The following is a 114,351-nucleotide window of genomic DNA, read 5'->3' on the forward strand; positions in this document are numbered from 1 at the left end:
CCGTCGTATTTGGCGGAGGTTCTTTCATGAATGTGAAAGGAAATATGTTAATATATGATTTAAAGGAAGTGAAAAATCTATTCATCTGTCCCAGTTGTGGTGATGAGAGTATAGCCTTAGGAGCTTCTTACAAAGTTGCTTTAGAATTAGGCGAAAAAGAGTTACATCCGATTGAAACATTGTATTTGGGGCCTGAATATAGTGATAGATCAATAATTGACGCCATTACTAAAAATAAGTCTAAGCTCGAATACAAACTTGTAAAGGATATTGAGACAGAAATAGCTCGTCTGCTTTCCAAGGGTATGATAGTCGCAAGGTTTCAAGGGAAGTCTGAATGGGGAGCCAGAGCCTTAGGTAATAGGTCAATTTTATGTAGAGGTGATGATCCGAGGGTGATTCACAAACTTAATAAGTCTATTAAGATGAGGGATTTTTGGATGCCATTTGCTGCATCAATGTTAGAAGAAGACTCAAAGAAATATCTGGATAATTCTAGAAATATTGTTTCGAGATTCATGATGTTGACGTTTAGAACTAAATCACCATCAAATTATGAAATATTTTGTGGTCTTCATCCATACGACTTTACTTGTCGTCCTCAAATGGTTTCAAAAGAAAGCAATCCAGCTTATTTTCGATTACTGACCAAGTTTAAGGCTTTAACGGGTATTAGTGGGCTAGTAAATACATCTTTCAATTTGCATGGATTTCCTATAGTAGGTACTCCAGAGGTTGCTTTAAATACTCTTATTTCATCAAAGATAGATTATCTTGCCATTGGAAGTTACCTTATATGGCGAAAGGATATTAATTTAAAATTAAAATGAATCAAAATGAAGTCTATGATGCAATCATAGTTGGATCTGGACCCGCGGGTATGGCATCTGCTTATCAGTTGAGAGGCTTGAATGTTTTGGTTTTAGATGTAGGTAATCGACCGAAAGAAATACCAGATTTTTCAGAAAATCTTTATGATTTAAAAGAGAAGAGAAATTTATTTAAAGAATTGATCGGTGAATCATTCGAAAGCCTTCATAACATAGATAAACATTATTTGAGTCCAAAGTTGAAGGCACCTGGAATGAGTTTTATCACTGAAGGTCAAGATCAACTCTCTCCAGTGTCCACAAAAGAATTTGAAGGTGTCCAAAGCTTTTCCTTCGGTGGCTTAGCGAACGCTTGGGGTGCTGGTATGCTTCGATTCAATGAATACGATTTGCAGGGCTTCCCAATATCCTATGCTGATTTGAAACCATACTACGACCAACTTTCTGACATAATGGGAATTAGTGGAGAGAATGATGATCTCTCAAAATTTTTTGGTGAAGATGAAAAATTTTTGAAACCACACACATTAGGAAGGTTGGGAGAAGATCTGTTAAGCAAATATAATAAAAATAAATCCCTTTTCCATAAGAACGGATTTTATTTTGGAAAAAATCGACTTGCAGTGCTTACAGAAAAAAAAGGAAATAGAGAGCCATTGCATTATGATAATTTGGAATTTTTTAAGTCCAACATCCCTGCAATTTACAATCCAACCTATACTCTGAATGAATTGATTGAAGGAAAACTAATACAGTATCGTAAAGGCTATTTGGTTGAAAGTTACACCCAAGCCGAGGGCGAAGTCAAAGTTAAGGCGATTCATTTGGAATCAGGAAACGCAGAAATTTTCCGAACAAAGTATTTGGTACTAGCGGCAGGTTGTTTAAACTCGGCAAAGATCGTTTTACGCGCAAACAATGCATACACCGAGAGTTTGCCTTTGTATGATAATGCAATCAGCTACGTACCTTTTCTCATTCCAAAATTTATAGGAAAACCAATCGAAAGGAGCGCATATTCCGCTCAACTAGTATTTGTGCATGAGGATCCTAAAACAAAGGAACGGATAAACGGCTCCTTTTATGGATTGAGTGGCCCGCTCAAATCTGATCTTCTTTTTGAATTTCCACTTTCTTTAAAAGCTAATCTTTATGCCTCAAAGTACCTTGTGCCTGCCTTGGCCGTCTTTCAGCTGTTTTACTTTGATAGGGATCATTCAGAGAATTGCATAAGCCTCGGTCAGGATTTCTCCATAAAGATTTCATACAAAAAACAAATGAATCAATCATTTAAAATTGAAAAGAAACTCATTTCAATACTCAGGAGATTTGGCTATTTTAGTCATTCTGCACTTTGTAAATTCCCGGCAGCAGGAAATAGCTTCCACTATGCAGGCTGTCTGCCAATGAAAGCCAGTCCTAAAGAATTTCAGGTGGACGCTCAAGGAAAACTCTGGAATTCGGAGCGTGTCTTCATTGCCGACTCAAGTAATTTCTCTGCTTTTCCAGCTAAAAACCACTCATATACAATTATGGCAAATGCAATGAGGATATCCGATCTATTGCGTAAGAGGATAAGCTAGTAAAGCTGGAGAGAATTCTCTCAAAAAAGGAATTGAGTGGTTAGCCTTTTTTGGAATCAATGTATTCGAGGGTGGGATGTTTCCTAGTTTTTACCTTCGAATCAGCGAATACGGAAAAAATGATGAAAATTGACGAAGCATTGCAAATTATGCAGAGCTCACTTGACAGTTTGAAGGAAAGTGAAGTTATAAAAGTGAGTATCAAAGTGACACCAGAATTGGTTTTATTGGGGAAGGGCTCTCCCTTTGATTCTTTAGGCTTCGTAACTCTAATGACTGAGATGGAAGACAGAATGAGTCGCTTAACTGGGCAGGATATTTTTTTCAATATCATGGAAGTTTCGAACTTTAACATTGACAATCCCTTTCTTTCTGCCCAGGCCTTTGGCGAATATATGATATCATTAGTGTAAGGAACAAAGCGATTATGAGCGAACAATCTGTAATGGTGATTACTGGAACGAGTAGAGGAATAGGAAAAGGTCTCGCTGAATTTTTTTTAAATAAAGGATATATTGTTGCAGGATGCAGTCGAGGAGCATCGAACATATCTCACCCCAATTATACTCATTCTGAGCTGGACCTAACAGATGAGATACAAGTTCAAAAATGGGCAAGAAAGCTCCGAACAGACCTCAAAAAAGTTGATAGTCTTATTTGCAATGTTGGTTTGGTAAAGTCAGCACTTTTCATGACGATGACTCCTGGCGCAGTATTTGACTCCTTCTTGAAAACAAATCTTTCTGCTACCTTTTTCGTATGCCGTGAGATATCCAAGATTATGCTGAGCAATAACTATGGAAGAATTGTAAACATTGCATCCATTCTTACTGAAATTCACGAACCAGGCACATCGGCATACTCCATGACGAAGAGCGGAGTTATAGAATTTACAAAGTGCATTGCAAGAGAACTTGCGCCCAACCATATAACCTGCAACGTAGTTTCACCAAGCGTGGTTCAAACAGAGGCTGTGGATGACTTGGGTGAGGACTGGAAAGAGCGAGCGCTTGCTTTACAAACAATCAAAAGAGTTGTTAATTTTGATGAAGTAGCGAATGTAGTTTCATTTTTCGTTTCACGCGAAAGTTCTGCTATCACTGGTCAGGTGATAAATATGTGTTTGGTCAATTAGGCTTTGTATCAGCTTGGAAAAACAAAAGATTGAAATATTTACTTTTGAAAAGTATACACTCGCAAAAATAATTACTGGTGTATTCAAGGAGAATTGTTACATCGTAGTTGATAGGGAAAGTTCAGATGCTATTATCTTTGACCCAGGTGAAGATGATGACTTAATTTTCTCTCAAGTCCAAGAATTAGATTGTAATGTAAAATGCATTTTATTAACCCATGGGCATTTTGATCATGTGGGGAAAGTAGCGAGCTTAATCAGAAAATACAATGTTGGGGCATTTGTCCACAAAAATGACCAAAGATTGATGCGCCAAGCCCCGCTCTATGCCATTAGATATATAAATAAGGTAGTAGAAGCTCCTCTTCCATTTGGAGTATTCGAAAACGAAACGAGCCTTACGTTTGGAAGCATTACAGTAAATATTTTTAGAACACCAGGACATACTTCTGGTGGTGTTTCTTTCCAAATTGATAGAATAGTAATCACGGGAGATACACTTTTTAAAGAGCACATAGGCCCAACAAATTATCCTGAAAGCAATTTAAACGATCTATTAGAGTCTGTTGATTCTCTGTTATCAAACCTTGATGAAAATGCGACAATTTACCCAGGCCATGGAAGAGAATGGTCTGTTAAAAATGCAAAAGTATGGTGGAATGCAAAGTCAGTCAATAAACCTCAATATCAGATTATGAATGATCCAACATTGAAGTAGCATGATAGACACTTCAAATTAATCATTTCAAATTTAAAAAAGAAGGTAAAATGAAAGCAGATATAAAAAACGTAAGAATTTCTCACATAGTGACTGCTTTGCCGAAAACGGTAGTAGAAATTTCTTCGATGGCGAATGTGTTTGACCAAGATTTGGAGTCCATCATGAAACATACTGGAGTGGAACGCATTCATGTAGCTTCGGAATCGCAATGCACTTCAGATTTGAGTGAGGCAGCTGCAAATTATATTTTCGAAAATCTTGGAGTGAGTCGAGAATCTATAGGCGCAATAGTCTTTGTTTCCCAAACACCAGACTTTATCTTCCCACCAACTAGTACTTGCTTGCAAGATAGATTAAAACTTCGTCGTGATATTACTGCGTTTGATATCAATTATGGATGTTCTGGATTCATTTACGGTCTTTTTCAAGCGGCGATTCTTTTAAATTCCGCAAATATTGAGCGTGTACTTGTGTTAGCGGGGGACACATTGACTAGAACGATCAATCAGAGAGACCGTTCGCTTAGACTTCTCATAGGTGATGGTAGTAGTGCAACTATATTGGAGAAGGGTGAAGGTCGACTGTACTTTAATATAAAAACAGACGGCTCAGGCGCCCAACATGTAATATTACCCGCAGGTGGTTTTCGGAATCCAAAATCTGAGACAACCAAAATGGAACATGAAAAGGAGTTTGGAAATATCCGAAGTGATGAGAATTTTTTTATGAATGGAATGGAAGTGATGAACTTTGCTTTAAAAGAAATTCCACCTTTGATCAAAGAAACACTTAGCGATGTAAATTGGACAGATGCGGATGTAGGATTCTATGGTCTTCACCAAGCAAACAAATTTTTAATTGAGTATGTCTCCAAAAAGGCAAGGCTGGATGTGAATAAAGTTCCTATTTCAGTTCGAAACTTTGGCAATACAAGTCCAGCTACAATTCCCTTGATGTTGACCGATCAACATGAAAAATTAAGGCAGGAAGGGCGTCTGGAGAAGGCAATTCTATGCGGATTCGGTGTAGGTTTATCTTGGGGTGCTGTAACCGTTGATTTGAGTAAAACAGAATTCGTGGGGCCGATAGAAGTATAACTATGCAAAAATACCAGAGTATTCAAGTAGGTGATCGAGCAGAAATAAAGCACAGAGTTACCCAAAATGACATCGAGAAATTTATTGATTTAACAGGTGATGACAATCGTCTCCATCACGACCCGACTTTTGCAGAGAAAACTTCATTTAAAAAACCTGTCGCACATGGTATGTTAGGTGCATCATTTATTTCGACTATCATAGGTACGAAGTTACCTGGTGATGGAGCACTTTGGTTTTCCCAAACTCTAGAATTTTTATTACCTGTAAGAGTTGGCGATGAACTCACTATAAAAGCAGAAGTTACTAAGAAAATTGATAAGATTCAAGCAATCGAATTGCTAACAGAAATTTATAATCAGGACAAACAGAAAGTTACAACAGGTGTTGCGCAAGTAAAAGTAGTAGACTATATAACTGAGATTAAAGCTGAAACAGAATTGTTAAAAAAAGAAAAGATTGCTTTAGTCTTGGGTGGTACCGGGGGCATTGGAAGCGAAGTATGTAGGCTTTTGTCAGCGTCTGGATTTAAAGTTGCTATTCATTATCATTCTGGAAAAGATAGAGCGATTAAACTTCAAGAAAAATTAAAATCTAATAGTACACAGACAGCAATTGTAGAATGTAATCTGCAGGATGAGGCACAAACAAAAAATATGTTTGAGCAAGTAAAAAGAAAATTTGGTACTATAACAGCAGTGGTAAATTGTGCTACGATCAAGATACCAAATATAAAAATTGATTCATTGGAATGGAGCGACCTTCAAAAGCAAATAGATATTAATGTTAAAGCTAATTTCAATATAGTTCAATCTGTTCTTCCAATTATGGAAGAGAATAATTATGGTAAACTAGTATTCTTGACAACTCAATATACTGAGAGTACGCCTCCTCTTAATTTGGTTCCCTATGTTACTGCAAAGTATGCTTTGAATGGTTTTGTAAAATCTATAGCAGTTGAATTGGCTCCGAGGGGAATTTGTGCAAATTTAGTTTCACCGGGAATGACAGAAACCGACCTAATCGCAGACATTCCAGAGAAGGTTCGCTTAATTACGGCAGCCAAATCTCCCATCCAACGCCTCGCCAAACCTCAGGATGTTGCGAATGCTGTCCTATTTCTAGTTTCGGAAAGTTCAGATTATATGACGGGAGAAACAATTAGAGTCAATGGGGGGCAAGTGATGTTATGAAAGAAATGAAATTTTCAGACATTTTAAATGAAAATTCACTCTTGGCCCAAAAAATGACGGGAAAGCCGTTTCGAATTAGCATACTTTCCAATATCGTTACCACTCAAATCAATGAGATACTAGAGTACGCTCTTAGGTTGCAAAATATAAATGCGCAAGTAAGCGCTGGTGACTATGACAATATTGTCCAGGATTCAGCCAAGGTCTCTGATTCAGACTGTGTCATTGTATTTTGGGAAGTAGGCAATCTAGTCGATGGCTTTAGCTATAAGATTGCAAGTTATAATGATGACTATCTCAAATCGCTTCAAGAAAAAATTGAAAATGAATTGAGAATGGTGTTTTTAAATTTAAGTGGTAGACCTTTTGTTTTTTTTAATACGTTCACTGCGAATTTGTTTACCAATAATCATTTGGAAACCTCAAATCTTGATTTTTTTTGTGATAACCTCAATCAATTTTTACGAAGCAATGCACCAAATAACTTTCATTTGATCGATTTGAATCGTATTTTTGAAAAGATTTCCGTAAAACAAAGTGCGGATTGGCGTTTTTTTTATTCGTCTAAGGCTCTTTATACGGTAGATTTTTATAAGGAATATGTAGAACAGATTTCATTGTACATTCTATCTACCTATGGAAAAGCGAAGAAAGTAATTTGTCTGGATTGTGATAATACTCTATGGAAAGGAATTATCGGTGAGGATGGAATTTTTGGAATAGAATGTTCTGCCGATTCCAAATCTGGTATCTATTTTGAAGAGGTGCAATATCTACTTTTGGAATTAGCGAGAAATGGTGTTATTTTATGTTTGGTGAGTAAAAATAATGAGGAAGATGTAAACCAAGTATTCCAACAAAAAAAGGAAATGATTTTAAAAGAAGAACACATCGTTCTGAAAAAAATAAATTGGAATGATAAAGCATCAAACATTAAGGATATCGCAAAAGAATTGAATCTTGGCCTTGATAGTTTTGTCTTCATAGATGATTCAGATTTTGAAATAAATTTAGTAAGAGAGCAACTTCCAGAAGTTACTTCAATTCAAGTACCAAAAAAATTATATGAGTATCCACAATTGATAAGAAGTGTAACGAGGTTGTTCTTTAAAAAAAATACGTCTGTCGAGGATCAGAATAGGACAAAGCTCTATAAACAAGAATTGGAGAGAGATAGTTTAAAAAAATCCTTTGAAACAATAGATGATTATTTAAAATCCCTTAATTTAAAGTTAAGGATTCTTAAAAATGATTCCGAAACACTTCCTCGTATTGCGCAATTAACTCAAAAAACGAATCAATTTAATCTTACTACTTATCGATATACTGATGCAGACATTGAAAAATTCCATAAAGATCCGAATATTGATCTATTTGCTTTTAGTTTAGAGGATAAGTTTGGAGACTACGGTCTAACGGGTGTCTCGATTGTTAAATATGAGACAAATCTAGCTCAAATAGATACCTTTCTTATGAGTTGCCGGATACTTGGGAGAAAGGCAGAAGATGCATTTATACAATATCTATTGGAAGATATTAAGAATAAAGGTGTAAACTCGGTTAAAGCAGATTTTATAAAAACAGAGAAAAATCAGCAAGTGGAAAATCTGTATGAACGATTTGGTTTTCGTTTGGTGAACTCTCAGGCAGAGCATAAGAATTATTTTTTAGATTTGACGGAATATAATATTATTAAGTTGGAATATATCGAGGTTTTAAGTGGAAGATAAAGTCAAACAAATTATGGCAAAGGTTTTTGCAGTAGATATTTCACAAATAACGGAAGCAATTGCACCAGGAAAATTAAAAGCTTGGGATTCCATTCGACATATGAAAATGATATTGGCACTCGAAGAAGAGTTCGGGATTGAATTTGAGCCGGAAGAGATAGGCCAAATGCTCAATTTAAAATTGGTTTTGAATATTCTCTCTGAAAAAGTTTAAGATTCGATCTTTAGTAAATTAATCTCAGGATACATTATGGAAGCCCTTGACACCTTGTACAAAAGAATCCAAGAATTTGGAGATATGCCTGCAGTGTACTCTGGTGGGGAGACATTGACTTATTCTCAATTTGTCGATGAAATTGAAGTTTGGAGAAAGTCTCTTCGTCGGGATAATGTTGCACCCGGAACGGTTTGTGCTATCTATGGTGATTTCTCAAAAGATACCTGTGCCTTAATGTTTGCGATGATGATGGAAAGAATCATCTTAGTTCCCTTAACAACTTCTGTTGAGAAGGAGATGGAAGGTTTGAAATCAATTGCAGGTGTACAGGCAATGTATGATCTGCGAGAACCAAAACAAATTAAATTTACTTCTTATGATTCAGTTCCGCAAAATGATCTAGTAGAAGAGTTCAGGAAAAAAAATCGGGCTGGTTTAATCGTTTTTTCTTCAGGCTCGACTGGGAAACCAAAGGGTATTTTGCAGGATTGTGACAATGTTGCAAAAAAGTTTATCGAGAAACGTAGAGGATGGAAGACCGTCCTTTTTTTAATGATGGATCATTTTGGAGGTTTTAATACTTATCTTTCTACTTTCGCCTATGGGGGGACCGCTGTTTGTTTGAAGAGCCGTTCACCTGAAGATGTTCTATTTGCGATCCAAGACTCAGGCGCGACACTTCTACCAACAACGCCGACATTTATTAATCTTATGCTTGTTTCTGGTCTCTATCGTCATTTTAATTTATCGAGTGTGGAAATCATTACCTATGGTACAGAAGTTATGCCTGAAGCTACTCTCAAAAAGGTAAAAGAAATATTTCCAAATGCACAAATAAAACAAACGTATGGACTTTCAGAGTTAGGTGTATTGCGGTCGAAATCCGAAAGTGATTCATCTCTATGGATAAAGGTCGGTGGCGATGGTTTCCAAGTTAAGGTGGTGGATAATATACTTTGGATTAAGTCTGAGGCAAATATGGTTGGATATTTAAATGCACCTCAGCCATTTGATGAAGAGGGGTGGATGTCTACGGGTGATGAGGTAGAAGTTCAAGGTGAATACATTCGAATCATAGGTAGAAAGTCAGAAATGATAAACGTTGGAGGACAAAAGGTTTTTCCAGCAGAAGTAGAGTCTGTTCTTTTAGAAGCAGAAAATATAAAGCAGGCGACCGTTTATGGTGTAAAGCATCCTCTCATGGGAAATGTCGTAAATGCGCGGGTATCATTGTATGAAAGTGAAACTCCAGAACAATTGAGCATGAGGCTAAGAAAATATTGCTTAGAAAGATTGGCTCAGTTTAAAGTTCCGGTAAGGTTTATTATTGTAGAAGAAGAGAATCAAAGAAATGAGAGATTTAAAAAAGTAAGAAAAATTGAAGAAGCAGGATAAACAAAATGGGATTCAGATTAGCCGCCTTAGCTGATACTAAAAATCTATGGGATTTTTTTCTCAATCATCAGTTTACGGAAGAAGGAATTGATTTTGAAGATTTTGAATTGTTTGTCCAGAAGATGTACTTTGAAAATCCTCTCCGAAAACATTATCAAATAGTCGCTGAAGAAAACGGAAAACCTGTCGCGCATGAAGCAATTATTCCACTTTTGTATAAATTTAAAGAAAAGACTCTAGTACTTGGATTGGGTTCAAACACATTGATTCATGAAGAAAAGCGAGATATGTTTCTCTTTTTTCAGATGCAAAATTACTTTTTCTCAAATTATTCGAAATCTGGTATTGATTTCACTTATGGACTGGTGACTAGGCCAGATGTATTAAAGGTTCACCTGCGAACTGGCTATAAAAAGGTAGGTGCTGTTCACGTATATGCTCGTCCAATAAAGCTTCAAAAAATTATTAGCAAGGTTTTGAATCACAATGTAATTGCAAACATTTTCAATATTTTTTCACCTTTTGGTAATTTGATTTTAAGGTTTATTTTCAATGGTCGTAAAAAGTATCAGGTGTTAGATGTAGATTCTTTTGCTCCCAGCTGGGATCAAGACTTATCTGCAATGCTTTCTCAATTTGAAATAATTGCGATTAGAAATTCTGAAATTTTAAATTGGCGTTTTAAGAGTTTGCCCTATAGGAAGTATAAAATTTCAGTGGTTCTTCAAGAAGGGAAACTATTAGGTTATATTGTATATCGGAAGATGAAAATGCAGGAACTTGAATCAGTGGCAATCGTGGACTTTATGGCATTGCATAATATCAACGGTGTTATTCCATCTCTGCTAAAGCGAGTTCAAGAATTTGCTTTTGAATCCAATGTGGATTTAATTGCAACTATCGCAAATGAAACAAATCCATATTTAAAAGATCTCAAATCTTGCCTTTTTTTAAAGACACCTGAATCATTTACCTTAGTTGCAGATCAAAGAAAGGACTTAGATATCAAGATAAAGGAAGACTTATTTCCATTTTGGTATATAAATTGGTTTGATCACGACTTTGTTTGATACAAAATATGCATGATATTTATTTACTTGCGCATCAAGACGATGAGCTATTTTATTTACCTTCCCTAGTCCATAATTCAAACATTACAAACAGTTTATTTTATTTTTTAACGGATGGTTCTTTTTATGGAGCTAATCCGATTGAAAGAGATTTAGAGACAATAAGAGTACTTACTAGTATAGGTGTTCCGGAAAAGAATGTTATTTTTCTTCATGAAGAATTACCCATATTAGACACAAAGCTCGTGCATTCACTCGAGATAGTATTTAACTATCTCTCCAAAAGTTTTAAAAAATTGGAAGTAGCTAATCTATTTACACTTGATTGGGAGGGTGGTCATCCTGACCACGATGCATGTTTTTTACTCGGTGCCGCGCTATCAAAGACTTTTAAAAAGGATAACTTCTTTTCGATACCCTTGTACAATGCTTTTGAATCAAGAAAGCCTTTCTTTAAAGTGATGAGGCCGATTCGCAAAAGCAATGAATTGCTTCGAATAAAAATTCCTTTTAGAGTTGCTTGCAAAGTTCTTTTCTTAATCAAAAATTACCGTTCGCAATGGAAATCATGGCTTGGATTATTTCCATTTGTATTTATTCAAATACTGATTAATCGTTCTATAGTTCTTCTTCGTAATCAGCCTGGCTGGGTCTGTGAGCGTCCTCATCAGAGTGAGTTGTACTACGAAATGAGAAATTGGATACAATATGATCAGTTTATAGATGCTGCCCACCCATTCCTAAAAAAACACAATCTGGTGCGTTAAATATGAAGATAGCTGTAGTCATTCCTTCGTTTAGAGTTAAAAAACACATTCTGGACGTGATACGTTCGATAGGAAAAGAGGTGGAATTTATTTTTGTGGTGGATGATTGCTGCCCGGAAAGTTCTGGAGAATATGTTGTTAAGCATTGCAAAGATAAACGGGTGCAGGTTATCTTTCATAAACAAAACCAAGGTGTAGGCGGTGCAATGGTGACAGGGTACAAAGCCGCACTTGATAAAAATGCTGAAATAATTGTGAAGATAGATGGAGACGGACAAATGGATCCGAAGCTTCTTCCTTTATTTATTAAGCCAATTGTTGACGGGGAAGCTGACTATACAAAAGGAAACAGATTTTATAATCCGGATTTTCTGGCTCGTATGCCTAAATTGAGACTTATAGGCAACGGAGGCCTAAGTTTTATTAACAAATTGGTAAGTGGTTATTGGGATATAATGGATCCAACAAATGGCTATACTGCAATTCATAAGTTTGCTCTTCAAATGTTACCTCTCGATAAAATTGATAAACGATATTTTTTTGAAAGTGATATGTTATTCAGGCTTAATATAGCAAGGGCAGTTGTCACTGATATTCCAATGTTTGCAGTTTATGGAGAAGAGGAAAGTAACTTAAGAATAAAAAAAGTACTATTTGAATTCCCAGTGAAATATCTAAATAGATTGTTTAAAAGAATATTCTACAATTATTTTCTTCGTGATTTTAATCTTGGATCATTAGAGATTCTATTCGGGTTCTCGTTTTTCTCATTTGGAGTAATTTTTGGAATTAAACAATGGTTTCATGGCTATTACACAAATACAGAGGCTACTTCGGGAACAGTAATGGTAGCCGCACTGCCAATTATTTTAGGGTTTCAATTAGTACTTTCTGCACTTCAGTACGATGTACTAAGTATTCCAAAAAAAGCTTTAGTAAGAATTGGAAATAGATTTAAATAAATGAAATATGAATTTGAAGATAATCTTTCTAGAATTTCTTCTCTAGATAAATTTACAAAGTTTGAATACACGAACAATTCTCGTTTGGAAGGCTTATCCGTTGTTATTTTAAATTTAGACAAACCTGAATTCATTTTGCCCCTTGTGCAAATATTAGTGGAATCAAAAAAACACTTTAGAGAAAATAAACTCGAGTTAGAAATCCTAATCGGGGATACCGGATCTAAAGATCCATATGTTTTGGAAATGTACAAGAATGCTGAAATTAAGGTAATTAATGGATTAAAGTATCAATTTTCAAAAAATAATAATGAAGTAGCCTTCGCTCATTCAAAATGTAAATGGATTCTTTTTATGAATAACGATATCATTTTTGAGAATTCTCGGCTATTGTTTGATCTTTACAATTATGCAAAGGATTCAGAAAATTTAGGTATTGTAGGTCATGTTCTCTTGTTTCAAAATCAGTCTATCCAGCACCGAGGTATAGAGTTTCTGAGAATTAATCATGGTAGAGATTTTCTTCCTTATCACATTGACGGGGGAAAAAAGGAAGTAGTTTGCCCTAAGGAGAAGGATTTCCCAGCTACTACCGGTGCCTTTTTGATGATAGAGAGTAATCTATTTAAAATGGTGAATGGTTTTAATGAGAGGTATGAAAAGGAAGCCCAGGATATCGATTTGTGCCTGAAAATTAAGAGAATGGGATATGATATAAAAGTATTAAATCTTGCAAAAGTGTATCATTTTGAAAATGGTACTCGTGTTAAAGGAGAGGAAAGTACTTTTGATCGTGCACTTTTCGTTCGTCTTTGGTCAAGTTTTATCGAATCATCAATTTCCCAATGAAAATATTAATTTTAACTTATCGAATGGCCATGGGTTTTGGCGTGGATGTAGTTGTCGGAGAAACTGCAAGACGTTTTGTAAAAAAGGGTTTAGATGTTACAATCGGCGTAATTGATCAAGAGCCTGGAGTTTATGCCGACCTGAACATTAGAAAATTAGATTCATCTAATCCGGTATCAAAGTCATTCTTAATTGCAACTGATCCAGATGTTATCATTATTCATACTTTTCCTTTTTTTGAGCAGATAGACTACTTAAAAGACTTTGCCCCTGTCATATTTTGGGAACATGGTGATCCTAGTCCTGAACTTCAAGTAGATCCTGGAAAATCTTTTTTAGCGAATGAGAAACTACACAAAGCTACAAATGGGTACCCGAAGGCAAATGGAATCATCAGTATCTCGGAATTTATTGCTTCGGAAATAGGAGAGTTTGATTCGAAGATTATTTACAATGGCTCTGAACATATTCCATTATTTGAAAAACAGAAAAAGATTTCTGGTAATAATAAACTTCGAGTGGGTGTACTCAATAGAATAGGTCCAGGAGAAAACCGGTATAAAGGTATAGAAAGATACGAGAATTTGATACAAGCGGTACATAACCAAGATTCTTTCCAATTTTGTTTTGCTGGAAGGGGACGAGAAGAAGATGCCCAGGCGCTTATCAGTCAGAATATTGAAGTAAGGTTGAATCTTTCTGAGGAAGAGAAGCTAGAATATTTAAAAGGTCTAGACGTGTTTATTTCATTCAGTCTTTGGGAAGGATTTAACCTTCCTTTGGTTGAGGCAGCACGGCTTGGAAACGTTTGTTTGGCATTTGATACGGGAGCGCATCCAGAGGTTTGTCCTTTCGTTTTTGAGAACGTGGAATCAATGGCAAAATTTTTGGATATATTGGCTACCAACAACGGTTTGTTAAATAAGTATTCTAAAGATGCGCTCCTTTTTGTTTCTACCAAATTTAATTGGGATAGGGCGGCAGACCAGGCCTTTCAATACTTAAGAGAAGTTTATTTGCGTGATACGCGAGTACGTAATGTCTCTTTCATGAAAAGACTTAATATTTTATACCATTTTTCAATGTATTATTTTTATCGATTAAATTTGGGTATAACTGGATCAGTAAAGTTTTTAAAAGAACATGGATATCGTGATTTTGTGCTCTTACTGAAACGGAAGATCGCATCTATTTTTTTCTCCCTTCGGTAAAATAGAAATTGATGCTTCGTTCGAAAATACTACTTATAAGTATTGTTCTGTTACTTTCGTCAATCAGCGGGCTCTATTTTTATACGCTGTGGAATGGCGAGGAAATATTACCTGGTTTTGGTTTGGATCCGTTTTTTTGTCTTTTTATCATAAAATCCAATGCTAACCATCTTTTATCTCTTCAAGTTACAGATATCCTATCACCGAATTTTTTCTATCCGAACAAATACACTTTGGGTTTTTCTGATCCACTTTTTTTTCATAGTATATTATTTATTTTGGCAAAGACATTCAATACTTCAAATGCATTTGCAATTGGATTTGTATATATATTCTTCTTTGCTTTAAATTGGTATTTCGCATTTTATTTGTTTTTTCTAATCAATAATCGAATCTTTTTATCAATTTGTTTTTCTTGGATATTTGCTTTTTCGCTTTATTTCCAAGTGCAATCTGCACATTACCAGAATCTTTGTATCTTCCCATTTTTAATGCTCCTAATTCCGATCATTAATCCTTGGCTAGGTGCATTCCGAATGTTCTTTTTTCCTTTTATAGCCTTTGTTATTTTAGGTACGACGAACTTATATTTTTTGGTGTATGGTATTTTTTTGTTTGTATCAGGAATTGGGATGCGGATTGTACATGCATCCTTTAGATTCAATTCAAAGTTACTTCCTTCACTTTTCGGATTCTCATTCGCCTTTATCTTAATCTCTCCTGTTCTTCTCTTTTATATCAATATGAAGAATCTTTATCCTGAAATTGCGGGTGCACGGAATTTCGAAGAGAAGCTATTTTTCTCGGTAAGGCCTTGGGATTACTTTCGCAATATCTATTTGCCTGATTTTTTTCTATCGGCTAAATCCTTTTTTAGGCCTCAGGAATTCGAGAGAGGTGTTTTTTCTGGTTTTATGATCTACTTAGGTTTTCTGTATGCAATGTTTTATGAACGAATACATAAGAAGCCAAGGATACATTTCTTAATTCATTTTTCACTTTTTTTACTATGTTTGGCAGTTTTTTTATGCAGTGGACCACTCTTATTCCCACAAATCTTTCCAATTCTTGAAACCATTATCCCAGGTTTATCTGAAATTCGAGCAGTAGGTCGAGGTGCCTTCCTTTTGCATATAGCCTTGTTTTTGATCGTGTATCGCTTTTTATCTCGCCTTGTAAATAGTGGAAATATAAAGAGACTTGTATTGGTATCCTTTTTGGTTATCATGTTTTTTGAGCGATGGAGTTCTGATTATTTGAATCGAAGCGAGAGATATAGAGACAAACAATCGTTAGAGGTCATCGATTTATTGGACTCTATGACGCTTAAAATAACTGATTCGGATTCTTTTCTATTCATAACCAAAGACGGTGGGGAAATGATAAGAACCCCTCTTTTGTTAGGAATTGAACGAAATATTACTATGGTGAATGGATACTCAGGGTACCAACCCAAGGAGTGGAAGTACTTTTCTATGATGGTTGAGGACCATATAAACTGTTCGGAAGCATTCCAAAAAAATGAATTTCTTTTGTTGCATAGTAAATATTTAATCATTGAGAAATCACTTCCTATCAACAAAACATGCGATCGTTTCCAAACAGAGTATCGTATTTTAAATGAGAGCAACCGCTTTCAAGTTTTAGTTCGAAACATTTAGGCTATATGAGAGAGGGTTTACGATTAGTTTTTTTATTATTTCAAAAGGGATTAAATTTCCTCTTAGGATTGTTTGGATTACAGGCTGAAATCAAGCTAGTCAGAACTTCCAATGGAAAAGCAGATCATTTTTTCTATCTCCGCCCAATTGATTTTGAGATTGGTGAGCTATCGCCGAGAGTGAATCTCTTGATTCCTTACATGGCTAGAGATGAATCAATTTTTGCAGGCACAAGGATGGTCCTTGCTCTTGGTGCTAGTTTGGTAAATGCAAATATTCCCATTCGTTTTTTGGTGACAGACGAATTGTATCGGGAAGGAATTGAAACAAAGGCTTTGGAACAGTTCATTCAGTACTTTCCTGAAACAAAAGATCAGAATATAAAAATAGAATATGTGCAGAGATCAAATGGAAAACAAGTAAAGGTAAATAAAGATGATTTATTCCTAGCATCTGCCTGGTGGACAGTTTACCAAATGAGACAGTTGTTTGATGATACAAAATTTTCCTTCAAAAGGTTATTTTATCTTATACAAGATTTTGAGCCTGGATTTTATCCTTGGGGAACGGATTTTGCATTAGCGTACCAAACATACTCATTCGATGTTTTGCCCATTTTTTCGACTTCGGAATTGAGAGATTATTTTTTTAGTATCTATGGCAATCGGTTTTCTCGGGAGGAAACAGCGGTTTATCTCCCTGAGATCAGTAAAAAGATTTTTTATCCTAAAGATCTTCCTTCCTACAAAAGACAAGGAATAAGACGTTTGTTCTGTTATTATCGGCCCTCCATCCCTCGCAATATGTACCTATTGCTTGTTGAGTCTTTAAAAGCTGCTGTGAGTGAGGGTTATTTTTCTGAAGAAAAGTGGGAGTTTTGGTCCGGTGGAGAAGACCATTCACCTATCCCTCTTGGAAGAAATTTATTTTTGCAATCAAAGGGAAAAATGTCCCTAATGGACTATGCAAATTTTTTAAAAGATTGTGATTTAGGTATCTCACTTATGTGCTCACCTCATCCGAGTTATCCGCCTTTTGAAATGGCACAGTCTGGCTTAGTCACAATTACGAATCGATTCTTGGGAAAGGATTTATCCAAGCTCAGTAAGAACATTTTGAGCTGTGATCCAGAACCAAATGCCCTGAAAGCAACAATTCAGAAAGCCATCCAAAGAGTCTCTTCTTTTGAAGAAAGAATTAAAAACTCCTCTTTGCCCTTCCCGGATAACTATTTGGACTGTTTTTCTGAAGCAGTGCAGTTTATTAAGACCTTTAGGACCTTCCCTTGAATACTAAAGAATTCATTAAACTTTGTTTGCACAAAATAACAGAATTCATTGCACCAATTTACTTCTATCGTAAAGCACTCAACATTGGCAAGGGTCTATCGAACGCAAAGATTATTTTTCTTTTGTATGAGATAGACAAAAAGAGAAATGAGTCTCATTGGAAGATTTTTTTCAAAAACATCAGAAAGTTTGCGGGTTTTGCATGCTATGAGATCGGGAGCAAGAATTACCTTGAGTTTTTAGAGCAGAAAAAAACTGAAGATTTGAATCATTTTGTATGGTTTGAGGCAAAGGATTTGATTCCATTGTTAGGAGGATTTACCGATGAAGTGTTGTGTAATTTACCTCCCTCGATTAAGCTCATTTATTTTGATACATTCAATACAAAGCATAAAAAACCTTTTTTTAAACCAGGTCCATCACCTGAATATTTCGAAGATTTTGATTATTTAGAAGGAGCGTTTCTCATTCCGCTTGCGGAATTCCGAAATAATAAAGAGAAGATACAAAAGGATTTAGCAGGGTATATTAAAAGTTTTGTTTCCGAGTATTCTTTTAATCAAAACTCAGTCGCTCATATTCCAAGGATTGCCTTCTCAGTGGATCGAGACTACCATTCCTCCCAAAAGGTTTTATCTTCCCAAGAAGATAAACCAAAGTCTTTCGTTAAAAAACCGTTGGTTTCAATCCTTATACCATTCCGAGATAGACCAGAATTGCTTAAAGTGGCAGTGGATTCTATTTTGGAAAAGAGCTCCTACTCAAATTACGAAATCATATTGATCTCAAATCAAAGTAAAGAGAAGGAAACTCTTGACCTGATTCATTTCTATACTAAGAACAATCCGAATATAAAAAAATTAGAATATGATAGTATTTTTAATTTCTCGGCAATCAATAACTATGCTGCTAAACAAGTAAACGGGGAGTATTTACTTTTTCTAAACAATGATACAGAAGTCATTTCAAGTCATTTTTTGGAAGGAATGCTGGAGTATGCTTCCAAGGCAAAAATTGGTTTGGTAGGACCTAAACTGCTTTTTCCAGATGGTACGATCCAACATGCAGGAATCATATTAGGATTAACCGGTATGGCTGAACATGCCTTCAAATTCCAAAAAGATAGCGATGAATTTACAGCATTTGGATTTCCGAATTCTATAAGAAATTACTTAAGTGTGACAGCTGCTTGCGCTATGGTTTCCAAGAAGAAATTTTGGGAAGTAGGTGGCTTCAATGAAAGTCTCACTGTTTGTGGCAATGATGTAAATTTAGGGATAAAGTTATTTGAAAAAGGATACCGAAATGTTTACCTTCCGCATATCTCTCTTTTTCATTTTGAATCTAAATCTAGGAAAAACACAAAGATTCCAGATGGAGATTTCATTGAGTCGATGAAATCCTATAAAAGGTATCTCGAGGAGGGAGATCCTTATTTTAATCAGAATTTAGATTATAAATTTCCATGGCTATCATATAATATGAGTTCGGTTCCCGCTCATTTGCGTAATCTGGAAAGACTGAAGCGCTTAAAGCCTGTTTTATTCGAATAGATGTTAGAAACGACATTTGCAATTAGTATAGCTTACTATCCAGATGTTAGATGGTACGAGCAATTAAAAGAGTTAAAAAGACAGAATCTCAAAGTGATTCTTGTCTGTAATTCTCAAGTGGATCGGAAATCCGTAGAGGAGCTGTGTTTCCGTCAGATCCAAAATGATAGCAACGTGGGTCTTGCTCATGCGGTAAACCAAGGTGTATCGTTTGCTCTTGAAAAGGGAGCAACACAATTTTTTCTCTTCGACCAAGATAGCATCCCTGATAAACATTTTGTAGCGACAATGCTTTCTTGTTTGCAGGATTTGCAAAGACAGAAAGGAAAAATAGCCTGTTTGGGTAGCTTAGTGGTCAATGAAACAAACGAATCTATTTGGCCCTATCCATTGCGATTAGGTGGAAAACTCCAGTTTGTGAATACAATAGGAGAGGCGCCTATTCCCATAGATTTTGCTATTTCTTCTGGCACCCTCATCCCTGCAGAGGTTTGGAAGGAAGTTGGTCCTTACCGGGAAGACTTTTTTATCGATGGTTTAGACATTGAATGGGGGTATCGAGCCTTACATTTTGGCTATCAGTCTTTTATAAATTTTAAATCCTCTCTATTCCATCGTTTGGGGGAAAATACAAAACCGCTCTATCCCTTTTCTAAAACGAAAGTAATCGTACATACGCCTATTAGGCGATATTATATTTATAGAAATCTTGTTTGGATGATGGGAATGGGATGGATCCCGAAAGATTTTAAAATTCATTATGTACGCAAATTGACTAGGTATCTGCTCTGGATATTTGCATCTCCACACCAGTGGAGTTCAATTCCAAAATTATTGCAAGGATTCTGGGATGCTGTGTTCCGTTCTCGTAAGCCCATAAAGAATTCCTAAGCAAAAGGCCTTGATTTTTTTCTCTCTTCCAGTTTCGAAGAGTAGGGTTCTCGTCGTGTCGACACAAAAATTAATGAGATCCAAAAAGAACCAATCAGGCAAAATCCTTGCATACTTTATCCAAGTCCAGATTCGATTTCGTGTCATAAAAAACTTACGTAAGCTAGAATGGTTGGTGGGAGATACCTCAAAAAAGAAGAAACGTGAGATAGATTTTTCACCTAACTGATGCCTTAATTGAACATTCTTTACTACAGAAACTCTGTATCCTGCCTTACGCACACGAAGGCAGTATTCTATATCAATATAATCGATAAAATACCTATCTTCAAAAAGACCACAAGATTGGATGATGTGTATGGGGATCATACTTCCCGATGCAATGATGGTATTGACTTCCCTTAAGCTGGTTTCTTCGGAAGTAAAAGATCTTCTCTGCCAGAAGAATTTGGACTTCACCCAGTAGGATTGTTTTGCACCCGAGGTGTGCACAATATCTGGACCAACGATTCCACACTTTGGATCCTCGATGAGAAAAGATTTTAAACTGTCAATAGCTCCCTTCGAGAGATGTGAGTCATCATCCAGGAATAGAATATATTTACACCCAATGGTTTTTGCGATTTCGATTCCTTGGTTTTGGGCCGAGGCCAAGCCTATGTTATCCGAATTTAGATGAATGTGAAGCTGTCTTTTATGCTTTAATTGGATAGTCTTCAATTTTTCCAATAGTTCTTTGGAAATTCCATTGCTGATTAAGATAATGTGAGTCTTCTCTAAACAAAGATCCTTTAGCATACTTAGAAATTCTAATTCGGTGTGGTACAAAACAATGATGGTGGCGACATCTAATACCATTTGTACCCCCATTTGTTAAAGTAATGAAGCATACTCCTTAAAAAGATGAAGAATAATTTCAGCGATCGATGAGATCCTCTTTGGTATTCATGGGTAACTTCTATCCTAGGCTCAAAAAATACTTTATAACCTAGGCCTCGGCACCGTCTGCAAAGGTCAGCATCCTCGAAATAGAGAAAAAAATCTGAGTCAAATCCATTCAGTCTTTCATACACGGCTGTCGGTATGAATAGAAAACAACCTGATAGGAATTCGATTTCCTGTCTTTGTTGGTATTGAAACTCTACCATTTCATAGCGTTCGATGGCTGCTTTGACAAAAGCTAGTTTTGCAAATAAAGGGAATCGTCTCCCAAGCAGGGCAAATACGGATGGATCCATTTTGTTGAGTCTCTGTAGATTTCCATTCGGAAAAAAAACTTTGGGACCGAGTAGACCTAAGTTGGAAATATCTTCCGCGGATTCCAAGCAGAGTTGAAAGGTATCTGATTTGATGTAGAGGTCAGGATTTAAGATAAGGAAGAATTCAGAATCCTTTGCAAATTGAAATGCGAAATTATTCCCACCTCCAAAACCATCGTTGATATCGCCACGGTAAATGTACTTCCATTTGGTTCTGTTACTAAAGAGTTTTTCATATTTTTGATCGGGTGAATGATCAATGAAAACCCCTTTCCATGAAACTTTCTGCATCTCCACAGAATCAATGCATTTTGAAATGATTTCGAAAGGAGTATTATAACAAACTATACTAACTGTGATTTGGGCCACTATGTCCAATGTATCTGCATCATTTTTTAGATAGAACTATTTTATTACATTGACTGAGGTCCTTTCTAAAAAATCATATTGATCGAGTTGCAATCTCTATGAAAAAGATCTTTGTGTCTACCTACCCGTATGGAAAGATTGATGACACACCTCTGCGAATTTTGCAGTCCACAACTGGAATCCAAATTGCTTTCAATCCTTATAACAGAAAATTATCGAAGAAAGAGATTGCGTCATTGGCAATCGATGCCGATGTATTGATTGCTGGTACAGAAGACCTTAGCCAATTGATCCAAGAAAGTGCATCCTTAAGGATGATTTCTCGTGTCGGGATTGGTCTTGATAGTGTTGATCTGTGGAGTTGTCGAGAAAAGGGGATTCGCGTTTCCTATACACCGGATGCTGTGACCATGGCAGTTGCCGAATTTACAATCGGTTTGATCTTAAGCCTAACAAGAAAGATCGCGCGAGCTGACAGAGAGATACGGAAAGGTGATTGGTTTCGCCACCAAGGAAAGAGGTTAGAGGATACAAATATTGGACTTATCGGTTTTGGACGAGTAGGTAGAAGTGTTGCTCGTTTACTTGCACCCTTTCGAACAAAACTTTTGGTGAATGACCTAAGTCTGGAGAAAGATGCGATGGAAGAATTTTCCAGACAAGGCCAAGATATCAAATTCGTAGAAAAAGATGTAATCTTTCAATCCTCCGATATCATATCTTTACATGTCCCTTACTATTCCAAAACAAAACATCTAATCAACAATGAGACTCTTTCTCTCATGAAGAATAGTACGTATCTCATCAATACCGCTCGAGGAGAATTGATAGAGGAGGAAGCACTCTACAAAGCCATCCATGATAAAACGATTGCTGGTGCTGCATTGGATGTGTTTACCGAGGAACCATACCTCGGTAAATTGACAGGTTTAGAGGATGTCCTTCTCACGCAACATATGGGCTCTTGTTCGTTCGATTGTAGATTAGCAATGGAGACGCAAGCAGCAGAAGAGGCAATTCGGTTTTTAGAAGGTAAGCCCTTAGTTCGAGAAGTACCAGAACATGAATACCAATACCAGAAATGATAAATAAGTTCTTATAGGATATATGAATATATGGAAAAAAAGAAAATGAATCCAACAAAGAAAGCAAAACCAGCCCTTACCTCTATGATCGTTCCCATTTACAATGAAGCCTCTCATTTGGAAGAGTTTTTGGAAAAGATCGATGCACTAAAATTGCCAACAGATAAGGAAATAGTCTTTATCGACGATTGTTCAAAAGACAAATCCAAGGAAATCTTGAAATCATTTAAATTTAAATCCAAAACGCAAATCATTGAGCAAGAAAAGAACCAAGGAAAGGGTGCCGCATTAAGGAAAGGAATCGAACAGGCCAAGGGCGACTTTATCATAGTTCAGGATGCTGATTTTGAATACGACATGGAAGAGGTTCCTATGCTCATTGAACCATTGTTCAAGGGTAAGGCTGATGTAGTTTTTGGGTCTCGTTTCAAAAAAGATGGCCGTCAAGTCCATCGAACCTTTCATTATTTGGTGAATCGTTTATTGACTATCCTATCCAATTTCATGAGTGGTCTTTATCTGACAGATATGGAAACTTGTTATAAGGCGTTTAAGGCAGAAATCATACAAAATGTAAATCTAGAATCCAATCGGTTTGGATTTGAGCCTGAGGTAACGGCCAAAATTGCTCGTTTAAAAATACGAGTGCAAGAGTTTCCCATTTCTTACTATCCGAGAAATTATTTAGAGGGAAAGAAGATTACTTGGAAAGATGGTGTTGCGGCCCTTAGACATATCGTTTACTTCAACATGATCTCCTCTGAAAAACATTTTTTTAAGAAGGAGATGCCAGAAAGGTACATCCCCAGAGGTGGCAATTGGCTATAATTTAGTGTAAGAGTCCTGACAATTACGATTATGTCCAATCTATCCAGAATACAAAAGTATTTCCCTTTTCTTCTATATGGGATTTTTGCTATCTTCCTCTTTCAGTTCAGAGCCAATTTGGATCGCAATGGTCTTTATGTTTCGAGTGATGGCGCCATAAAGCTTATCCAAACGGTTCAATACAAAGAAAAAGGCTATCTTCAAAATGAATGTCTTTACCCAAGCAAAGACATAGATCCCAACTATGCTTGGTTTCCTATTTCCTATCCTTGGGCATTACTGCAAAAAGGAGAAACAGAAACCAGATGTGTTTTTGAATACCCTCCCTTCTTTTACTGGTTAGGCGCCTTCTTTCATACGTTTTTATCATTAGAATGGATTCTCTTTTTACCACTTTGCTTTTACGTTTTGGCAATGTTTGTTTTAGATCGTTTGCTTACAGAGATTCAGATAAAGACCATCTACCGCATAGTCTTCGTGTTCTTTTATTTTTTTAGTTTTCCTTTGCTCACAGCCATGGATTATACAGAAAGTCCAAGCTTTTTGTTTCTCTATCTCTTAGGATTCTTCTATTTTGTAAGGAGCATCAAGTTTGGGAAGATTTGGGGTGATGAGTATTCTCCTCTTGTGGTGTCAGGAGTCTTTCTTGGACTCTCCTTCTTTCTTCGTTTGGAGATATTGATTCCCTTTGCCATGCTCTGCTTGGTTTACCTTCTCACATATAGAGATTTTAAGAAAACATTTGTTTTGGGTATTTCTTTCTCAATGGTAGTCTCGCTTTGTTTAGTATACCATTACGTTGTTTCAGGTCATATCCTTGGCTTCCGGTATGTTTCTTCTATCGATTACAATCAGAATGCTTCACCTAGCTTGCTTGCGAGAGCCAGTTTACTCAAAGCGTATTTGTGGGGAGACCATCTGATGGTTGGCCTTCTTACTTTTAACCCTTTTGTGTATCTTTTGATTTTCGGAACCTTTCTCATGCGGTTTATCTTTGGCAATTCAAGATCGGGCACAGTCTTCTATCTTTCTGGTCTTTTTTCTTTATTTATCATTCCCTTATACATAACCTTTTATGGAGGTGTTGGATATTTTGGACTTAGATACCTTGAGGCTCCTGTACTTTTGTTACTGATTGGCTTTTGTCTTTACTTTGTAAAGTTTTTGCAAAATACATCTACTTGGGCAAAGCTTTCAATACTTCTACCCTTACTAGCACTCTTTTATTTTAATTTTCTTTCTACACGTGAAGGATTAAAAGTTTTACGGAATGCCTCGAGGGATTTAGCAAGTCTGCATTCTCATTTTACGGATTCAAAGCAATACGTAGTGCACACATCCCTATATAGCTCCATCTGGATGGGAAAGTCCTATTTCCATAAACGTCATCTACTTACTTCAAATCAGGAAGATTTCAATCATTTCCTGGGAATAGTAGAGAAGGGCGAAACTTTTACTGTTATCGAAAGCCCAAAAAATATTTATATATCACCTGATATTCCTCTCTCCTTACATGCACGTTACTTAACCAACATTCAATTTGATGCCAATGTGATCCAACATCGGAAAACGATGAACATGTATGGCGTAAACATCCATCAATTTCAAAAGCAATAAAATGAAAAAATACTTTGTTTGGATGTGCAATGGGGAACTAATTTTTGGCATTGTCTTAATTCTGTTTGGTGTATTCACAAGGATTTTCCAGTTCAATCGTTTAGGCTATTGGATTGATGAGCTTTTTTCGATTACGCTTTCTTCACAGAACTTTTCATCTATGTTTTCAGATATCACAATGGATATCCACCCTCCTATTTACCAATTGTTGTTATGGTTCTGGATATTTTGTTTTGGGAATTCTCCCGAAAGTGGTCGATTGTTTAGCGTTCTTTTTGCTCTGCTCTTGCTTCCGCTAGTTTATTATGGAACAAAAAGTATTCTGAATGGAACACAACGTTTACTGTTATTGGCTATGACCGTATTCTCGTCAGGGTACATTCTGTATGCACATGAAACAAGATCCTATAGCCTTCTCATTTTCTGTACGGCACTTATTTTTCTTTTGTTTTTGAGGCAAATTGAACTTGGGATCTCCTTTAAGTCGCAGAGTATTTTTCTTCTGTTATCCCTTTTCACAGAAAATATTCATTACTTTGGGTTTATCTTTGTCCATCTTCTCTGGGTTTTTTATCTTGTTTTTGTCATCAAAAAATACTGGTCAGAGAATCAAAGACTAGTCTGGCAAAGTATTTTCTGTTATATCATCATTTCTTTAGGATTTGGCTGGGAAATCTATAAAATCTTGTTTGTCATCTCCAAGTCTGCGTACGGGAATTGGATTCCAGAACCGAATAGTGATATTTACATACATTTCTTCTCTTATCTCTATTACTTTCTTCCCTACAAGCGTATTCCCTTATTGGTACTATTTGTCATATTGCTGATTTTACCCATTCCATTTTTTATAAAGCAAAACTTTCGGATTGAATTCAAAAAACAAAAAGATAAATTTTTTCTCACTCTCGGATTTTGTTCCCTCTTTTTGCTGCTTACTTTTATTGTATCTCTTTACAAGCCAATGGTGACTTCGCGCAATCTATTGGTGTTGAGCTTCCCCTTTTATATCTGCTTTTCGATCTGGATTTCTCTAATGACTAGCGTTTGGAGATCAAAATACGTCTTAAGTTTGGTAACGCTTTCTTTTTTACTATCTTACCTTTCCTTTGCAAAATTCTATTATAAAGACTTTCAAAAAGAGCCATGGAGAGAAATGACAAACAAGGCCATAGAGCTCAGCCAGGATTCCACGTTATATTATTCTTTAGGTACGCAATCCTTCTGGAATTATTACATGAAGGATGTGAACAAAAAGTCTGGTGTCATGGAAATGCTTCCCACGAGTGAATCTTGCCGGGAAATCCTCAAAGTGCAAAAAGAAAAGAACGTAAAACAGTTATTTGTATTTGAAACTATGTGGGATGGAATGGATGCAGAAAAAATAAAAAATCAGAGAATGTGTTTAGACCAAATCAGCTCCTTATCAAAAAACCAGGGACAATACCAGTTTATAGTTATGACACTTTGGATGTATGAATTTTAGAAAAACATTGGATTCTAAAGGTAGAAATGTTTATAGCAATCCTTTCTTTGTAATCATTGTTTAAGCTATTTATGCTAAGATGGAAATTTGAAATGAATGTAATCAGAAAAAAAATTGATGGATTAAGCCTTTTTGCCATTGGTCTTATTTTTATTGGTGCTTTCATTCGTTATTACCAATACGACAGGTTAGGGTATTGGTATGATGAATTGTATTCCATCACCCTTTCCTCCCTTGGTTTTTGGGATATGGTTTCTGAATTGCAAACGGAAACAAACCCCCCGCTTTACCAAATCACTTTGTGGATCTGGATTCAGCTCTTTGGAAATGCACCAGAATCGGGCAGAATTTTGAGCCTACTACTTTCGATTTCCTTTCTACCTATCGTCTATCTTCAGTCAAAAACCCTCCTAGACCGATACCAAAGGGTTTTACTTCTAATCATGTGTGTCTTTTCCTCTGGCTTTATCTTCTATGCTCATGAAACACGTTCCTATGCACTCTTGGTTCTTTTGTCGGGCTTAAGCTTTCTTTCATTTTCTAAATTGATGCGTAACGTGCAAGAGAGGGGAAATATCTATCTTTTTCTTCTGTTTTCCATACTTACTGAAAATACGCACTACTTTGGATTTTTGTTTGTGCACCTTTTGTGGTTCGTATACCTAAGCCAATATTTCCTAGTATCTTATAAAAATTCAGATTGGAAAGCCTTTGCACATCAGACCTTTCTGTATTTTATCCTTGGTATTTTTTTCTCTTGGGAGTTTTACAAACTGGTCTACATTATCCCCAAGGTAGATAATATTGACTGGATTCCAGAACCCGATCTTGAGATTTATCTACACTACTTTTCTTATCTTTTCTATTTCTTCTCATTTAAAAAGATTCCTATCTTAGGAATCCTTATTGTTTTGATCGTCTTGCCTTTCGTTTTCATTGTGCTGGGCAAACTATCGATCGATTGGAGACGAGAGTTTCAGTCGCTTGTCCTAACTTTACTGCTTACAATTTTATTTCTGTTTGCGACCTATTTAATTTCTTTGCAAAAGCCAATCGTTACATCTAGGAATTTATTGGTTCTAAGCCTTCCGATTTACTTTGCTTTGAGTCTTTGGTTCTCTCACTCCTTAAGTGTATTTCCTAAAAAAGGATTCCTGATCTTAATCTTCCTATTGTTTCTGTTATCTTATCTTTCTTTCTCAAAGAACTTTTATAAAGGATTTCAAAAAGAGCCCTGGAGAGAAGTCGTACAAAAAGCAATAGAGCTTAGCCATCAATCGACTCTTTACCTCTCTTTTGGTGATCATCGCTATTGGAACTATTATCTGCATGATATTTACCAAAAAGGGGAAGTTTTGGAATTGAGTAAATCTCAGGACGCTTGCCAAGATTTGCAAAAGGATATCCAAAAAAAGGGGATCAAACAAGTCTTTGTTTTTGAATCTCTTTGGGATGTTTCCAAGAAGTACAAAGAAAGAACAGACACACAAAGAGTATGTTTCCAACAATTGGCCAAGCAAGCAAAGAACAAAGAGCAAATATCCTTTATCGTTATGACATTATGGAGCATTGAATATTAGATGTTTAGTTTAATTTTACCTACGTATAATGAAAGGGAAAATCTTTCAGTCTATCTTCCAAAGTTAGAAGAGTTTTTTAAAAAGCAAAAAATAGACTATGAAATCATAGTTGTAGATGATGACTCCCCTGATAAAACTTGGGAATTCGTTCAGAAGTACTCTCATTCCCATTCAAATGTTAAGGTCATCCGAAGGGTAAAAGAGAAGGGACTTTCGAGTGCGGTGATAGCCGGTATGGCTTCTGCAAGAGGGGATTTTTTAGGAGTAATGGATGCCGATATGCAGCATGATGAGAGCATCATTCCTGAAATGCTTTCCGAACTAAAAGACAAAGAGATCGTGATCGGTTCTAGGCGAGTAGGGGAGGGAAGTTACGGTGAAATGAAATGGCACCGTAGAATCCTTAGCTATGGCGCAACCCTTCTGGCAAAGATTCTTTTGCCCATTGCGTCAACGGATCCAATGAGTGGATTTTTTATCATTCGCCGCCAAGTATTTGAAGAAAGTAAAGATGCCTTAAATCCTTTGGGATTTAAAATCTTGTTAGAATTTCTCGCAAAGAACCCAAAATCAAAAGTTACGGAAGTCGGTTATCGTTTCAAAAAACGAGAGTTTGGTGAAACTAAACTAACAGGAGCCGTCATGCAACAGTATATCTTTGCCTTGATTGACCTTCGTTTCGGTAAGTTTATATCCTTACAATTTTTGAAATATGCACTCACAGGTATATCTGGCATCTTTGTCAACCTTTCAGGACAATGGTTAGCGGCAAATTATCTGAATAGTTTTCAATTCAATTGGGTAGGCAAAGATATTTTAGTACCTTCCTTTGCGGTTGCATTTGGATTTGAATTAAGTGTTCTCAGCAATTATGTGATCAATAATTTTTGGACATTTTCAGATAAGGCAAAGAAAAGAATTCCATCATTTTTGTTTGGATTTTTAAAGTTTAATATTGTAAGCTTACTTGGTTTTTTAATCCAGTATTCAACCTGGTTATTTTTGTTCCAAACAATCCATACTTTTTATCCGGAATTTATGCCAGACACTTTGACTTATGTTGCAAATCTAATCGGTATCTTAGTCGCAACAGCTACAAATTATCAACTGAACAGATCTATTACTTGGGGCTAAGCTCTGTGTTTTGTTGCAACCAATAGACAAACCAAAGTTTACGAAACCGTATCAGACTGTATAGATTGAGTAAGATAGGGACAAGTAAACAAAGGTTTAAAGCTCCTTGGCTCCAAATTGATTTGGACAAGAATTCACTTTTCAGAAATACCTTTACGATTTGGTAAGGAAGGAAGGAGAGAAAAGTAAGCAAGGTGGCAACAACAAGCAACTCTTTTGGATTCACTAAAGATGTATAGAATCGCTGCCCCACCAAATCATACTTTGGTTGGGTCCACTCGCGTATCTTGATAAAAGGTTTTTCCAGAATTAGATAGCTTAAAAGTGCCACAATCGAACTAGCTAACAAGGCAAAAATTGATGTTACAAAGAGTTCCCAATATCCATTGGTCTCTTTGGAATAAAAATTTAATACCTTGAGAGAAACCAGGGCACTTACATACATATGAACTAGGTAGATTCCGTAGCTTAGTTTGCCCACAACCACCAAGGCTCCATTTCTAAATACCGAATTTAAGACGCGAAAGTATCCGGCAATGACTCCTAAAGTAAAGAAACCACTGAGTACGGCAAACAGACTGATCCTAAAAACAACATAGTAAAAGGGAGCATCTTTAAATTCCCACTGAAAGGTTGAAATATAGATCCCAAAGAGTATAAAAAAGGCAAAGTAGAAAAGTTTCGGAGAAAAACGACTTTGGACCTCTTCTGCCTTCTGTTTCATAATTTCAACTAAGAGTATACCGACCAAAAAAGAATCAAAATGAGTATGGATGGGGTGGTAAATCTTGGTTAGATACTCATCAAAATTTGTGATTTCCGCATGAAAGAACAGATAGAAACGAAGTAAGAGGGCAAGCAGTAGTCCAAATGTAAGTAAGGAAATTCTTTTAACCGTATCTTTACACCAATATATATAAATATACAAAAACAAAGGCATACAGAGATAAAATTGCTCTTCCATACCAAGAGACCAGCTATGGATGTGGATACGATCTGGAAAGTAATTAGAAATATAGAGTGCGTCGGCCCACCAATACGATAATTGCCTTTCCATTTTTGGCATACCGTCGGTCATGATCCCTAAATTGATCCCCGCCTTGCCAGCAAGTACGGTAAAGCTCATCAGAGATACAGTGAAGGCGATGAGCATATACATAGCTGGAAAGATTCGTAAAGACCGTTTGATAAAAAAGTTTTTCCAGGCAGTTGCGAATGGTTTTTTGCCTAGCTCGCGGGAAAAAGAAGCAACAACCAAGTAAGAGCTAATTACAAAGAATAGATCCATAACGACTTCGAGATTCTGTATCCTTTCTCGAAAAGTCGTAAGGTGATCAGGTAAAAACAAGATGCTAGATGTATACGTATGAAAGGCGATGACAATGTAACATCCCAGGGCTCGAACACCATAGAGTTCATTGAGTTCTTTTGGATTTTTTTTAAAAATTTCAAAAATATATTCTCTCATGGATCCTGGTCTCTTAGCTATTATCCAGTGAATTGGAGCATATTGGATAAAACCATCTTCTGGCTACAAAAAAGTTACCAAAGAAAGTACGTTCGGAAAAATTTGGTTCTCAGGACTTCTTTAAGGAGAGATTAATCGTATTCTACAAATGAAATTTTTTTCGATTTTTATCACAATTTCCTTACTTATCTTTTGGTTAGTAAAATCAGATGTTTCCATTACCTATGCAGACTCTGGCTTTATGTGGATCCAAATCCAAGAGTTTCTACGCAGTGGATTTCAATCTGTTTCCATTCCCTATCCAGGAGTCTCATTTGATCCAGAAGGTAAATTTTCTGCCTTCCAAGCACCCTTTTATGGAAAACATGGAAACAACTTCTATATTGGATTCCCTCCATACTTTCCGATTCTCTTCGGATTTGTATCTTTTCTTTTCTCTTCGAATCTTAGTCTCTATTTAGTTCAAATCCTTTTCTTTTCCCTCTCGGTATATGTTCTTTTCGAGTCGATTCTAATCCTTACAAAACAGAAGTTTGTCTCCTTTTGCCTAAGCCTTTTCTATCAAATCGGAACAACTGTGAGTTTGTATACGCTTGTTTTGCACGAATATACGGTGTCTCTCTTTTTTCTATACGCAGGCATCTATTTTTTGTTGAGGTATAGCTTTCATGACCAAAAGGAAATTTGGTGTCTGCCGATCTCTGCATTGATGATGGCAATATCTCTCTATTTTCGATTGGAGTTTATTTTTGTTATTCTAAGTTGGGGTTTAGCAACTGTTTTGTTCCAAAAAGTCGCTTGGAAGCCACTGTTTTCGTATTTCCTACCAGTGTTTCTCTTGGTTGCAATTGTTTTATTTGCTTCCAATATGAGCCTCCATGGCCACCCATTAGGGTTTCGCTACACTCTGACCATGTCAGATCCAATCACACAAAACGGGGATCGACTAACTATAATCTACGAACTACTATTCGGGAAGAAAAGAGGTTTTTTTCTGCAATCTCCTGGCCTATTTCTTTTTACCATACTCGCATGTTTCTATTTGGTCAAAGGAAGATTAAAAAAAGATGACCTTCTGTATTTTTTCTCAGTATTTATTGTGTCTTTCATTTTAGTTCTATTGCAAGCACCTAACCATGGTGATCATCTTTCTCCTAGGTATTTATTTGGCGTCTACCCAAGTATCTTATTTTTTACTGCCATATTGTACAAAGTGTACCATGATCAGCTACAAAAAAAGGTAAAGCTTCTAGTGTATGGGCTAACAATCATTACATTTCTTTTTTCGGTAAAGGAATTGTACAAAGGTATCCTTTTTATCAAAACATCGGACAAAGTTGTTCGAGAACTAACAGAAAGGTTTCGTTCAAGAAAAGAATCCGTTCTAGTCTTCGGAGATTTAGCATTACCTAAAAATTTACAGACCATTTACTTCGAAAAACGGCAGTTCTATGTAAAACCAGAAGAACTTCAGATGTTTTTGAATCTGTCTAAGATACCTGCGTCTGAGATATTATATTTGACTACAGAAAATATAGGCACTTGCGTGAAAGGCACTCCCATTTGCAAAGATGCAGAATGGATGACCTACGGCCTTTATAGAAGCAAATAGCTCTGATTACTGTTTGTTTGGAAAAGCACTTTCCCAAAGCTCGATGAGTTTCATTCGTTCTACTTCTGCAAACTCTGGCAGACTCACAGTCTTTAGATGCTGCAAGAGATGAGCCTCATCCCAAATTTTACCAGCATTTTCTTTTCCAATCATTTCACTCATGACATCTAACACTTGGTGGGTTTCTAAATGTTTATCCGCCAGGAAGATGATGCTCATCCCTAAAGCCCCTTCCGTTCCATAAAACCATTCTCTTTGGGCTGGTTTCTCTCCTCGTAGTTCCTCAGGCAGAGCTTTTTGCACCAATTCATGCATCTCTTTGTGTTTTGGGCCTTTCTCCGTGATGTTGATCATACTCAAGCTCACTGGATTCATCTTGCCGTGGATTCTAACATTTTCTTCTCCAAGTTTCCGAATCCGTTTTGCAGCATCTCTCGTGATCGCATCTCTACCTAAAAAATTCAATTGGTAAAGATAATCTTCCAATCGATCCCCTTCCAATTTTCCAGAACAGATCAATTGGTAGAGAGTAAAGATCATATAGTCTGACTCGGTATTGTCACCTAACAAAATTTCTTTGGAATAACTTGGTTGGTAGACTCTATCATGGAGAAGGATGGAAAGTTTGTAGGACATCTGGTCAAACAAACTTTGTACGGAAGCACCAAAGAATTTTTTTGTCCGTGACCATGCTGGTGAAAATCCATTCTGAAAGAACTCTATGGGATTGAAAATGGTGCCAATTACTTTGTCTAAGACACCTTTGATGGTTCCTTCTAAGTACTTTAAGTGCAAAGATTCAATTTGGATCTTGTGATTGGCAATGGTGGCAAGCATCGTGCGACGAAAGAAATGTGGGCTTGCTGAAATGAATGCTAGGGGGGCATTTTCGAGTCCGATGCGGAGTTGCCGATAGAGTTCAGGCATGCCAGGGAGAGCTCTCTTTTGTTCTGGCGTTTCAAAGAGTGCGGCAAACTTACCTTTACTGGAGTGGATATCAGTGGCAAGGTAGGTTTGGTCGATGTCAGAAGTCACAATGTAACCTTTGTAATCCTCTGCTAGAATCCGTAGATTTCCTTTCCCTACGATTGTTTCTCGTCCTAGGATCGAATTTTCTGTGTTGTTTAGATGGGCGAGGTCTTTTGAATATTGCCGAAAGCTATCCAATCCTTCTAAATTGACCACGAATCGATGTTTGCCTGGAGGCAACTTATCCAAGATATCGCAGGAAAAAAAACCATCTTCATCGGCTTTGATTTTGCCCGATGTGAAGACCTTCTCTCCGGATTCCCGAAAGACTTCTATCCTGAGGACAGGCTTGCGTACTGGGGCAAGAGAAAAATCTAGAAACGGTGTGATGTTCTTCTCTTCGCCCGAGAAAAGGCCTGTGACGAGGTCCCAAAGACCATCTGCTTTCATAGGGTCAGTGATTCCAATGTCCACTACTTGCCCTCTGATGTAAGAGCGCCTCTCTCTTCCGAGTGAGCCTCCGCAAACAGCGATGCGTTTGATGTCAGTGATTTGACTATTAGGTATGGAATTGGGATCTTTTTCAGCAGCCATGAGGAAAAACTTGTGCGGATAGTCTAAAAGGAGAGGAAAAGATTACCAGTCCTTTTTTATGAATCCGATTCGATCTACACAACAATTTCTCAACGTCCTCCACAAAGAAAATGAACTCAAGGTCATCGACGATCTTGTAGACCCTTACCTCGAACTAGCTGAGATCCAAAGGCGGGTGGTCGGGAAAAAAGGACCTGCGCTTCTCTTTCGAAACATTAAGGGCAGCCAATTCCCAGTAGCTACAAATCTATATGGATCGGAAAAGAGAATCCATCTGGCCTTTGGGGAAAAGCCCGTTGCTACGATCCAAAGGTTGGCAAAACTTGCGAAAGATATCTTTCCTCCGAGTTTCGGAAAATTCTGGAAAGAGCGCTCCTTAGCCTTGTTACCCTTTCAAGTTGGTCTACGCTCTGTCAGGCGAGCCCCGATTACAGATATTCAGATGCCAGGTACTGCTTCTCTTCCCAAGCTGGTCTCTTGGGAGAGGGACGGAGGCCCCTTTGTGACCCTACCTTTGGTTCATACACAATCCCCCAAGAATCAAAAAAGCAATCTCGGGATGTACCGCGTCCAAATCTTTGATGAAAAGACTGTTGGTATGCACATCCAAATCCACCGAGGTGGTGGATTCCATTACTATGAAGCAGAAAGGGAGGGACATTCTTTACCTGCTCATGTCTACGTAGGAGGACCGCCTGCCTTAACCATCGCAGCTGTTGCTCCTTTGCCTGAAGAAATCCCCGAGTTTGTTTTCGCCTCATTTCTCATGGGAGAAAAATTAAGGATGCACAACAATCCTTCTTTATCTCCCTATCCCATCGTTGCTGACGCAGACTTTGCTATCCTTGGGTTTATCCCTCCCTACAAACGTAAGTTAGAGGGTCCCTTCGGAGACCATTATGGCTATTATTCACTTGAACACGAATACCCTTATCTCGACGTCACCAAAGTTCTCGCAAGAAAAGATGCAGTTTGGGCGGCGACCGTGGTGGGAAGGCCACCACAAGAAGACCATTATATCGCGGAGTTTTTGCAAGATTTACTCTCTCCAATTTTCCCTCTGGTTATGCCACAAGTAGTGGATGTTTGGGCATATGAAGAGTCAGGCGTTCATTCCTTAGCTGCAGCAATCGTGAAAGAAAGGTACTTCCGAGAAGCCTTCATGGGAGCTCTTCGGATTTTGGGGGAAGGTCAATTGTCCCTCACAAAATGTTTGTTAGTCACAAACCAAAGAGTTCGATTGAAAGATTTTTCAGAAACCTTCCGCAGCATTGTGGAAAATTGTGATCCACGCACAGATCTCTTTGTGTTTTCTCAGATTAGCCAGGACACTCTTGATTACACAAGCGGAACGGTCAATAAAGGTAGTAAGATGCTGTTCTTAGGAATAAAGGAAGAAGGAAAGGGACCAAAGTTTCCCAATCTGGCAACGCAGTTCAATCATTCTTTTAAAGACAGCCGATTCCGAAAACCAAAAGTATTCATGAAAGGTGTTTTGGTTGTAGAAGGACCAAATTACCAAAAAGAAGACAGAGTAGCTGAAATTCTATTACAAGAAGAGTTGTCTGGCTTTCACTTTGTTTTTCTAGTGAATGATTCCGAGGATGCTTGCAAGTCGGACCACGATTTCATCTGGACTATGTTTACACGCATGGAGCCCGGTTCCGATGTCTATGCACATACGAATCTGGTCAAAAATCAGGTTTCCTTTGAACCACCTCTTGTGTTTGATTGTCGCATGAAACCTTGGATCCCTGATGTCTTAGAAGTGGACCCAAAAACAAAGAAACAAGTAGAGGAACGATTCGGCACTTGGATCGATAGCCTTGCTACAGATTAGGAAATACAGATGTCAAAGAATATTTTAGTGACTGGTGGAGCAGGTCTGATTGGTGCTCAAGTGGTTGAAGACCTAAACTCAGAGGGTATTAGCAATATCATCATATCTGACCACCTTGGTACAAGCGAAAAATGGAAAAACCTTCGGAGAAATTTCTATTTAGATTATATTGAGAAACAAGCGCTTAGAGAGAGGATTAGCAAAGACCATTCCTATTTTGATCAATTTTCCCACATCATCCACTTAGGAGCTTGTTCTTCCACGACAGAAAAAGATGCCTCTTACCTCATTGAAAACAATTATCATTTCACAAAAGACCTAGCACATCTAGCCGTTCACAAAAAGATTCCCTTCGTCTACGCTTCTAGCGCTGCTACGTATGGAGAAGGAGAGTTTGGATACGATGACCGATCTCCCATCCAAGAATTAAAACCGCTCAATATGTACGGTTACTCCAAACATCTATTTGATCTGTATGCAGAAAAAACGGGTCTCAAAGAATACATTACTGGCTTGAAGTATTTTAATGTCTTTGGATTTGGGGAAGCACACAAAGGAGACATGCGCAGTCTCGTATTAAAAGGTTACGAACAAATAAAGACGACTGGGAAACTTAAACTCTTTAAAAGTTATAAAAGCGAATATGCCGATGGCGAGCAGAAACGGGATTTTTTATATGCCAAGGATGCCAGTCGAATCACTCTCTATCTACTCTTCCACCAAAAGAAAGGTATCTTTAATGTTGGCCGAGGGCAGGCAGAATCCTGGAACCAATTGGCAGAGGCTCTCTTCCAAGCCATGAAAAAACCAGTCAATATAGAATACGTCGAAATGCCAGAGTCTCTCCGCGGTAAGTACCAATACTATACCTGCGCCAACATACATAAATTGCAAGAGAGTGGCTATGCGAAAGGATTCACAAGCCTTGGCTCTGCCATTTCTGAGTATGTAACTTTGTTAGAGAGTTCTAGCGACTAAGTTACTTTTTGTACACTTTTACGATTGTATTGATCAGATCTTTGAATTTTGGGTCTTTGAGGGAATAATAAACCTGGTTAGAGGATTTTCTTGATTCTAAGATTCCATTGTTCTTCATCTTACTTAAATGTTGGGAAGCAGCCGACTGGCTAGTTCCTAGTAGTTCTACGAGTTGGCCAACTGACTTTTCTTCCTTTGCCAATGTATAAAGAATAAGCAGGCGCACTGGGTGCGCTATCCCTTGGATCCCTTTGATCGCAAGTTCCAACTGTTGTTTCGTTAACTCTGTTTTGATTTTCATCTTTCTAAGAAGTCCGTAAATATCTTATGACGAAAACTACCTGAATTCGCATACAGATATTTTATCTGTTCGAAAAAAAATTTCCAAACGAGGATAAGCTTTGTTAACTACCATTGTGCCGAGGCACAATGGTAAAAAAATTTCTTATATTCGGACACCACCTGAGATTTCGAGAACCACTCCCGTCACGAGATCATTTTCAATAATAAATTGAGCAGTTTGTGCAATCTCTTCAGGCTCCCCAAGCCTTCCTACAGGGATGATGGACTTCCATTTTTCCAGAGCTTCCGGATTCATATCTTTCAAAACCATCTCTGTGCCGATAAATCCAGGTGCAATCCCACTCACACGGATGCCAAACTTAGCAAGCTCTTTGGACCAAGTCACTGTCATCGCCGCAACTCCAGCCTTGGCCGCGCTATAGTTTGTTTGTCCTGAATTTCCGTGCATGGCTATCGATGCGATGGGGATGATAAGCCCGCGTTTTTGTTCAGCCATCACGGCTGCAGCTTCCCGTCCGGTTAAGAAAACGCCTGTTAGATTCACATCGATGACAGATTGCCATTGGTCGATGCCCATTTTTCCTTTTACTTTGCCTGTTTCTTTGTCGATTCGGATGAGAAGTCCATCTCGTAAGATGCCTGCATTTAAGATTGCGACATCCAAAGAGCCAAACTTGGATTTTACGGACTCAATCAGACGAATGCTATCTTCTTCCTTAGCAACATTCGCTACGATTCCTTGTGTTTCTATGCCTTCCTTTTGGAACGCTTCAACTGTTTCGTTCAGTTTGTCAGCTTGGATGTCCGAGAGAGTGATCTTTGCTCCGAGTTTTCCTAAGCGATGGGCCATTGCTTTGCCCAATCCGCCAGCCGAGCCGGTGACGAGTATACTTGATCCTTTTATTTCCATACCACCAAATTGATTGGGAATAGGGGACTGTCTAGGAAAAAGAGGCTTTAGTTTAGTTCGGCAACTTCACCGCTACGAATGGATACATAAGATTCAGTAAAGGGTATCTCCACCCGAGCCACCGTACGATCTGCATGGGTAATGATGCGAAAGAGATTTGGGTCTATGCCTTCGTTTTTCATTAGGATCATAATGAGAGCTATCCCTAATCCAGCTCCTTCGGTGTTGTCCATATTGTCCATATAGAACTCAGCGATGTCATTATAACCCATAGACTTCTTCATTTTTTCTCGCATCCGGATTTCTTCCGTTTTGATGACAGGCGTATTGTTGGTCACTTCTACCATCATTCCATCCTTACAATAATGGAATTTGAGTTGCACAAAGACTCCTCGGGCAAGGCATCGACGGCCATATTCTTCCGCCATCTTTTCAGAGAATTTTTTGGAATACTCTTTGATCCCTTTATCATAATCCTCAGCGTTCATAATGTCTAAGCCTTCATCTTCAAAAAACACCCTTTTTTGGTTGGCTTTGATTCCATTGATGGTGAGTTCTTTGGAAATGGTATAAAGCATTTCAACAAAGCGTTGGTTCTCATGGGAATTGAGGATTTCGGTGATCAATCCTAAAACATACTGCTCCAATTGGCGGTTCATCCGAGAGGAACGAACCACAATTTTTGATTGGGAGCGAACGAGTTCAGGAATGTTCGCCTCGAGTTCTTGAAAGGGTTTTGCCACGGGTGTATCTCTCTTCCTTTACATTATCGAAAAACGAGCTTCGGAAAATGAATCCTAGCAGAAAATCATCAAAAATCTCTAATTTTTTCCAATTTCAGGAAACAAACTCATTTTCCATTGACCAAACAGGCCTATAAAAAATAGTGTAAAAAACCTAGCCCTGCTTAGAGGCCCGTGCTTAGCGTGGGAGAGGAAGAAATGCCCTCTTAGCTCAGCGGTAGAGCACTTCCATGGTAAGGAAGGGGTCACCAGTTCAAGCCTGGTAGAGGGCTTGCTTAGGGCTGTAGTTTAATGGTAGAACTAGGATCTCCAAAGTCCTTGGTGGGAGTTCGATTCTCTCCAGCCCTGCCAGGACTACAATAGAAATTACCAAGTTTGAGTAGAAATTAGGACATCGAATGAAGGCGACAAGTTTTATACAAGAGTGCAAAGCTGAACTCGAAAAGGTTCATTGGCCTACCCGTCAAGAGGTGGTCAGTTCTACTATGGTTGTCCTTGTAACGGTAGTTATTTTTTCTGTTTTTCTTTCCGTATCCGACTTTCTTTTTTTGAAGTTGCTCAAATGGTTTTGGGCTTTGGGTGCGTAAGAGATAGGTCCAAACAAAATGAGCGATTCTACTGAAAAAAAATGGTATGTCCTTCAGACCTATTCGGGTCATGAGAATAAGGTCAAGACCAACATTGAAAAAATGGTTCAGCAACAAAAACTAGAGGAGCAGGTCTTCTCCGTTAAGATTCCATCCATGGAAGTTGCTGAAATGAAAAACGGTAAGAAAAAAGTTACCAAGAAGAAGCTCATGCCTGGTTACGTATTGGTAGAAATGAATATGAGCGATGAGCTCCGATTCAAAATCCAAAACCTCCCTTCTGTATCTACATTTGTAGGGGCACAAGGAAAAGGACCAGAGCCACTCTCACTCGATGAGATCAAAAACCTATTCTCTGACGTAGGGGATGTGGAATCAGAAGAAGTTTCTAGGCCGAGATTCCTCTTTAAAGTAGGGGAAACATTGAAGATTATTGATGGTCCGTTTGCGAATTTTAGCGGTTTAGTAGACGAGATTTTCCCCGATAAGGGTCGTTTGCGGGTACGAGTCGAAATTTTCGGTCGTTCCACACCTGTTGAGTTAGATTATCTCCAGGTAAAATCAGAACAGTAATAGATCGAATTGAGATAAAGGATTTTTAATTTATGGCTGCAAAGAAAGTAGTTAAACAGATCAAACTCCAAGTGGAAGCAGGGAAGGCAAATCCGGCTCCTCCTGTTGGTCCTGCCTTAGGACAAGCGGGTTTGAACATTATGGAATTCTGTAAACAGTTCAATGAAAGGACCAAAACACAGATCGGGATGAAACTCCCTGTTGTGATCACCGTTTACTCGGACAGAAGTTTTACATTCATTACCAAGTCACCTCCAGCGGCGCTTCTCGTACTCAAGGCCTTGGGCATAACTTCTGGTTCGGCAACGCCTCACGTAACAAAGGTTGGTACGATCAAAAGATCCCAACTAGAAGAAATCGCAAAGACAAAAATGGAAGACCTAAATGCGAACGACCTCGATGCAGCGGTGAAGATCATCGCTGGTACTTGTCGCTCTATGGGTGTGAACGTAGAATTATAATAAGGTAGCCTGGAATCACGTATGAAACGCGGAAAAAAATACATCCAACTAAAAGAGAAAGTGGATCGCACAAAGGCCTATCCTTTGGCGGAAGCAGTCGGTTTAGCCAAAGCAACTTCTTATACGAAATTTGACGGCACTTTGGAGATTTCGACAAAAATCAATTATAAGTCCTTACAAAACGTGAGGGGCACAATTTCTCTCCCACACGGAACAGGAAAGACAATCAAGGTTTTAGTGTTTTGCAAAGGGGATAAACAAAACGAAGCAAAAGCTGCAGGCGCAGACTTTGTGGGTGATATGGATCTCATTGAAAAAGTTGCTGGTGGATGGACTGATTTTGATGCCTGTGTGGCAACTCCTGATATGATGAAAGAAGTGGGTAAACTTGGACCCGTCCTTGGAAGAAAAGGACTCATGCCAAAACCAAAGGCCGGCACTGTCACTACAGACGTTTCCAAAGCTGTGAAAGAACTCAAGGCTGGTCGGATCGAATACAGACCTGACAAAGGTGGAGTTGTACATTTGGGTGTGGGCAAGGTTTCCTTTTCTGATGACAAATTACAAGAAAACATCAACGCTGTCGTAGCTGCTTTGATGAAAGACAAACCTTCCGATGCAAAAGGCGAGTACCTTCGTTCCTTTGCTATCTCCGCTACAATGGGAGTTGGCGTGAAGGTTGACGTAAAAGAATTAGTGAACGCAAATATTTAATAGGTAAACCATGGCGAACGCAAGTAAGATAGAAGCAGTAGCAGAATTAAAGGCAAAGTTAGAAGCGAAACCTAATTTTATTTTGGCCTCTTACAGTGGTTTGACGGTAGAAGATATCACAAACCTACGTGCAAAACTTCGTAAAGAAGGTTCTAGTTTGAAAGTGATCAAAAACAATCTGTTTTTGAGAGCTTTGAAAGAGTCCAACGAACACAAAGACAAAAGTATTGATTTCGGTGATGCATACAAGGGTCCTTTGGCAGCAATCTTTTCTGATGAAGGATTACCGGCTGTAGCAAAAGTATGCAAAGACTTCGCCAAAGACAAAAAAGAGTTAGATGTAAAGTCTGGCTTTTTTGATGGCCAAGTATTAGACAAAAAAGGGGTAGAGTCCATTGCAGGCCTACCAAGCAAACAAGAGTTACTTGCACAAGTGGCTCGTGGCATAAACGCACCAAGCACACAAATCGCCTCCGGTATCAACCAGGTGATCGCAAGCTTGGCTCGCGGAATTAAAGCCATCGGTGAGAAAAACGGATAAATTAAACTAGAAATATTAGTTATTAGAGTAAGGAGAATATAGATGTCAGTTGATGCGCTATTAGAACAAATTGGTAATCTAACACTCGTTCAGGCTTCTGAACTTGTGAAAAAGATGGAAGACAAATTCGGGATTTCTGCAGCTGCACCAGTGGCTGTTGCGGCAGTAGCAGCAGGTGGTGGCGGAGCAGCTGCCAGCGAAGAACCAGCTACTTTCAATGTAATCTTGAAAGCACATGGGGACAAAAAGATCGACGTAATCAAATTGGTTCGTGAGATCACAGGTCTCGGTTTAGCAGATGCTAAAACTCTTGTTGAGGCTGGCGGTAAGTCAGTGAAAGACGGAGTTTCGAAAGACGAAGCTGCTGATATCAAGAAAAAACTCGAAGGTGCTGGGGCTCAAGTAGAAGTTGCTGCTGCCGGTTAATCACCAGCTCGCAGGATTTTTATCCCCTATCTTTTCAATCATAGAGGCAGGGAGGCCGAAGGCGTCCCCACCTCTATTTGTTATTTATACGATCATTCATCATTTGTTTTATCTAGGGAGAGTGTCTCATGAATACCCGGATGCAATCTAGAAAGCGGGTAAATTTCGGTAAAATTACCGACCTCAATTTACTTCCTAACCTCATCTATGTGCAAAAAAAGTCGTTCGATTGGTTCTTACAAGCGGATGTAAAAGATCCGACCAAACGAGCTAACCAAGGTCTGGAAGCTGTGTTCCGCGAGTCCTTTCCCATCGAAAGCCCGAACAACGACATGGTCATGGAATATGGCCATTATCTTTTGGGTGAGCCGAAACGAAACCCACAAGAATGTAAGGACACTGATTCTTCCTTTGCTGTTCCCTTGAAGGCTGTGATCCGCCTAATCATTAAAGATACGGGTGAGATTCGCGAGCAGGTCGTTTATATGGGAGACCTTCCCATTATGACTGACCATGGTACTTTTGTGATCAATGGCGCCGAACGTGTAGTTGTAAGCCAGTTACACAGATCACCAGGTATTTTCTTCTCTTATGACCAAATCAGAGATACCTTTTCTGCCCGTGTCATTCCTTACCGAGGATCTTGGTTAGAGTTTGAAATGGACAATAAAGGGATCCTTGTTGCCAAGATCGACCGTAAGAAAAAGTTCCCAGCTACTCTTCTAGTTAAATCAATGGGCATGGGTACAAATGAAGAAGTACTTCGTTTGTTCTATGGCTCAACTCGAATGAAAATTGCTGGTGCAGGTCCAAAGGAGTTAAAAAGACTCATTGGCCGAAGAACCATAGCAGATATCATTAACATGGAAACCGGCGAAGTTATGTTAGATGCTGGTTCCAAGATCAATGAGGACAATATATCCATTCTCCGTGAAATGAAGGTAAAGGAAGTGGATGTGATCGAATTTCCGAAAGGAAAAGACAACCCTGTACTCATCAATTGTTTGGAAAAAGATGGGGTAAACGATTACGAAGACGCAATCAAAAAGTTCCATACCATCATGCGCCCAGGTGAGCCTTCCACTATCGAAAATGCGGAAGCTGAACTTAAGAGATTGTTCTTTTCTCCAAAAACATTTGATTTAGGTGTCGTTGGTCGCTATAAGATCAATAGCAAATTTGAATTCAATAATCCAAAGGATTTCAATAAGGCAGATGAGCGTGTTCTTCGTAAGGAAGACATCATTGAAACCGTTCGCTACCTTGTGATGTTGATGTCTGAGGCTGAAAACTATTACCCAGATGATATTGACCACTTGGGCAATAGAAGGATTCGTTCTGTAGGTGAACTCGTCGCCAACCAATTAAAACTTGGATTCTCTAGAGTGGAACGTGTCATCAAAGAAAGGATGACAGTACAAGAGCCAGAACAGCAAACGCCTCAACTTTTGATTTCCATAAAACCGATCACGGCAGTGATCAATGAGTTTTTTGGAAGTTCTCAATTGTCGCAGTTTATGGACCAAACCAACCCGCTCGCGGAACTTACCCACAAGCGTAGGTTAAATGCACTTGGTCCAGGGGGACTTTCCCGTGACCGTGCTGGTATGGAAGTCCGGGACGTACACTATTCGCATTATGGAAGGATGTGTCCGATTGAGACACCAGAAGGACCAAACATTGGTTTGATTCTCTCCATGTCTAGTTTTGCTAGGGTAAATGACTTTGGTTTCTTGGAAACTCCTTACCGAGTTGTAAAGAGTGGAAAGGCAACGAAACAAGTAGAATATCTAACCGCTGACAAGGAAGAATACCACTATATGGCGCAAGCTTCCTCGGCTGTGGATGATAGAGGAGAATTTCAATCCAAACTCCTATCCACAAGACACAGAGGTGACTTCCCGTTTAGAAGCCCAAGCGAAATCCAGTACATGGATCTCACTCCCTTGCAGGTTGTATCGGTTTCAACTGCTCTCATTCCCTTTCTAGAACATGATGACGCGAACCGCGCACTCATGGGTTCGAACATGCAGAGACAGGCTGTACCTTTGCTCACCGACGAAGCTCCTTTTGTAGGAACAGGTATGGAAGCGCGCGCTGCATATGATGCCGGTGTTTGCATCGTTGCCAAAAAAGATGGAGTTGTCACGAAGGTAGATGCTTCCGGCATCTGGGTAAAAGAGGATGCTTCAAAAGAAGTAGTCCATTACCCGCTCATCAAGTTCAAAAAGACAAACCAAGGCACTTGCTTCAACCAAAAGCCAAATGTAGGAATGTTGCATTCCTATTCAGCAGGAAAGGTAAGCAAAGTTTCCAAAGAAAAAATAGAAATTACCAAACCGGACGGGGATAAAGAGATCCACGAATTGATTGCCTCTGATGAGGTGCAATTTGTCCCGCTCGTAAAAGAAGGGCAAGAAATCCCATTAGGGTATGGCATTGCTGGACAGTTAGTAAAAGGTGAAAAGATCGGTGATTTTGGAGCGATTCTCCAAAAAGGAACTGTTCTTGCAAATGGACCTTCGACTGATTCTGGTTATCTTGCCCTAGGCAAAAACGTCCTCGTTGCATTTATGCCTTGGGAAGGATACAACTTTGAAGATGCGATTTTGATCTCAGAAAGGATCATCAAAGAGGATGTATTCTCTTCAATTCACATCGAAGAATTTGAAATCCAAGCAAGAGAAACAAAACTCGGCCAGGAACAAATCACAAGAGACATACCGAATCTCTCTGACAAAGCTTTCCGTGATTTAGACGAAACAGGAGTGATCCGCATTGGAGCGGAAGTAAAACCAGGTGATATCCTGGTTGGTATGGTAACTCCGAAAGGAGAGACAGACCTGACTCCTGAATATAAACTCTTACATTCGATCTTTGGTGAAAAAGCCAAAGAGGTAAGGGATTCTTCCCTCAGAATGCCAAATGGCTTTGAGGGTACTGTCATCGATATCAAACGATTCTCAAGAGAATCTGGTGATGAATTGGCAGCCGGTGTCGAAGAGATGGTCAAGGTATATGTTGCCCGTAAGAGAAAGCTTCTTGTCGGAGATAAAATGGCAGGACGGCACGGAAACAAGGGTGTTGTCGCAAGGATCATGGCCCAAGAAGATATGCCTTATATGGAAGATGGAACACCATTGGATATCGTACTCAACCCATTAGGCGTTCCTTCTCGTATGAACTTAGGCCAGATATTTGAAACCCAGTTAGGTTTTGCCGCTAAAAAATTAGGATTAAACTTTGAGACACCAGTGTTTGATGGTGCCAGCGAAGACGATGTCCAAGATTTCTGCAAACAAGCAGGCCTTCCGGGAAACAGTAAGTTTAAACTCTACGACGGTAGAACAGGCGAGAGTTTTATAAACCCAGTTTTCTGTGGCTATATCTATATGCTTAAATTGGCGCACTTGGTGGACGATAAAATCCACGCTAGGTCAACTGGTCCTTACTCACTTGTCACCCAGCAGCCGCTTGGTGGAAAGGCGCAATTTGGTGGGCAAAGACTTGGAGAGATGGAAGTTTGGGCTCTGGAAGCTTACGGTGCTTCTCATACTCTGCAAGAATTACTCACCATCAAGTCAGATGACATGTTAGGTCGTGCTCGTATCTACGAGGCTATCGTAAAAGGAATTCACTCGATCAAACCAGGTATCCCAGAATCCTTCAACGTTCTTGTTCAAGAATTGCGAGGTTTGGCTCTGGATATCATCATCAAAGACTCTGAAGGAATGGAAGTGGATATTTCAGATTACGAAGATGAATTCTCAAAAAACAAAAAGAAAATCAAATTTGAGACCATCGAAAACGCGTAAAGGAATCGGTTATGAGAAATTACAACAGCTTTGAATCAATTACAATCCGATTAGCTTCACCAGAACGTATCAAAGAATGGTCGTTTGGTGAGGTCAAAAAACCGGAAACTATCAACTATCGTACTCTCAAACCAGAGCGAGATGGTCTCTTTTGTGAAAAAATCTTTGGAACCACTAAGGATTGGGAATGTTACTGCGGTAAATTTAAGTCCATACGTTACAAAGGTGTGGTTTGCGACAAATGTGGTGTAGAAGTGACACACTCAAAGGTAAGAAGAGAGAGAATGGGGCACATTGAACTTGCTGCTCCAGTATCTCATATCTGGTACTACAGATCTGTACCTTCCAGAATGGGGCTTCTCCTCGACATGACTATCAACCAGTTGAAGAGTGTATTGTACTTTGAAAAGTATGTAATCATAGAACCAGCTGATTCTGGAAGGAACAGAGGTGAGTTAATTGATGAGGATGAATACCACAATTACTTAGATGAATTTGGTGATAAATTTATCGCGGGAATTGGTGGAGATGCCATCAAAGAATTGTTAGCTCGTATCGATGTGGATGCTGAGGCCCGCGCCATCAGACAAAAAATCCAAGACCGAACAAAGATCTCCGACAAACGAATTTTTAAACGATTAGAAGTATTGGAAGCCTTCCGTGATTCTGGCAACCGCCCAGAGTGGATGGTTTTAGATGTAGTTCCGGTGATCCCACCAGAACTACGACCGATGGTCCAATTGGAAGGTGGTCGTTTTGCAACTTCTGACCTAAACGACTTATATAGACGGGTCATCAACCGAAACAATCGATTGAAACGACTTTTGGCATTAAAAGCGCCTGAAATCATTGTCAGGAACGAAAAACGTATGTTACAAGAAGCAGTCGATGCTCTCTTTGATAACAGCAGACGTAAACGCACTGTAAAAGGAAAAGGAAATCGCCCTTTAAAATCGATTTCTGATATGCTAAAAGGAAAACAGGGACGATTCCGTCAAAACCTCCTCGGAAAGAGGGTGGATTACTCAGGTCGTTCTGTGATCGTAGTTGGTCCTGAGCTCAAATACCACCAGATGGGCCTACCTAAAAAGATGGCTCTCGAGCTTTTTAAGCCTTTCATCATGAAACGTTTAGTTGATTTGGAATTAGCGCCTAATATCAAATCTGCGAAGAAAAAGATCGAGGCGGAGGATAAAGAAGTTTTTGATGTTCTTGATACCGTCGTAAGAGAACATCCCGTACTCCTAAACCGAGCCCCTACATTGCACCGACTTGGAATTCAAGCATTCTTACCTATTCTCGTTGAAGGAAAAGCGATTAAGTTACACCCACTGGTTTGCCACGCATTCAATGCGGACTTCGACGGTGACCAAATGGCGATTCACTTACCGCTTTCTCCAAAGGCGCAGTTGGAAACATGGATGCTTATGCTTTCTCCGCATAACATATTAAACCCTGCGAATGGACAGCCAATCTGTGGGCCAACACAGGATATCGTTTTGGGGATATATTACTTAACCTCAGAAGTAAAAGACGGAAAAGGCCAAGGTAAATTTTTCACAGGTCTTGAAGAGATCATGTATGCGATTGAAAGCAAAACAGTTGAAATCAGAGCAAAGATCTCCGTCTTGCATGAAGGTAAAATCATAGAGACCACACCTGGTCGGTTGATCTTCAATCAGGTTATGCCAAAAGGCTATGTATACGTAAACAGAACTCTTGGTGACAAGGAAACAAACAGAATCATTGCCGATGTGTATGAAAAGTTTGGGGCCGGTGCCACTGTTGTTATGATCGATGAGATCAAACGTCTTGGCTACAAATACGCAACCTACTTTGCGCCAACCATTTCCATCGAAGACATTCGAGTCTCTCCTCAAAAGGAAACTCTAGTAACCGATGCGAATAAAGAAGTAGAGAAAGCCGACATGGAATACCGTAAAGGTATCATCACCAACGAAGAACGTTACAAAAAGGTAATCGAAATTTGGACAAAGACCAATGACCGTATTACTGACGGTATGTTCAAAGAGTTGGAAAAAGACCAAGGTGGATTTAATCCAGTATTCGTAATGGCAGCTTCCGGTGCTCGCGGTTCTAAACAGCAGATCCGTCAGCTTGCTGGAATGCGGGGTTTGATGGCAAAACCAAGTGGTGAGATCATCGAGCTTGCGATTCGATCCAACTTCCGCGAGGGATTGGGAGTATTGGAATTTTTTATCTCTACACATGGTGCGCGAAAAGGTCTTGCCGACACAGCTTTGAAAACTGCAGATGCTGGTTATTTAACACGTCGTTTGGTGGATATATCCCAAGACGTGATCGTAAGTGAAGACGATTGTGGCACAAAAGAATACATTACTTTAGGAATGGTTAAAGAAGGGGAAAACGTAATCGTTTCGCTTTCAGATCGTATCTTTGGAAGGTATACTGCGGAAGACTTAATCGACCCAGTGACAGAAAAAGTGGTCTTCCCGAAAGATACTATGATCACCCGTTCCATCGGACAACAAATTGAAAACTTAGGTTATGATAAGGTAAAGGTTCGTTCACCTCTAACTTGTCGTTCTCGCCAAGGTATCTGTACAAAATGTTACGGGATGGACATGGCTAGGCTTGTTCCTGCTGAGATTGGGGAAGCCGTGGGAACCATTGCAGCCCAATCCATTGGCCAACCTGGAACGCAGCTTACTATGAGAACCTTCCACATCGGTGGTGCCGCCTCTGCAACCATCCAAGAAAAGGAGCACAAACTCCCATACCGGTCCTTAGTAAAATCGGTAAATGGACGAATAGTTACAAATTCGAATGGAGCAAAGGTATTTACTCGTAGAGGAACTATCATAGTCCGACGTTTGGTGCAAGAATTCCAAACTGGAAATCTCTCAAATGTGCGCGTTGTAGATGGACAAAGACTAGAAAAAGGTGAAGTGTTTGGAACTCAGCTCACAGAGAATGGGGAACAAATGGTCACTGCTGACCAGTCAGGAACTATCTCACTCCAAGGCACCTTATTGCGAATCTTAGGTGATGATTTTGTCATCCCAGTGAAAGTGGGAACCGTTTTAAAGTGTGCGGAAAATGACATTGTGGAAGAAAACAAAGCATTAGCAGAGTTTGACCCATACAACGAAGTCGTTATTTCGGAGATTGAAGGAACTGTAGTTTGGGAAGATTTAGAAGTAGGTAAAAACGTCCGAAGGGACGTAGACCCAAAAACATCCAACATCATCTTAAAAGTTGTGGAGCAGAAAAAAGACCGTTTGGTGCCTACACTTACAGTCCAAGGTGCAAGCAATGAAAGTTATTCGGTGCCAGTGGATGCTCTTCTCCAATTCCAGTCCGGCGACAAAGTAAAAGAAGGAGATATCCTCTTTAAGATCCCATCTGTTGCTGAGAAAACTCGAGATATTACTGGTGGTTTACCTCGAGTCGATGAGTTGTTTGAAGCAAGAAGGCCGAAAGATGCCTGTACGCTTGCTGAAATCGATGGAAGGATTGAGGATAGAGGTGAAATCGTAAAAGAGAAGCGTATCCTTTACATCATGCCTGACTCTCCAGACCAAGAAAAAGTTAAAGTTGCGATTCCAATTGGAAAGCAATTACGAGTACGCCATGGAGACTTCGTAAAAGTTGGTGATCAGATTGATGAAGGGAATTTTGATCCGCATGATATCTTAACCATTAAAGGTGCAAATGCACTCCACAACTATATGGTTTCTGAGGTGCAAGAAGTCTACCGCTTACAAGGTGTTCATATCAATGATAAACACATTGAAGTTGTAGTTCGCCAAATGTTAAGAAAGGTGATCATCACAGATAGTGGGGATACTTCTTTTGTGAACCAACAACAAGTGGATCGTTATGTATTCAATGAGGAAAATGACCGAGTGATTGCCGAAGGTGGTAGTCCAGCGCAAGCCCAACCAATTTTATTAGGCCTAACAAAAGCTTCCTTGAATACAGAGTCGTATTTCTCCGCGGCTTCTTTCCAAGAGACAACCAAAGTTTTAACAGACGCGGCAATCAAAGGAAAGACCGACCAATTGGCAGGATTAAAAGAAAACGTGATCATCGGTCACATGATCCCTGCCGGCACAGGGATGAAGAAATACCGAGACATTGAAGTTTTCAAAGACCTTCCTGGTGATTTGGATTGGGATTTGGAAGATGAAGACGAAGCGGAAGAAGAAATGGTAGAAATTCCAGAATCGACTCCTGTTTCGACAGCAACCCTCACAAGACGTATCGAAGAAGACGATGAGGATGAGGACGAATTGGAAGAAGAATCTGATTCGGATGAGGAAGATGAGGACGACGAGGATTAAACCTCGTCTCCAATTTAGCTTTTCGTTTACAAAAGACAGGCTTCTGGAATTTTGGACGAAAACGCCATAATATTTTAGAGAATAGTGTAAGAAGGAATCTAATGCCTACAATCAATCAGCTCATCCGAAATGGAAGAGACGCACAAAAAAAGAGAACAAAATCTCCCGCTTTGAAGGCTTGTCCGCAAAGAAGGGGTGTGTGCACACGTGTAATGACCTTTACTCCCAAAAAACCGAACTCAGCTCTCCGGAAGGTGGCAAGGGTGCGACTGACAACTGGAATCGAGGTGACTGCCTATATTCCGGGAGAGGGTCACAATTTACAAGAGCACAACGTTGTGCTCATCCGTGGTGGTAGGGTGAAAGACTTACCAGGGGTTCGATATCACATTGTACGGGGAACTCTAGATACACTTGGAGTGGACAAACGTAGAAAAGGCCGTTCGAAATACGGCGCTAAGAGACCTAAGGCTTAATCGGGAGAAGTAGAATGTCTAGAAGAAGAGGAAAAGTAGACCCAAGACCTATCATAGGTGATGCGAAATACAATGATAAAGTGATTTCCAAATTCATCAATTGTTTGATGGTAGATGGAAAGAAAAGTGTCGCCGAATCTGTGTTCTACGATGCTCTAGAGGTTGTAGGCAAAAAAACTGGCCAAGACCCATATACTGTGTTCCAAGAAGCCCTCGAGAACGTAAAACCACAGGTAGAAGTCAAGTCACGGAGAGTAGGTGGGGTCACTTACCAAGTTCCTGTTGAAGTGAGACCAGAACGTCGCTTAGCCTTAGGGATTCGTTGGTTGATTCGCTATAGCCGAGATAGAAATGAGAAGTCTATGAAAAACAAACTTGCAGCGGAGTTTATCGAAGCCCAAAAAGGAACTGGCTCTGCAATCAAGAAGAAAGAAGACATCCGAAAGATGGCAGACGCAAACAAGGCCTTCTCTCATTACCGCTGGTAAACAGCATTTACAAGCAAAGCTGAATCGAAAGCCGAGATTCGTCTCGGCTTTTTTATTGCCATGAAATACCTCTCTGTTGGAATTTTTGCCCATATTGACTCTGGAAAGACGACTCTCACGGAACAGTTGTTATATAAAACAGGAAAAATTTCAGCAGTAGGGTCGATTGAAGATGGTACAACCGAATCGGATTCACTTTTAGAGGAGATCAAAAGGGGGATTTCAATCCGATCTACCTTTTACACAATTCCTTGGACTTTCCAAAACGAAACAGTCCATATTCAAATCATAGATACCCCTGGACATATAGATTTTCGTAAGCAAGTTACCGATATCCTCCCGGCTATGGATTTAGCATTGGTCCTTCTGGAAGCAGGAACGCCCGTGCAATCCCAGGCGAGGCTCATGATCGAAGAATGCAGATCATTAAGGACTCCTATTTTATTTTTCTTAAATAAAATAGATAAGACCCAAGATTACTTAGATAACCTAATCGATTTGGAAGCTATTTTAGAAAAACCTCCTGTGCAGCTATTTGCAATGGAAGGCTCTGATTGGAAAGGCATAGAATCCTTTCCGCGGAATGCTAAGATTTGGACCGAAGAAAGAGGGGAAGAATTTTGTGCCTGGTCTGATGAAACCCTTGTACAGTATTGGGAGGAAACAACCAACAAAAAGGATTTTTCTACAGAGGCTCTTTTCACAGGTCTTTCAGAAAGCCTCCTTTTCCCACTTCTCGCTGGTTCCGCAAAACATGCTATTGGAGTAGATGACCTTCTTGATTTTATCGTTAGCTTTGCATTACACAAAAAAAACAGAAACAAAGACCATGGACAATATGTACTCTTTCGTAGAACGGATGTGAAACGGGGGAGATTCTCCGTAGTGCAAACGAAATCGGCCCTACAGATTCCTTTCCAAATCCAAAACAATAAAACCTGGATTCAAAATGTTTTTACTTACCAGGAGGATGATTGGATTCCGCTTGTAAGCTTAGAGCCTTCCCAATTGTACATCCTACCTGCTCAGCCTAATCTGATGGCTATCCCTGGGGACTTTTTGCAAGGGGAAACCCAGGTAGTAGAAAATGCGAAACTTGAGCGATGGCAGGGACAAGTACAGAGCCCTTTCTCTCTGACCCTGGAAGTAGAGTCCAGCTTGGACCAAGATTTTTGGCTAGAGAAGATACAGGATCTTTGCTGGGAGGATCCGAGTTACCAATTCCACGTCGACCCTGAACTAGGAACTTGGCACTTGAGTGGGCGAGGCGAATTGCACCTAGAGGTCGCCGTGAAGAGGCTCCAAGAAAATGTCCAAAAAAAATTAACAACTGGCAGTATAAAAATTGCGCGATTTGAGCGGTTTCGAAAACTGTCCCATAAGGTTGCACTAGAGCATCGAGCCTTCGAAGACTCAAAGTCTAGCGGTTCGCTCGTAGCATTCCTGGAAGATACTGCCGATTTTTCAAAGCAAATTGCCTTTGAGGTAAGTCTTCCGGAAGAAGTTAAAAACTCGATTGAGACATCTTTTTGGGAAACGTGTTCGCATGGTTTCCATGGGTTTGAGGTTCTGGGGATTCGTATGCGGGTCATCCAGTGGTCTGCACCCGCAAGGGGAGAAGAGTTTCTTCCCTCTCTGCTAAAGGTTGCAGTCCATATCGGACTCAAAGATGCCTTCAAAGAGAACACATATCTGATTGGGCCTCAGATGGATCTAGAGATTCATCTGGATGCAAGTCAGGTGGGTGTAGTTCTTTCAGAATTAAACCGCCGTTCTGCGAAGGTTCATTCCATCGAGGAAGAACGAGCGGGTAAGAGCCATTTAAAAGCCACAGCATCGGCAGAAAACATGCTTGGCTTTTCAGGGGCTCTTAGAAACATGACCAAAGGGATTGGCATTTCTTGGGAAAGGACTGCTTTTACCTCAGAAATTTATGCAGTTCTAAAGGAGTAAAGAACCCACATCGGGTCAGAGACCACGATTGAGGAGTAGATTCTAACAATGGCTAAAGAAAAATTTGACCGTTCAAAACCACACTTAAACATCGGAACAATTGGTCACGTTGACCACGGTAAAACAACGCTTACTGCTGCTATCACTACTACACTTGCGAAGCTCGTTGGTGGTAAGAACAAAGCTGTTGCGTATGACCAGATTGATAACGCACCTGAAGAGAAGGCTCGTGGGATCACTATTGCAACTTCTCACCAAGAATATGAAACTCCTAATCGCCACTATGCGCACGTTGATTGCCCAGGGCACGCTGACTATGTAAAGAACATGATCACTGGTGCGGCTCAGATGGATGCGGCGATTCTCGTTGTATCTGCTACTGATGGTGCTATGCCTCAAACCAAAGAACACATCCTTCTTGCAAGACAGGTGGGTGTTCCTTATATCGTTGTGTATCTTAACAAAGCAGATATGTTAGCTGCTGATGAAAGAGATGACATGATTGAAATGGTAAAAGAGGAAATCAAAGACCTACTCAATAAATACAATTTCCCTGGTGATAAGACTCCTTTCATCCATGGATCTGCATTAAAAGCTCTTGAGGGAGAAGATTCCGACCTAGGAATGAAATCCATCCTTAAGCTTATGGAGGCAGTTGATACCTATGTTCCAAACCCACAAAGGATTGTTGATAAGCCTTTCTTGATGCCAGTTGAAGATGTTTTCTCTATCACTGGTCGAGGAACAGTGGCAACAGGCCGTGTTGAACAAGGTGTTCTCAAAATCAATGATGAAGTTGAAATCGTGGGTATCCGCGATACATCCAAGACAGTTGTTACTGGTATAGAAATGTTCCGTAAGTTGTTAGACCAAGCGGAAGCTGGGGACAATATCGGTGCACTTCTTCGTGGAACCAAAAAAGAGGACATCGAAAGAGGACAGGTTCTTGCAAAACCAGGAACTATCACTCCTCACAGAAAGTTCAAGGCTGAGGTTTACGTTCTTACGAAAGATGAGGGTGGTCGTCACACTCCTTTCTTCAATAACTACCGACCACAGTTCTACTTCAGAACAACCGACATCACCGGAGTTTGTAACTTACCGGGCGGTATGGAAATGGTTATGCCAGGCGACAACGTGACTATGAGTATCGAGCTCATCCACCCAATCGCGATGGACCAAGGTCTTAAGTTTGCAATCCGGGAAGGTGGAAGAACCATCGGTTCTGGTGTCGTAGCGGAGATCATTGAGTAAGTCAATGGCAGGCCAAAGAATTCGCGTTAAGTTAAAAGCTTTCGATCATAGGTTGATAGACCAATCAACCTATGAGATCGTAGCTACAGCGAAGCGGACGGGGGCGACAGTCTCCGGTCCGATCCCGCTTCCTACAAAAAAGGAAATCTACACCGTTTTACGTTCGCCTCACGTTAATAAGAAAGCACGTGAGCAGTTTGAAATGAGAACTCATAAGAGACTCATAGATATTTTAAATACAAATGAAGATACCGTAGAGGCTTTGATGAAGCTTCAACTCCCAGCAGGGGTTTCGGTAGACATTAAATCCTAAGGGATAGGATCCATGGCAAAAGGTTTAATCGGCGAAAAATTGGGCATGGCCCATATATTTAATGAGGACGGCAAGATGGTTACAGTTACTATCCTGCGCGTAGGTCCTTGTTTTGTTTCACAGGTAAAAACGACAGGTAAAGACGGATATGATTCTATCCAATTAGCCTTCGAGGAAACCAAGGAAACTAAATTGTCAAAAGCGGCTCTTGGCCACCTAAAAAAGGCAAATCTGACCGCAAAGCAACACTTAGCCGAATTTAAAGGTTTTGAAGCCTTGGAACCAGGTGCTGAATTGAAGCTTTCAGACGTGTTCGCATTGAATGACGTTGTGAAGGTAAGCGGAACCTCAAAAGGGAAGGGCACCCAGGGTGTTGTAAAGCGTCATGGTTTCGCTGGTGGGCCGGATGCACATGGTTCCAGATTCCAAAGGCACCCGGGTTCAATAGGATCAAATACAACTCCAGGCCGTGTCTTTAAAGGCCTAAAGATGGGCGGAAGGACTGGAAATGAAAAGAGTACAGTTCGCAACCTGAAGGTAGTTAAGATTGATGCAGATAGCAATTTGGTTTTTGTATCAGGTCCAGTTCCTGGTAGAGACAGATCGATCGTAACCATCGAAAAAATTGGTAATTAGGATTATTTATGAAAGCGCGTAAGTATAACAAAGAGGGAGTTTTTCAATCCGAGATTGAATTGCCAGCCCACTTATTTGGAACAGGTGTTTCGTTGGGTGCGATTTACGATGCGATAAAAGCAGAGAACGCAAACCTTAGACAAGGAACCCATTCCACTAAAGACCGATCCGAGGTGAGTGGTGGTGGAAAGAAACCTTGGGCGCAAAAAGGTACAGGTCGAGCACGTCAAGGCTCTATCAGAGCCCCACATTTCGTTGGTGGTGGTATCATTCACGGACCAAAGCCTCGTGACTATAGCTCTAACCTTTCTCGTTCCGTAAAGAAGAAGGCAGTGCAGTCCATCCTCAACAAGAAGGCAGAAGAAAATCGCATATTGATCATTGAAGATGTAGAGCCAAGCGCTTATTCAACCAAAGCCCTCTTCAGTATTTTCAAAAAAATGGAAATCGCAGACAAGGGAAACATAGGACTCGTTGTTGCAGGTGAGAACCAATTCTTGAAGCGATCTGCAAGAAACATTGAGAACCTAAAGTTCGTAAATTCAAAACGAATGGTTTGCAGAGACATACTTTATAACAACAATTTGGTGATATCCGAAAGTGCGCTGAAGGAATTGATCACCCAATACGGAAAGCAGGGCTAATCCAGTGAACCTACAAAACGTAATACTATCTCCGGTTGTCACAGAAAAATCTCAGGATCTACAGTCCATTGGAGAGCGTTTGGGAAAAAGAACCGTAAAATACACATTTCGTGTTCACCCGGATGCAAATAAAACTCTAGTGAAGCAGGCCCTGAAGCAAATGTACAACGTTGTTCCTTCTTCAGTGAACATTTCTGTTTTCAGAGGGAAGATGAAACGGTTTAGAAATATGCCATCGCAGAGACCTCATTACAAGAAGGCAATTGTAACATTCGCAGATGGCGCGAATTTAGATTTTGCTAAGGTTTAATCATGGGAATCAGAAAACTCAAACCAACCACACAAAGTTCTCGTTACTACTCAGTATTAGATTTCAAAGAAGTAACGGAAACAAGTCCATACAAGCCTTTAACTCGAAATGTAAACTACAAAGCGGGTAGAAGCAATGATGGGCGGATCGCGGTGCGCCGGAAGGGTGGAAGAAACAAAAGAAAGTTCCGCCTTATTGACTTTAAACGAAATAAAGTAGGGATTCCTGCTACTGTTAAAACCATTGAGTATGACCCAAATCGTTCCGCTTTCATCGCACTTGTTTGTTATGCTGATGGTGAATATAGATACATTTTAGCTCCAGATGGTTTGAAAGTTGGAGATAAGGTCGTATCTGGTCCGGATGCAGAGATCAAATTAGGCAATACCTTGCCTTTGGATAAAATCCCAGCAGGGACTAATGTTCACAACATTGAATTACACTTAGGTAAAGGTGGACAAATTGCACGCACTGCTGGATCTTTTGCGGTCATTGCTGCAAAAGATGGTGATTATGTTAGCTTAAAACTGCCTTCCTCTGAAGTAAGGAAGATAAGAAAAGAATGTTCAGCTACCATTGGTGAGCTTTCCAATAAAGACCATAACCTTGTCATTATTGGAAAAGCAGGTAGAAACCGATGGTTAGGAAAGCGCCCTAAAGTAAGGGGTGTGGTAATGAACCCAGTTGACCACCCACTCGGTGGTGGAGAGGGAAGGACTTCTGGAGGTAGGCATCCAGTGACTCCTTGGGGTAAGCCAACGAAAGGTTGGAAGACTCGTAAGACCAAACCTTCCGATCGGTTCATAGTTCAAAGACGTAAGAAAAATAGAAATAGGTAGGATCTCATAAACCATGGCTAGAAGTTTAAAGAAAGGTCCCTTTATCGACGACCACCTCATGAAAAAAATCACCAAGCTAAATGCCGAAGGTAAAAAGAACCCCTTCAAATCTTGGTCAAGAAGAAGCACAATCTATCCTGATATGATCGGACATACCGTCATGATTCACAATGGAAAGTCATTCGTTCCTGTTTACATCAACGAAAATATGATTGGGCATAAATTAGGTGAATTTGCTCCCACACGAACCTTCAAAGGTCACGGTGGTGACAAGAAAGTGGCTAAGAAATAGGAAAGAAGAATGGAAGCAAAAGCGGTTGCAAAACACGTTCGAATTTCAGCTAGGAAAGCAAGGTTAGTTGCTGATGAAATTCGTGGTTATGACTATAAAGAAGCTATCGATATCCTACGCTTTACGAACAAAGCTGCAAGTCCGATGTTGATAAACCTACTCAATTCGGCTGTAGCGAATGCGATCCAGATGAATGAGTCACTGGATCCGGCGAATTTGTATGTTAAGAAGATTTATGTCGATGATGGACCTATTATGAAAAGGTATCGTCCCCGTGCGAGAGGTAGAGCTTCCCGTATTCGAAAAAGACTAAGCCACATAACAGTGGTAGTATCTGAGACAGAGAAAAAGGCAAAGTAATATATGGGTCAAAAAGTCAATCCAATCGGTCTTCGCATTGGGATCACAAGAAATTGGGATTCCATCTGGTTTTCTAAGCAAGATTACATCAAAAACCTTCACGAGGATATTAAGATTCGCCGGTTTTTGCAAAAGAAATTCAAGAATGCTTCAGTTGTAAAGGTAGTGATTGAGCGTTTCCCAGAAAAGATCAACATCAACTTGCATACTGCGAAACCTGGTATGGTGATTGGCCAGAAAGGCCAAAACATCGAGGCAGTCAAACAAGAGCTAAAGTCCATGGCTGAAAAGCCTATTGGGATGAACATCATAGAAGTGAAAAAACCAGAGATCATTGCGCAAGCTATTGCGGAGACAGTGGCTTTGCAAATTGAACAAAGGATGCCATTCCGACGCGTAATGAAGGCTGAGCTCAGAAGAGCAATGCGCGGCGGGGTTGAAGGTGTAAAGATTCAGATCTCCGGGCGATTGAATGGAGCCGATATGGCTAGAACTGAGAAGTACATGGAAGGTCGCGTGCCTCTCCATACACTTCGTGCAAAGATAGATTTTGGATTTAAAGAAGCTCTCACAACCTTTGGCCAGATAGGTGTAAAGGTTTGGACCTATACAGGTGATTATTTCCCAACGAAAGAAGAGTCGGAAGAAGATAAGTACGCCGTGAAGCGAAGAACGAGTTAATAACGAGTAAAGAGAAAGATTCATGTTAGCACCTAAGCGAGTTAAATTTAGAAAGCGCCAAAGAGGACGCCTCAAAGGAAAAGATGAGAGAGGCTCCTACGTTGCGTTCGGTGAGTACGGTCTGAAAGCCGTCAGTTCTGGCCGAATCACTGCAAGGCAAATTGAGGCAGCCAGGATTACCATCAACCGCCAAGTCAAGCGAGGTGGGAAGTTATGGATTCGTATATTTCCTCACCTTCCCATCACTAAGAAGCCCGCTGAAACTAGGATGGGTAAGGGAAAGGGTAACCCTGAGTTCTGGATTGCTGAAATCCGCCCAGGAAGGGTTTTATTTGAGATGGCGGGGATTGATGAGGAAACAGCAAAGAAAGCTCTGCACCTAGCAGCTTTTAAGCTACCGGTTGAGACTGCCTTTGTTAAGAGGAATATTCTATGAAAGACAATTTTACTTCCCTGTCTGTAGAAGAACTGAAGAAAGAGATACAATCCTCATCGGAAGAAGTGCGTAAGGCACGCTTTCAGTATGGAGTTACACGTTCTCTAGAGAATCCAAAACAAATCAGAAATCATAAGAAGAGAATTGCGCAGGCCTTAACTGCTATTCGTGAAAAGGAATTAGTAGCTGAGGGAAAACTCAAAAAAATTGCTCCGAAAGTTGGGAAGCCAATTCCAGAAGCAAAACCTGCTAAGGGTAAGAAAAAGTAAGATATGGAAGATAAGAACGCAAAAAAGTCGCTTACCATCCAAGGTGTTGTCGTCAGTGATTCTATGGATAAAACCGTAGTCATCGAAGTGATCACAAGAAAGGTGCATCCTAGATTTAAAAAGATCATGACAAAGACCTCTAGAGTAAAGGTACACGATGAGAAGAATGAGTGTCAGGTAGGCGACCGTATCGTTGCAGTCGAAACTCGACCTCTGAGTAAACAAAAGCACCATAAGTTATTAAAGGTGCTAGAGAAGGCTAAACTAGTATGATTCAACAAGAAACTATTTTGCAAGTTGCCGACAACTCGGGTGTGAAAAAAGTCATGTGCGTCAAAGTGTTAGGTGGCTCAAAAAAGAGATACGCAACACTTGGCGACGAGATAATTGTAGCCGTTAAGGATGCGCAACCTGCTTACGGCTTACGAGATGGTCAGGGAAAGAAAGTTCACAACAAAGCAGTTCAAAGAGCGGTTGTCGTGCGAACCAAAAAGGAAGTGAGACGACCTGACGGAACGTATATTCGCTTTGATGACAATGCAGTTGCAATCATCGATGATAAAGGAAATCCCAAAGGCACAAGGATCTTTGGACCAGTCGCAAGAGAGCTTCGTGACAAGAAGTATATGAAGATCATTTCTCTTGCACCGGAGGTTTTATAATGGCGACAAAATTACCTTACAGAGGTTCTGAGCCAGTTAAATTCAAAAAAACCAAAATCAAAAAAGACGATGAGGTTTTGGTCATTGCGGGCAAAGAGAAAGGAAAAAAGGGCAAAGTATTGGCGATTGATAAGCGTCGTGATCGTGTTTACATTGAAGGTGTAAACAAAAGACGAAGATACGTCCGCCCGACACAAGAGAACCCACAAGGTGGTTCGATTGAGATCGAATTCCCGATTCATATCTCTAATGTTATGTTTCATGATGCAAAGGCAGAAAACAAGGCGAAACCAAAGAAGAAAATTAAAGGTGTACGCTTAGGGTTTCTGAAGAAAGATGGAAAATCAGCACGGGTCACAAGACCTGAAGGGAAAGAGATTTAATCATGGTACCTAGGCTTAAAGAAAAATACGAAAAAGTCATTCGTCCCAACCTTCAGAAAGAGCTCGGTTTTAAGAGCGTAATGAGAGTTCCGAAATTAGAAAAAATCGTGATCAACGTCGGAATGGGCGAAGCACATACAAATCCAAAGGCTATGGAAGCTTGTTTGGAAGAGATAGGGCAGATCACAGGCCAGAAGCCAGTGAAAACTTTTGCTAAAAAGTCCATTGCGGGTTTTAAAGTGAGAGAAGGTATGGTGCTCGGCTGTAAGGTTACGCTTCGTGGCCATTACATGTATGAATTTTTGGATCGTTTCATCAACATCGCCCTCCCAAGGGTAAGGGACTTTCGAGGCGTAAGCCCAAAAGGTTTTGATGGGCGTGGGAATTACAACCTTTCCGTAAAGGAACAAATCATTTTTCCTGAGATCCACTTCGACAAGATCAATACGATCTATGGTATCAACATCACCTTTGTCACGAACACTGAAAATGACAAAGAAGCATACGAATTATTTCAAGCCTTCGGCATGCCTTATCGCACAGCCGGAGCAAAATAGGAGAGACATATGGCGAAAAAATCAATGATGGAGCGCCACGCGAAGAAACAAAAATTCAAGGTGAGAGAGTACAATCGCTGTCCACTTTGCGGTAGATCGCGTGCCTATTTGCGAAGATTCGATATGTGTCGTTTATGCTTCCGCGACTTAGCGAGCAAAGCGCAGATCCCTGGCGTTAAAAAATCCTCTTGGTAGAGTTTGGGAAAGGTTACAAAGAATGAGTCTTTCAGATCCAATAGCAGATATGTTAACAAGAATCCGTAACGCGCAGCAGGCGAAGCATGAGTCCTGCGTGATTCCGGGAAGCAAAATAAAGAAGTCTATCCTAGAGCTTTTAAAAGAGGAAGGTTTCGTTGAAGACATCCAAACCGTAAAAAACGGAAGTTTTGATGATTTTCAAGTAAAACTGAAGTATGATGAGAACAAACGTCCTGTGATCAGAATGATAGAACGTGTTTCGACTCCTGGTAGAAGGGTCTACATCCAATCTTCGGAAATACGTCCTTTCCGAAATAATATAGGAACTATGATCCTTTCTACTTCGAAGGGAGTGATGACAGGAAAAAGAGCAAGAAAACTCAAGGTAGGAGGTGAAGTTCTTTGTAAGGTATTCTAACCGAACAAGGAATCAATCGCATGTCCCGAGTTGGTAAAAGTATTATTAAATTGCCTCCTAAGGTGGAGGTTAAGGCTGATACAAGTTCAATCACTGTAAAAGGACCTTTAGGTGAATTAAAATCACCAATTTTCGAAGGTGTTTCTGCAAAGGTTGAGAACGGAGAGCTTGTGTTCTCCCGAAACAGCGAAGACCAAAAAACTGTCGCTCTCCACGGTTTGGTGCGATCACTCGCCATGAACAGTGTGAAAGGAGTGACAACAGGTTGGGAAAAGAACCTAGAAATTACTGGTGTTGGTTACCGAGCGCAAAAGCGCGGTAAAGACCTTGTGATGAACTTGGGATATTCCCATGAAGTTGTCTTCCCTGAGCCAAATGGCATTAAAATTGAGGTCACTGACCAGTTAAAGATCAAAGTAACAGGGATCGATCGCCAGTTAGTGGGTCAAGTTGCTGCAGACATTCGTTCCAAGAGACCACCTGAGCCTTACAAAGGGAAGGGTGTTAAGTACAGTGATGAATACATCAGACGTAAAGCCGGAAAAACTGGTAAGAAGTAGTCGCCATGATCAATAAAACAGCAAAGAACATTCAAAGAAAACGAAGAACTGAAAGAGTTCGCTTCAAATTGAAAGCGAATTCTTCTCGCCCTAGACTCGTATTCAATAAATCAAACAAATACCTTACTGCTCAGATTATCGATGACAGTAAAGGGATCACATTGGTGTATGCGACCACATTTGCAAAGGATTTCCCTGCTCATGAAAATTCCAAAAAGAGCAAGGCGGCTGCAACTCAATTAGGAAAGGTGATTGCGGAAAAGGCAAAAAAAGCAGGTCTTTCCCAAGTGGTTTTAGATCGATCGGGAATGGTTTACCACGGCCGGATCGCAGCTTTTGCAGACTCTGCAAGAGAAGGTGGGTTGGAGTTCTAGTATGATGTTAGAAGAAGAAACAAAAGAGTTCACAGAGAAAGTAGTAAAGATTGACCGAGTAGCGAAAGTGGTTAAGGGGGGACGTCGGTTCTCTTTCAACGCCCTTTCTGTGGTTGGTGACTCTAAAGGTAAAGTTGGTATTGGGTTTGGAAAAGCAAATGAAGTACCGGACGCCATTCGTAAGTCCATAGAATCTGCAAAGAAGAACTTAAAATCTATACATTTTATCGGACATACTGTACCTCACGACGTGATTGGTAGCTTTAAATCTGCTCGAGTGATCCTAAAACCTGCATCTCCTGGAACAGGAATTATTGCAGGTGCATCTGTTCGCTCTGTTTTGGAGAGAGCGGGTGTTCAAGACGTACTCACTAAGTCTTGGGGATCTTCTAATCCTATGAACATTGTGAAAGCAACCATGGATGCTTTGCAACAATTGGAAACTCCTTCTATGGCAGTGAAGCGTAGGGGAGTTAGCCTAAAACACTTGTTTGGGCAAGATTTATAAGAGGTTCGCGATGGAAGAAGTACTTGTGACACAACAAAAGAGTTCCATCGGAGTTTTGCCTATCCATAGACAGACTCTGATTGCATTGGGCCTAAAAAAGAAAGGCCAGACAAGAAAGCACAAGGTAACCCCCCAAATTCAGGGAATGCTCCGACAAGTTGGTTACCTGCTCAAGATAGAAAAGGTAAAATAAATATGGCAGAGAAAGAAAGAATCGAGCGCGCTCGCGGTTTTGGGAAAAAAAGACCCAAAAAGAGTACTTCCCTCGGTAACAAAAACCTCGTCCCGATTCCAAAGGGTGCAAAAACAGCCAAAAAAAGGGTAGGGCAAGGGCCAGGATCGGGTATGGGGAAAACCTCTACTCGAGGTTCAAAAGGCCAAAGGGCAAGAGCTGCCTCCATGAAAAGAGGTTTTGAAGGTGGACAGATGCCACTCCACAAACGCCTCCCCAAACGTGGTTTCCGAAATATATTCTCTAGCGTATACCAACCTGTAAATCTATTGGTGATTGCAAAAGCTGGTTTGTTCGGTGAGATTTCTCCTGCTCTCCTTCGTGAGAAGCGTTTGATCAAATCGGAAACAGGTTTAATCAAATTACTTGCAACTGGTGAATTGAGCCAAGCGATCACAATTACAGTAGATGGTGCTTCACAATCAGCAATCGCGAAAGTTGAGAAAGCTGGTGGAAAGGTCATCATCAGAGAAAAGAAAGCTGTAGAGAAGAAAAACGCATAACACATGTTCCAAACAATTGCTAACATATTCAGAATCCCAGAACTAAGATCGAAAATCTTTTTTACCATAGGTATGCTGTTGCTCTTCAGGATGGGGACTCATGTCACGATTCCTGGCATCAATAGTTTGATCGTCACTGGGATCACCGCCGACCCGAGTGAAGGATTTTTGGGTATGGTAGACTTGTTTGCAGGTGGCGCTCTTCTTAAGTTTTCGATCTTTGCCTTGGGGATTATGCCCTACATCTCCTCCTCTATCATCATGCAGCTTGTCATGGTGCTCATTCCCTCTTTGCAAAAACTGCAAAAGGAAGGTGATGAGGGCAGAAAGAAAATACAACAGTATACAAAGTACGGCACATTGATCCTCTGTGCGGTTCAGTCCCTTGCCGTGATCCAGCTTGCCAATTCTTGGTCAACTGGTTCGGGAAATGCTCCAGCAAAGTACCCTGGTTTGATCAGTCCTTCTGTGGATGCATATTTCTTACCTTTGGCGATGGTTTCCATCACGACAGGTACCGTGCTACTTATATGGTTGGGAGAACAAATCACGGAGCGTGGTATTGGCAATGGAATTTCTTTGATTATCTTTGCGGGTATCATTGGACGGATGCCTGAAGCCTTGATTGCTATGTTTACTTCGGATACTTCCGATGCACTTTCCATTTTGATCCTTTTAATTATCTTTATCGTCTTGATCGCATTAACGGTGATACTTACCCAAGGTGTACGCCGAGTTCCTTTGAACTATGGAAAGCAGATGGTGGGGCGCAAGATGGTACAGGCGAGAAGTCAGTCCATTCCGTTCAAGGTCAATAGTGCAAATGTGATGCCTATTATCTTTGCCTCTTCTTTGATTCTCTTTCCTCAAACCATCATCCAGTGGCTTTCCTCCAAGGGCGGGCAGTGGGCTGGTTGGGCAGTGATTATGGATTATTTCAATCCATTTTCTCAAATTTGGTACCATGCACTTTTTTATTATGTAATCTATACATCTCTGATTATCTTCTTTGCCTATTTTTACACAGCAATCCAGTTCAACCCCCAAGAGCTTGCGGACAACTTGAAAAAGTATGGTGGATTTATCCCTGGTGTTCGCCCTGGGACCCAGACCAAGGAAATGATTGAAAAGATCTTAAATCGCATCACTCTTCCTGGCGCACTCTTCTTAGCTGGCCTTGCTTTAGCCCCTTATTTAATCATCAAGTTTTTAAACTTGGGTTCAAACACAGGTGGCGGTACTTTGGTTTACACTTTTGGTGGAACATCACTTTTAATTATGGTCGGTGTGGCACTTGAGACTTTAAAACAGATTGAAGCTCAACTCCTCATGCGTAATTATGAAGGTTTCATGAAGAAGACAAAAATCAAAGGCAGAGCGTAACCATATGAAACGACTGATTTTTATGGGCCCTCCGGGGGCCGGAAAGGGCACACAAGCAGATATCATTAAAGAACGGTTTCAGATCCCCCAGATCTCGACTGGTGACATCCTCCGCTCTGCAGTTAAAAACGGAACGAAAATGGGTTTAGAGGCGAAAAAATATATGGACGCCGGAGACCTGGTTCCAGATGCTGTCGTTATCGGCATTATCCGCGACCGTTTGGTTGAGTCGGATTGTGCGAATGGATTCATACTGGATGGATTTCCTCGGACGGTGGAGCAAGCAAAAGCTCTCGAAGGAATCCTCAAAGAGCTCCACATGGAGCTCGACTCCGTTGTCAACCTAGACGTTCCTGACGATGAACTCGTAAAACGTTTGCTAGGTAGAGCGATCAAAGAAGGACGCTCGGATGACAACGAAGAGACCATCAAAAACCGTCTGCATACTTACAACACCAAAACTTTGCCCCTGATCGATTTTTATCGTGGAACAGGTATCCTTCGGCAAATCAATGGCTTGGGAAGTATGGATGAAATCACAAATGCAATCTTAAAGCAGATTCAATAGGAGAATCACCCTGGCTAAGGAAGAAGCAATCACGATCGATGGCACGGTTTTAGAGCCGCTCCCAAATGCCATGTTTCGAGTGGAACTGGAAAACGGTCATAAAGTTTTGGCCCACATTTCAGGAAAGATGCGTATGCATTACATTCGTATCTTACCTGGTGACAAGGTTACCGTCGAGCTTTCACCTTATGACCTCACCAAGGGTAGAATCACATACAGGAAGAAATAGGATAACGTATGAAAGTTAGAGCATCAGTGAAAAAGATTTGTTCCGAATGCAAAGTCATTCGCAGAAAAGGTGTGATCCGAGTGATCTGCACGAACCCAAAACACAAACAAAGGCAAAGATAGAATATGGCACGTATTGCAGGTGTAGATTTACCTTCCAACAAAAGAATCGTAATCGGTTTAACCTATGTATATGGGATTGGAAAGTCTTCCTCTGAGAAGATTTTGAAAAAAGCCGGGATTGACGAGAGCATTCGAGTGAAAGACCTAAGCGATGAACAAGAAGCATCGATTCGTAGGGTGATCGAAGAGGGCTTTCAAGTAGAAGGGGACCTTCGTTCCGAAGTGAACCTCAACATCAAACGATTGATGGATGTTGGGTGTTACCGTGGCCTCAGACATAGAAGAGGCTTACCTGTAAACGGCCAAAGAACCAGAACCAACGCGAGGACTCGTAAAGGAGTCAAGAAGACCGTTGCGAACAAGAAAAAGGTAACTAAATAGGATTTGATCAATGGCTGAAAAAGAAACGAAAGGCAAAAAAGAAACCAAGAAAGTAAAGAAGAAAGAGAAAAAGAATGTACCGAGAGGTAAGGTCTATATCCAGGCTTCTTTTAATAACACCATCGTCTCCGTAACAGATATGGCAGGAAACGTGATCTCTTGGTCTTCTTCTGGAATGATGGGATTCCGTGGTTCTAAAAAATCAACTCCCTATGCGGCTCAAATTGCGGCAACAAATGCTGCTGAAAAAGCCATTGAGGCTGCTGGTCTATCCGAAGTGGACGTAATGGTTTCTGGACCAGGCATTGGCCGCGAATCAGCAATCCGTTCCCTCACCACAAAAGGTCTCGCTGTAAAATTAATCAAAGATGTCACCCCGCTTCCACACAATGGATGCAGACCTAGAAAAAGAAGAAGAGTGTAAGGTATAATATATGGCACGTTATAGAGGTCCTGTTGCGAAATTAATGAGAAGAGAGGGTTTGAATCTCTTCTTAAAAAATAGCCACACATTGCATAAAGAAAAGTCCTCTCTCGAAAAGAGGAAATACCCTCCAGGTCTTCCTCCCAAGAAGAAAGGAAAGGTAACGGAATATGGCGCTCAGCTTCGCGAAAAACAAAAAGTGAAGAGAGCCTACGGAGTTCTGGAAAAACAATTCCGACGTTATTTTGAAGAAGCATCGCACACCCCAGGAATTCCTGGTGAAAACTTACTCCAGTTTCTCGAAAGAAGGTTGGACAATGTTTTGTATCGTTTGGGTTTTGCGGTAACACGCCGACAAGCGAGAAACTTTGTTGCCCATAGACACATTCTAGTAAATGGAAACCGTGTAGATATTTGTTCTTATCGTGTAAACGTCGGTGACAAAATTGAAATCCGAGACAAATTCCAAAAGTCTCCTTTCATCGAAGAAAACATCAAACTAGCGCAAGCAATCAATAAGACTGTTTCCTGGTTAAGTGTTAACTTTTCAAATTTTTCAGGTGAAGTGCTTTCGCTTCCGACAAGAGAACACATAGATCTTCCAATCAAAGAACAAGTGATTGTGGAATTGTATTCTAAGTAGACCAACGAATCGATAGAGAAGGTAAAGACATTGTCCCCTAAGAATTTATTAAAAGGCTTTAAAAGACCAAAGAAAATCGAATTCACAACAGATGTGAATACTGCCAACTACGGAAAGTTTGTCGCAGAGCCATTTGAGCGTGGCATTGGTACAACCATTGGAAACTCATTGAGAAGAACACTTATGAGTTCAATCGAAGGGGCAGCCATCTCTGCCATTCGTATTGAGGGAGTTACGCATGAATTTGCGTATGTGGAAGGTGTGGCAGAAGACGTCACAAGGATTATCCTAAACCTAAAACAAGTCCGCATTAAGTACGAACCAGAAGACAAAGAAGCAAGTAAAGTCATTCACATCGAGTTGAAAGGTGCTGGTTACTTCCGTGCTGGAGATTTGGCAGTGGATTCTTCTATCGAAATAATGAATCCGGACCTGCACATTGCGACTTTAAACGAAGATGCAAATATCATTATGGATTTAGAAATCCAAAGAGGCCGTGGATACATCCCTGCTGAGGACAAAAAGAAGGAAATAGAAGTATTGGGAACCATCCCTATCGATTCTATTTTCTCGCCAATCCAAAAGGTTCTTTTTGAAGTTTCTGAAACTCGCGTAGCCCAAAGATCTGATTATGAAAAGCTAACTCTAGAGGTTTGGACCGATGGTTCTGTATCCCCAGAGGATGCGGTCGCGCAAGCAGCAAAGATTCTAAAAGACCACTTAACTGTTTTCATTAACTTCGAAGAAGAAGTTGAGGAAGAAGAAGAAGAATTAGATGAAGCAGATGAAAAATTAAAAGCCTCCCTTTCCAAACACGTGGAAGAGTTGGAGCTCTCTGTGCGTTCTACGAATGTATTGAGAAGTTTGGAAATTGATTTCATCGGAGAATTAGTTAAACGTAGTGAAGAGGAAATGACTAAGTCAAAGCATTACAGCGAACAGAGTTTGGCTGAGTTAAAGGCAAAGTTGTCTTCCTTAGGACTTTCATTTGGAATGAGAGATTTTTAAGATGAATAAAAGAAATAAAGTAAAGCAACTCAATCGATCTGCTGACCACAGGAAAGCGATGATCCAGAATATGGTGATCTCTCTACTTCGCCATGAGCGTATAGAATCTTCTATAGCAAAGCTAAAGGTAGCTAGATCCTATGCTGAGAGAGTGATCTCCAGAGCAAAACGAAACCTAGACGCAAATTTAGCCAACCTTGACGAAAAGAAAAAACAAGAGACTATTTTGCACAACACCCGTTATTTGCACACACATTTGGGAGACCAAGAGATCGTGAATAAACTGCTTAGCGATCTTTCCAATCGGTATGCATCAAGAGTTGGTGGTTACACTCGTATCATTCGTTTGGTGAACCGACAATCCGATAACACAGAAATGGGCATATTGGAACTTGTTGATAGAAAGACCCAAGCGGAGTTGAAAGACGAGACAAAGCAAAAACGAACGAAAACAGCGCCTGCAAAAGCAAAGCCTGAGAAGAAAGAGAAAAAGGCCGCCAAAGCCAAATAAGCGAATCAGACATACTTCGCGAATAAACCCCATAGAGTTTTCAACTCCGTGGGGTTTTTTTATACCGTCTGCGTTAGGTGTTAGCTTATATTTTCACTAGCATTACACTCTTGCCAGTTGCAATTGAAGAGAGTCCGCAATCAGATCAAAGTTCTCATTTTGGATCACTGCTTTGTAAGAGGATGTCACGATCGGATGTCTTTTCTCATCCAAATTGATGAGGTTAGGTAAAACCTTCAGGCCATAAAATCCGTTGGTAATTTTTTCAGGCTTATTAGAGCCGTAGGCTAGGTCATAGCCATACTTCCTATCCCTAGTATCTGAGCCGAAACATGCTAACATAAAATCTGTCATACCAGAAAGGCCATTGAAGGTAGTGGGATCGCCACCCAAAAGTACGCCAATAGATACCATTTCATTGAAAAATCGATTGGATAGGTGAAAAAGGGTATTGTCCACATTCCCACCTAATTCTCGTTTGAAATAACCTTCAACTAAGCCCATTGCCAAAGCATATACTGTTTTGAGGGCTCCTCCTAATTGCACTCCTTTTGTATCTCGTGCATTGATTGCGGGTCTTGTGAAAACATAACTTGTGTTGAATAGCTTTTGTAATTTAGGAATGAGTGAATCTTCAAATGCACCAATTTCAAAGCCTGAAATCTTTCGCTCCATGATTTGGTCTGGGTAACAAGCACCAGAAATGACAGCAAGACGTTCGCGTTCAATTCCAATCAATTCGTTGAGGTCTTCCAAAATCAGACCTTTTTTGGACCCAGTAAAACCTTTTATCACATTTACGATGGGGGCCTTGTTTTTTTGAAGATATGACTTTATCCTTGGGTATACGGAATCAAAATCCCAAGGATTTGTTCCTTGGATAAAGAGTGTTGCGTCTTCACATATACTTGGATCAGCCGTAAATTCAATATTTGGCGGTAATTTATAAATTGGGTAATGTAAAACATCTCGTTTTTCTTCATTGCACTGTTTGACCATCTCTAAGTCCGGATGGTAAATGCTCACTTTTACATTCTTATTTGCTAAAACACAGGCTGCAGCCACAGACATATTGGTAGAGCCAATCACAACCACTTTCTCCGTAGGTTCTTTTGGAGATGTGATGAGTAAATTGGATTTGAGGTCATCACCCTTGTATAGATTTCTGTAGGTTCCGTGTTTGTGTTTGTTTAGATTAGAACCCACCAAAAGGGCCAAATTATCTATAATAAACTGCTTTTTATCACCGCCACCTGGGAAGGAAATCTGTTCAATAGAGGATGGGAAGGAAGCCATTTCTTTTTTGCTCAATTCTCCCACAAGAACTGGTTTTCCGATGACAAGCTTCCCAACCGCTTGGTTGAAGAGTAAACCTTCGATGGGAAGAATCCTATCGGTGCCTTCTAATGAGATAGGTAAAATGACTTTGTTGGCAACATAATGGTACACTGTGTCCACAAAAGGCATAAGCCGACCATCCCGAGATCGAGTACCTTCAGGGAAAATGGAGATAATTCTACCTTCCGTTTGTAACTTCTGAGAATGACGAAATGCACGCATATTGATCTTTGTCATCAGATCAGAAAGAGAAGGGTTATCTGCCATGTCTTTCTTTGAGCAGACGAGTAAGGTACCAAACATATAAAGACCGAGACGGGTGAAGTCTGGTTCGAAGGCTAAGCGACCTGCAATAAAAACTAAAGATTCTGCAATCTTTCTGCCTGCGTCGTTTGTATTGTAGAGTAGAGTAAAGATGGCCGGTGCATCCAAATGGCTTAAATGGTTAGAGATGAGGGTAACTGGGTATTTGCCCAGAACATCCATGAGTAGGTTTAGGTTTTCTGCTCCCTCAACCGTAAATTTTTTCATGATTGGGTCTAGGAACTTTAGCATAAAGTCCCGAGGCTCCGTTCGAATATCGGTATAAACACCGATTTCTTCTAACTTCTCTGGCTCTTGGAAGATGTCCATTACCTTGGGCTTCGGAGTGGCTTGCGAAAGTACTAAGAATTCTTCTAATATGGATTTTGCTTCGGACTGAGAAAGTCCTGATTTCATGAAGAGATGTATATTTTCAAAAAACTCTTTATGCCATCTACCTAAGGTGGCCTCTTTTTCTGTCATGCGATTCCTCTAAAAACGAAATTAGGCTAATCCCATTCTTCCTTTTGTCTATCCGATTTTTACATTTGATTGCAGAATTCCTTCATTTCTTTAATCTGACTTCTTGGGCTCGTTCCCCAACTATGAATTCGATTAAAAAATCAAAATTAGCAGAGAGAAGATGGATCCCTGACGGTTTCCATTTCTTGGGGCCTGAGGAAAGCAAACGTAGGCGAGAATTGCTACAGAGATTGAGCCAGTGTTTAGAAGAAGCTAGTTATTCTGAGATTTATCTACCCGCTTTCGATTATACTTCCTCCTTCCAATCTCAGATCAGTGGCACAGATACGTCCGCATTTTTAGCTACAAAAGACTTCGATGGCTATTCCCTTTCCCCTGGTGTGGATTTGACCTTACAAGTCGTAAAGGGAATGGCTGCGCGTTCCCATTGGAAAGAGAATCAAAATGTATACTATATAGGACGCAGGATTAGAGATCATAAAAAGAAGAATGCATCTCGCCGAGAAATCTTACAAATTGGTGGGGAATCAATTGGAGATAGCTCTCTGCCAAAAGTCTTTTCACAAATGGAATTGCTTTCCAAAATGTGGCAGAAAGTTTTGCCAAAAGTTCCAGCCACACTCGTGTTAGGTCATGCGGCCTTCCTTTCCGAACTCTTCACTTGGCTAAAGGTTCCAAACCATGAGGAAGGCAAACTTGCCCAGATACTTTTTACGAAAAATGCTCCCGAATTGCAGAAATACCTCAAACTTTGGAATGTAAGCGATGAGAGGCAAAAATTTCTAAAACTCTGTTTAAAGCCAACTCCCTTTGCTGAGTTTTCGCAATTCAAAGAGAAACTACTTTCGTTTCAGCAAGCTTCTTTTTCTCTAGAAGCCTTTGTTCCTTATTTGGAAGAGATTGAATCCATCATCCAACTTTGGTCTAAAGCCCATCCATCCTTTGATGGAATTTTTGATGCGACTTTGATACGCGATCTAGATTATTATACAGGCATAGTATTCCAAGGATATATGGAAGGTTATTCTGAGCCTGTTTTTGCTGGTGGTGTGTATAACCAATTGTATGAATCATATACAGAAGTGAAAAAAAATGCATGTGGGTTTGCACTACATGTAGATCCCATAGAAGAAAAGTTAGAAACGAGAGGTTAGTATGCCTGCAAATTTAGTCGTCGGGGCACAATGGGGAGATGAGGGTAAGGCGAAAGTAATCGATTATCTTTCCAAGGACACGGATATCATAGTTAGGTACCAAGGTGGTGCGAATGCAGGTCATACTGTGGTTGTGGGTGGAAAAAAGTATATTTTCCATCTAGTTCCCTCAGGGATCATCTATGACAATACAACTTGTGTCATTGGTAACGGAGTTGTTTTAGATCCTGAGTACTTTCTGAAGGAATGTGCTGATTTAGAAAAAAGTGGATTTAACGTTAAAAATAAAGTCCTGATCAGCGACTCCTGCCATATATTACTCCCTCACCACCGCCTAATCGATGAAGTACGAGAGTTGGGTTCCAGCCCAGAGGGTAAGATTGGAACCACAAAAAAAGGCATAGGTATGTGCTATGCGGATAAAATGTTACGCATCGGTTTACGTGCCGGTGACCTCTTAGACAAAGATATGTTGAAAAGGAAATTGGCTCGCATTTTAGAAGTCAAAAACCAAGAACTCGTAAAATACTATGACTTAGAGCCAGTGAAACTCGATGATTTGTTTAAGAGTCTCAGTCAATTTGCAGATATCATGGGTAATAATATCATAAACACCATCTATTTTTTGAACGATGCCTTGCAACAAGGGAAACGCGTTTTATTAGAAGGTGCGCAAGGAACTGGCCTAGACATTGACCATGGAACCTATCCCTATGTCACTAGTTCCAATCCAACATCTGGCGGGGCCTTGGCAGGCTCAGGGGTTAGTTTTCGCTACTTAAAAGATGTTATCGGTATTACCAAGGCATATACGACACGCGTGGGGGAGGGTCCTTTCCCTTCTGAAATTTTGGGAGAAGCAGGGGAAGTATTGAGAAAACTTGGTGGAGAGTATGGCTCAACTACCGGTCGTCCTCGTCGTTGTGGTTGGTTTGATGTTCAAATGATCAAACACTCCATCGTTGTAAATGGCATCAACAATATTACATTAACAAAAATTGATGTGCTATCTCATTATGATTCGATTCCCGTTGTTGTTGGGTATGAACTCAAAGGAAAACGACTTACACATTTTCCATCACAAGGACTAGAGGACGTCAAACCAGTGTTTGCTGAGTTTAAAGGATGGAAGGATGATATTTCTGGTATCTCTTCATTTGATAAATTACCACCGAATTGCAGAAGTTATATTAACTCTCTTCAAGAATTGATTGGAACAAAGATCGGAATTGTATCAACTGGGCCTGACCGAGAAGACACGATCATCATGAATTAAAAAAAGAAATCGGTGCCAAGATTTTTCTAGTATTGATTGACCGTGTAGGGTAGGTCGATATTGTTGGCAACAGAGCACGAGTCGTTAGCTCAGCTGGTAGAGCAATTCCCTTTTAAGGAATGGGTCCGGGGTTCGAATCCCCGACGACTCATGGAATCACTGAGTTCCAAACGAAGGCTTGATACATACGGTGCCATCGTCTAGTGGTTAGGACACAAGGTTTTCATCCTTGCAACCGGGGTTCAATTCCCCGTGGCACTACCAAATATTACACACCGATCTAAGTCCACATCCACCACAAATAGACTCGATTCGTTTTGCTTTGCACCTTTGGATGATCCCCACTCTCGTTAGATAAAAATCATATTGCAAAGGATCTTCTGGTGATAGCCTGAGGAATTGGTCTCTTACCAGTATTGCCTCTCTCATACCATATGTTTTCCTTGTAGAAAGGCCAAGGATTTGGACCAATCTTTGGATATGGGTGTCAAGGGGAAATGGGATTTCAGCTTGGGATATCCTTTTGTAGATCCCAAAGTCAGGATGATTTCGTCTTACCATCCAACGTAAAAACAAACAAATTCTTTTTTTCGCAGAATGGCTTTCGGGATCACCGATCCAGAATCGTATTCCGCCTGTGATTGGCTTTTTGCTTTCCAGCTGGCTTAGAAGTTTCTTTTGGAAACGAGCAATGGATGAGACAGGTTCAAAATTACTGCCCTTGAATAAAAAAAACTCTTCAAATATCGCATTGTTATCATCAGTCTCTCGATGGACTCTCAATATTTCAGAAAGTGCGTACAAAATGTTCTCATTGTCCTCTTTTGTTTGGAATCTGTACTTTTGTACGACCTTTATTGCTTGTTCAAAACGTTCACTTCTAGTCGCAAAAGCATAGTAAGGATTTTCACCTAAGGCTTGGAAGATTGGTTCTAGAAATCTTTGTATGGCGATCACATTTCCGTATGCATAGAGAGCGGACAAAAGTGCAACGATTTCGATGTCTAAGGGATTCTGATACCGTTTTGGAAATAAGATTGGGTCGGTCGAAATTAAATCATCGTTTGAAAATTCTGCTTTGATACCTTCCAAAGCAGCATGTAATGGGGAGAGTTTATATTCAAACTGCTGAATCTTTTTCACGAGCGATAAAGGTGCGCGAATTTAATGGGCGCGCAATTTGGTTTTGCATATAGGCACTCGCTTCTACGAGTTTGCTTAAATCAATGCCTGTTTCGTAACCCTGTCGCTCTAAAAAATATACTAAGTCTTCGGTGGCTAAATTACCGGCCGCTCCTTTGGCATATGGACAGCCACCAAGGCCACCGCTTGCAGAATCAAACGATCGAATTCCAAATCTGAGTGCTTCATTCACATTCGCAATCGCCATTCCATAGGTATCATGGAAATGACCAGCAAAGAGTTCTTTGGGAATATCCGAGAGGAGATTTGAAAATAGCTTTGCTATTTCATTGGGTACCGCCACTCCGATGGTCTCCCCGAGTGAAATTTCATAAGCACCTTCATCTAACAATCGTTTTGCAATCTCTTTGGTCTTTTCTGGAAGGATCTTTCCTTCGTAGGGACAGGCAATCACAGTTGAAATGTAAGCTCGTACTTTGATTTTGTCTCTTCGCGCATTCTGGAAAATTTCTGTAAATGCATCTAAGGATTCTCTTACGGTTTTATTGATATTTTTCTTTGTAAATGTCTCAGACGTAGCAGTAAACACTGCCACTTCTTTATAGCCAGCACTCAGAGCTTTCTCATACGCAATGGTATTTGGTGTAAGGCAAGAGAAGGCAATGGTTTGTGAAAGATGTGGATGTTGAAAGATTTCGTCCGAAAGTTCACTTGCATCTGCCATTTGTGGGATCTTTTCTTTTTTAACGAAGGAGGTTGCCTCTATCCTTTTGAGACCTGCGGCCGCTAATTTTTGAATATAGACAAATTTGCTCTCAGTTGAGAGAACTTTCTTTTCATTTTGAAGGCCATCTCGCGGTCCGACTTCTGTTATTTTAATTGTTTCCAAGTGAAAATCCTTTTCTCGCCAAGCCTAATCTTTGAATTTGGATAAGTCCACGTGCCTAACTTCATATGAGCCTTGTCATCGATTCTCTTCAAGTACAATCTAGAAATGCAATCCTTCTCAAAAATATCTGTCTGCAAGCTGAATCTGGAAAAATAACAGGAATCATTGGAAAATCTGGTTCTGGGAAATCCACAATTTTTAAATGCATCCTTGGATTGCCTTCCCTTTTAGAGGGCTTACAAGTGAAAGGCCAAATCCTTTGGGAGGGAAAGCCTATCCATAGCCTTAGACAAAAAGTCATCCAACCTGTTTTCCAGGATCCCTTTACCTTTTTTTCACCTTATCTAAGTCTTGAACAATCTCTATTAGAACCTGCTTATATACAATATGGGTATTTCTCAAAAAACATCCAGGAGGAAAGAGAAAAAATTCTAAACCTTTTGGATCGATTCCAGATCCCATCTCGAGTGCTTTTGGCAAAAGTTCATGATGTAAGTGGTGGTCAATTGCAAAGGTTGGCGATACTTCGTGCCATTCTTGCGCGACCAAAGATGATATTATTAGATGAACCAGTGACCGCTTTGGATGCCATCGTACAGTTGGATATAGTCCGGTACATCCAACAAATCAATCGAGAAGAAAAGATAGGATTTGTATTGGTGTCACATGATCTTGGTTTGGTGAAATCAATTACAGAAAGAGTCTTTGTGCTCCACCAAGGAGAAATTGTTGAATCAGGACCAACGGGGGAAGTTTTTTCCCAGCCGAAACATCCTTTTACGGAATCCCTTTTGCTAGCAAGAAAACTTAAGTTTTCTTAATTTCCATCTGAATCGACGGGCACCGCTTCCGAATCATCCAATTGGGTTTTTTTGGCTTCGGCAAATTTTTTCGCAATGTCCCTTCGCCTTGCGATCACTTTTGGCGAGACAGTTGCAAAAAACGGATCATTGGGAAAACTCAACATTTTAGTATACTCTTCCTCCGCAGTCTCATAGTCAGTCACCTTCGAAGCGGTTTCCGCAAAGTAATAATGAAATTTTTTATCATAGGGAATCGGTTTCCCTTCTTGGCTTGTGAGAGAGGTTTTAGCAAAAATTTTGTAAGCAATATGAAAATTCCCTTTTTCCATTTCTAGCCTAGCAAATCCTAGGCGAACATTCGGACTTGTTTCTTGGATTTTGGAAGCTTCTGTCAGGTATTGAAAGGCGCGATTCTTTAATCCACTCGCTAAATAATGATCACTTAAACGGACTAGGGCTTCTGTATCGTAAGGATTCTTTTTTGCTGCTAATTTATAGTGCTCAACAGCATAGTAGGCTTCCCTGGTGATTTCGGATAGAATGCCAATATGCAAATAGGTTTTATAATAATCAGGCATTTCCGCTTTTGCATATTCAAACTGAATCAAGGCTTCTTTGTATTCATAGTCTATGGAATGAAGTCTGCCCAAATTGTAACGAAAGGGAAAGAATTGAGGATCAAAACGAATCCCAGCTTGTAAGCGTTTTTTGGCAAGGGCGCGTTCCTTTTCTTTGCCAGTGACTACCATTTGTATGGTTTCATTATTCCAGTCCCCACAATTCTTTACCTCAATACCCTCAAAGGTAAAACTGCCACGACTAGTCGGAGGTTCTCCTTGGAAGGCTTTGCCACGAGCCAGGATAAAATCAGAACTATGGTAGATAAAGGATCCACTTGGGAATTGGTTCAAGTCAAACTCTTCGTCCTTACCCCAAAGTAAGTCAGCATATTCTTTTTCTCCAATTTGTTTTTGGCCAAAAAGATGCGGGGCCAGACAAAACAGAAGTGCATAACTGAGTAGGGTCTTTAAGTTGGTATGCATATGGTGCAAGAGATTCTTCTTAAGAATCAGTCTCTCACATTGAATGTCGGATACAAAACCCTTTTTCGTAACCGAGAGATTTCCTTACCCAAAACAGGTTTGGTTCTTGTTTTAGGTGAAAATGGATCCGGTAAATCAAGTCTCCTCAAAGAAATCTATAGCCATGCTCCTTATCGGAAAGATTGGGTGTGGACAGACGGCCCGAAGGCAATATCGTACTTGGGGCATGACTTAGGTTTATATCCTGCACTCACACTTGCAGAAAACTTACGTTACTTTGCGCGGCAGTCTCCGCAAAGCGAGCAAACGATTCTGCATTGGGCCAGTTACTATGGTTTGAGACAGAGATTGCCCGATCCTGTTTCCACCTTCTCTAGAGGAATGAAACAAAAGGCCGCAATCCTTCGGACTTATTTTGAAGGAGCAAATCTTGTCCTTATGGACGAACCATTTACAGGTTTGGATACAAAAGCCACAGGCCTTTTCTGCGAACACCTCAAGCTCTGGTCAGAAAGTTCTTGTTTGCTATTGGTACTCCATGAGGTGCCTAAGGACTTACAAAGCAAAGAAAGGATCCAACTGTGAAAGGAAACTTCTCTGCATTTTGGGACAGCACCACCAAAGAATTTTTATTGTTGGGAAGGTCTATGGGTGGTTTTTTCTCCCAGATCTCTCTCAGTTTGTGCCTTCTCTTTATCTTTTATTCTTCCATCGAAGTCAATGAATCCTTACAAGAAAGGAGTGTCCGTGGGATCAAATGGGCCATCCTTGTAATCCTCAATTTTGTTTTGATCGGACAGTCTTTATGGGAGGAACGAGAAGAGGGGGGATGGTATGCTTCCCTTGGTAGAAAGCCTCTCGCTATCCTCTACTTTGCCAAGTGCTTGGTGATTTGGTTGTCAACCGTCATAATCAATGGAATGGTTTCTCTCCTCCTATGTTTGTTCTTCCAAAAGGCAAATGTAGATCGGTTTTTATCTGAATGGATGTTTGCAAATCTAGGATCACTCTCATTGGTGTTTTTGGGTGTTACTCTGGGATTGCTTTCAGAGGCGAGTCGTATGAAAGAAATCATTCTCCCTCTTTTGCAGCTCCCATTTTCGATACCTCTATTTTTATTTGGCATGGAGGCAGAAACTCGGTTTTACCAGGAGGTGGAATTTTATCTTCCGAGTGTGGGCATTTTACTTTTCTTTGCTATTTTTTATGGCAGTCTGGGAGTATTATTTCTGGAAGTTTTACAGAAAGACTCCTAAAAAGAAATTATCCTAGAATTTTATCAGAAATCGTAAAGAGTAGGCAAGAGTGAATACAAAAATTCCAATCCTTCCCCTATACCTCGATTGTATCCTGTACGCACTGGTAGTTTTTAGTTTTCCTTTGGCCATTTTCCTAGGATTGTACTACCCCAATGTGATTTTGGAACAAGGGATGAGCCATAGGATTTTTTATTTCCATGTGCCAGTTGCCTGGGTGGCCTTGTATGGACCAGTGCTTGCGAGTCTTTTTTCAATTTTCTATTTGGTTTCCAAGAATCGTCTATGGGACAGACTCTCTTTTACGGCAAACCAAATCGCTTTCTTCTTTGCAATCGGTGTACTTTTCTCTGGGCCTATTTGGGCTTACAGTGCTTGGGGAGTTCCCTGGGACCGAACAGATGCTAGGCTGCAATCCTTCTTTATACTTGTCATTAGTTTGGTGTCATACTTCGTTTTTAGGTATTTGATTCTTGACCCTCAGAAAAAATCCCTACTGTCTTCCTATATTTCACTTCTCTGTGCCTTCAGTGCAATCCTTACATGGGGGGCTATTCGCTGGATCGAAAATCCTGGCAACCACCCAGGAAGTGTATTAGGAAAAGGAGGAATGGATACAGATATGCGAATCACTTTTTGGATCAGTATCCTTGCCTTTCATTTTCTCTTTTTACTTCTCTTCTTACTTATCTATCGATTAGAAAAGATTTTGGACATCCGTGATCAAATCTGGCAGTTGAGGTCATAGATTGGCAACTGTAGAATCGAAAGCCCATCATATCCTCATCGTAGATGATGTTTCCGAGAATGTAGAATTGTTAAAATACCTTCTCTCCACTCACGGCTTCAAAACCTATACTGCATTTTCTGCAGAGGAAGCACGTTTGATCCTTTTGAACACTACAATCGACGTACTCCTCTTAGATGTGAATATGCCGGTACAAGATGGATTCTCCTTTTGCAGGGAGCTCAGAGGAATGGATGCATTCAAACTCCTTCCCATCATCTTCATTACCTCTATTGAACGAGAGATTGGGTATGAAGAAGCAATGAAAAATGGGGGAGATGACTTCATCAACAAACCGTTTAATAAGCGTGAATTGGTGGCAAAGATAGGATCCATCCTTAGAATCAAGTTGTTACAAGATGCACTCTCCCAGGAAAAAATCCGATATGAAAAGGAGTTGCAAACGGCAAGGAAGGTGCAAGAGCAGCTGATTCCAGAAAAGAAATTTATCTGGAATGGCATCCAAGCACAAACAATGTTCCATCCTGTATTTCAAATTGGTGGAGATTTCGTAGATTGTTGGGCGGACTCCAAAAAGCTGCACATTGTCATAGCGGATTGTTCAGGCCATGGTCCAAGTGCGGCACTCATCGGAGCGATGTTCAAAATGCAGTTATTCAATCTAGACCCAAACATGACCTTAAAGGAGCGTGTTTACCACATACGGAAAAATTTGGAAATTGTCCTTCCAGAAGATTATTCGATTACCTTTTGTTATGCGATATTAGATGAAAGCCTCGAATTAAATTATATCAATGGGGGGCACCCGGCGCCGATTCTTTTCAGTGAGGGCAAAACATCCCTTTTGGAAGGGATCAGTCCAATGATCATGAACATTGATTTGAACGCAAAAGACGAAGTGCACACTCTCAAATTAAAGCCTAAATCCAAATTGTTACTCTACACCGATGGGGCAAGCGAAGCTATGAATGCATCGAATCAATTTCTAAGTGAAGAGGGGATGCGCACTATTTTTGCAGATTCCGTAACGGAAGGTGGAGAGATTTTAGAGCGCGTACGGACAAAAATATTGGATTTTTGCGGTTCAAAGCAACCAATGGACGATATGGCCATGGTTTGCATTCAGTTATGAGTCCTACACCTGATTATATTGGCAAAGTAAGAGATGTCTATGATCTCGGGAGCCATCTGATTTTAGCAGCCTCGGATCGGATTTCGGCGTTCGATGTTGTGTTCAATGAATTAGTGCCTGGCAAAGGAAAAACTCTTACTCGAATTTCTAACCTGTGGTTTTCTTATTTTCAAAATATTCCTAACCATTTAGTAGCTACCGATAGTAAATTATTTCCGAAACCATTTTCGGAAGATCCCAATTTTGTAGATAGGGCCGTCCTTGTAAAAAAAACAAAACGGATTGATTACGAATGTGTGGTCAGGGGGTACCTTTCAGGTTCCGCTTTCAAAGAATACAAACAAACGGGGAAGGTTGCCTTTGTTCCGCAAGCCGAAGGTATGTTAGAATCCGAAGCATTCCCTGAGCCTATCTTTACACCTGCTCGGAAGAATGATGTAGGCCATGACGAAAACATTTCCGAAGATACCATGAGACAAGAGATAGGATCTGAACTTTTTGAAGTGCTAAAAGCAAGGTCCCTCGAACTTTATACCAAAGCCCATGCACTCATGTTAGCTGAAGGAATCATTCTCTGTGACACAAAATTTGAATTTGGAATTTTGGACGGAGAAGTGATCTTGATCGATGAAATCTTAACACCAGATTCCAGTCGTTATTGGGAACAATCGGAATACAAAGTAGGCACGACTCCTCCTAGTTTAGACAAACAGATTTTACGCAATTGGCTTGAGGCAAGTGCCTGGGATAAAAATCCACCACCGCCAACTTTGCCACAAGAATTGATTCAAAAATTAATGGATAAATACTTAGAATTAGAAGAGAAAATTACAAGATGTATCAAATCAAAATCAACATCACTCTAAAGTCCTCTGTTTTGGACCCGCAAGGGCAAACGGTTTTGAAAGCCCTTCATGACCAAGGAAAACAATCCGTGGTAGATTTACGAGTAGGTAAGTACATAGAAGTGAAGGTCGATGCAAAGTCCGAAGCAGAAGCAGAGTCACTCGCAAAAGAAATGTGCGAATCGGTTTTGGTCAACCAAGTCATTGAATCTTATTCCTACCAGATACAAGCCCTATGAAAGCAAATGTCATTACGTTTCCAGGTTCCAATTGTGATAAAGACATAGGATCCATTTTGGCCAATGAATTCCAAGCTGATGTTCACTATGTTTGGCACAAGGAGTCATTTGACAACCGGCCAGACCTAGTCGTTTTGCCAGGTGGTTTCTCTTTTGGAGATTACCTTCGTTGCGGAGCGATGGCAAAGTACTCTCCTTGCATGAAAAGTGTTGATGAGCACAGAAAGCGTGGCGGATTTGTGCTAGGGATTTGTAACGGATTCCAAATCTTAACAGAAGCTGGCTACCTGCCGGGAGCTCTCCTTCATAACCGATCCTTGAAGTATGTCTGCAAAGACGTGGATTTGCTACCCGACAAACAAAATCAGGTAACGGCAGGTCTTTCTTCGCAAGCCTTAAGCATTCCCATCGCTCATGGGGAGGGAGCCTATTTCGCCGATGAAGAGACGTTGAAGCGTTTGGAAGGGGACTCTCTTGTCGCCTTTCGGTATGCGGAGAATCCAAATGGATCTCTACATGATATCGCAGGGATTACTGACGCAAAAGGCAAGATCCTTGGAATGATGCCCCACCCAGAACGCGCCATGAATCCTTATACTGGTAAGATGGACGGAAAGGCAATCTTCGAATCCATCTTCAAAAACTTGTAAAATATCAATCCAGTCTAGGCTTGCTTTTTCTCTTGGGATATCTCATAATCGTGATATATGCATTTCCAAGAAGAATCCATTGATTGTGTGGACTTCGTTCTCCGAAAAGATGAAGTATTAACAGTGATTTTAGGAGGAGGTAAAGGCACACGCCTTCTACCTTTGACTGAAAAGCGCTCCAAACCTGCCGTGAGCTTCGGTGGTAAGTATCGTTTGATCGATATCCCGATCTCCAACTCTTTGAATAGTGGTTTTGAAAAGATCTTTGTGCTCACCCAATTCAATTCCTATTCTCTAAATCGTCATGTGCATAGAACCTATGCTTCCAATGCCGTGCACCAGAAATCGTTTATCGAAATCATTGCGGCAGAGCAAACAGTATCGAGTGTTCGTTGGTTTGAAGGGACTGCCGACGCCGTCCGAAAGGTCCTACCTTACATCCGTGAGCAAAGACCCAAGTATGTTCTCATTTTATCGGGTGACCAATTGTACAACATGGATTTGGCGGACTTTATGCAAAACCATTTGATTGATCCTGAAACAGAAATCAGTTTGGCTTGCAATGCTGTCCCTGAAGACCAAGTCTACGGACTCGGCATTGTCAAAACCGGGATCGGTGATTCCATCAAGGAATTTATCGAAAAGCCACAGGATCTAGAGCAAGTCGAGTCTTGCCGCCAAACATCAGGCCAATTTTTAGCCAACATGGGGATTTATATTTTCAATACAAAGACCTTGATAGAAGTTTTAGAAGACCAAAGTTTGACTGATTTTGGAAAAGAAATACTTCCTAAAGCAATCCAGGAAAAAAAGGTAAAGGCCTATGTCTATGATGGATACTGGGAAGACATTGGAACCATACGAGCGTTTTATGAAGCAAATTTAATGCTCACAGATGACATCCCCAAATTTAATCTCTATCTAGAGAAAACACCTTTTTATACCCGGGCTAGGTCTCTTCCCCCGACCAAAATCAACAATGCCATAGTGAATAAGGCCTTGATTTCCGAAGGAACCATATTGAACCACTGCGAGATCCATCGTTCCGTGGTGGGTGTGCGTCAGTTCATCGACCACGGCACCAAAATCTACGATTCCATCATCATGGGTCTCAATCGATACGGCTCTCTAGACCGCCAATCGGGAAAAATCCCGCACGGGATCGGAAAGAATTGCGAAATCCGCAATGCTATCGTGGATAAAGACTGTGCCATAGGAGAAGGGGTTAAATTGCTGAACCTCAAGAATGTGACAGAATTCGAGGATGAGTTTGTCCGAATCCGCGAAGGCATCATTGTGGTGCCAAGGCACACAACCATTCCAGACGGCTACGAAATTTGATTGACCCATAAATGCCATAATTGACACGAATTTGTTTTAAATTGACATGATTTAAGCGAAAAGTTCTTGTTTTTTTCTCACTTGGCCGGACCCTAGCCTTGTAGATAGCAATTAGAACTATGTTCATAACAGAAACAGAACACGGAAGTCAGTTTTGGAATGAAAATCACTTTGTTCCTCATTTTCAACCCATCGTAAACGCGATCAATCGTTCGATCTCCGCCTATGAGGTGCTAGGTCGGCAGTACGATCCCGAAGCCAAAACCTTTCACTCTTTAGGTGGTCTTTTCCATAGCCGGGAAAAGGATATGGTGCCCATCTATAACATTGATCGTATCCTTCGGGAAAAAGCGATCCAGATCTTGAAAGATTCCCAACAACGCACAAAGCTATTTTTCAATATGATGCCCAATTTTTTGAATCGGGTTCACAAAGAAGATCTCTTTGCAGAAAATTTCCATATCATTCAGCTCATTGAAACCTACGGGATTGATCGCAACCAAGTGGTCATCGAGATCACAGAAGATGAGTTTGAAGGCTCAATCGAGAGACTCATCCAAATCGTTCAGATCTTTCGGGATTATGGTTTAAAAATTGCCATTGATGACTTAGGCACCGGCTTCTCCAATTTGGAGCGAATCGGCTACCTCCACCCGGATATCATGAAGGTCGACATCAAAATCATGCGCGAGAGTTTAAACAAGAACTCATTTAAGCAGGTATTAGGTGCCATTTCCGAAATGTCTCAGAAACTAGGCTCACAGTTGTTATTTGAAGGAATAGAAACAGAAGAAGAAGTCAACCTAGCCCTCTCGATGGGAGCCAATTTACTCCAAGGATTCTATTTCTCGCAACCCAATCCAAATTTTTTGAACCGCAATACCTTCTCAGAAAAAATGAGCATTATCCTGGAAAATTTCACGAAGATCCGGTCCACGGAACTCAGAGAAAAAGAAAAAAGGGAGAAGGAGATCATAGACCATTTGCAGGATTTGATGCAAGGGTTTACGGCTTCGCAAGAAGATGAGTTTGTTTCTCAATTTGGAGCGATTCTCAAACAATTGCCCAAAAGTATTCTGAAAGTATTTGTCTGTGATAAAGAAGGCTACCAGATCACGCCCACGTATGACCTGGACCGGTTTGTGGGTGGTTACCATGAAAAACTAAACCAAATCGGAAATAACTATGCCTGGAAACCATACTTTCTAAAGCACCAAGCCGAATCAGATCGCTACCATAAGAAATGGGGCGTGACCTATCCCCTATATGACATTAGGAATCAAAATCAATACGTGATCTTTACCTTCTCCTTACCTGGCGATCGGGTACTGATTGCACAAGTTGATTGGTCGGATTAGGAATCATTTGTTTTTTTAAGATAGCGGAATTTCCTGGTACTGAGAACCGTCTATAAATAGAACGATTCTAAATTATACGCGGAGCTCCATTTTGTCCAGTCTTCTTGAAATCAAAGACCTCCATGCTACTGTGGGGGAAAAAGAAATCCTGAAAGGAGTGAACCTAAACATTCTCCCAGGAGAGATCCATGCCATCATGGGGCCAAACGGATCTGGCAAAAGTACCCTTTCCAATGTCCTCCTAGGCCACCCAAAATATACAGTAACCGCAGGAGATATTCTTTGGGAAGGAAAGTCGGTTCTCCATTTACCCACAGAAGAAAGAGCTAGGTTGGGTATGTTTTTATCCTTCCAATACCCAACTGCCCTGCCTGGGGTCAGCATCGGTAATTTTTTAAAAACAATTTTAAAGGCCCATCGAGGTAAAGAAGTTCCAGTAAAAGAATTCAAAGCTGAGTTGAAAGCAGCAATGTCCCATTTAGAAATCCCTGACGCATTTATCGCTCGTTATGTGAATGATGGCTTCTCTGGTGGGGAAAAGAAAAAAGCAGAAATTTTACAATTGAGTTTATTAAAACCAAAATTAGCCATCTTGGATGAAACAGACTCAGGTCTAGATATAGATGCACTGCGCATTGTCTCACAGGGCATCACTGCCAATCAATCCAAAGAAAGGTCCATTCTACTCATCACTCACTACCAACGGATGTTAAACTATGTAGTCCCTGACTTTATCCATGTCTTTGCTGGTGGCAGGATATTGGAAACGGGAGGTAAGGAATTATCTCTTGTCTTAGAAGAGAAGGGCTATGATTGGATTTTGGAAAAGGCTGGTATCATAAAGTGAACTCTGTCTCTGAAGAGAAAAAAAGTTCCTTACCTGGGAAAGATATACAAATACAAGAGGACTTCCAAAGAGAAGCCAAAGCTTCTTTGGATGGACTTTCTTTCCCAAGTCCGCAGGACGAGGCTTGGAGAAAGTTTCCACTGCATGCTTTGGAATTGGAAACATACTTCCAAAATGCGAATGCTTTCCAAACTTTTTTTGCTGAAGTGGAAGGGATCGAGTCGCCATTCCCACGTCTGGAGGTACTAAACGCACTCAAAGCAGCCTGTGTGGCCAATTACTTTGCTCTTCATGCCCTTTCGACTGCCAGACAATTCCAATGGATTTCCTTTGAGGGTGCAAAAGAAGTGCCCGACACCAAAGAAATCCTTTGGAACCAGACGGAAGGAAAACACATTGTCTCTGTCATTATCTACTACATCCCCAAAAACACCAATGTGAAGTTACATGAATCGTTTGGGTCATACCTGCAATCAGAAGATCTACATATTAGCAACCAAGTATGTTTCTATTATTTGGAAGAAAATGCCTCATTGGAAATCCTCACCGAAGAAGAGTATGACTCAAATCATATCCAGTTGAAGTGGATTGGTTCTCACCAGAAACGGGATTCTAAATTGGTGATCCATAGTTTCCCGAAAAAAGGGTTTCGTGGAAAGATTTTTTACAAACCCGAGTTAGCTGGTAAGGGGGCGGAGTTTCTTCTTTCTGGAGTCAGTGTCAGAAAGAAACGTGAGCTTTTGGATATAGATGCAAAGGTTGTGCACAGTGCGGACTACACTTCTAGTAAAATCAAATACAAAACCATAGTAGCCGATAGAGCCCATCATATTTTCACAGGTGACCTCTACATACCTGGGCAAGTGAAAAAAGTAACTGCTCACCAAGAATCAAACAATCTATCTTTACATAAAAAAGCAAGAGCAGAAGCGAATCCAAAATTAGAAGTTATGGCAGAGGATGTTTCCTGCACCCACGGTGCTACTGTTGGGGATCTTGATGAAGAACAATTTTTTTATCTTCTTACGAGAGGTTTGAGCCCAGAAGAAGCAAAAGCACTTCTACTTGAAGCATTTTATGAATCTTCCCTATCTATCATTGGTTTTTCTGAGCTGACCAAAGCCGAGCTATCTGCTAGAATCAAAGAGGCAGTATTTGGGAGTTAGTATGTCGTTCCAAAAAGTGATAGAACTAGAAGCATTAGAAGAGGGAAAAATACGCACTGTCAAGACGAAGGATTTGATCCTTGCTTTAGTGCGCATAGAAAAAACGATCTATGCCTTTGAAGATGCCTGCAGTCATGATGGAGAAGAGATTTCCTGCGGTGAACTGCGTGGAACAACTCTTATTTGCCCCAGGCATTTTGCAGAATTTGACATCACAACTGGTAAAGTCCTCAAACGTCCTGCTACCGAACCCCTTTCGCTGTTTCCTGTGAAAGTGGAGGGCGGAGAGGTTTTTGTAGACTGGGAGGAAGGCTCGTGAGTATAGATCCTTATGCATTGAAAAAGGATTTTCCGATTTTACAAAGCAATCACCCAAATGGCAAACCACTTGTATATTTGGACAATGCTGCAAGCTCGCAAAAACCCAATTCTGTAATCCAGGCAACAAACAAGTACTATTCGGAAGAAAATGCAAATATCCACCGGGGTGTTTACCATTTATCCCAACATGCCACTGAATTATTTGAGCGCACTCGCATTAAAACTTCGAATTTTTTTCATGCACAATGCGCCAAAGCAATCATCTTCACACGGGGTGCGACAGAGTCTATCAACCTTGTAGCACAGTCATGGGGAAGGACAAATCTAAACCCTGGGGACGAAATTGTACTCTCAATCCAAGAACACCATAGCAATTTGGTCCCTTGGCAAATGCTTGCCATTGAGAAAAACCTCAAATTAAAATTTATACCTATTCTTGAGGACACAACGTACGACCTCTCCCAGCTAAAAGAATTGATCAATGAGAGGACCAAATTAGTTGCCATCTCTCAGATGTCAAATGTCACCGGCACAATACATAACCTAAGGCCTATTGTCGACCGTGTGCGGCAGGTAGGTGCTAAGATTCTTGTGGACGGGGCTCAATCTGCTTCTCACATGCGAGTTGATTTGGTAGACTCCGATTTTGATTTTTTTGTTTTCTCAGCACATAAGATGTTGGGTCCGACAGGAGTAGGAGTTCTCTTCGGCAAAGAAGAGATCCTAGAATCTATGCCTCCTTGGATGGGCGGCGGGGATATGATCGAGACAGTAGATTTAGAGCGTTCAACTTATGCAAATTTGCCAGCGAAACTAGAAGCAGGCACACCCAATATAGCGGGTGTGATTGGCTTTTCACACGCAATGGATTATCTTTCAAAAGTAGGGATGCATGCCATCCATGAACATGAGCAAATGCTAACCTCTTATGCATTAGATGAACTGTGTAAACTAGGTGGCATACAGCTGTACGGAACTGAGGATCGTGAGAAAAGAGGAGGGGTCGTCTCCTTTTCTTTGGACGGCGTGCATCCACATGACGTAGGTGCTATGTTAGATGAAGAAGGGATCGCCATTCGCGTGGGACACCATTGTTGCCAACCCTTGATGAAATCTTGGAAAATCCCTGGGACATGCCGTGCCTCTTTTTACTTCTACAACACAAAAGAGGATGTGGATGCACTCATTGCTGGATTAGCAAAGGTGAAAAGTATCTTTGCCCGTGTCGCAAGAAAATAAATCTGATATTGAGCTCTTTCTCCATTGGAAGGGGCTAGGCAAATGGTCTCATAAGCCGGAAAGTCAGTTCACCATATCTGTGCACAATCCATTGTGTGGTGATGAGTTGCATTTAGATTTTTCCCAAGTCGAGGGTGGTTTTCTGATAGAGTCCATGTCTGGTGAGTCCTGCTCCGTCTGCCAGGCATCAAGTGGTTTACTCTTTCATAAGAAGCTTGTCTGGTCAAAAGAGGAAGCCGAAAGACAAAAGTCCGTTTACTCGGAATACTTGGAGGGTCTATTGAATGACATTCCACTTGACGAGAAGCCATTTTGGGACATCCTTAAAACAAAACCAGGTCGGCACAGATGTGCCTTATTACCTTACCAAGCATTGATCAAATTTTTTTCAGGATGAAAGTATGTTAGTTGAGCCACAAACAGATAAAGAACGTGAAGTGTATGAAAGCATTCGGGTTGTGGAAGATCCAGAGATTGGACTTTCTCTTGTGGAACTTGGTTTGATTTACCAAGTCCAAGTAGTGGAGGACAAAGCAAAGATCATCATGACCTATACATCCATTGCTTGCCCCGCCGGACCACAGATGAGCCAAGATGTGATCAACCACGCTCTTCGGGTAGACGGTATCAATGAGGCTGCCGTAGAAGTTGTTTGGTCGCCGAAATGGGATCCCCGTGAGATGGCAAGTGAAGAGGCAAAGATGCATATGGGTATCTTCGATTGAAATACCAAATCAAGGTTTTTCTCTGCTTTCTTTTTCTCTCCCTGCCACTACTAGGCTGTGGAGGAGACTTCTTAAGACGATTTCAAACCCAAGCTCCCCGAACACTTAGCCAAGGGATTGAGGGAAGCGAAGAAAAGAGAAATCGATATGAGTTTTCTGGTAGGGAGTTTGTCATCGCGACGGACCACCCACTTGCCTCACAAGCCGGAGTTGATATGTGGAAAAAAGGCGGTAATGTCGTCGATGCCTTTGTATCTGCTAGTTTTGTTATCTCGGTTGTTAGACCCCACTCTACTGGTTTGTTAGGTGGAGGATTTGCTGTTGTTCATTTTAAAAATAAGTCTGGTGGGAGGGCTTTTGATTTTCGTGAACGAGCACCTTTGGGAGCGGAGGCAAATGTCTTTTTAGACCCAGATGGCAATCCTATCCCCAAAAAATCAGTGCTCGGTCCTTGGAGTGCTGCTGTTCCGGGAATGGTCTTCGGCTTACTTTCGATACAACGAAAATATGGACGGCTTCCTTTAGAAGAGGTATTGGAACCCGCCATACAAGCTTCTGAAAATGGATTTGCTGTTTATGAAGATTTAGCGAAGAGCATACAAACAAACTGGGAACATATGAATCCCGAAATGAAAGTGGTCTTTGGCCGCGATGGTAAGCCTTTACTTAGAGGAGAGGCATTAGTACAAAAAGACCTAGGCTCTGCGATCCGGCGGATTGCCAAGAACGGCGAGAGCGAATTGAGAACAGGGGACACAGCAAAGTTTATTCTCGCATACTTCCTGAAAGCCAATGAGTGGATTACCAAAAATGACCTTGAACGATATGAGGTTTTGGAAAGTGAGCCCTTGGTCTCTCAGGCATTTGGCAAACGCGTACTGACTATGCCTCCGCCTTCCTCTGCAGTCCATTTGCTAACGATGGTCCATGTCTGGGAACAATTGAACCAGAAGAAAAATTTCCTTGATGGTGAACTTGGAGATATTGTTAAATTGACGGAGTCTATGCGGCTCGGGTTTCGGGACCGCGCAATATTAGGCGGAGACCCGAGGTTTACTAAAATAGATGTCGAGCATTTGCTGAGTACGCCCTATGCGGAAGAAGAAGCTCTCGAAATCCAGAAAAAGGTTGTCTCTGGTGCATGGCCAAACCATTCCGATGCCACAAAGAAAGAATCATATAACACAACTCATATCTCCGTCTTAGATAGAGAAGGAAATGCGGTTTCATCTACTCAATCGATTAATGGTAGTTTGGGTGCGGTACAGCTTGTCCCAGGTACGGGTCTAGTGCTAAATAATACCATGGATGATTTCACATTGGCTTTAGGTAAACCCAATCTCTACGGATTGGTTGGAACCAAAGCAAATTTCATTGCACCAGGGAAAACACCCCTTTCCAGTATGTCACCCATGGTCTTTTTAGACGATAAAAATCGAGCAGACCTTGTCATTGGAGCGCCGGGTGGCTCCCAAATCCCAACAACCATCTTCAATACCCTCTATCGATATTTGATCGAGAACCGAAGTCTATACGAAAGTGCCGCCTTTCCTAGGCTACACCACCAATACCAGCCAGACATTTTATTTGTAGAACCTGAGGCAAAGAATGGCTTTCCTGAGTCGAAATTGCCTTTCTATCGAGTCCAATATAATAGGCATCGCGCCAAAGTATTTGTAGTCGCCAGAGAAGGAAATGAACTGATCGGAGTATCCGATCCAAGAGGGGAAGGGATCCCATTAGGATTTTAATGAAGAAAGTACTATCAAAATATTATAAAGACACGGCCAAGGAACTACTTGTCCCAGGCCGAGTGAATTGTTTGAACTCAGCAAAACACGGTTTGGAGCGCGAAGCACTGCGGATTGACTCCAAAGGAAAATTATCCAAACTAGACCACCCAAAAGAATTGGGATCTAGTTTAACCCATCCCAAGATTAAAACCGACTTTGCTGAACCCCAGATCGAATATGCAACTGGAGCCTACCAAACTCTAGAAAAAACACTACAAGAGTTAGAGGATTTACATGTCTTCACCTTTCAGAATATAGGCGATGAATCTCTTTGGCCATTTAGCATGCCAAGTCCACTCCCAGAAGAAAAGAAAATTCCTATCGGAAAGTATGGAAAAAGTATCGAAGGTCGAAAGAAACACATCTATCGGAAAGGTCTAGGGCATCGTTACGGTAGGAAGATGCAAACCATCTCGGGCGTACATTACAATATATCCTTTGACAAATGTTTGTTATCTACTGTCTCCGAAGTTCGGTATGGAAAGCCACTTGATCCCTTTACCCAATCTGAGATCTACTTTGATACGATTCGCAATTTTTATCGGGTGTCGCCGATACTTTTCTATTTGTTCGGAAGCTCGAGCCTCATAGATAAAAGTTTTGGCGCAAAAGCAAAAGGTCTCAGGCCATTCACTAAGGACACCCTCAATGCAGAGAAGGCTACCTCTCTACGTTTATCCTCTATTGGATATACTAGCAAAGTACAGTCCAAATTAAATATCTCCCTCAACTCTTTGAAAGAATATGTGGGTGATATGTGCTATGCCGTATCCAAACCTTATGCACCTTACAAAAATTTCTCTTCCACTAGCCAAGAACAGTTAAATGACAACATTTTACAAATTGAGAATGAGTTATATTCATTGGTCCGTCCCAAACAAATCCCAAAGGGAGAGGAGCGTGTATTAGATGCGCTATCAACTCGCGGTGTTGAATATTTAGAAATCCGTCTTTTGGACGTTTTGCCATTTTCTCCGATAGGAGTAGATGAGACAGAATTGAGATTTGTCCATCTATTGCTATTGTACTGTTTACTTTCCGATTCTCCGAAAGCAAAACCCGAAGAAATGCGAGAGTGGAGAAAAAACCAGGATAAGGTTACCTGGAGAGGACGAGATCCTGAATTGAATATTTCTTTCCTAGGAAAAGATTGGAACTTCCGCGATTTCATATTCTCGGTTCTCACTGAATTGCAACCGATTGCTGACCTTTTGGATTTAAAGGAAAGTAATCATGGCAAATTCAATCTGAGCTGGGAAGCTCAGTGGGAAAAGTGGGCTGATCCAAGTTTACTGCATTCGACGCAGACTGAAGTTGATTTGATGATCAACCAGATGTCCTATGCTGATTTCGGAACCTCACTTAGCAAAAGCCACGCATTGTATTTTAGAGAAAAACAGTTATCCAACAATTTGTTGGAGGAATACAAAAAAATGGCAGAGGACTCAATTGAAGAACAAAAATCCATTGAGGCTAGAGAGGTAATTTCCAAAATCTCTGAGACAAGAACCATTCTCGTAAATCCCTTGGAACTTTGCTCGGGCAGTATAGGATGATCGATTTTTCTCTTCCAAAAGGTTTTGAAGACCTTGAAATATCCACTCAGATCATTATCAGAGAAGCTTTGTTAGCTGGAATACAGATTGAAATCATCGATAGAAAAGAAAATTTTCTAAGGTTAGTGAATGGTAAAAAAAAGGAATTTATCAAACAGGCGAGCAAAACCCGTTTAGATAGTTATATGACCTACCTAATCATGGAAAACAAAATTGCTTCCAAACTTATTTTAGAAGAGGCAGGGCTCAGAGTTCCGAAAGGAAGGCATTACGAAGATAAAAACGCAGCTCGGGAGGATTTTTCCTACTTTCTTCCTTTCAAAAAAGTGATTAAACCTTCTACTACAAATTTTGGAATAGGCATTGGTATCTGTGAAGCAAATGCAGATATGTCAGTCTATGAAAAACAGATTGAGAATGCTTTTTTACATTCGACCTCCATACTCATTGAAGAATTTATCGAGGGACCAGAGTATCGATTTTTAGTGTTAGGCGAGGAAGTAGTTGCTGTATGCAATCGTGTACCGGCAAATGTATTAGGGGACGGAGAGAAATCGATCGCAGATCTCGTTTTGGAAAAAAACAAAGACCCTAGACGCGGGGAAGGCCATACAACTCCCTTGGAAAAGATTCAGATGTCGGAATGGGAAAGGGGCATACTGCAAGAGCAAGGATTGGATTTTCATTCTATCCCCAAAAAGGGTCAAAGGATTTATCTAAGAAAGAATTCTAATATCTCAACGGGCGGAGATTCTTTAGATGTTACGGATGTCGTGCATCCTGGTTATGTTGCAATCGCGAAAGCTGCCGCGAAGGCTGCAGAAGCAGTGGTCTGTGGTATTGATATCATATCGAGTGCGATCGAAGAAGCACCAGATCCTAAAAGGTATGCGATCCTAGAGATCAACTTCAATCCTGTTCTCTATATCCATGAATTCCCATATGAGGGAAAACAAAGGCGGGTTGGAAGGAAGATCCTCGATCTTCTCGGCTTTGCTTAAGTAGAATACTTTTCTTTTAAATAGCCGATGATGTCTTGCGACTCATACATCTGTACATTCCCATCCACAAGGAAGGGGACTTGCGATAAACCACCCAACTTTATCACTTCCTCTCGTCCCGGTGTGCCCCGTGATGCTTCCACATAGGCAAAGTCCTTCCCCTCTTGTAGGCCAAGGTCCTGGATAGCTCTTCGGACCTTAGCACAATAGGGACAACTGTCAAATTGGAACAGACGAAACAAGGTTAGGACACCATCTTTTGCAGTTCACCCGAACTCGCCATTTGGACTGTAATGTCATGGCCTCCGACAAACTCCCCATTGATGTAGAGTTGAGGAATGGTTGGCCAATTTGCAAATTCTTTGATGCCTTCTCGTACTTTCATGTCAGAAAGTACGTTAAAGGAACCAAAGTCAATTTTGAGGTTCTTTAAGACTGTCACCACACCAGCAGAAAAACCGCATTGTGGCATCTCTGGCGTGCCCTTCATAAACAAAAAAACTTTTTTGGATTTTATCAAATCTTCAATTTGAGACTTCGTTGTCGCCTCCATCATTCACTCCTTGTTTCCAATGCCAAAGCATGGATTTCTTCTTTCATTTCTTCTCGTAATGTAGCATACACCATTCGATGTTGCTCAATCAATGATTTTCCACTAAAACCTTTATAGGTAACAACGGCTTTGATGTGCACGCCGTCACGGTAGGGATCTAATATTTGGACGGTTGAGCCGGGTAATCCCGCTTCAATTTTTGCTTGGATTTCTGGTATCGTCATGCTGACAAACGCCCTCCTAGATACGAATGGTGGTCTTTGATATATTGGATATAGGCACTGGGAACCTCTGGCAAGACAGAAGTTTGAACGGATTCCTTTGCGAGTAGGCTAGCACTCCATTGCTTTAGCATAGGGCTTTCCATTGTTAAGGAGAACCATTCAGGGAATTTTTCGGATAAGAAGGCATTGCGCATAAAATAAGGAGCAATCGCGGCATCTACCAAATGAAACTGATCTCCAGCAAAGAACTGATCCAATGATTTGCTCTTTGTGATCGCAGCTTCTAAGATTTTGTATTTGTTTTTGATATCAACTAACTTCTTTTGAAATTCCTCTTCAGACTTGGTCATAGTTACCTGGTATTGGTCGATAAAAAGGGAACTCACAAATTCTATCCATGCTCTATGCTTTGCTTTTTGGATTGGGTTCGATGGATGTAAAGAAGGCGGATTTGTCTCATCTAAAAATTCCATGATGACAGCAGATTCAAATAGAACTTCACCATCTATTTGTAAAACGGGAACTTTACCGAGAGGAGAAATCTTAAGGAACCAATCGGGTTTATTTGCAAGATCGATATATTCTATGTCATATTCGACTTTCTTTTCTTTCAGTACGATCACCGATCTCTGCACAAATGGGCAAAGTTTAAAACTGATCAATTTTGGTTTTTGCATTTAAATTCCTCCTGCATCTATTTCTAATGCATGCAATCCTGATTTCAATTCTTCCTCTAATATTGAGTATATGGCTCTGTGTATTTCCAGAGTCTTTTTGCCTCGAAAGGCCTCTGAACGGATCTTAACTTTAAAATGGGTTTCACCACCTTGAATATATGCAGAGTGTCCATAATGCTCCTCAGTTTTATCAAAAACTTCCAAGACATCGGGTTTGAACTTTTCTTCTAGAATGGTTTGTAATCTTTCCTTTCTAGTTTTTAATTCCATAGCCTTTTTTCATTAAACGAACATTAAAGATAAATAGAGATATAGAAAGGAAAACAAGGATGCTGAGCGAAACGTAAATATTTACATCACTTGTTCCCAAAAATCCATAACGGAAGGCATTCACCATATAGAGAATGGGATTTGCTTTGGAAATAAATTGCCAGATGGTTGGTAAATTGTGTATAGAATAAAATACTCCTCCTAAATAAGTTAAGGGAGTTAAGACAAAGGTCGGTACCATTGCTACGTCATCAAATTTCTTTGCAAATAGAGAATTCAAAAAACCTCCGAGTGAAAAAACAATCGATGTCAGCAAAACAGTAATGGCTATTAGGAAAAGACTGTGGATTCTAAGCTTTGTAAAAAATAAAGAAGTCAAGGTTACAAGAAAGCCTACACTAAGTCCTCTCACAACACCACCAAACGTATATCCAAGAACAATTGTGTAAGGAGACGTGGGCGAAACTAGCAACTCTTCTACATTTTTTTGCCATTTCGCGCTGAAAAAAGAAGAAACTACATTCCCATATGCATTTGTGATGACACTCATCATGATAAGTCCAGGCACAATGAACTCAATGTAGGTAAATTCTCCAATCTTTCCAATTTGTTTGCCAACCAATTCTCCAAAAATTAAAAAATACAGAGCCATCGTAATGACAGGTGGGATCAATGTTTGGATCCAAATCCGAACTATGCGTATCCACTCTTTTCGAACAATGGTCAAGAAGGCGATTAGATTTTGTTTTAACATATCATTTTCCTTTTGTCAAAGAAAGGAATAACTCTTCCAATCGATTGGATTTATTCCGTAAACTTATGACTTGAATTTTAAGTTTCGTCAACTCAGCAAACAATTCGTTCATAGATTGACCTTTTTTAATTTGCACTTCTAAAGTGTTGTCCTCTATCCATTTCATAGGAAATTTTTTAGAATTTACCTTTGACTTTGGAGGATTTTTGACATCAATCACAAATGTCTCTTTCGTTAAGCCACGTAGCAATTGTTTCATGGAAGTGTTCTGGACAATCTCGCCATGATCGATAATGGCGATATTGCGACAAAGTGACTCCGCCTCTTCCAGATAATGAGTCGTTAGGATTATTGTTTTTCCGTTTGCATTTAACTCTGTTAAAAATTCCCACATGGACCTTCTAATTTCGATATCGACTCCAGCTGTTGGTTCATCCAAAATCAAAATTTGTGGATCGTGCACAAGTGCGCGCGCTATCATGAGCCGGCGTTTCATACCTCCAGAAAGCTGGCCGGCTTGGCTTGTGCTTTTGTCTTGTAGGGAAAGTTTTTCTAAAAGAAATTCAACCCGTGGGAGAGCCTCTGATTTGGAAATTCCATAGTAGCCTGCTTGGTTGATCAGAATGTTTTTCACTGATTCAAAGATTCCAAAATTAAATTCTTGTGGAACAATCCCTAAAAAAGTTTTCGAGAGATCTTGGTTTTCATCTATGTCCACACCGCATATCTTGACCTTTCCCTCAGTTTTTTTGATAAGAGAACTTAGGATACTAATCGTTGTGGATTTTCCAGCGCCGTTTGGACCCAAAAGCGCAAAAAAATCTCCGTGTTCAATACGTAGATCAAGAGACTTTAAGGCTTGTACACCTGAACTATAGGTTTTTTGTAAGCCTTGGATTTCTATCGCATAATCTGATTTCATTTATTTACCTACAATTTTCCTTGTTAGATGGTGGGTAGGGTATTGGTGCATTTTTCTTTTTTGTTTCCGTAAATCCTTTTGTATTTCGTCAGGCAGTTCAACGACAGATTTACATTCTTCTGAGCAACAATTTTTAAGTTTCTCAGAGCAGTCTTCACATTGAATATACAGAACATGGCATCCTAGGTTTGCGCAATTTGTATGTCTATCCGAGGCTTTACCGCAGGTGTAACAGACAGAAAGAACATCATCTGTTACTCGTTCGCCCAGTCTATCATCGAAGACAAAATTTTTACCTATGAATTTACTTTTTAAACCAGCATCTTGGATCGCTTTGGCATAATTAATGATGCCACCTTGCAACTGGTGCACTTGAGAAAATCCTTTGTATTTTAAGTAAGCACTAGCCTTTTCACAACGAATTCCTCCAGTGCAATAGAGTAAGATTTTTTTATCTTTCTCATTCTCTAGTAACGTTTCTACCATAGGTAGTTCTTCCCGAAAGGTTCCTGCATCTGGAAGAATGGCATTTTCAAAATGGCCAACTTCAGATTCATAGTTGTTTCGTAAATCCACAACCAAAACTCCTGGCTCTTCTAGGGCATTGTGAAATTCCAGGGGTGATAAATGAGTTCCTACTTGGGAAGGATCAAATTCAGAATCATTCAGCCCATCTGCGACAATTTTCTTTCGCACTTTGATTGCGAGCTTTAAGAAACTTTCTTTTTTATCTTCGACGGCATCGTTGAAATAAATGCCAGCGAGTTCGGGAATGGAATCTATGAAAGACCGAAGGGGAGTATAGTTTTCAATAGGTACGGAGCACTGCGCATTGATCCCTTCCTTTGCTAAATAGATCCTTCCTAGGACGGAAAGATCCTCAAGCCTATCATACAATTGGTCTCGAAAGGAAGAGGGATCCTCAATTTTAAAGTAGCGATAAAATGAAATGACCCTTCGCTCTCTAGGGTCACTTGCCACTTTTCGTTGTAGAGTATTCTTATCAAATCGATTGAAGAGAAATTTTTTCATGCTACTTTGCCTTCTTCTTTTCTTCTCTCACTTTGCGGAATGCGTTACGAGTGATTTCGGAAATTGCTGGGTGGATATAGATCATTCCCAAATAATCATCTAACCTTGCCTTAAGATACATACCCAAAACAATTTGGTGGATCAAATTAGAGGCCTCGTCGCCGATGATGTGAGCACCTAATACTTGTTCTGTCTCCTTGGAGACTAGAACTTTAACAAATCCAGAATTGGACATCCTAGCCATTCCAGTGGCACTCGAGGAGTAGGGATTTTTACCTTTATAATAAGGAATCTTCTTTGTGACGAGCTCCTCTTCCGTAAATCCGACACTTGCAATCTGTGGGTGTGTAAACACAGCTTCGGGCATAGGAGGGTATTTGATAGCTTCCATTTTTTCTTTTAAGTACAGGTTTTCGAAGAGATACTCCCCCTCAAAATTTGCACTGTGGCGGAAAAAATAGCGTCCTATCACATCGCCAAACGCATAGACACCTGGTTCATCTGTTTCTAGGAAGTTATTGACTCTAAGAAAACCGGCACCGTGGGTTTGTATCCGTGTGTGCTCAAGTCCTAAGTCATCAGTATTCGCTTCCACTCCTGCCGCGATCAGAAGCCTTTCTGCTTGGAAACTTCTTTTTTGTCCTGTTGCATCTATGCCCCGTAAGGTGAATTCCTGGTTCTCATATTCTACTGATTCGATTTTAAAATGAGACTCGATCGGAAAGGGAAGGTGTTTAGCCAGTTCCTCTCTGATTTCCAAGTCTGCATGCTTTAAGATTTCTGCTCTTGTGACAGCTTGTACTTTGGTACCGTAGGCATGGTATGCGGCTCCAAGTTCTAAAGAAATAAATCCTGCACCTATGATGATGAGGGATTTTGGAAAAGGGTTTCCTTGTAAGGCTTCTCTCGAAGTCCAATAAGGTGTATTTTCTAAACCAGGTATTTTCGGAATGCTTGGACGTGTTCCTGTTGCAACAAATATATGTTTGGCGGTATATTCATCCGCCCCATCTGTCAATACTTTACCCGATTTAAAAGTAGCTTTCCTCGGATAAAAATCAATATTGGGGTTCTTGTCATAGGCAATCGGGATCGAGTCTGAATCTGCTTTTACCGTTGCATTCACCCTTTGGAAAATGTGAGAGATATCCGCAACAGGCTTTGCCGGAAATCGGACAGGGAATTTTTCGGCCTCTTCACTCGCTCGGATGATTTCAGAAGGATAGATGATCATTTTAGAGGGAATGCATCCTCGGTTTAAACAGGTGCCTCCGGGGCTCTCCTTTTCGAATACCGCAACGCGTTTGCCGATTTGGGACGGTGGTGTGACAAGTTTGGTCCCGGCCCCCGCTCCTATGACTATGATATCGTATTCCTTCATCTATTTGCCAGAATCGAAAAGAGAGCCGATTCTGTAAATGAAGCAAAAATCAGATTGGCAATTTTTCCAGATTTAAGGAATGAAAGGATTTTTCCTACCTTGCACCTTTTCTACTGCCTCATTCTTTTGGATTTCAAAAGTATCAACGGGGTCTTCCTGGTTCCATTTTTCGTATAGCGTTCGTTTGCTCTTTTGGATTTCGACCCCCCACTGTTTCTCCATATAAAAATAGATCCGGGCAATATCTCCTCGAATCGCCTCTCTTGGTTCTGCCACTGCTTCAGAAAAGTTAACTTCGAAATCACAAGCACCATATTGCCGGGGTTCCCCAGGAATGATCCCAAAATCAAAATTACCGCGGTCCTGGTTGAGTTCTCCAGGAGCAGGTACTAAATTATGCAAATCAGCCTCTATTTCTCTAAACTCAGGGTCCGTACCTTGGCAACATTTACGTCCCTTTACCTTTTTGCCTTGGACATAACAGCTGTCATCTGTCCAGCAGGATCGATGTTTACCAAAGGCATGTGCAGGGACAATGTGTTCCCATTCTATATATTTACTCCTTTCATTGCCCGTGCGAGATTCGAGAGCGCATTGTTCTCTCTGGATTTCAAACCTCCCTTCTAGGGAACTAGAAACTTGGAAAGGACAGGAGCAGTAAAAATCATAGCCTCCTTTGCGGTAAATCCTACGGAGGAATTTCTTTGCTTTGTTAAAATCATCGATTTGAAAGGATTTGGTTCCCTCTGCTTCCGTTTCCGAGGGAAGGTTAGATAAGGCAAAGAGAACTGAGATGCTGATGAGTCCAAGGCATAGAATGGTTTGTTTCATTTGTCTATAGTCTACCATTTATCCCGGACAGAACGGAGTTGTAAAAAGAGGTTTTCTTCCTCGGAAACATCTGGCTCCCTAGTTTCTGTAAATAGATTTGGGGAAGAAACCTTCACTTGCTGCAATTGGAAGAATGGATTGATCTCCTTTTCTAATTTCCAGCGTGATAGGTAAGGGCTATCCGAAGAGTGTTCTTTTGCCACCACTTGGCTCACTGCATCTAAGCTAGCATTTGGGTTTACCTGCTTTGCAAATCGGAGATTGTTCTCCCAATAGTCATGCCCAGGGTAAAGGATGAGATCGTTTGGCAAAGAGTGCAACTTTTCTCGTAAGGTCCGATACAAAACCTTGGCATCCCCACCTCGGTAACAGTTTCCAACTCCGGCATTGAAGACAGTATCACCAGAAAACAAGCCAACTTTTTCGTTCGTCTGTTCTAATAGAAAACAATGGTGGCAAAATGTATGACCAGGAGTTTCGAGACTGCGAAGTTGGAAGTGACCTGAGGAAAAAACGGTCTCGCCATCTTGGATCGCTTCGTCCATTTCAGGAATGATGCCAAGTCCACCTACATGGGCTTTCACGATTGCACCGGTTTCTTTCTTTAGCTCTGCATTCCCAGCAGTATGGTCTTTGTGTTCGTGTGTATTTAGGATGAGCTCCAGTCGCAACTCGAATGTATGCAAAATTTCCAAGATTTGAGGGGCAGAGAAGGGATCAATGCAAACCGCTCGTTTATCTTTTTTATCAATGATCAAATAGGAATAATTACGTAGAGGTGAGTGTGTATAGATAGGCAACACACTCACCATGTTTTAATAGAGGATTCTCGTGCGAATCGAATGTGGGTGGGCTTTGATTTTGTTTTTTAGCTCGTCACCTAAGTTTTTGTCTATCTCCATCGAGAGATAACCAATATTAGCTGAGGTACTCAAGTTTTGTGTCAAAATATTTCCACCCATTTCCGAGATGATGTGGTTGATATCTCTTAGAAATCCAGGTTGGTTCTTGTGGATGTTGAGGATCCTGTGGTAGGAAGGTTTCAGATTGCCCAATTCAATATTGGGAAAATTGACAGCAAAGGTAGTAGAACCATTATTGATAAATTTCAAAAGTTTTTCTGCTACTTCGGTGCCGATATTTCTTTGTGCTTCCTCCGTTGAACCACCGATATGTGGGGTGAGGATCACATTTGGTAATCCTTGCAATGGACTTTTGAAAGGATCATCGTTGGATTTTGGTTCTTCTGGGAAGACATCGATCCCTGCTCCCGCAAAAATTTTGTTTTTGATCCCTTCGGCTAGAGCCTCGATTTCAACTACATTGCCCCTAGAAAGGTTGATGAGATAGCTTCCTTTTTTTACAAATGATAGGTGCTCTTTTTTGAAAAGATGGTAGGTCTCTGGAGTCTCTGGGACATGAAAGGTGATAAAATCAGAATTTGCGAGTAGAGACTCGTAGGTGGGTAGAGGGCTCGCATTCCCAAGAGGAAGTTTGGTCATGATGTCGTAGTAAACGACTTTCATACCCATGGATTCCGCAAGGACAGATACCTGAGACCCAATATGTCCATAGCCCACAATGCCCAGAGTTTTGCCTCTGACTTCAAAACAACCCTTGGCAACTTTATTCCACTTTCCGATATGCACATCTCTAGACTGGTCTGTCGCTTTCCTCGCTAACATGATGATCTCCGCGATCACGAGTTCGGCAACGGATCTGGTATTGCTATAAGGTGCATTGAAGACGGGAATGGCTCTGTTTTCTGCTTCTTCCAGTGCCACCTGGTTTGTACCAATGCAGAAACATCCAATGGTCAGAAGTCGACGAGCGGCTGCGAGAGCTTTGGGAGTAACGTTTGTTTTGCTGCGAATCCCCAATACATGGACCTCGGCGATTCGCTCCACCAAATCTTTTTCTTCCAATGCGTCTTTTTCCAGAGTCACATCAAAACCATCCCTCTGGAAGATGTCATAGGCATCTTGGTGGATGTTTTCCAATAGTAAAACTTTGATTTTTCCCTTAGGATAAGATTCCATATAGGAACAGCATTTTTTCCTTTGCGAAAGCTTGCACCTCGAAAAACATGAGATTGCAATGGAAAGAATCCTATTCGTCCTCCTCATTCTCTGCAGTTTCGTTTTGGGAAACTGCGCAAGCTCTCGGAAAAACGTTGTCCAGTACGAACCTACCTTGGAACAAATGGTGGCCGAGTCCGATGCACTCTGTTTGAAGTCCTATCTTTATTTCTTCTCGGGAAAGCCCTGCGTCAGCATTCGAGGGGAAAAGGACAACAATACAGGTTCCGTTCAATATTATATCAAATATGAGATCGGATCGTTTGATGTAGACCTTCCACTGGGTCTCTCGGTTAAATTGGGAGATGTTTGGTACAACCTAAGAAAATCAAATACCAATTACTCTGATACCATTACTGTCTCTGCCGTTCTAAACCCTGAAGAATTGCTTGCCTTTACAGCTGCCAATAAGGTGGAGATTGCCTATACGAACAGAGCTCGCACAGACCACTACCAGCTTTCCGAGACACAAACCAAATCACTTAAAGATTCTTTTGTACGGATCCAACGCCTGTTGGAATCGGAAAAGAAGATGCAGATTTTCAAGAAGTGAAACAAACCCCTTAAGAGTTTGTTTCAGGCCTCATTAAAGGAAATAAGATCGTATCACGGATAGAATGGCTGTCCGTGAAGAGCATCACAAGTCGGTCAATCCCTATCCCCAAGCCTCCGGTAGGTGGAAGACCATATTCCAGAGCGCGAATATAATCTTCATCCATCATAAAAGCTTCATCATCACCAGCCTCTCTTTGTCGAACTTGCTCCTCGAATCTTTCCTTTTGGTCAAATGGATCGTTTAACTCTGTAAAGGCGTTGCCAATCTCCCTTCCCGCAACATAGGGCTCAAAACGTTCCACATAATTAGGATCATCTTCACGAGATTTAGCTAGTGGGGAGAGTTCTTTCGGAAAGTCTGTAATGAAGATAGGTTGGATCAAATTTGGTTCGACTAGAGTGCTAAACACTTCGTCGCAGACTTTCCAAATGCTGACTGAATCATCTGCATCCACTTTGACAGATTTTGCCTTTGCCTTTGCTTCCTCAAGGGTTTTGACCTGGCTGAAATCAATACCAGAGTATTCTTTAATAATGCCGATGTAAGTAACTCGCTTCCAAGGTGCCGATATATCGATCATATCCTTGCCATACGCAAACTTTGTGCCTTTTCCAATCGCATTGGCTACACTGATCACCAAGCGTTCTGTTAGACTGAGCATCGTCTCCATATCTCCAAAGGCCATATAGGCTTCCATCATAGTAAACTCAGGATTGTGTTTTGTAGAGATACCTTCGTTTCTGAAATTACGGTTTAGTTCAAAAACTCTGTCCATTCCACCAACAATGAGGCGTTTTAAATACAACTCAGGCGCAATCCTCAAATAGAGGTTTAGGTCTAGAGTATTGTGGTGAGTCACAAAGGGCCTAGCTGCGGCACCACCGGCAATCGGTTGCATCATCGGTGTCTCTACCTCTAGGAATCCTTCTTTGCTTAAGAAACTTCTGATTTCGGAAACGATCTTACTGCGCAGTTTAAAAGTTTCACGAACATGGTCATTGACAACCAAATCCACATAGCGCATACGGTATCTTTGCTCAACATCGGAGAAGGCATCGTAGACTACTCCGTCTTTTTCTTTGACGACGGGAAGTGGACGAATACATTTTGATAGAAGTGTGACTGATGTTAGATGGAGCGTGGTCTCTCCTTTTTGAGTTTGGAAAAGCCAACCCTCTATGCCAATCCAATCTCCTAAATCCAGGCTTTTAAAGAGAGAATAAACCTCTTCTCCTAGATCGTCTCGAGTAGCGTACAGTTGAATCAATCCAGATTTGTCTTTTAAGTGGGCAAAGCTTGCCTTACCCATGACACGTTTTGCATGTAATCTTCCTCCCAATTTAAAGCTTTTCTTTTCGGTAGATTGGGGATCAAAATTAGCGATAAGACTCTGAGAGTCTGCATTTGGAAAAAAGCGCAAAGGGTATGGATTGACACCTTTGTTTTTTAAATCAGTGATTTTCTGGATTCTCTGTTGAATCAGATCATTTGTTTCTTTGAATTCATCCATTAAAGGATACCTCGGATTTTAAAATAAAGATAACGAACAAAGGGATGTACGACTTCTCGAAAACCATCTTCGGATAAAAACCAATTGGAGGCTGTGTATTCAGAAGGAAAGGAGTAAATGGAGATCTTTACTTGAAGGGAATTGAGATTCTTCTGAAAGATATCTCGATTCATCTTTGCATCATATTGTTTGCAAATGACCAATAGAGACTGCGCATTGTTGGTAACGAGTTGTTTTAAGATCAACTTTGCTGCTTCCTCGATCTCGCCATTCTTTCCTGGTGGGATAAAAAAGAATTCTACTAAACTAGGATCAATTTTTGCTTCCGATAGTTCACTGCTTAGGATTTGGGCTTTTGATTTAGCAGAAATTAGATGGTTTTGCGTCTTTTCTTCTTTGATGACCACTAATAATTTTTTGATTGTTTGCTTTTGGAAAAGAGAAGCGATCGCCAAAACTCCCTTTTTGCTAGGCAATTCACTGGCCTCGAGAACGGCATACTCTGATTTCTGGAAAGGATCGGATACAGAAAGGAAGTAGGGGCTAAGGAATAAAAAACCAAGCCCAATGAATAAAGGACTCAGAAAACCAAAGAGGATGAGTTTTAAGCGGTAAAACAGATCGGAAACTTGCATAAATGGTTTCGCTCTTACCTTACCCTTAGTACTCAGGCTAGTGACAAGAGAAAATTGAACTCCTTGACGAAAGCATGCTTTTCCCTATCTTGGCAAAAGTAAGAAAACACAAGTCGCTCGGATGGTGGAATTGGTAGACACGCTACTTTGAGGTGGTAGTGCCGCAAGGTGTGGGGGTTCGAGTCCCCCTTCGAGCAGTAATGGACTTCCTTCCTTCTTGATCCAATCCCAGTTTAGAGTTGTTTGTACATTTTTGCCTGTTTTTTGTCTTGGGGGTCGATTACGGCCTGTTCTGGATGGAAGACAATGTTCCAATACCGAATTCCATAAAAAATCACACCCATACACAAAACAAATAACAGTAGATAGGCGGAATATTCGGGAAACATAATAAACGATTCAGGATGGACTTGTATTTCTTTAAAGTGGGGGATTAGCATATACCATAGCACCGAGAGTGCGACAAAGCCAACACCAAACTTTCCCCACCAATTCGGTTTGCCAAGGAGCCCTCTTTTTAAGTAGAGAAATCCACCCAACCAAACTCCTAAAAGTTCTCGAATCAAGTAGATGCATAGGATCCAAAAGGGAAAACCAAAGTGGTACCATGCAATGAATAGACCACCTAAGGTCACAAACTTATCGCAGACAGGATCTAGATACCTACCTAAATTGGTTTCTTGTTTCAAAATCCGAGCAAAAAATCCATCAAAGAAATCGCTTAGGACTGCCGCCAAACAAAGGAAAATGGAAAGGTAAAAGTGGCTTAAGTCTTTAGGATTTTCGGCGTAGTACTTTGTAGAGATAAAGAAAAAGGGAAGCATTAGGACACGCGAAATGGAAAAAAAATTGGAAAGTGTAAAGATGCGATCTTCGAAAATCTCTTTCGCTTTTTTTCCTTGGAGGCTCATGAATACCTCTCCATCTTTTTAAAAAGACTGATTAGGGCAAGAAAACAAAACTTTTTGCAATTGACTACAAGTAGTCTTTAAATATTCTGACATACGAATCACGGAGTTGTAGCTCAGTTGGTTAGAGTGCCTGCCTGTCACGCAGGATGTCGCGGGTTCGAGTCCCGTCAGCTCCGCCATGGTTCAATCCACATACTCTTCTTTATCTTTCTTAAATAAGATCAGCCTTTCTTCTTCAAGTTCCCGGGCCACTTGCACAATTTTACTACGTGCTTCATTGATTTCTCGTAAGGTAACACGAGGTTTCATCTCAATTACGTCCAAAATGTCCGCTGCGCGGTTGGTGGACATATTTGCTAAAAATTGCGATCTGATTTCCTCACCCGCACCTCTGATTGCAAACGCAATGCATGAATCATCTGCCAAGCGATTGATCAATGTCCTCATTTCTTTTCCATCGAGGGCGGTAATGTCCTCGAAGGTATACAGCTGCTCTCGCACTTGGCTTGCGATATCTGGAGATTTTTCATCTAATTCTTGTAAAATGCTGGTTTCCAAACCTTTATCCATAAAGTTTAGAATGTTTGCCAAGACATGAGCACCGCCTGCCTCCGAATACTCTCGTTTGTCCCTTTCCTCATATCGCTTCTTTAAAATTTTAGCTATATTCTGCAAAACATCTGGGTGTGTCTGAGAAGTGGTTGCTAGTCGAACGGCAATCTGAGCTTGCTCTTGCTTAGAAAATTGTTTTAAGACTTCTGCAGCTTTTTTGGGATCCAGATGCGAAAGAGTAACAGCAATGATTTGGGGAGACTCCTCAGCTAGGATAGAATGTAAAACAGTAGCTTGGATCTGGTTTAAAAATTCAAAATCATTCTTTGTTTCTTCCTTATGGATTTTTTTAAGAATCACATTTGCCTTTTCTTGCCCAACCGATTTTTCCAAAAGGTGTTTGGCTCGGTCAATGCCTCCTTGTGCACCTTCTTTCCATTCTGTGATGGTAGCTTGGAATTCTTGCAAAACTTGCGCACGTTCTTCCTTGGAAATGCTTCGGATTTTTGACATTTCGAGGATCACTGACTCTAGCAATTTATCATCCAAATGCTTTAAAATTTCAGCGGCCTGGTCTTGGCCCAAAGAAAGGAGGAGTAGGGCGGACTTACGGATCCCAGAAGGAGAGGAACTTGTGGAAAAGGGGAGCATGTGACATAATTCTTTGATTTCTATGCTTATGTCAAAAAAAACTTAGGTAATGAGACAAAATTTTCTCAAGGAAGTCTCAAGTTCGTACGATACCCTTTGTAAGTTTCAAACAAAAAGGAAAGACCAGATGGATAAATCACACAAATTCAAAAATACCTTGGAGAGATACATTCACTACCGAGGCATTGATATCGTACTGCATTTAAAAGACGGCCAAGTCATTGAGTTGGACAAAAACCGCCAAATGGAGGACGATGTTGTGATTGGCAATCTGGCACAAGGTGTCGTTCGTATCCCATTGCAAGACATCCAAAAAGCAGATTTTTACGCGGCTTAAGTCCTAAACGGCCGTGAGAAGAGCCGGATTTTCTAAAACCAAACGAAGGGTTTTTAGAAATTCGGCACCCACTGCTCCATCAATAACCCTGTGGTCACAAGATAGGGTCAAAGAGATCACTCGACCAGCAACTACCTCGGCACCCTCAACTACGGGTTTATCTTCTATAGCTCCCACTGCCAAAATCGCACTTTCCGGCTCATTGATAATGGCTGTAAAGCGACTGATCCCATACATGCCTAAATTGGAGATTGTAAAGGTCCCATTGGAAAATTCTTCGGGTTTTAGCTTTCGGTCCCTTGCTTTTTTTGCTAATTCTTTGATTTCTGTAGAGATTTGAGCAATGCTCTTTTGGTCAGCATTCCGAATGACCGGTGTTAAAAGGCCACCATCCAAGGAAACCGCAATCCCTACGTCTATCCTTCCGTGTTGTTTGATAGACTCCTCCATCCAACTAGCATTGACTTTTGGGTGCAATTTTAGGGCATTCGCGACGGCTTTTGTGATGATGTCGTTTACCGAAACTTTCAATGGCTCTTTTGGGTTCTCTTGTTGGAAGAATTCGTTGATTTCCTTTCGAAAGCTTTCTAGGCGTTTGGCATTGATATCCGCATTCAAATAAAAATGGGGCAGATTTTGTTTGGAATCTGTCAGCCGTTTGGCAATCGTTTTTCTCATCCCACCTAGGGGGATAAGTTCATCTTGTTTACTGACGCCTATAGCAGCACTTAGGTGTGTAGGGCTACTTTGCCTAGATTGGATATAATCCAAGACATCTTTTTTGGTAATTCGTCCCATTGGGCCCGTTCCCAGAAGGGAGTGTAAATCAATTCCTTTTTCAATGGCAATTGACTTTGCAAGGGGAGAGGCTAAGACGCGGGCCCCGCCTCGCAGAGTGACGGGAACAACTTCTTTTGTTTCGATGGTGGGTGTCGTTTTTTCCTGGGCAAGGGAGATAGAAGTTGGAGCTACTGTTTCGGCAACGGGACTTGGCTTCGGCGCCTCTACTGTTGTCGCTGGAATTTCTTTTTTTTTGGCCTTGGCTTCTTGCAGTAAATCTTCGAACCCTTCTCCAGGTTTGCCAATAATCGCAAGTGCTTCCCCTACCTTAAGTTTGGATCCTTCCTTCTCTACTATCTTTAAAAGCACACCGGAATCATAAGCTTCCATTTCCATGACAGCTTTATCAGTTTCTACCTCAGCTAAGACTTCACCAGGGGAGATGGAATCACCTTCTTTTTTGATCCATTTAACAATTGTTCCTTCCGTCATTGTGGGAGACAGTTGGGTCATTTCTATTAGTTTTGCCATTTGTATTACCTATTTCAAAATCTCGCGAATGCTCTGGATGACACGCTCCACATTTGGGAGGGTTTCTCTTTCTAAATTGGCCGCATAGGACATAGGTACATCCCTTTGGGTGACTCTCTCTACTGGATGGTCCAAATAATCGAAAGCATTCTTTTGGATGAGGTATGCAATTTGAGCTCCAAATCCGGCAACAGGCCAACCTTCTTCGATAATGAGAACTTTGTTTGTCTTCTTCACAGATTCTAAGATCGCGGTTTCATCCAAAGGCCTAAGTGAACGTAAATCCAAGATCTCAATGCTGATACCTTCTTTTTCCAGTTCTTTCGCTGCTTCCTCTGCGAATAGAAAAGCTCTAGACCAAGTAACGATTGTTAAATCCGTTCCCTTTCTCTTGACTTCTGCTTTTCCGAGTGGAATACTAAATTCTTCTTCTGGGACTTCACCTTTTACCCCATACAATACTTCCGATTCTATAAAGATTGTTGGGTTATTGTCACGGATGGATGATTTGAGAAGGCCATAAGCATCTTTTGGTGTTGCCGGGGCTATGACTTTGAGACCAGGAACATGGGCATACCAAGATTCAAATGCTTGCGAGTGTTGCGCACCCAATCTTCCTCCCACTCCGCCCGCACCTCGAAATACAATAGGCATCGGAAATTGACCGCCGCTCATATAATTCATCTTAGCTGCCGAATTGATGATCTGATCTATCGCAACCAATGAAAAATTCCAGGTCATAAATTCTATGATGGGGCGAAGACCAACCATAGCCGACCCAACACCCACTCCAGCGAAACCATTTTCTGAGATAGGTGTATCGATCACCCTTGCTTCCCCAAATCGTTCTAACATACCTTGGGACACTTTGTACGCACCTTGGTAATGCCCAACTTCCTCTCCCATGAGGTAGATGGAAGGGTCTTTTTCCATTTCTTCAACCATAGCTCGGTTTAGAGCTTCACGGTAGGTAAGTATTGCCATCTATTTATCCTCCGCATAGACATGTTGGTAGAGTTGGGAGAGTGGTGGCTCCGGAGATTCTTCGGCAAAACGATAGGAATCATCTACTTGTGTCAGTATTTCCTGATCCAATTGGTCAAGGTCTTTCTCAGGCACTCCTGCTTGGATGAGTTCCGTTCTTGCTCTGTGCAATGGGTCTTTTTGTTTGTAACTTTCTAGCTCTTCTTTGGTTCGGTACTTTGCTGGGTCTGACATAGAATGGCCTCGAAATCGATAGGTAGAAACCTCGATGAGGGTGGGACCTTCCCCGCGCCTTGCTCTTTCCACAGCTACTTTCACATGGTCACGCACCTTTCTCACTTCATCACCTTCTATGTGGTCACGGGCAATGTCATACGCGACAGCTCTGATGGATACATCTTTCACAGCTAGGGCACGGTATTCAGGGGTTCCCATCGCATAATGGTTGTTTTCACAAATAAAGACTACCGGTAGTTTCCATATGGCAGCTAAATTTAGACCTTCGTGGAAGGAACCTATATTGGCCGCTCCTTCTCCAAAGAAACAAATGGTTACCGAATTTTCTTTTTTGTATTTGGAGGCAAAAGCGATCCCTGCAGCCAAAGAAATATGACCGCCAACGATGCCATGACCGCCCATAAAATGGGCATTTTTATCAAAAAAGTGCATGGAGCCACCATTGCCTTTCGAAATTCCTGTGCCTTTCCCGAACAATTCCGCCATAAGTGCGTTAATCGGCAAACCTCTTGCAATGGCATGTCCATGGTCTCTATAGGTTGACACAATGTAATCTAAGGGTGTAAGAGCAGCAATGGAACCAACCCCAACCGCTTCTTGGCCTATATATAAATGTAAAAAGCCGCCAATTTTACCTACGCTATAGGCTTTGGCAGCTGCTTCTTCAAATTTACGGATGAGTACCATCTGGCGATAGAACTCACGCAACTCAAGAATCGATTTTTGATCTTTAGGAATGGAAGAAACCAAATGAACCTCCGAAAACCAGCAAAAACTACCATATTTAGACGAGAATAGAAAGCAAAAATCTTGCGATATCTTATCCTATCCGAGATTCTTCCCATATAGCGTTATTTCATGAAAATTACTAGCAACGGCATCGAATTTCAAGACTTCCCAGAATTCAAACGATTTGTATTGGATTATGAATTGTTAGGCTCTGTCGCCTTAAGCGAACCCATTGTGGACAAAAGTGGTGGGATCCTACTGAAAGAGAAAGTAGCCATCAAAGAGAGTTTAATCAATAAACTAGAAACGATGGATGGGAAGTTCATTCCAAGCTTCAAATTGGCGATGTCCAAAGATCTCATGAAGATGCTAAAGACAGTGTTAGCCAAAGCAGTACTCAAACGTATCGAAGACAAATCGAATGAGTTCATCAAACACTTATATGAAAAAAATCCAGAGAAGATTGCTTCTTTAAAAGGCATCATTCAAAATTCTTTCTATACCAAATCTTTAGCTCTTTCTTTCTTTCGGATCCTTCTCAATGAAAAAGAATTTTTCAACCATTTAGCAGATATGGGTCTTTTGTCATTGGGTGCTGTGATCCAGAAAAACTACCATTTTAAGATGGTGAATCGTTATTCGTTTTTGGCAGGGATGTGTGCTGATATCTCAACATCTAGAGAGTATTTGTACCGCAAATCTTTGCTTGGACAGACCTTAACGCAAACCACAAGTCTGTCTTTGGAGATCACAAGAAAATTTGCTCTTCCGGATGAGATAACCTCTGCTATCAATGGACATCCCATTACAAATTTTGAAATTCCAAATGCAACCTTAATTGAAATCAATGTTAGCGACCTTAAAAACCATCCACTCAACCAAGAGTTGTTAAACGGAACACCGATGGAAGATGAATCCACCGACGAGGAGGAAGAGGCAACAGAATATTCGGAAGAGACTGCGGGAGTTGTACTTGCTGCCTTAAAGATTGCTCGATTCATCATGGAAAATTTAAAAGTGAGTGTAGATAAAGAACAAGTTTCGGAAAAGCTTCTTGTTATGTTTACCTACAATGCAGAAAAGGGGACCTTTCGGAAAGATATTGCTGATCCTATGATCAATAGGTTTACCGAATTTGACCTGGCCATCAAAAAGATTCGAGTCATTGCTGAAATTGAAAACAAATGTAAATTCCCTCCAGCTGCCTGGGCCTATCCAAAACCCAAAGCTGCACAAGTACTTTGTAAGGATAAGAACTATCAATGTCCGTACATAGTGAACGGCTGGGATTTAAAGATCATTTCTGCCCAGGACCCATATGGATATATCGGAACCACCCTTGGAGTGGGGACCTATCCTAAATGCGCTCTAGAGGAAGAGTTACAACAAAAAGTGAAATTTGATTAAAGGTGGGGACCAGCCCAATGGACATTGGACTGGTATTTTAGAAAAAGATTAAGGAAGTTTACCTTTTACTGCATCGTTAACAGCTTTTGTACCTTCTGCAGCTTTTTTCTTTGCTTCTTCTTCTGCAGCTTTTTTTGCTTCCAAAGCTTTTTTCTCTGCTTCAGACAATACTTGTTTCGCAGTGTCTTCTACAGTTGCAGGTGCGCTAGTCTCAGTCGCAGCAGGTGCTTCCTCTTTTTTGCAGAATGTAAGCCCAAGTGCTAAACCCAAACAGGTAGCGAACAGAATTGATTTTTTTGACATTTGTTTCTCCTTCGATGTCTTGAATGGACAAATGATACGGGAAAGCAAAAGCTAGGAAAGGATTTTATTCTTTCTTTGCTTATTTTACAAAACTCAAGAACTCTAGGACTTCTTGTTTGCTCCCAATGACCAAAGTGGTTCTTTCATGCAGCGATTTTGGTTCTAAATCCAAAATCCTTTCTCCCTTTACTGTTACAGCCATTCCGCCAGCCTGTTCGGCGATGTACGCCATAGGAGCGGCCTCGTATAGGAGTCTGAGCTTACCATTTGGGTATTTTGAGGATTTTGTATCATTAGGGTAGAGAAAGATCCCACCTTTCAAGAGGTTTCTATGGAAGTCTGCCACAAGCGAGCCAATGTAGCGTCCCGTTTTTGGTTTTTTTCCGCCTTCGATGGATTTAATATGTGCTATATAGTCTTGGACTTCCTTGCCCCAATAGCTAGCATTGCCTTCGTTAGCTGAGTAGATAGAGCCGCTGTCTGGCATTTTCATGTCAGGGTGGGAAAGTAAAAATTCCCCTAAACTTGGGTCCAAAGTAAAGCCAACGACAGATTTTCCAGTGCTCAAAACAAGCATTGTGGAGGAGCCATAAATGATATAACCAGCACATCGCTGTAAAGATCCTTTTTGCAATAGATCCTTTTCTGTGCCAGGAGCTTTGGAGCTTGGCTCAAGCCTTTGGTGGATCGAAAAGATGGTGCCTATGGAGACATTGGTATCAATGTTCGAAGAACCATCCAAAGGGTCAATGGCCATTGTATACTTGCCGATCGCATAACCACTCGGAATTGGTATGATTTCTTCATGTTCTTCGCTCGCAAGAGCACAGAGGTGACCACAAATCTTGAGAGACTGGTTGAAAGCATTGTCTGCGTATTGGTCCAATTTCATTTGTGTTTCGCCTTGGACATTTGTCTCATCGGTAGAACCTAAAATGTCATGCAAAAGACCTGCTTTGCGCACCTCGCGGGCGACAATTTTGGAAGCATAGACCAGGTGGTTGAGTAGAGCTGAAAATTCTCCCGAGGCCCCTGGGATTTTGAGTTGCTCTTCTATGATGAATTGAGATAGAGAGATCTGTTTCTTTTGTTTGGGGATGCTATTCACTGTTTTCTCTTAGGTTTTTTTCTTCATTTTGGAGGATGGGACAGGGAGGCAATCCTTTCTCCTTGGCTTTTTTAGCTGCATTTCCGACAATAGTGAGACAGGAATATGGAATCCCAAGCGCTCTACACCGCCGACCCTAGTCTGCTCTTAACTGAGTACCACATCCGTAGAATGTCCCAGGCCTTTTTTGGGCTGGGAGCTCAATCTGCTTATCTGTTCTTAGAAAAAGACTTGGTATTCCGTGTAGGACTCAATCTGAACGAAAGCGTAGTTCGTTCTTGGATTACCCAAGAGCCCGTCTGGAAAGAGGAAAGGGAGGAAGAGAGGCTCTACTCCTGGAAAGAAAGCCAAATTTCCGAAGGAAAAGGCCAATGTTTGTTCTTTCGGTTTCCGCACAAGGACCTATTTGTCTGGGCTGTCCTCTACCAGGAGAAAATGGAAGAATTTCCGAAGGTACGATGGAACTACCTGAGCCAGACGATTTTGACCTTTCTCTCAGTCACACTCTCCAAGAGAGATAAATCTCTATTGAGTTTCCGGAGTTTTGCGGAAGTATTTCGTAAAAAAGTACTTCGTTCTTTGGAAAGTAGGGAGTCGGGAGTTCTCGCACTCTTTTATCTACAAGACCTATCGCCCTTTTTTAAGCCCCTGGGGATTGTCAAAAGCCAAGAAATCCTGAGGGAGGTCTCTTCAACCCTCCAATCAGCTACCCACGAGGAGGAGTTATTTTTCCAGTTAAATGTCCGTTCCATCTACCTGTTCA

126 protein-coding genes, 6 tRNA genes and 1 pseudogene (2 of these 133 running past the window's edge) are annotated in these 114,351 nt (G+C 40.7%); 101 read left to right on the forward strand and 32 right to left on the reverse strand.

The features are described 5' to 3' along the window. The 19 genes from DI060_RS01735 to DI060_RS01825 form a co-directional block, all read left to right on the forward strand. Window positions 1-830, forward strand: the end of a protein-coding gene (locus DI060_RS01735) for a carbamoyltransferase C-terminal domain-containing protein (protein WP_108973066.1). It extends 913 nt beyond the left edge of the window; 830 of the gene's 1,743 nt are visible here — the last part of the coding sequence; the start codon falls outside the window, past its left edge; the stop codon is at window positions 828-830. Further along, window positions 827-2,413 (forward strand): GMC oxidoreductase, encoded by a 1,587-nt coding sequence (locus tag DI060_RS01740; protein WP_108973068.1) that lies wholly within the window; start codon window positions 827-829, stop codon window positions 2,411-2,413. The genes DI060_RS01735 and DI060_RS01740 overlap by 4 nt, the downstream gene beginning before the upstream one ends. 119 nt (window positions 2,414-2,532) lie before the next feature. After that, window positions 2,533-2,826, forward strand: a complete 294-nt coding sequence (locus DI060_RS01745; protein WP_135354972.1) for a hypothetical protein — start codon at window positions 2,533-2,535, stop codon at window positions 2,824-2,826. Window positions 2,827-2,840: 14 nt separating this feature from the next. Then, the gene (locus DI060_RS01750; RefSeq protein ID WP_108973072.1) at window positions 2,841-3,548 is read left to right on the forward strand and encodes an SDR family NAD(P)-dependent oxidoreductase; all 708 of its coding nucleotides are present in this window, start codon (window positions 2,841-2,843) and stop codon (window positions 3,546-3,548) included. A gap of 13 nt (window positions 3,549-3,561) precedes the next feature. Then, window positions 3,562-4,266 carry an MBL fold metallo-hydrolase gene (locus tag DI060_RS01755; RefSeq protein WP_167836880.1) on the forward strand — a complete coding sequence of 235 codons (705 nt, stop codon included), beginning with the start codon at window positions 3,562-3,564 and terminating at the stop codon, window positions 4,264-4,266. 50 nt (window positions 4,267-4,316) lie between these two features. After that, complete coding sequence (locus DI060_RS01760; RefSeq protein ID WP_108973076.1) at window positions 4,317-5,366, forward strand: ketoacyl-ACP synthase III; 1,050 nt, start codon at window positions 4,317-4,319, stop codon at window positions 5,364-5,366. A gap of 2 nt (window positions 5,367-5,368) precedes the next feature. Beyond that, window positions 5,369-6,559, forward strand: a complete 1,191-nt coding sequence (locus DI060_RS01765) for an SDR family oxidoreductase (RefSeq protein WP_108973077.1) — start codon at window positions 5,369-5,371, stop codon at window positions 6,557-6,559. Beyond that, the gene (locus DI060_RS01770; protein ID WP_108973080.1) at window positions 6,556-8,289 is read left to right on the forward strand and encodes an HAD-IIIC family phosphatase; all 1,734 of its coding nucleotides are present in this window, start codon (window positions 6,556-6,558) and stop codon (window positions 8,287-8,289) included. The genes DI060_RS01765 and DI060_RS01770 overlap by 4 nt, the downstream gene beginning before the upstream one ends. Next, on the forward strand, window positions 8,279-8,503 hold the full coding sequence (locus tag DI060_RS01775; RefSeq protein WP_108973082.1) for an acyl carrier protein: 225 nt from the start codon (window positions 8,279-8,281) through the stop codon (window positions 8,501-8,503). Before DI060_RS01770 ends, DI060_RS01775 begins: the two co-directional genes overlap by 11 nt. A 36-nt stretch (window positions 8,504-8,539) precedes the next feature. Further along, on the forward strand, window positions 8,540-9,901 hold the full coding sequence (locus tag DI060_RS01780) for an ANL family adenylate-forming protein (RefSeq protein ID WP_108973085.1): 1,362 nt from the start codon (window positions 8,540-8,542) through the stop codon (window positions 9,899-9,901). 5 nt (window positions 9,902-9,906) lie between these two features. Then, entirely contained in the window at window positions 9,907-10,971 is a 1,065-nt protein-coding gene (locus tag DI060_RS01785; protein WP_108973087.1) for a hypothetical protein, read from the forward strand. A gap of 8 nt (window positions 10,972-10,979) precedes the next feature. Further along, window positions 10,980-11,738, forward strand: coding sequence for a PIG-L deacetylase family protein (locus DI060_RS01790; protein ID WP_108973089.1), 759 nt, complete (start codon window positions 10,980-10,982; stop codon window positions 11,736-11,738). Window positions 11,739-11,740: 2 nt separating this feature from the next. Next, window positions 11,741-12,700: a glycosyltransferase family 2 protein gene (locus DI060_RS01795; protein ID WP_108973091.1), complete on the forward strand. Its 960-nt coding sequence runs from the start codon at window positions 11,741-11,743 to the stop codon at window positions 12,698-12,700. Then, window positions 12,701-13,549, forward strand: a complete 849-nt coding sequence (locus DI060_RS01800; protein WP_108973093.1) for a glycosyltransferase — start codon at window positions 12,701-12,703, stop codon at window positions 13,547-13,549. Beyond that, on the forward strand, window positions 13,546-14,760 hold the full coding sequence (locus DI060_RS01805) for a glycosyltransferase family 4 protein (protein WP_135354973.1): 1,215 nt from the start codon (window positions 13,546-13,548) through the stop codon (window positions 14,758-14,760). Before DI060_RS01800 ends, DI060_RS01805 begins: the two co-directional genes overlap by 4 nt. 11 nt (window positions 14,761-14,771) lie before the next feature. Continuing rightward, window positions 14,772-16,421, forward strand: coding sequence for a hypothetical protein (locus DI060_RS01810; RefSeq protein ID WP_108973098.1), 1,650 nt, complete (start codon window positions 14,772-14,774; stop codon window positions 16,419-16,421). Between the two features lie 5 nt (window positions 16,422-16,426). Then, on the forward strand, window positions 16,427-17,710 hold the full coding sequence (locus DI060_RS01815) for a rhamnosyltransferase WsaF family glycosyltransferase (protein WP_108973100.1): 1,284 nt from the start codon (window positions 16,427-16,429) through the stop codon (window positions 17,708-17,710). Next, complete coding sequence (locus DI060_RS01820; RefSeq protein WP_108973102.1) at window positions 17,707-19,263, forward strand: glycosyltransferase family 2 protein; 1,557 nt, start codon at window positions 17,707-17,709, stop codon at window positions 19,261-19,263. The genes DI060_RS01815 and DI060_RS01820 overlap by 4 nt, the downstream gene beginning before the upstream one ends. Then, entirely contained in the window at window positions 19,264-20,154 is an 891-nt protein-coding gene (locus tag DI060_RS01825; RefSeq protein ID WP_108973104.1) for a glycosyltransferase family 2 protein, read from the forward strand. Here DI060_RS01825 and DI060_RS01830 read toward each other — a convergent pair. Then, window positions 20,095-21,012, reverse strand: coding sequence for a glycosyltransferase (locus DI060_RS01830; protein ID WP_167836881.1), 918 nt, complete (start codon window positions 21,010-21,012; stop codon window positions 20,095-20,097). The genes DI060_RS01825 and DI060_RS01830 overlap by 60 nt on opposite strands. Further along, window positions 21,003-21,782, reverse strand: a complete 780-nt coding sequence (locus tag DI060_RS01835) for a glycosyltransferase (RefSeq protein ID WP_244594274.1) — start codon at window positions 21,780-21,782, stop codon at window positions 21,003-21,005. The genes DI060_RS01830 and DI060_RS01835 overlap by 10 nt, the downstream gene beginning before the upstream one ends. Window positions 21,783-21,874: 92 nt before the next feature. On the opposite strand from DI060_RS01835, the gene DI060_RS01840 reads away from it, so the two are divergent. The 6 genes from DI060_RS01840 to DI060_RS01865 all read left to right on the forward strand — a co-directional run bounded on the left by DI060_RS01840 (window position 21,875) and on the right by DI060_RS01865 (window position 29,509). After that, a complete protein-coding gene (locus DI060_RS01840) occupies window positions 21,875-22,867 on the forward strand; it encodes a phosphoglycerate dehydrogenase (protein ID WP_167836908.1) in 993 nt (330 codons plus the stop codon). 45 nt (window positions 22,868-22,912) lie between these two features. Beyond that, window positions 22,913-23,695, forward strand: a complete 783-nt coding sequence (locus DI060_RS01845) for a glycosyltransferase family 2 protein (RefSeq protein WP_108973989.1) — start codon at window positions 22,913-22,915, stop codon at window positions 23,693-23,695. A gap of 30 nt (window positions 23,696-23,725) precedes the next feature. Then, a complete protein-coding gene (locus tag DI060_RS01850; protein ID WP_108973113.1) occupies window positions 23,726-25,312 on the forward strand; it encodes an LA_3751/LA_3752 family putative glycosyltransferase in 1,587 nt (528 codons plus the stop codon). Window position 25,313: 1 nt separating this feature from the next. After that, window positions 25,314-26,795 carry a glycosyltransferase family 39 protein gene (locus DI060_RS01855; RefSeq protein WP_108973115.1) on the forward strand — a complete coding sequence of 494 codons (1,482 nt, stop codon included), beginning with the start codon at window positions 25,314-25,316 and terminating at the stop codon, window positions 26,793-26,795. A 92-nt stretch (window positions 26,796-26,887) separates the two neighbouring features. After that, window positions 26,888-28,375: a glycosyltransferase family 39 protein gene (locus tag DI060_RS01860; RefSeq protein WP_167836882.1), complete on the forward strand. Its 1,488-nt coding sequence runs from the start codon at window positions 26,888-26,890 to the stop codon at window positions 28,373-28,375. Continuing rightward, complete coding sequence (locus DI060_RS01865; protein ID WP_108973119.1) at window positions 28,376-29,509, forward strand: glycosyltransferase; 1,134 nt, start codon at window positions 28,376-28,378, stop codon at window positions 29,507-29,509. It begins immediately after the preceding gene. Here DI060_RS01865 and DI060_RS01870 read toward each other — a convergent pair. Further along, window positions 29,496-30,977 (reverse strand): acyltransferase family protein, encoded by a 1,482-nt coding sequence (locus DI060_RS01870; protein ID WP_108973122.1) that lies wholly within the window; start codon window positions 30,975-30,977, stop codon window positions 29,496-29,498. The genes DI060_RS01865 and DI060_RS01870 overlap by 14 nt on opposite strands. Window positions 30,978-31,125: 148 nt before the next feature. Here DI060_RS01870 and DI060_RS01875 point away from each other — a divergent pair, with 148 nt between their 5' ends. Beyond that, on the forward strand, window positions 31,126-32,589 hold the full coding sequence (locus DI060_RS01875) for an LA_3751/LA_3752 family putative glycosyltransferase (protein ID WP_108973124.1): 1,464 nt from the start codon (window positions 31,126-31,128) through the stop codon (window positions 32,587-32,589). 6 nt (window positions 32,590-32,595) lie between these two features. On the opposite strand, the gene DI060_RS01880 is transcribed toward DI060_RS01875, so the two are convergent. After that, window positions 32,596-34,152 carry a phosphatase domain-containing protein gene (locus tag DI060_RS01880; RefSeq protein WP_108973126.1) on the reverse strand — a complete coding sequence of 519 codons (1,557 nt, stop codon included), beginning with the start codon at window positions 34,150-34,152 and terminating at the stop codon, window positions 32,596-32,598. 58 nt (window positions 34,153-34,210) lie between these two features. Here DI060_RS01880 and DI060_RS01885 point away from each other — a divergent pair, with 58 nt between their 5' ends. Together DI060_RS01885 and rfaD are read left to right on the forward strand one after the other, a co-directional pair. Next, a complete protein-coding gene (locus DI060_RS01885; RefSeq protein WP_108973128.1) occupies window positions 34,211-35,992 on the forward strand; it encodes a UbiD family decarboxylase in 1,782 nt (593 codons plus the stop codon). A 9-nt stretch (window positions 35,993-36,001) separates the two neighbouring features. Then, window positions 36,002-36,970: an ADP-glyceromanno-heptose 6-epimerase gene (gene rfaD, locus DI060_RS01890; RefSeq protein WP_108973130.1), complete on the forward strand. Its 969-nt coding sequence runs from the start codon at window positions 36,002-36,004 to the stop codon at window positions 36,968-36,970. Window position 36,971: 1 nt separating this feature from the next. Here rfaD and DI060_RS01895 read toward each other — a convergent pair whose 3' ends face one another. The 3 genes from DI060_RS01895 to DI060_RS01905 form a co-directional block, all read right to left on the reverse strand. Continuing rightward, window positions 36,972-37,271 (reverse strand): ArsR/SmtB family transcription factor, encoded by a 300-nt coding sequence (locus DI060_RS01895; RefSeq protein WP_108973133.1) that lies wholly within the window; start codon window positions 37,269-37,271, stop codon window positions 36,972-36,974. Window positions 37,272-37,415: 144 nt separating this feature from the next. After that, on the reverse strand, window positions 37,416-38,183 hold the full coding sequence (locus DI060_RS01900) for an SDR family NAD(P)-dependent oxidoreductase (protein ID WP_108973135.1): 768 nt from the start codon (window positions 38,181-38,183) through the stop codon (window positions 37,416-37,418). A 47-nt stretch (window positions 38,184-38,230) separates the two neighbouring features. Continuing rightward, complete coding sequence (locus DI060_RS01905) at window positions 38,231-38,926, reverse strand: histidine kinase (protein ID WP_108973137.1); 696 nt, start codon at window positions 38,924-38,926, stop codon at window positions 38,231-38,233. Window positions 38,927-39,126: 200 nt separating this feature from the next. Between DI060_RS01905 and DI060_RS01910 the strand changes: the two genes are divergently transcribed. The 44 genes and pseudogenes from DI060_RS01910 (at window position 39,127) to rplQ (ending at window position 68,986) form a co-directional block, all read left to right on the forward strand. Continuing rightward, window positions 39,127-39,198, forward strand: a tRNA-Thr gene (locus DI060_RS01910). 5 nt (window positions 39,199-39,203) lie between these two features. Beyond that, window positions 39,204-39,277: transfer RNA gene (locus DI060_RS01915), tRNA-Trp, on the forward strand. A gap of 47 nt (window positions 39,278-39,324) precedes the next feature. Next, window positions 39,325-39,513: a preprotein translocase subunit SecE gene (gene secE, locus DI060_RS01920; RefSeq protein WP_108973139.1), complete on the forward strand. Its 189-nt coding sequence runs from the start codon at window positions 39,325-39,327 to the stop codon at window positions 39,511-39,513. Between the two features lie 18 nt (window positions 39,514-39,531). Then, window positions 39,532-40,086 (forward strand): transcription termination/antitermination protein NusG, encoded by a 555-nt coding sequence (gene nusG / locus DI060_RS01925; RefSeq protein ID WP_108973141.1) that lies wholly within the window; start codon window positions 39,532-39,534, stop codon window positions 40,084-40,086. A gap of 32 nt (window positions 40,087-40,118) precedes the next feature. Beyond that, the gene (gene rplK / locus DI060_RS01930) at window positions 40,119-40,547 is read left to right on the forward strand and encodes a 50S ribosomal protein L11 (protein WP_108973143.1); all 429 of its coding nucleotides are present in this window, start codon (window positions 40,119-40,121) and stop codon (window positions 40,545-40,547) included. A gap of 21 nt (window positions 40,548-40,568) precedes the next feature. Next, entirely contained in the window at window positions 40,569-41,261 is a 693-nt protein-coding gene (gene rplA / locus DI060_RS01935; protein ID WP_108973145.1) for a 50S ribosomal protein L1, read from the forward strand. A 10-nt stretch (window positions 41,262-41,271) separates the two neighbouring features. Then, the gene (rplJ, locus tag DI060_RS01940; protein ID WP_108973147.1) at window positions 41,272-41,802 is read left to right on the forward strand and encodes a 50S ribosomal protein L10; all 531 of its coding nucleotides are present in this window, start codon (window positions 41,272-41,274) and stop codon (window positions 41,800-41,802) included. A gap of 42 nt (window positions 41,803-41,844) precedes the next feature. Then, window positions 41,845-42,228, forward strand: coding sequence for a 50S ribosomal protein L7/L12 (rplL, locus tag DI060_RS01945; protein ID WP_108973149.1), 384 nt, complete (start codon window positions 41,845-41,847; stop codon window positions 42,226-42,228). 128 nt (window positions 42,229-42,356) lie between these two features. After that, complete coding sequence (gene rpoB / locus DI060_RS01950; protein ID WP_108973151.1) at window positions 42,357-46,043, forward strand: DNA-directed RNA polymerase subunit beta; 3,687 nt, start codon at window positions 42,357-42,359, stop codon at window positions 46,041-46,043. A gap of 11 nt (window positions 46,044-46,054) precedes the next feature. Continuing rightward, window positions 46,055-50,371, forward strand: coding sequence for a DNA-directed RNA polymerase subunit beta' (gene rpoC, locus DI060_RS01955; RefSeq protein WP_108973153.1), 4,317 nt, complete (start codon window positions 46,055-46,057; stop codon window positions 50,369-50,371). A 101-nt stretch (window positions 50,372-50,472) separates the two neighbouring features. Next, window positions 50,473-50,847, forward strand: a complete 375-nt coding sequence (rpsL, locus tag DI060_RS01960; protein ID WP_108973156.1) for a 30S ribosomal protein S12 — start codon at window positions 50,473-50,475, stop codon at window positions 50,845-50,847. A gap of 14 nt (window positions 50,848-50,861) precedes the next feature. Beyond that, window positions 50,862-51,335: a 30S ribosomal protein S7 gene (rpsG, locus tag DI060_RS01965; RefSeq protein WP_108973158.1), complete on the forward strand. Its 474-nt coding sequence runs from the start codon at window positions 50,862-50,864 to the stop codon at window positions 51,333-51,335. Window positions 51,336-51,395: 60 nt separating this feature from the next. Then, window positions 51,396-53,288 carry a GTP-binding protein gene (locus tag DI060_RS01970; protein WP_108973160.1) on the forward strand — a complete coding sequence of 631 codons (1,893 nt, stop codon included), beginning with the start codon at window positions 51,396-51,398 and terminating at the stop codon, window positions 53,286-53,288. A 48-nt stretch (window positions 53,289-53,336) separates the two neighbouring features. Further along, window positions 53,337-54,542, forward strand: a complete 1,206-nt coding sequence (tuf, locus tag DI060_RS01975) for an elongation factor Tu (protein ID WP_108973163.1) — start codon at window positions 53,337-53,339, stop codon at window positions 54,540-54,542. Window positions 54,543-54,546: 4 nt separating this feature from the next. Next, a complete protein-coding gene (gene rpsJ / locus DI060_RS01980; RefSeq protein WP_108973166.1) occupies window positions 54,547-54,855 on the forward strand; it encodes a 30S ribosomal protein S10 in 309 nt (102 codons plus the stop codon). Between the two features lie 12 nt (window positions 54,856-54,867). After that, window positions 54,868-55,491 carry a 50S ribosomal protein L3 gene (gene rplC, locus DI060_RS01985; RefSeq protein ID WP_108973168.1) on the forward strand — a complete coding sequence of 208 codons (624 nt, stop codon included), beginning with the start codon at window positions 54,868-54,870 and terminating at the stop codon, window positions 55,489-55,491. 8 nt (window positions 55,492-55,499) lie between these two features. Then, entirely contained in the window at window positions 55,500-56,135 is a 636-nt protein-coding gene (rplD, locus tag DI060_RS01990) for a 50S ribosomal protein L4 (RefSeq protein WP_108973171.1), read from the forward strand. Window positions 56,136-56,139: 4 nt separating this feature from the next. Next, window positions 56,140-56,445, forward strand: a complete 306-nt coding sequence (locus DI060_RS01995) for a 50S ribosomal protein L23 (RefSeq protein WP_108973173.1) — start codon at window positions 56,140-56,142, stop codon at window positions 56,443-56,445. 2 nt (window positions 56,446-56,447) lie between these two features. Next, window positions 56,448-57,284 carry a 50S ribosomal protein L2 gene (gene rplB / locus DI060_RS02000; RefSeq protein ID WP_108973175.1) on the forward strand — a complete coding sequence of 279 codons (837 nt, stop codon included), beginning with the start codon at window positions 56,448-56,450 and terminating at the stop codon, window positions 57,282-57,284. Window positions 57,285-57,297: 13 nt separating this feature from the next. Next, complete coding sequence (rpsS, locus tag DI060_RS02005; RefSeq protein WP_108973177.1) at window positions 57,298-57,576, forward strand: 30S ribosomal protein S19; 279 nt, start codon at window positions 57,298-57,300, stop codon at window positions 57,574-57,576. Window positions 57,577-57,585: 9 nt separating this feature from the next. Beyond that, window positions 57,586-57,936, forward strand: a complete 351-nt coding sequence (gene rplV / locus DI060_RS02010) for a 50S ribosomal protein L22 (protein WP_108973179.1) — start codon at window positions 57,586-57,588, stop codon at window positions 57,934-57,936. Window positions 57,937-57,939: 3 nt separating this feature from the next. Continuing rightward, window positions 57,940-58,617: a 30S ribosomal protein S3 gene (gene rpsC / locus DI060_RS02015; protein ID WP_108973181.1), complete on the forward strand. Its 678-nt coding sequence runs from the start codon at window positions 57,940-57,942 to the stop codon at window positions 58,615-58,617. 22 nt (window positions 58,618-58,639) lie between these two features. Next, window positions 58,640-59,053 carry a 50S ribosomal protein L16 gene (gene rplP, locus DI060_RS02020; protein WP_108973183.1) on the forward strand — a complete coding sequence of 138 codons (414 nt, stop codon included), beginning with the start codon at window positions 58,640-58,642 and terminating at the stop codon, window positions 59,051-59,053. Between the two features lie 68 nt (window positions 59,054-59,121). Beyond that, window positions 59,122-59,241, forward strand: a pseudogene (gene rpmC / locus DI060_RS19360) (50S ribosomal protein L29); the annotation flags it as partial. Window positions 59,242-59,325: 84 nt separating this feature from the next. Continuing rightward, a complete protein-coding gene (gene rpsQ, locus DI060_RS02030; protein WP_108973187.1) occupies window positions 59,326-59,595 on the forward strand; it encodes a 30S ribosomal protein S17 in 270 nt (89 codons plus the stop codon). Beyond that, window positions 59,592-59,984 carry a 50S ribosomal protein L14 gene (gene rplN, locus DI060_RS02035; protein ID WP_108973189.1) on the forward strand — a complete coding sequence of 131 codons (393 nt, stop codon included), beginning with the start codon at window positions 59,592-59,594 and terminating at the stop codon, window positions 59,982-59,984. Before rpsQ ends, rplN begins: the two co-directional genes overlap by 4 nt. Continuing rightward, window positions 59,984-60,367, forward strand: coding sequence for a 50S ribosomal protein L24 (gene rplX / locus DI060_RS02040; protein WP_108973191.1), 384 nt, complete (start codon window positions 59,984-59,986; stop codon window positions 60,365-60,367). The genes rplN and rplX overlap by 1 nt, the downstream gene beginning before the upstream one ends. 2 nt (window positions 60,368-60,369) lie before the next feature. Continuing rightward, on the forward strand, window positions 60,370-60,924 hold the full coding sequence (gene rplE / locus DI060_RS02045) for a 50S ribosomal protein L5 (RefSeq protein ID WP_108973193.1): 555 nt from the start codon (window positions 60,370-60,372) through the stop codon (window positions 60,922-60,924). Window positions 60,925-60,933: 9 nt separating this feature from the next. Further along, window positions 60,934-61,119, forward strand: coding sequence for a type Z 30S ribosomal protein S14 (locus tag DI060_RS02050; RefSeq protein WP_108973195.1), 186 nt, complete (start codon window positions 60,934-60,936; stop codon window positions 61,117-61,119). Between the two features lie 22 nt (window positions 61,120-61,141). Beyond that, window positions 61,142-61,540, forward strand: coding sequence for a 30S ribosomal protein S8 (rpsH, locus tag DI060_RS02055; protein WP_108973197.1), 399 nt, complete (start codon window positions 61,142-61,144; stop codon window positions 61,538-61,540). 20 nt (window positions 61,541-61,560) lie between these two features. Beyond that, window positions 61,561-62,100, forward strand: coding sequence for a 50S ribosomal protein L6 (rplF, locus tag DI060_RS02060; RefSeq protein ID WP_108973199.1), 540 nt, complete (start codon window positions 61,561-61,563; stop codon window positions 62,098-62,100). A 5-nt stretch (window positions 62,101-62,105) separates the two neighbouring features. Further along, window positions 62,106-62,474 (forward strand): 50S ribosomal protein L18, encoded by a 369-nt coding sequence (gene rplR, locus DI060_RS02065; RefSeq protein ID WP_108973201.1) that lies wholly within the window; start codon window positions 62,106-62,108, stop codon window positions 62,472-62,474. Between the two features lie 4 nt (window positions 62,475-62,478). After that, window positions 62,479-62,982, forward strand: a complete 504-nt coding sequence (rpsE, locus tag DI060_RS02070) for a 30S ribosomal protein S5 (protein ID WP_108973991.1) — start codon at window positions 62,479-62,481, stop codon at window positions 62,980-62,982. A gap of 10 nt (window positions 62,983-62,992) precedes the next feature. After that, window positions 62,993-63,175, forward strand: coding sequence for a 50S ribosomal protein L30 (gene rpmD / locus DI060_RS02075; RefSeq protein ID WP_108973993.1), 183 nt, complete (start codon window positions 62,993-62,995; stop codon window positions 63,173-63,175). A 2-nt stretch (window positions 63,176-63,177) separates the two neighbouring features. Then, window positions 63,178-63,717, forward strand: a complete 540-nt coding sequence (gene rplO, locus DI060_RS02080; RefSeq protein ID WP_108973203.1) for a 50S ribosomal protein L15 — start codon at window positions 63,178-63,180, stop codon at window positions 63,715-63,717. Between the two features lie 3 nt (window positions 63,718-63,720). Then, window positions 63,721-65,100 (forward strand): preprotein translocase subunit SecY, encoded by a 1,380-nt coding sequence (secY, locus tag DI060_RS02085; RefSeq protein ID WP_108973205.1) that lies wholly within the window; start codon window positions 63,721-63,723, stop codon window positions 65,098-65,100. A 4-nt stretch (window positions 65,101-65,104) separates the two neighbouring features. Then, a complete protein-coding gene (locus DI060_RS02090) occupies window positions 65,105-65,668 on the forward strand; it encodes an adenylate kinase (RefSeq protein WP_108973207.1) in 564 nt (187 codons plus the stop codon). 10 nt (window positions 65,669-65,678) lie between these two features. Then, window positions 65,679-65,897: a translation initiation factor IF-1 gene (gene infA, locus DI060_RS02095; RefSeq protein WP_012476295.1), complete on the forward strand. Its 219-nt coding sequence runs from the start codon at window positions 65,679-65,681 to the stop codon at window positions 65,895-65,897. Window positions 65,898-65,905: 8 nt separating this feature from the next. After that, window positions 65,906-66,019, forward strand: a complete 114-nt coding sequence (gene rpmJ, locus DI060_RS02100; protein ID WP_108973209.1) for a 50S ribosomal protein L36 — start codon at window positions 65,906-65,908, stop codon at window positions 66,017-66,019. Between the two features lie 3 nt (window positions 66,020-66,022). After that, entirely contained in the window at window positions 66,023-66,400 is a 378-nt protein-coding gene (gene rpsM, locus DI060_RS02105) for a 30S ribosomal protein S13 (RefSeq protein WP_108973211.1), read from the forward strand. Between the two features lie 10 nt (window positions 66,401-66,410). Continuing rightward, the gene (rpsK, locus tag DI060_RS02110) at window positions 66,411-66,824 is read left to right on the forward strand and encodes a 30S ribosomal protein S11 (protein WP_108973213.1); all 414 of its coding nucleotides are present in this window, start codon (window positions 66,411-66,413) and stop codon (window positions 66,822-66,824) included. A 10-nt stretch (window positions 66,825-66,834) separates the two neighbouring features. Further along, the gene (gene rpsD, locus DI060_RS02115; RefSeq protein WP_108973216.1) at window positions 66,835-67,467 is read left to right on the forward strand and encodes a 30S ribosomal protein S4; all 633 of its coding nucleotides are present in this window, start codon (window positions 66,835-66,837) and stop codon (window positions 67,465-67,467) included. Window positions 67,468-67,497: 30 nt separating this feature from the next. Next, window positions 67,498-68,475, forward strand: coding sequence for a DNA-directed RNA polymerase subunit alpha (locus DI060_RS02120; RefSeq protein ID WP_108973218.1), 978 nt, complete (start codon window positions 67,498-67,500; stop codon window positions 68,473-68,475). 1 nt (window position 68,476) lies between these two features. Then, window positions 68,477-68,986 carry a 50S ribosomal protein L17 gene (rplQ, locus tag DI060_RS02125; protein ID WP_108973220.1) on the forward strand — a complete coding sequence of 170 codons (510 nt, stop codon included), beginning with the start codon at window positions 68,477-68,479 and terminating at the stop codon, window positions 68,984-68,986. Between the two features lie 102 nt (window positions 68,987-69,088). On the opposite strand, the gene DI060_RS02130 is transcribed toward rplQ, so the two are convergent. After that, on the reverse strand, window positions 69,089-71,110 hold the full coding sequence (locus tag DI060_RS02130) for a 1-acyl-sn-glycerol-3-phosphate acyltransferase (protein ID WP_108973222.1): 2,022 nt from the start codon (window positions 71,108-71,110) through the stop codon (window positions 69,089-69,091). 122 nt (window positions 71,111-71,232) lie between these two features. On the opposite strand from DI060_RS02130, the gene DI060_RS02135 reads away from it, so the two are divergent. From DI060_RS02135 to DI060_RS02150, 4 genes are all read left to right on the forward strand, one after another. Beyond that, window positions 71,233-72,264: an ATP phosphoribosyltransferase regulatory subunit gene (locus DI060_RS02135; protein WP_108973995.1), complete on the forward strand. Its 1,032-nt coding sequence runs from the start codon at window positions 71,233-71,235 to the stop codon at window positions 72,262-72,264. Between the two features lies 1 nt (window position 72,265). Further along, window positions 72,266-73,540, forward strand: coding sequence for an adenylosuccinate synthase (locus DI060_RS02140; RefSeq protein WP_108973224.1), 1,275 nt, complete (start codon window positions 72,266-72,268; stop codon window positions 73,538-73,540). A 78-nt stretch (window positions 73,541-73,618) separates the two neighbouring features. Then, window positions 73,619-73,691, forward strand: a tRNA-Lys gene (locus DI060_RS02145). Window positions 73,692-73,729: 38 nt separating this feature from the next. Next, a tRNA-Glu gene (locus DI060_RS02150) sits at window positions 73,730-73,804 on the forward strand. Here DI060_RS02150 and DI060_RS02155 read toward each other — a convergent pair. Next, complete coding sequence (locus DI060_RS02155) at window positions 73,799-74,683, reverse strand: TIGR02757 family protein (RefSeq protein ID WP_167836884.1); 885 nt, start codon at window positions 74,681-74,683, stop codon at window positions 73,799-73,801. The genes DI060_RS02150 and DI060_RS02155 overlap by 6 nt on opposite strands. Then, complete coding sequence (locus DI060_RS02160) at window positions 74,661-75,572, reverse strand: hydroxymethylglutaryl-CoA lyase (protein WP_108973228.1); 912 nt, start codon at window positions 75,570-75,572, stop codon at window positions 74,661-74,663. The genes DI060_RS02155 and DI060_RS02160 overlap by 23 nt, the downstream gene beginning before the upstream one ends. Before the next feature lie 65 nt (window positions 75,573-75,637). On the opposite strand from DI060_RS02160, the gene DI060_RS02165 reads away from it, so the two are divergent. Then, window positions 75,638-76,393 (forward strand): ABC transporter ATP-binding protein, encoded by a 756-nt coding sequence (locus tag DI060_RS02165; protein ID WP_108973230.1) that lies wholly within the window; start codon window positions 75,638-75,640, stop codon window positions 76,391-76,393. Here DI060_RS02165 and DI060_RS02170 read toward each other — a convergent pair. Beyond that, entirely contained in the window at window positions 76,390-77,418 is a 1,029-nt protein-coding gene (locus DI060_RS02170) for a tetratricopeptide repeat protein (RefSeq protein ID WP_108973232.1), read from the reverse strand. The two genes, DI060_RS02165 and DI060_RS02170, sit on opposite strands and share 4 nt — an antisense overlap. Here DI060_RS02170 and DI060_RS02175 point away from each other — a divergent pair, their 5' ends adjacent. The 18 genes from DI060_RS02175 (at window position 77,419) to gshAB (ending at window position 93,635) form a co-directional block, all read left to right on the forward strand. Next, the gene (locus DI060_RS02175) at window positions 77,419-78,003 is read left to right on the forward strand and encodes an ABC transporter ATP-binding protein (RefSeq protein WP_167836885.1); all 585 of its coding nucleotides are present in this window, start codon (window positions 77,419-77,421) and stop codon (window positions 78,001-78,003) included. After that, window positions 78,000-78,674: a heme exporter protein CcmB gene (locus tag DI060_RS02180; protein ID WP_244594248.1), complete on the forward strand. Its 675-nt coding sequence runs from the start codon at window positions 78,000-78,002 to the stop codon at window positions 78,672-78,674. Before DI060_RS02175 ends, DI060_RS02180 begins: the two co-directional genes overlap by 4 nt. Before the next feature lie 49 nt (window positions 78,675-78,723). Continuing rightward, a complete protein-coding gene (ccsA, locus tag DI060_RS02185) occupies window positions 78,724-79,422 on the forward strand; it encodes a cytochrome c biogenesis protein CcsA (protein ID WP_108973236.1) in 699 nt (232 codons plus the stop codon). A 1-nt stretch (window position 79,423) separates the two neighbouring features. Next, window positions 79,424-80,554: a SpoIIE family protein phosphatase gene (locus DI060_RS02190; protein ID WP_108973238.1), complete on the forward strand. Its 1,131-nt coding sequence runs from the start codon at window positions 79,424-79,426 to the stop codon at window positions 80,552-80,554. Further along, window positions 80,551-81,420 (forward strand): phosphoribosylaminoimidazolesuccinocarboxamide synthase, encoded by an 870-nt coding sequence (locus tag DI060_RS02195; RefSeq protein WP_108973240.1) that lies wholly within the window; start codon window positions 80,551-80,553, stop codon window positions 81,418-81,420. The genes DI060_RS02190 and DI060_RS02195 overlap by 4 nt, the downstream gene beginning before the upstream one ends. Then, window positions 81,390-81,638, forward strand: coding sequence for a phosphoribosylformylglycinamidine synthase subunit PurS (purS, locus tag DI060_RS02200; RefSeq protein ID WP_108973242.1), 249 nt, complete (start codon window positions 81,390-81,392; stop codon window positions 81,636-81,638). Before DI060_RS02195 ends, purS begins: the two co-directional genes overlap by 31 nt. Continuing rightward, a complete protein-coding gene (purQ, locus tag DI060_RS02205; protein WP_108973245.1) occupies window positions 81,635-82,288 on the forward strand; it encodes a phosphoribosylformylglycinamidine synthase subunit PurQ in 654 nt (217 codons plus the stop codon). The genes purS and purQ overlap by 4 nt, the downstream gene beginning before the upstream one ends. A 57-nt stretch (window positions 82,289-82,345) precedes the next feature. Further along, window positions 82,346-83,629: a sugar phosphate nucleotidyltransferase gene (locus tag DI060_RS02210; RefSeq protein WP_108973247.1), complete on the forward strand. Its 1,284-nt coding sequence runs from the start codon at window positions 82,346-82,348 to the stop codon at window positions 83,627-83,629. A gap of 119 nt (window positions 83,630-83,748) precedes the next feature. After that, the gene (locus DI060_RS02215) at window positions 83,749-84,987 is read left to right on the forward strand and encodes an EAL domain-containing protein (RefSeq protein ID WP_108973249.1); all 1,239 of its coding nucleotides are present in this window, start codon (window positions 83,749-83,751) and stop codon (window positions 84,985-84,987) included. A gap of 91 nt (window positions 84,988-85,078) precedes the next feature. Beyond that, window positions 85,079-85,834 carry a Fe-S cluster assembly ATPase SufC gene (gene sufC, locus DI060_RS02220; RefSeq protein WP_108973251.1) on the forward strand — a complete coding sequence of 252 codons (756 nt, stop codon included), beginning with the start codon at window positions 85,079-85,081 and terminating at the stop codon, window positions 85,832-85,834. Beyond that, window positions 85,801-87,000 (forward strand): SufB/SufD family protein, encoded by a 1,200-nt coding sequence (locus DI060_RS02225; RefSeq protein ID WP_108973253.1) that lies wholly within the window; start codon window positions 85,801-85,803, stop codon window positions 86,998-87,000. Before sufC ends, DI060_RS02225 begins: the two co-directional genes overlap by 34 nt. A gap of 1 nt (window position 87,001) precedes the next feature. Beyond that, entirely contained in the window at window positions 87,002-87,319 is a 318-nt protein-coding gene (locus DI060_RS02230; protein WP_108973255.1) for a Rieske (2Fe-2S) protein, read from the forward strand. Continuing rightward, window positions 87,316-88,560 carry a cysteine desulfurase gene (locus tag DI060_RS02235; protein WP_108973258.1) on the forward strand — a complete coding sequence of 415 codons (1,245 nt, stop codon included), beginning with the start codon at window positions 87,316-87,318 and terminating at the stop codon, window positions 88,558-88,560. Before DI060_RS02230 ends, DI060_RS02235 begins: the two co-directional genes overlap by 4 nt. Beyond that, the gene (locus tag DI060_RS02240) at window positions 88,544-88,957 is read left to right on the forward strand and encodes an iron-sulfur cluster assembly scaffold protein (RefSeq protein ID WP_108973260.1); all 414 of its coding nucleotides are present in this window, start codon (window positions 88,544-88,546) and stop codon (window positions 88,955-88,957) included. Before DI060_RS02235 ends, DI060_RS02240 begins: the two co-directional genes overlap by 17 nt. Window positions 88,958-88,961: 4 nt before the next feature. Further along, on the forward strand, window positions 88,962-89,285 hold the full coding sequence (locus DI060_RS02245) for a metal-sulfur cluster assembly factor (RefSeq protein WP_108973263.1): 324 nt from the start codon (window positions 88,962-88,964) through the stop codon (window positions 89,283-89,285). Continuing rightward, complete coding sequence (ggt, locus tag DI060_RS02250; RefSeq protein ID WP_108973265.1) at window positions 89,282-91,036, forward strand: gamma-glutamyltransferase; 1,755 nt, start codon at window positions 89,282-89,284, stop codon at window positions 91,034-91,036. The genes DI060_RS02245 and ggt overlap by 4 nt, the downstream gene beginning before the upstream one ends. Further along, a complete protein-coding gene (gshA, locus tag DI060_RS02255; protein ID WP_108973267.1) occupies window positions 91,036-92,634 on the forward strand; it encodes a glutamate--cysteine ligase in 1,599 nt (532 codons plus the stop codon). Before ggt ends, gshA begins: the two co-directional genes overlap by 1 nt. Next, window positions 92,631-93,635 carry a bifunctional glutamate--cysteine ligase GshA/glutathione synthetase GshB gene (gene gshAB / locus DI060_RS02260; RefSeq protein ID WP_108973269.1) on the forward strand — a complete coding sequence of 335 codons (1,005 nt, stop codon included), beginning with the start codon at window positions 92,631-92,633 and terminating at the stop codon, window positions 93,633-93,635. Before gshA ends, gshAB begins: the two co-directional genes overlap by 4 nt. Here the strand turns inward: gshAB and DI060_RS02265 are convergent. The 12 genes from DI060_RS02265 to serA all read right to left on the reverse strand — a co-directional run bounded on the left by DI060_RS02265 (window position 93,632) and on the right by serA (window position 102,318). Then, window positions 93,632-93,877, reverse strand: coding sequence for a glutathione S-transferase N-terminal domain-containing protein (locus DI060_RS02265; protein WP_108973271.1), 246 nt, complete (start codon window positions 93,875-93,877; stop codon window positions 93,632-93,634). The two genes, gshAB and DI060_RS02265, sit on opposite strands and share 4 nt — an antisense overlap. 2 nt (window positions 93,878-93,879) lie before the next feature. After that, on the reverse strand, window positions 93,880-94,188 hold the full coding sequence (gene grxD, locus DI060_RS02270; RefSeq protein ID WP_108973999.1) for a Grx4 family monothiol glutaredoxin: 309 nt from the start codon (window positions 94,186-94,188) through the stop codon (window positions 93,880-93,882). Further along, the gene (locus DI060_RS02275; RefSeq protein ID WP_108973273.1) at window positions 94,188-94,412 is read right to left on the reverse strand and encodes a BolA/IbaG family iron-sulfur metabolism protein; all 225 of its coding nucleotides are present in this window, start codon (window positions 94,410-94,412) and stop codon (window positions 94,188-94,190) included. Before DI060_RS02275 ends, grxD begins: the two co-directional genes overlap by 1 nt. After that, window positions 94,409-95,089: a glutathione S-transferase family protein gene (locus tag DI060_RS02280; protein ID WP_108973275.1), complete on the reverse strand. Its 681-nt coding sequence runs from the start codon at window positions 95,087-95,089 to the stop codon at window positions 94,409-94,411. Before DI060_RS02280 ends, DI060_RS02275 begins: the two co-directional genes overlap by 4 nt. Beyond that, window positions 95,090-95,359, reverse strand: a complete 270-nt coding sequence (locus DI060_RS02285) for a BolA family protein (RefSeq protein ID WP_108973277.1) — start codon at window positions 95,357-95,359, stop codon at window positions 95,090-95,092. Next, a complete protein-coding gene (locus DI060_RS02290) occupies window positions 95,343-96,113 on the reverse strand; it encodes an ABC transporter permease (RefSeq protein ID WP_108973279.1) in 771 nt (256 codons plus the stop codon). The genes DI060_RS02285 and DI060_RS02290 overlap by 17 nt, the downstream gene beginning before the upstream one ends. Window position 96,114: 1 nt before the next feature. Then, complete coding sequence (locus DI060_RS02295) at window positions 96,115-97,035, reverse strand: ABC transporter ATP-binding protein (RefSeq protein ID WP_108973281.1); 921 nt, start codon at window positions 97,033-97,035, stop codon at window positions 96,115-96,117. Beyond that, window positions 97,036-98,067: an oxygen-dependent tRNA uridine(34) hydroxylase TrhO gene (trhO, locus tag DI060_RS02300; protein WP_108973283.1), complete on the reverse strand. Its 1,032-nt coding sequence runs from the start codon at window positions 98,065-98,067 to the stop codon at window positions 97,036-97,038. A gap of 1 nt (window position 98,068) precedes the next feature. Continuing rightward, complete coding sequence (locus DI060_RS02305) at window positions 98,069-99,448, reverse strand: dihydrolipoyl dehydrogenase (RefSeq protein ID WP_108973285.1); 1,380 nt, start codon at window positions 99,446-99,448, stop codon at window positions 98,069-98,071. Between the two features lie 72 nt (window positions 99,449-99,520). After that, window positions 99,521-100,279, reverse strand: a complete 759-nt coding sequence (locus DI060_RS02310; RefSeq protein WP_108974001.1) for an endonuclease — start codon at window positions 100,277-100,279, stop codon at window positions 99,521-99,523. An 11-nt stretch (window positions 100,280-100,290) separates the two neighbouring features. Beyond that, a complete protein-coding gene (locus tag DI060_RS02315; RefSeq protein WP_108973287.1) occupies window positions 100,291-101,091 on the reverse strand; it encodes a hydroxyacylglutathione hydrolase family protein in 801 nt (266 codons plus the stop codon). A 3-nt stretch (window positions 101,092-101,094) separates the two neighbouring features. After that, a complete protein-coding gene (gene serA / locus DI060_RS02320) occupies window positions 101,095-102,318 on the reverse strand; it encodes a phosphoglycerate dehydrogenase (RefSeq protein ID WP_108973289.1) in 1,224 nt (407 codons plus the stop codon). Between the two features lie 58 nt (window positions 102,319-102,376). On the opposite strand from serA, the gene DI060_RS02325 reads away from it, so the two are divergent. Further along, window positions 102,377-102,910: a hypothetical protein gene (locus DI060_RS02325; protein WP_135354974.1), complete on the forward strand. Its 534-nt coding sequence runs from the start codon at window positions 102,377-102,379 to the stop codon at window positions 102,908-102,910. Between the two features lie 10 nt (window positions 102,911-102,920). On the opposite strand, the gene lysS is transcribed toward DI060_RS02325, so the two are convergent. Together lysS and DI060_RS02335 are read right to left on the reverse strand one after the other, a co-directional pair. Beyond that, complete coding sequence (lysS, locus tag DI060_RS02330; RefSeq protein ID WP_108973294.1) at window positions 102,921-104,423, reverse strand: lysine--tRNA ligase; 1,503 nt, start codon at window positions 104,421-104,423, stop codon at window positions 102,921-102,923. Beyond that, the gene (locus DI060_RS02335) at window positions 104,423-105,058 is read right to left on the reverse strand and encodes a hypothetical protein (protein WP_108973296.1); all 636 of its coding nucleotides are present in this window, start codon (window positions 105,056-105,058) and stop codon (window positions 104,423-104,425) included. Before DI060_RS02335 ends, lysS begins: the two co-directional genes overlap by 1 nt. Window positions 105,059-105,173: 115 nt before the next feature. On the opposite strand from DI060_RS02335, the gene DI060_RS02340 reads away from it, so the two are divergent. After that, a tRNA-Leu gene (locus DI060_RS02340) sits at window positions 105,174-105,255 on the forward strand. Between the two features lie 36 nt (window positions 105,256-105,291). Here the strand turns inward: DI060_RS02340 and DI060_RS02345 are convergent. After that, window positions 105,292-105,969 carry a CDP-alcohol phosphatidyltransferase family protein gene (locus DI060_RS02345; RefSeq protein WP_108973299.1) on the reverse strand — a complete coding sequence of 226 codons (678 nt, stop codon included), beginning with the start codon at window positions 105,967-105,969 and terminating at the stop codon, window positions 105,292-105,294. Window positions 105,970-106,071: 102 nt separating this feature from the next. Between DI060_RS02345 and DI060_RS02350 the strand changes: the two genes are divergently transcribed. Next, window positions 106,072-106,148: transfer RNA gene (locus tag DI060_RS02350), tRNA-Asp, on the forward strand. A 4-nt stretch (window positions 106,149-106,152) separates the two neighbouring features. Here DI060_RS02350 and fliG read toward each other — a convergent pair. Next, window positions 106,153-107,172 carry a flagellar motor switch protein FliG gene (gene fliG / locus DI060_RS02355; RefSeq protein WP_108973301.1) on the reverse strand — a complete coding sequence of 340 codons (1,020 nt, stop codon included), beginning with the start codon at window positions 107,170-107,172 and terminating at the stop codon, window positions 106,153-106,155. Between the two features lie 127 nt (window positions 107,173-107,299). On the opposite strand from fliG, the gene DI060_RS02360 reads away from it, so the two are divergent. Then, window positions 107,300-107,509 carry a hypothetical protein gene (locus DI060_RS02360; protein WP_108974003.1) on the forward strand — a complete coding sequence of 70 codons (210 nt, stop codon included), beginning with the start codon at window positions 107,300-107,302 and terminating at the stop codon, window positions 107,507-107,509. Between the two features lie 3 nt (window positions 107,510-107,512). Here DI060_RS02360 and DI060_RS02365 read toward each other — a convergent pair whose 3' ends face one another. The 3 genes from DI060_RS02365 to pdhA are packed head-to-tail and all read right to left on the reverse strand — an operon-like array spanning window position 107,513 to window position 110,791. Then, window positions 107,513-108,820 (reverse strand): pyruvate dehydrogenase complex dihydrolipoamide acetyltransferase, encoded by a 1,308-nt coding sequence (locus tag DI060_RS02365; protein ID WP_108973303.1) that lies wholly within the window; start codon window positions 108,818-108,820, stop codon window positions 107,513-107,515. Window positions 108,821-108,829: 9 nt separating this feature from the next. Beyond that, window positions 108,830-109,804 (reverse strand): pyruvate dehydrogenase complex E1 component subunit beta, encoded by a 975-nt coding sequence (locus DI060_RS02370; RefSeq protein WP_108973305.1) that lies wholly within the window; start codon window positions 109,802-109,804, stop codon window positions 108,830-108,832. Beyond that, a complete protein-coding gene (gene pdhA / locus DI060_RS02375; RefSeq protein WP_108973307.1) occupies window positions 109,805-110,791 on the reverse strand; it encodes a pyruvate dehydrogenase (acetyl-transferring) E1 component subunit alpha in 987 nt (328 codons plus the stop codon). Window positions 110,792-110,899: 108 nt separating this feature from the next. Between pdhA and DI060_RS02380 the strand changes: the two genes are divergently transcribed. Continuing rightward, complete coding sequence (locus DI060_RS02380) at window positions 110,900-112,177, forward strand: hypothetical protein (protein ID WP_108973309.1); 1,278 nt, start codon at window positions 110,900-110,902, stop codon at window positions 112,175-112,177. A gap of 48 nt (window positions 112,178-112,225) precedes the next feature. On the opposite strand, the gene DI060_RS19045 is transcribed toward DI060_RS02380, so the two are convergent. Next, window positions 112,226-112,480, reverse strand: a complete 255-nt coding sequence (locus DI060_RS19045) for a hypothetical protein (protein ID WP_209451973.1) — start codon at window positions 112,478-112,480, stop codon at window positions 112,226-112,228. 79 nt (window positions 112,481-112,559) lie between these two features. Continuing rightward, entirely contained in the window at window positions 112,560-113,588 is a 1,029-nt protein-coding gene (gene fbp / locus DI060_RS02390) for a class 1 fructose-bisphosphatase (RefSeq protein ID WP_108973311.1), read from the reverse strand. Window positions 113,589-113,693: 105 nt separating this feature from the next. On the opposite strand from fbp, the gene DI060_RS02395 reads away from it, so the two are divergent. Further along, window positions 113,694-114,351, forward strand: the 5' portion of a protein-coding gene (locus DI060_RS02395; RefSeq protein WP_108973313.1) for a hypothetical protein. Its footprint extends 161 nt past the window's final position; 658 of the gene's 819 nt are visible here — the first part of the coding sequence; it begins with the start codon at window positions 113,694-113,696; its stop codon lies off the right edge, out of view.

The organism is Leptospira ryugenii (assembly GCF_003114855.1).
Lineage (GTDB): Bacteria > Spirochaetota > Leptospiria > Leptospirales > Leptospiraceae > Leptospira_A > Leptospira_A ryugenii.

Bases quoted from the DNA above. Each gene is read 5' to 3' on its own strand.
- DI060_RS01740 (WP_108973068.1), top strand. From the start codon at position 827: ATGAATCAAAATGAAGTCTATGATGCAATCATAGTTGGATCTGGACCC.
- DI060_RS01745 (WP_135354972.1), top strand. From the start codon at position 2,533: ATGATGAAAATTGACGAAGCATTGCAAATTATGCAGAGCTCACTTGAC.
- DI060_RS01750 (WP_108973072.1), top strand. From the start codon at position 2,841: ATGAGCGAACAATCTGTAATGGTGATTACTGGAACGAGTAGAGGAATA.
- DI060_RS01760 (WP_108973076.1), top strand. From the start codon at position 4,317: ATGAAAGCAGATATAAAAAACGTAAGAATTTCTCACATAGTGACTGCT.
- DI060_RS01765 (WP_108973077.1), top strand. From the start codon at position 5,369: ATGCAAAAATACCAGAGTATTCAAGTAGGTGATCGAGCAGAAATAAAG.
- DI060_RS01770 (WP_108973080.1), top strand. From the start codon at position 6,556: ATGAAAGAAATGAAATTTTCAGACATTTTAAATGAAAATTCACTCTTG.
- DI060_RS01780 (WP_108973085.1), top strand. From the start codon at position 8,540: ATGGAAGCCCTTGACACCTTGTACAAAAGAATCCAAGAATTTGGAGAT.
- DI060_RS01785 (WP_108973087.1), top strand. From the start codon at position 9,907: ATGGGATTCAGATTAGCCGCCTTAGCTGATACTAAAAATCTATGGGAT.
- DI060_RS01790 (WP_108973089.1), top strand. From the start codon at position 10,980: ATGCATGATATTTATTTACTTGCGCATCAAGACGATGAGCTATTTTAT.
- DI060_RS01795 (WP_108973091.1), top strand. From the start codon at position 11,741: ATGAAGATAGCTGTAGTCATTCCTTCGTTTAGAGTTAAAAAACACATT.
- DI060_RS01800 (WP_108973093.1), top strand. From the start codon at position 12,701: ATGAAATATGAATTTGAAGATAATCTTTCTAGAATTTCTTCTCTAGAT.
- DI060_RS01805 (WP_135354973.1), top strand. From the start codon at position 13,546: ATGAAAATATTAATTTTAACTTATCGAATGGCCATGGGTTTTGGCGTG.
- DI060_RS01810 (WP_108973098.1), top strand. From the start codon at position 14,772: ATGCTTCGTTCGAAAATACTACTTATAAGTATTGTTCTGTTACTTTCG.
- DI060_RS01815 (WP_108973100.1), top strand. From the start codon at position 16,427: ATGAGAGAGGGTTTACGATTAGTTTTTTTATTATTTCAAAAGGGATTA.
- DI060_RS01825 (WP_108973104.1), top strand. From the start codon at position 19,264: ATGTTAGAAACGACATTTGCAATTAGTATAGCTTACTATCCAGATGTT.
- DI060_RS01830 (WP_167836881.1), bottom strand. From the start codon at position 21,012: ATGGTATTAGATGTCGCCACCATCATTGTTTTGTACCACACCGAATTA.
- DI060_RS01845 (WP_108973989.1), top strand. From the start codon at position 22,913: ATGAATCCAACAAAGAAAGCAAAACCAGCCCTTACCTCTATGATCGTT.
- DI060_RS01850 (WP_108973113.1), top strand. From the start codon at position 23,726: ATGTCCAATCTATCCAGAATACAAAAGTATTTCCCTTTTCTTCTATAT.
- DI060_RS01855 (WP_108973115.1), top strand. From the start codon at position 25,314: ATGAAAAAATACTTTGTTTGGATGTGCAATGGGGAACTAATTTTTGGC.
- DI060_RS01860 (WP_167836882.1), top strand. From the start codon at position 26,888: ATGAATGTAATCAGAAAAAAAATTGATGGATTAAGCCTTTTTGCCATT.
- DI060_RS01865 (WP_108973119.1), top strand. From the start codon at position 28,376: ATGTTTAGTTTAATTTTACCTACGTATAATGAAAGGGAAAATCTTTCA.
- DI060_RS01870 (WP_108973122.1), bottom strand. From the start codon at position 30,977: ATGAGAGAATATATTTTTGAAATTTTTAAAAAAAATCCAAAAGAACTC.
- DI060_RS01875 (WP_108973124.1), top strand. From the start codon at position 31,126: ATGAAATTTTTTTCGATTTTTATCACAATTTCCTTACTTATCTTTTGG.
- DI060_RS01880 (WP_108973126.1), bottom strand. From the start codon at position 34,152: ATGGCTGCTGAAAAAGATCCCAATTCCATACCTAATAGTCAAATCACT.
- DI060_RS01885 (WP_108973128.1), top strand. From the start codon at position 34,211: ATGAATCCGATTCGATCTACACAACAATTTCTCAACGTCCTCCACAAA.
- rfaD (WP_108973130.1), top strand. From the start codon at position 36,002: ATGTCAAAGAATATTTTAGTGACTGGTGGAGCAGGTCTGATTGGTGCT.
- DI060_RS01895 (WP_108973133.1), bottom strand. From the start codon at position 37,271: ATGAAAATCAAAACAGAGTTAACGAAACAACAGTTGGAACTTGCGATC.
- DI060_RS01900 (WP_108973135.1), bottom strand. From the start codon at position 38,183: ATGGAAATAAAAGGATCAAGTATACTCGTCACCGGCTCGGCTGGCGGA.
- secE (WP_108973139.1), top strand. From the start codon at position 39,325: ATGAAGGCGACAAGTTTTATACAAGAGTGCAAAGCTGAACTCGAAAAG.
- nusG (WP_108973141.1), top strand. From the start codon at position 39,532: ATGAGCGATTCTACTGAAAAAAAATGGTATGTCCTTCAGACCTATTCG.
- rplK (WP_108973143.1), top strand. From the start codon at position 40,119: ATGGCTGCAAAGAAAGTAGTTAAACAGATCAAACTCCAAGTGGAAGCA.
- rplA (WP_108973145.1), top strand. From the start codon at position 40,569: ATGAAACGCGGAAAAAAATACATCCAACTAAAAGAGAAAGTGGATCGC.
- rplJ (WP_108973147.1), top strand. From the start codon at position 41,272: ATGGCGAACGCAAGTAAGATAGAAGCAGTAGCAGAATTAAAGGCAAAG.
- rplL (WP_108973149.1), top strand. From the start codon at position 41,845: ATGTCAGTTGATGCGCTATTAGAACAAATTGGTAATCTAACACTCGTT.
- rpoB (WP_108973151.1), top strand. From the start codon at position 42,357: ATGAATACCCGGATGCAATCTAGAAAGCGGGTAAATTTCGGTAAAATT.
- rpoC (WP_108973153.1), top strand. From the start codon at position 46,055: ATGAGAAATTACAACAGCTTTGAATCAATTACAATCCGATTAGCTTCA.
- rpsL (WP_108973156.1), top strand. From the start codon at position 50,473: ATGCCTACAATCAATCAGCTCATCCGAAATGGAAGAGACGCACAAAAA.
- rpsG (WP_108973158.1), top strand. From the start codon at position 50,862: ATGTCTAGAAGAAGAGGAAAAGTAGACCCAAGACCTATCATAGGTGAT.
- DI060_RS01970 (WP_108973160.1), top strand. From the start codon at position 51,396: ATGAAATACCTCTCTGTTGGAATTTTTGCCCATATTGACTCTGGAAAG.
- tuf (WP_108973163.1), top strand. From the start codon at position 53,337: ATGGCTAAAGAAAAATTTGACCGTTCAAAACCACACTTAAACATCGGA.
- rpsJ (WP_108973166.1), top strand. From the start codon at position 54,547: ATGGCAGGCCAAAGAATTCGCGTTAAGTTAAAAGCTTTCGATCATAGG.
- rplC (WP_108973168.1), top strand. From the start codon at position 54,868: ATGGCAAAAGGTTTAATCGGCGAAAAATTGGGCATGGCCCATATATTT.
- rplD (WP_108973171.1), top strand. From the start codon at position 55,500: ATGAAAGCGCGTAAGTATAACAAAGAGGGAGTTTTTCAATCCGAGATT.
- rplB (WP_108973175.1), top strand. From the start codon at position 56,448: ATGGGAATCAGAAAACTCAAACCAACCACACAAAGTTCTCGTTACTAC.
- rpsS (WP_108973177.1), top strand. From the start codon at position 57,298: ATGGCTAGAAGTTTAAAGAAAGGTCCCTTTATCGACGACCACCTCATG.
- rplV (WP_108973179.1), top strand. From the start codon at position 57,586: ATGGAAGCAAAAGCGGTTGCAAAACACGTTCGAATTTCAGCTAGGAAA.
- rpsC (WP_108973181.1), top strand. From the start codon at position 57,940: ATGGGTCAAAAAGTCAATCCAATCGGTCTTCGCATTGGGATCACAAGA.
- rplP (WP_108973183.1), top strand. From the start codon at position 58,640: ATGTTAGCACCTAAGCGAGTTAAATTTAGAAAGCGCCAAAGAGGACGC.
- rpsQ (WP_108973187.1), top strand. From the start codon at position 59,326: ATGGAAGATAAGAACGCAAAAAAGTCGCTTACCATCCAAGGTGTTGTC.
- rplN (WP_108973189.1), top strand. From the start codon at position 59,592: ATGATTCAACAAGAAACTATTTTGCAAGTTGCCGACAACTCGGGTGTG.
- rplX (WP_108973191.1), top strand. From the start codon at position 59,984: ATGGCGACAAAATTACCTTACAGAGGTTCTGAGCCAGTTAAATTCAAA.
- rplE (WP_108973193.1), top strand. From the start codon at position 60,370: ATGGTACCTAGGCTTAAAGAAAAATACGAAAAAGTCATTCGTCCCAAC.
- DI060_RS02050 (WP_108973195.1), top strand. From the start codon at position 60,934: ATGGCGAAAAAATCAATGATGGAGCGCCACGCGAAGAAACAAAAATTC.
- rpsH (WP_108973197.1), top strand. From the start codon at position 61,142: ATGAGTCTTTCAGATCCAATAGCAGATATGTTAACAAGAATCCGTAAC.
- rplF (WP_108973199.1), top strand. From the start codon at position 61,561: ATGTCCCGAGTTGGTAAAAGTATTATTAAATTGCCTCCTAAGGTGGAG.
- rplR (WP_108973201.1), top strand. From the start codon at position 62,106: ATGATCAATAAAACAGCAAAGAACATTCAAAGAAAACGAAGAACTGAA.
- rpsE (WP_108973991.1), top strand. From the start codon at position 62,479: ATGTTAGAAGAAGAAACAAAAGAGTTCACAGAGAAAGTAGTAAAGATT.
- rpmD (WP_108973993.1), top strand. From the start codon at position 62,993: ATGGAAGAAGTACTTGTGACACAACAAAAGAGTTCCATCGGAGTTTTG.
- rplO (WP_108973203.1), top strand. From the start codon at position 63,178: ATGGCAGAGAAAGAAAGAATCGAGCGCGCTCGCGGTTTTGGGAAAAAA.
- secY (WP_108973205.1), top strand. From the start codon at position 63,721: ATGTTCCAAACAATTGCTAACATATTCAGAATCCCAGAACTAAGATCG.
- DI060_RS02090 (WP_108973207.1), top strand. From the start codon at position 65,105: ATGAAACGACTGATTTTTATGGGCCCTCCGGGGGCCGGAAAGGGCACA.
- rpmJ (WP_108973209.1), top strand. From the start codon at position 65,906: ATGAAAGTTAGAGCATCAGTGAAAAAGATTTGTTCCGAATGCAAAGTC.
- rpsM (WP_108973211.1), top strand. From the start codon at position 66,023: ATGGCACGTATTGCAGGTGTAGATTTACCTTCCAACAAAAGAATCGTA.
- rpsK (WP_108973213.1), top strand. From the start codon at position 66,411: ATGGCTGAAAAAGAAACGAAAGGCAAAAAAGAAACCAAGAAAGTAAAG.
- rpsD (WP_108973216.1), top strand. From the start codon at position 66,835: ATGGCACGTTATAGAGGTCCTGTTGCGAAATTAATGAGAAGAGAGGGT.
- rplQ (WP_108973220.1), top strand. From the start codon at position 68,477: ATGAATAAAAGAAATAAAGTAAAGCAACTCAATCGATCTGCTGACCAC.
- DI060_RS02130 (WP_108973222.1), bottom strand. From the start codon at position 71,110: ATGACAGAAAAAGAGGCCACCTTAGGTAGATGGCATAAAGAGTTTTTT.
- DI060_RS02135 (WP_108973995.1), top strand. From the start codon at position 71,233: ATGAATTCGATTAAAAAATCAAAATTAGCAGAGAGAAGATGGATCCCT.
- DI060_RS02140 (WP_108973224.1), top strand. From the start codon at position 72,266: ATGCCTGCAAATTTAGTCGTCGGGGCACAATGGGGAGATGAGGGTAAG.
- DI060_RS02165 (WP_108973230.1), top strand. From the start codon at position 75,638: ATGAGCCTTGTCATCGATTCTCTTCAAGTACAATCTAGAAATGCAATC.
- DI060_RS02170 (WP_108973232.1), bottom strand. From the start codon at position 77,418: ATGCATACCAACTTAAAGACCCTACTCAGTTATGCACTTCTGTTTTGT.
- DI060_RS02175 (WP_167836885.1), top strand. From the start codon at position 77,419: ATGGTGCAAGAGATTCTTCTTAAGAATCAGTCTCTCACATTGAATGTC.
- DI060_RS02195 (WP_108973240.1), top strand. From the start codon at position 80,551: ATGAGTCCTACACCTGATTATATTGGCAAAGTAAGAGATGTCTATGAT.
- purS (WP_108973242.1), top strand. From the start codon at position 81,390: ATGTATCAAATCAAAATCAACATCACTCTAAAGTCCTCTGTTTTGGAC.
- purQ (WP_108973245.1), top strand. From the start codon at position 81,635: ATGAAAGCAAATGTCATTACGTTTCCAGGTTCCAATTGTGATAAAGAC.
- DI060_RS02210 (WP_108973247.1), top strand. From the start codon at position 82,346: ATGCATTTCCAAGAAGAATCCATTGATTGTGTGGACTTCGTTCTCCGA.
- DI060_RS02215 (WP_108973249.1), top strand. From the start codon at position 83,749: ATGTTCATAACAGAAACAGAACACGGAAGTCAGTTTTGGAATGAAAAT.
- DI060_RS02230 (WP_108973255.1), top strand. From the start codon at position 87,002: ATGTCGTTCCAAAAAGTGATAGAACTAGAAGCATTAGAAGAGGGAAAA.
- DI060_RS02245 (WP_108973263.1), top strand. From the start codon at position 88,962: ATGTTAGTTGAGCCACAAACAGATAAAGAACGTGAAGTGTATGAAAGC.
- gshA (WP_108973267.1), top strand. From the start codon at position 91,036: ATGAAGAAAGTACTATCAAAATATTATAAAGACACGGCCAAGGAACTA.
- gshAB (WP_108973269.1), top strand. From the start codon at position 92,631: ATGATCGATTTTTCTCTTCCAAAAGGTTTTGAAGACCTTGAAATATCC.
- grxD (WP_108973999.1), bottom strand. From the start codon at position 94,188: ATGGAGGCGACAACGAAGTCTCAAATTGAAGATTTGATAAAATCCAAA.
- DI060_RS02275 (WP_108973273.1), bottom strand. From the start codon at position 94,412: ATGACGATACCAGAAATCCAAGCAAAAATTGAAGCGGGATTACCCGGC.
- DI060_RS02280 (WP_108973275.1), bottom strand. From the start codon at position 95,089: ATGCAAAAACCAAAATTGATCAGTTTTAAACTTTGCCCATTTGTGCAG.
- DI060_RS02285 (WP_108973277.1), bottom strand. From the start codon at position 95,359: ATGGAATTAAAAACTAGAAAGGAAAGATTACAAACCATTCTAGAAGAA.
- DI060_RS02290 (WP_108973279.1), bottom strand. From the start codon at position 96,113: ATGTTAAAACAAAATCTAATCGCCTTCTTGACCATTGTTCGAAAAGAG.
- DI060_RS02295 (WP_108973281.1), bottom strand. From the start codon at position 97,035: ATGAAATCAGATTATGCGATAGAAATCCAAGGCTTACAAAAAACCTAT.
- trhO (WP_108973283.1), bottom strand. From the start codon at position 98,067: ATGAAAAAATTTCTCTTCAATCGATTTGATAAGAATACTCTACAACGA.
- DI060_RS02305 (WP_108973285.1), bottom strand. From the start codon at position 99,448: ATGAAGGAATACGATATCATAGTCATAGGAGCGGGGGCCGGGACCAAA.
- DI060_RS02310 (WP_108974001.1), bottom strand. From the start codon at position 100,279: ATGAAACAAACCATTCTATGCCTTGGACTCATCAGCATCTCAGTTCTC.
- DI060_RS02315 (WP_108973287.1), bottom strand. From the start codon at position 101,091: ATGGTGAGTGTGTTGCCTATCTATACACACTCACCTCTACGTAATTAT.
- serA (WP_108973289.1), bottom strand. From the start codon at position 102,318: ATGGAATCTTATCCTAAGGGAAAAATCAAAGTTTTACTATTGGAAAAC.
- DI060_RS02325 (WP_135354974.1), top strand. From the start codon at position 102,377: ATGGAAAGAATCCTATTCGTCCTCCTCATTCTCTGCAGTTTCGTTTTG.
- lysS (WP_108973294.1), bottom strand. From the start codon at position 104,423: ATGGATGAATTCAAAGAAACAAATGATCTGATTCAACAGAGAATCCAG.
- DI060_RS02335 (WP_108973296.1), bottom strand. From the start codon at position 105,058: ATGCAAGTTTCCGATCTGTTTTACCGCTTAAAACTCATCCTCTTTGGT.
- DI060_RS02345 (WP_108973299.1), bottom strand. From the start codon at position 105,969: ATGAGCCTCCAAGGAAAAAAAGCGAAAGAGATTTTCGAAGATCGCATC.
- fliG (WP_108973301.1), bottom strand. From the start codon at position 107,172: ATGCTCCCCTTTTCCACAAGTTCCTCTCCTTCTGGGATCCGTAAGTCC.
- DI060_RS02360 (WP_108974003.1), top strand. From the start codon at position 107,300: ATGGATAAATCACACAAATTCAAAAATACCTTGGAGAGATACATTCAC.
- DI060_RS02365 (WP_108973303.1), bottom strand. From the start codon at position 108,820: ATGGCAAAACTAATAGAAATGACCCAACTGTCTCCCACAATGACGGAA.
- DI060_RS02370 (WP_108973305.1), bottom strand. From the start codon at position 109,804: ATGGCAATACTTACCTACCGTGAAGCTCTAAACCGAGCTATGGTTGAA.
- DI060_RS02380 (WP_108973309.1), top strand. From the start codon at position 110,900: ATGAAAATTACTAGCAACGGCATCGAATTTCAAGACTTCCCAGAATTC.
- DI060_RS19045 (WP_209451973.1), bottom strand. From the start codon at position 112,480: ATGTCAAAAAAATCAATTCTGTTCGCTACCTGTTTGGGTTTAGCACTT.